This window comes from Blastochloris tepida (assembly GCF_003966715.1).
In the GTDB taxonomy this organism is placed as follows: domain Bacteria; phylum Pseudomonadota; class Alphaproteobacteria; order Rhizobiales; family Xanthobacteraceae; genus Blastochloris; species Blastochloris tepida.
Window position 1 is genome coordinate 1,687,803 of the sequence record NZ_AP018907.1, and the last position, 115,343, is coordinate 1,803,145.

Sequence of the window (115,343 nt, forward strand, 5' to 3'; positions counted from 1 at the left end):
GCGCTGCGCGGATCGCCGTCCTGGCGCGGCCAGTCTTGGCGGGGCTCGTCTTGGCGGGGCTCGTCCTGTCCGGTCTTGCCATTTCCTTCCCCGCCACTCGCGCCATGGCAGCCGGTGCGACCTCCCCCGACGCCAGCCGCATCGTGTCGGTGGGCGCCGCGGTCACCGAGATTCTCTATGCGCTCGGGCTCGACGGGCGGGTGGTGGCGGTCGATGCCACCAGCCAGTTCCCGGCGCGGGCGCTGAAGGAGAAGCCGAGCGTCGGCTATCTGCGCCAGCTTTCTCCCGAGGGCGTGCTCGGCACCAATCCCTCGCTGGTGCTGGCCGCCGCGGCGGCCGGCCCGCCCGAGACCGTGCGGGTGCTGGAGGCGGCCGCCGTGCCGCTGGTGCGGGTGCCGGACAGCTATGACGGCGCAGGCATCCTCGCCAAGATCCGCCTGATCGCGGCGACCGCCGGCGCCGCGACGCGCGGCGAATGCCTCGCCGCGGCGGTGGCGGGCGATCTCGATGCACTGGCCGGGCTCGGCAGCAAGGTGACGGCGCCGCCGCGCGTGGTGTTCCTGCTGTCCTTCGTCAATGGCCGGGCCATGGTCGCCGGCCGCGGTACCGCCGCCGACGGGATGATCCGGCTGGTCGGTGCGGTCAACGTGTTCGACAACCTCGACGGCTACAAGCCGGTCACCGACGAGGCGGTTGTCGCCGCCCGCCCCGAGACGGTGATCGTCATGGACACCGGCGGTATCCCCGGTCCCGGCGGCGCCGGCATGCTGACAGCCGATCAGGTGTTCGCGCACGCTGGCTTCGCCGCCACGCCGGCCGCCGAGCATCGCGCCTTCCACCGCATCGGGGCGCAGGCGCTGGCCTTCGGCCCCATCACCGCACAGGCGGCGCTCGATCTGGCCCAGACACTGCATCCCGGCCTTGCCGCCGCACCGCGCCCACCCGCACCGGACTGCAGCCGATGACCATGGCGCTGCCGGCCACTGCCGGCGCCGAGCGGCCGCACCACCCGCTGGCGCATGCGCCAGCCCTGGTGCTGGGCATCCTGCTCGCGCTGCTGATCGCGGCCGCGCTCAGTGCCGCGACGGTCGGCGCCGCCGGCATTCCACTGGAGCGGCTGCCGGCGGCGCTGGGCTTGGTTGCTGGCGATCCCGCGACGGTCGAGCGCGACCGGCTGGTGGTGTGGTCGATCCGCCTGCCGCGCATCGCCATGGCGGTGATGGTGGGCGCGCTGCTGGCGGCCGGCGGCACGATCCTGCAGGGGCTGTTCCGCAATCCTCTGGCCGATCCCGGCCTCGTCGGCGTCTCCAGCGGCGCGGCGCTGGCCGCCGCCGCCACCATCGTGCTGGGCGACCGGCTGATGCCGACGCTACCGGCCGAGACGCTGCCGGTTGCGGCCTTCGCCGGGGCGCTCGTCGTCACCGCCACGCTCTACCGCATCGCCACGCGCGGCGGGCGCACCTCCATCGCCATGCTGCTGCTCGGCGGGCTGGCGATCGGCGCGCTGGCGGGGGCACTCACCGGCCTGCTGGTGTTCGTCGCCGACGACCGGCAATTGCGCGATGTGACGTTCTGGACGCTCGGCTCGCTGTCGGGCGCCACCTGGGCCAAGGCGGCGACCATCCTGCCCTTCCTGCTGGCGCTGGTGGTCGCCACACCGCTGCTGGTGCGCGACCTCGACCGGCTGGCGCTCGGCGAAGCCGAGGCGTTCCACCTCGGCACCTCGGTCGAACGGCTCAAGCGCCTCGCCATCGTGCTGGTGTCGGCGGCGGTGGGCGCGGCGGTGGCGGTGTCCGGCGTGATCGGCTTCGTCGGCATCATCGTGCCGCATCTGCTGCGGCTCATCATCGGGCCGGGGCACCGGCTGCTGGTGCCGGCCGCGCTGCTGCTCGGCCCGGTGCTGATGCTGGGCGCCGACACCCTGGCGCGGTTGGTGGTGGCGCCAGCCGAGCTGCCGATCGGCATCCTCACCGCCATTCTGGGCGCGCCGGTGTTCCTCGGCCTGCTGCTGCGGCAGCGGGCGCAGATCGGGCTGTGACCGATGGCCGTGCTGGATGCCGAGGCGATTACGGTGGCTGCCGGCAGCAAGCGGCTGGTCGATGGCGTCTCGCTCGCCATCGAAGCCGGCCAAGTGGTGGCGCTGGTCGGCCCCAATGGCGCCGGCAAGTCGACCCTGCTGCGGGCGTTGTCTGGCGAGATCGTGCCGCGCGCCGGTTGCGTGCGCCTGCGGGGCGCGGATATCCGCAGCCTCAGACCGGCGGCCCTGGCGCGGCGGCGGGCGGTGATGTCGCAGAACTCGACCGTGGCGTTCGCCTTCACCGTCGCCGAGGTGGTGCGGATGGGAGCCGGCGAGCGTCAGGGGCCGCGCATCGAGGCGTTCGTCGACGCCGCGCTGGCAGAGGTCGACCTCTGCGGCTTCCGCGAGCGGATCATCACCACGCTGTCGGGCGGCGAGCAGCAGCGCGCCCATTTCGCCCGCGTACTGGTGCAACTCATGGTCGGCGCCGAGACCGAAGGCCCCGGCCTGATGCTGCTCGATGAGCCGATCGCCGCTCTCGACCTGCGCCACCAGCTCGACATCGCCGATTCGATGCGCCGGTTCGCCGCCCGCGGCGGCACGGTGCTGGCGGTTCTGCACGACCTCAACATCGCCGCCCGCACCGCCGATCGCATCGTGGTGCTCGACCGCGGCCGGCTCGCGGCCGACGGGTCGCCGCAGGCGACCGTGACCGAATCGATGCTGCAGACGGTGTTCCGGGTCGGCGATGCGGTCGGCCACGTGCCGCCGCAGGGCACGCCCTTCGTGCTGCCGCACGCCATGCGGGCGATGGTTTGAGCGGCGTCCGGCTGATCAGCCGGAAACCGCATCAAACTTTCATTTCTCCACGCCAGAAAGCTATCGCAATAACAGCGTGGGAATGGTCGATGAGCGCAACAGATCGGCGGTCTTGCTCCCGAACAGCAGGCTGCGCAGCGGCGAGTGACCAAACGCGCCCATGATGAGCATATCAATGGCCTGTTCTTTGACCGTCTTGGCAATGATGCTTTCTGCATCGCCTGGGATCAGCGCGGCGGTAACGTCAAAGCCCGCGGCTTCCAGGGTGGTTTTGGCCCAATCAAGCTTCTTGATGGCGTCCTGGCTTTCCTTGCCCGACATCAGCAGGTAGATCGGCAGGCCCCGGAACAGCGGACTCTCCGCGACCATCTCGACGCCACGCCGGGTGATGGTGCCGCCATCGAAGGCGATCATCACGCGCCGCGGTTCCTTGAAGTCTTCGGTCACGGTCAGAATGGGCTTACGGAGGGCGCGCACCACGCGCTCGACATTGCGGCCGAGATCGCGCCGCGTCATTTCCGCAGCCTCGCCACGGCGGCCCAGGACGAGCAGGCGCACACCCTCCTCCTGCTCCTGCTCGGCCAGCGTCTCTTCCAGTTCGCCGTGGCGCTGACGCACATCGACCTGCATCGCGCCAGCGGCAACAGCGCGTTCGCGCAGGCGATTAAGGAAGATGCGGCCCTGCTCTCGTGCGCTCTTGGTGCGGGCCTCGTCCTCGGTCGATAGCTTGGTCAGCAAATTCTCTTGGGCGTCGATGCCAATGGCACCGCTGTGGTCTTCGCCCGATCCCAATTCGGGATGGCGGTCGATGACGTGCAACAATTCCAGCGGCGCATCCATGCGTCTGGCAGCCCAAGCAGCATAGTCGGCCACGTAATCCGCAAAGCGGGATTGATCGACGCAGGCCAGCACTTTGTTTTTGCTATTCATGGTCTTTCCTCCCTTCAGTGGCCCGTCAGCATGTCTTCAGCGCCGTCCTTGTCATGCACGGCGAACTTGTCCACCATCGTGGCGCTGGCCTCGTTCATCCCGATGATTTCCACCTCGGTGGCTTCGCGCCGGAACTTGATGACCACCTTGTCCAGGGCGCTTACGGCAGTGATGTCCCAGAAGTGGGCACGGCTCACGTCGATGCGCACCTTCTCGATGACCTCCCTGTAATCGAAGGCATTGATGAAGCGCTCCGCCGAAGCGAAGAACACCTGCCCCGCGACCGTGTAGGTCCGCATGCGGCCCTCGTCCTCGGTTCGCGAGGTCACACGTAGAATCTGGCCCACTTTGTGCGCGAAGAAGAAGCCAGACAGCAGCACGCCGACCAGCACGCCCTTGGCCAGATCATGGGTGCCGACCGTCACCACCACGGTGGCCAGCATCACCACGCTGGAACTCTTAGGGTGTTCGCGCAGGTTGCGGATCGAGGCCCAGTTGAAGGTGCCGATGGACACCATGATCATCACCGCGACCAAGGCCGCCATCGGAATGAGCGCAACCCAGTCGCCGACGAACACCACCATGAGCAGCAGGAACACGCCGGCCGCCAATGTGGACAGCCGGCCCCGGCCACCGGATTTCACGTTGATGACCGATTGGCCGATCATCGCGCAGCCTGCCATGCCGCCGAGAAAGCCGGTCGCGATGTTCGCCACGCCTTGTCCCACGCATTCGCGGTTCTTGTTGCTGCTCGAGTCGGTCAGGTCATCGACGATTGAGGCCGTCATCATCGACTCCAGCAGGCCGACGACTGCCAAGGTGGCCGATACCGGGAAGATAATCTTTAGCGTTTCAAGGTTCAGCGGCACGTCGGGCAGGAGGAACACCGGCAGGCTGTCCGGCAGCGTGCCCATGTCGCCCACGGTGCGAATGTCGAGGCCAAGAAACACGGCAACAGCCGTCAGCGCGACGATGGCAACCAACGGCGACGGCACCGCCTTGGTGACATAAGGGAATAGGTAGATGATGCCGAGCCCGGCTGCCGTCATGGCATAGACATGCCAGGTGACATTGATCAGCTCGGGCAGTTGCGCCATAAAAATCAGAATGGCCAGCGCATTGACGAAGCCGGTGATCACCGAGCGCGAGACGAAGCGCATCAGTGCGCCGAGCCTGAGCCAGCCCGCGATGATCTGGAGGACGCCGGTCAACACCGTGGCGGCGAGCAGGTATTGCAAACCATGCTCTTTCACCAGGGTGACCATCAGCAGCGCCATTGCCCCCGTGGCGGCCGAGATCATACCCGGACGCCCGCCGACGAAGGCAATCACAGTGGCGATACAGAATGAGGCGTACAGGCCGACCTTGGGGTCAACGCCGGCGATGAGCGAAAAAGCAATCGCTTCGGGGATGAGTGCCAGCGCGACAACGATGCCTGCCAGCAGATCGTTTCGGATATTGGAAAGCCACTCCTGGCGTAAGGATTTCATCATTCATCTATTCCGGTGGGGTTGCCAGCCGTGGTGGCAGTTGGGGGCGAACGCAGATGCGTCTTCCGGCCAACGGAACAGAGAATGAACTCTGGGTGGTTTTGGGCCAGCAAGACGCGGTGAGTCGGACGTGCAGCCTCGTGCGAGCGCGGTGATGTCGAAATGGCTCGCAACGAGCAGGAGGCTTACACGGGTTGGGACTCCGACGCTTCGGTTTGCCGTTTCTTTGATATAATTATTTTACAGTCTTTGCCGCAACGCAGCAATTGCGGTTCCGGTAAAATTTAGTTGGTAATCACCTTACACATTCTTCCCGCGGTTTGGCAATTTTTTGGGCTTCGCAGCGGCGACGAAGCGGTATGGCATCGGCTCGACGGCTTACGGTCTGCTGGGCGAGGCTTGCGCGCATCAAGCTCGACGACGAACTTCTTGTTGACCAAGGATCCGGCCCTTGCCCTTTGCAGGTGGCTGTCCAGAAACCGGCCATGACGAAGGTGGGGTCAAACTCGGGGGCAGTTGGCATGAGCGCTTATTTCCGCTCCTCGGCCATCACCGCGAGGCCGCGCTGCACCGCCGGGCGGGCCTTCACCGCATCCAGCCAGCGCTTGAAATGGGGGAAGCGGGCAATGTCCTGGCCCTGGCGTTCCCACAGCTTGGCCCAGCCGACGCAGGCGATGTCGGCGATGGAGTAGTCGCCCGCCAGATATTCCCGGTCGGCGAGGCGCTTGTTCATCACGCCATAGAGCCGGGCAACCTCGTTGGTGTAACGGTTGATGGCGTACTCGATCTTCTCGGGCGCGTAGATGCGGAAATGGTGCGCCTGCCCGGCCATCGGCCCGAGCCCGCCGACCTGCCAGTAGAGCCACTGCTCGACCTCGACGCGGGCGCGCTCGTCGGCCGGATAGAACCTCCCGGTCTTGCGGCCGAGATACTGCAGGATGGCCCCCGACTCGAACACCGAGATCGGCCGGCCGTCCGGCCCGTCGGGATCAATGATCGCCGGAATCCGGTTGTTGGGCGAGATCGCGAGAAACTCCGGCTTGAACTGGTCGCCCTTGGAGATGTTCACCGGCACCACGGTGTAGGGCAGCCCGCACTCCTCCAGCATGATGGAGACCTTCCAGCCGTTCGGGGTCGGCCAGTAGTGCAGTTCGATCGGCGCAGGCGCAGCAGGCATGACGAACTCCGAGTAAAGCCAGACCGGCTGACCAGATCCTGGCCTGCCGATCCAAGTCGCGCCGAACATCCGGGTCCGAGGACGGGATCTCCGGCGGCTGGATCGCGGAACTCCGGCGCATTCAGCCTGATTCCGCATCCACCCGCGAACGCGGCGGGCGGCGGAACCTAAAGTCAGCGGCCCTGCCCTGCAACGGCCTGCCGCGCAGGGGGCGGCTGCAGGAAACAACAGGGGCGTCTACAGAGGCTTGCGTCACAGCCGCTTCTTGAACCCGGCGTGGCTCCGCGCGAAGCCCAGCCGCTCATAAAAGCGGTGGGCATCAAGGCGCGCCACATTCGATGTCAGCGCCAACGTCGAAGCACCCCGCGCCCGCGCCTGCCGCTCGGCATCGACCACCATGGCCGCGCCGATGCCCTGGCCGCGCAGATCCGGCGCGACCTGCACACCTTCGAGGATCGCCCGCACCGCACCCTGCCCGGCCAGCGAATGGGTCACGATGAGCTGATAGGTGCCGGCCACCCGGCCATCGATCCGGGCGACGAACAGATCGGTGCCGGGCGACGCCGCAATCGCCTCGAACGCCGCCCGATAGCGCGGCAGCGCCGCGGCGTCGTCCGTGTCGTCATGGCCGCCCAGCGGATCGGCGGCGAACATGGCGACGATGTCCGGCAAATCCTCAGGCCGTGCGCGATCGATCGTCAGCGCCGAAGCGCCCTGCCCCATCCCCAGATCCATTCGCCCTCCTCCTGTCCCACCACCGGTGCGACGAAACGACCATGGCCGGGGCGGAACGCCCCCTCCCGCCTTCGCGTTATGCCGGCGGACACCGGACCGCGAGCCGGGATGTCCCGGAACACCCGTCTCGGCACACATCGTGCCGAGTAGCGAGTATTGGGACACATGCATGTCCGCGCACGTCCGTGAGACGGCCCGTTGCAGCATTTCCTGGACACATGCCCGCACCGCATACCCGGTGACGGGCGTGGCCGTTCATGAACCCCGCTGCCCGTGGGCCGACCATCCCCGCTCTCTGCGCCTGCAGATCGGACGCGGCCCGACCGCCTCGTGGAATCCCCCACCGAACGATCGAAAGGATTGAGCCATGGGCCTGTTTTCCAAGGACATCAAGAGCCTCGACGATCTCTTCGTGCATACGCTGCGCGACATCTACTATTCCGAGAAGCAGATTCTCAAGATGCTGCCGATGATGGTCGAGAAGGCGCACGACCCGCAACTGAAACAGGACTTCGAGATGAACCGGAGCGAGACGGAAGGCCACGTCGCTCGGCTCGAAAAGGTCTTCGCCATGCACGGCTCCGCCGCGCGGCAGGTACGCTGCCCGGCGATCGACGGCATTCTGGAGGAAGCTAGCGAGATCGTCGGCCAGGTCGGCGATGCCGAAGTGCTCGACGCGGCGTTGATCGCCGCCGCCCAGGCGGTCGAGCACTATGAGATCACGCGCTATGGCACACTGGTCGCCTGGGCGCGTCAACTCGGCCGCGCCGACTGCGCCGCCCTGCTGAAGCAAAACCTCGACGAGGAGAAGGCGACGGACAAGAAGCTCACCGCCGCGGCCGAGAGCAAGATCAATCTGCGCGCCGTAAGCTGAGCGGCGCTCCTGGCGATCGGGCGGCCGGCTCAGTCGGCTACCCGTTCGTCATGAAGCGACGTCGTCCCGGGCGAGCGTAAGCGAGACCCGGGACCGTCATCCGGAAAAGGCACCCATCCTGGCAACGGTCCCGGGTCGAGCACCTACGGTGCTTGCCCGGGACGACGTCAGGATGGGTGGTCAAAGCCCCAGCTTCTCCTTCAGCAGGTCGTTGACCGCCTGGGGGTTGGCCTTGCCCTGGGTCTTCTTCATCACCTGACCGACAAACCAGCCGATCATGGTCGGCTTGGCCTTGGCCTGCTCGACCTTGTCGGGGTTGGCGGCGATCACCTCGTCGATGGCGGCGGCAATCGCGCCGGTGTCGGTGACCTGCTTCAGGCCGCGCGCCTCGACGATGGCGGCCGGCTCGCCGCCCTCCGTCCACACGATGTCGAACACGTCCTTGGCGATCTTGCCGGAGATGGCGCCCGAGGCGATCAGGTCGAGGATGCCGCCAAGCTGGGCGGTCGACACCGGCGACGAGCCGATGTCCTTGCCCTCCTTGTTGAGGCGGCCAAAGAGTTCGTTGATCACCCAGTTGGCGGCCGCCTTGGCGTCGCGGCCCTTCGCCACCGCCTCGAAGAAGTCGGCGGCCTCCTTCTCGGCCACCAGCACGTCGGAATCATAGGCGGTGAGGCCGTACTCGGCGACGAAGCGCGCCTTCTTGGCGTCCGGCAGTTCGGGCAGATCGCGCTTCAGCGCCGCGATCTCGTCGGCCTCCAATTCCAGCGGCAGGAGATCGGGGTCCGGGAAATAGCGGTAGTCGTGCGCCTCCTCCTTGGAGCGCATGGCGCGGGTCTCGCCGCGGCCGGGGTCGAACAGCCTTGTTTCCTGGTCGATCGATCCGCCGTCCTCCAGGATGGCGATCTGCCGGCGCGCTTCGGTGTCGACGGCCTGGCCGATGAAGCGGATCGAGTTGACGTTCTTGATCTCGCAGCGGGTGCCCAGGGGCTCGCCCGGCCGGCGTACCGAGACGTTGACGTCGGCGCGCAGATTGCCCTTCTCCATGTCGCCGTCGCAGGTGCCAAGATAGCGCAGAATCGTGCGCAGCTTGGAGACGTAAGCCTTTGCTTCCTCGGCCGAACGGATGTCGGGCTTGGAGACGATCTCCATCAGCGCCACGCCGGCACGGTTGAGATCGACATGGCTCATGGTCGGGTGCTGGTCGTGCAGCGACTTGCCGGCGTCCTGCTCCAGATGCAGTCGCTCGATGCCGACCTTGATCTGGCGGCCACCTTCGAGATCGACCACCACCTCGCCCTCGCCGACGATCGGGCTCTTGTACTGGCTGATCTGATAGCCCTGCGGCAGGTCCGGATAGAAATAGTTCTTGCGGTCGAAGACGCTCTTATCGTTGATTTTTGCGTTGAGCCCCAGGCCGGTTCGCACCGCCTGCCGCACGCATTCGCCATTGATCACCGGCAGCATGCCCGGCATGGCGGCATCGACCAGCGACACGTGGCTGTTGGGGTCACCGCCGAAGGCGGTGGAGGCACCGGAGAACAGCTTGGCCTCCGAATTCACCTGGGCATGGATCTCCATGCCCACCACCACCTCCCAGTCGCCGGTGGCGCCCTTGATGAAGGATTTCGGATCGGGCGTGCGGGATTCGGTCATGGTCGGGATCTTCGGTGCGGGATCTTCGATGAATGGGGTTGGGCCTATATAGCGGGATCACGGCCGAAACGGAAAACCCCGCCAGCGGGGTTCGTGCGGTCAAGGCGCGTGCGGTCAAGAATTTCGGCGTCGGTTTCCGAGCGCCCGAAGCCCGACCTGTCAGCGCCGCGCCACCCACTGCACCACCGGCAGCGCCGGCCGCCACGCGGTGAAGCTGCCGACCGGCCCGGCCCGCTCGATGGCGATGCGGGTCAGCGCTCCCCCCACCCGCGCCTGCCACGCCATCGCCTTCGCCTCGGTCTCCAGCGTCACGGCATTGACCACCAGCCGGCCGCCGGGCCTGAGCGCCGCCCAGGCTGCTTCGATCACCCCGGCGTCATTCGCGCCGCCGCCGATGAACACCGCATCCGGCGCCGGCAGGCCGGCCAGCGCCGCGGGCGCCTCGCCAAGCCGGAGATCGAATTGCGGCACGCCGAGCGTCAGCGCGTTGCGCTGCGCGCGCACCAGACGGTCGGCGCTCGATTCGATGCCGATGGCGCGATTGGCGGGATGGGCGAGCAGCCATTCGATGCCGATCGAGCCCGCCCCAGCGCCGATGTCCCACAGCAACTCGCCGGGGTGCGGCGCCAGACTTGCCAGCGTCAGCGCCCGGATCTCCCGCTTGGTGAGTTGGCCGTCATTCTCGAACAGCTCGTCCGGCAAACCGGGGGTGGCCGGCAGAATGGACGCCTCCGGCCCGGCTTCGGCCTCGATCGCCACAGCCACGGGGGCGTTAATTTCTGTTACATCGAAGGCGGAAGCCGTTGATGTACGCACCCGTTCGCGCGGGCCACCGAGTGCCTCCAGCACGTGAAGTCGCGACGGGCCGAAGCCGAGCCCGGCGAGATAGCCGGCCAGTTGTGCCGGGGCAGCGCCATCGCGCACCAGCACGATCAGCCGGACGCCTGGGGCCAGATGCGGCCGCAGCGCTTCCAGCGGCCGGGCGTGCAGGCCGAGCGTCGCCGTCTCCTCAATGCGCCAGCCGAGCCGGGCCGCGGCGAGCGAGAAGGTCGAGGGCGCCGGTACCACCCGCATATCCGCTGCCGGCACATGGCGGGACAGCGCTGCGCCTGCGCCGAACCAGAACGGATCGCCCGAGGCCAGCACCACGACGCGCGTGCCGCGATGGGCGAGCAGCTTCGGAATCGAGGCTGAGAACGGCACGTCCCAGACGAATTCCGGCTTGCCGAGGGCCGCGACCAGATCGAGGTGGCGCCGGCCGCCGGCCACCAGCTCGGCGGCATCGAGCAGCGCGCGGGCGGCGGGGCAAAGGCCGTCGAGCCCGTCCTCGTTCACGCCGATGATGGACAACCACGGCCCGGCCGTGCCATCGCTCCCGCCCATGACCTCACCCTTACGCGTTCTGATCCTCGGCGGCTCGACCGAGGCGACCCGGCTTGCCGGCGCGCTGGCCGCGGACGCCGCCTTCGACGCCGTCGTCTCCTTCGCCGGCCGCACCGAGGCCATCCGGCCGCCCGCGGTGCCGTACCGCGTCGGCGGCTTCGGCGGAATAGACGGGCTTGTCAAATATCTTCGGGATGCGCGCATCGGACTGGTGGTCGATGCCACCCACCCGTTCGCGGCGCAGATGAGCACGCACGCGGTGGCCGCCTGCCGGTTGGCCGGCGTGCCGCTCTTGGCGATCGAGCGGCCGGCCTGGACGCCGGGACCGGGCGACCGCTGGATCGACGTGCCCGACATGGAGGCGGCGGTCGATGCGCTGGGCGAAGCGCGGCGCCGGGTGTTCCTCGGCATCGGCCGGCTGAATCTGCCCGTGTTCGCCCGCGCGCCGCAGCACGCCTATCTGGTGCGGCTGGTCGATCCACCGAAGGAAGCGCTGCCGCTGCCCGACGTCGAGGTGGTGGTGGCGCGCGGCCCGTTCGAGGCGGCGAGCGACCGCGCCATGCTCGAACGATTCGGCACCGAGATGGTCGTAACCAAGAATTCCGGCGGCGTTGCCGCGGACGCCAAGCTCACTGCGGCGCGCGAACTCGACATTGCGGTGGTGATGGTGCGCCGTCCCTCGATCCCGGCGCGCCCGGTGGTGCCGACCGTCGAGGAAGCCCTCGACCGACTCGCCAAGCTTGCCGCCGGCCGGACACCGGACGGGCTGCGCGCGTTATGATGAACTGAGCGTCGAGGGAGGCAGCAATGGCAGGTGAGCGGCGAGGCGGACAGTCGATGATCCGGCGCGGGTGCGGCGCGGTCCTTGCCGCTCTGCTCGCCGGGTTTTTGCTCATCGGTGTCTCCGCGCCCGCCGGCGCGGCCGATCCGGCCTTCCGGCGCTGGCTGCAGGAGCTGTGGCCGGAGGCGCAGAAGCTCGGCGTGTCGCGCGCGACCTTCGATGCCGCGGTCGCCGGCCTCGAGCCCGATCTGTCGCTGCCCGATCTGGTGATCCCCGGCCGGCCGGACAAGCCGCCGCGCGGCCAGGCCGAATTCGTGCAGACGCCCGAGCAGTATCTGCGGGAAAAGACGCTGGCGAACCTTGCGTCAGAGGGCCGCCAGCTCTTCGCGAAGCATCGCGACACGCTCAATCGCATCGAGCGGCGCTATGGCGTGCCGGGGCCGGTGGTCGTGGCGATCTGGGGCCGCGAGACCGCGTTCGGCAGCTACAAGCTGCCGCACGATGCGTTGACCGTGCTGGCGACGCAGGGCTTCTACGGCAAGCGCAAGGACTTCTTCCGCAACGAATTTCTGCATGCGCTGAAGATGCTGCAGGACGGCGTGCCGCGTGCCGACATGCGTGCCTCGTGGGGCGGCGCGCTCGGCATGACGCAGTTCCTGCCCTCGGAATTCTATCGGCATGCGGTCGATTTCGACGGCGACGGCCGGGCCGACATCTGGCGCTCGGTGCCGGATGCGCTGGCCTCGGCGGCGCAGCAGCTTGCGCACAAGGGCTGGCAGGCCGGCCACCACTGGGCCTATGAGGTGAAGGTGCCCAAGGGCACCGATTGCACCATCGCCGATCCCGATCATCTGCGGCCGCTGAAGGACTGGCTCGCGGCCGGCTATGTGCCGGCGGCGAGGAAGCCCCTCCCCGCCGATCTCAACGAGCCCGCCTCGCTCCTGATGCCGGCCGGCCTGTTCGGCCCAGCCTTCCTGATCCTCAAGAACTATTACGTCATCAAGGACTATAATTTCTCCGACCTCTACGTGCTGTTCGTCGGCAACGTCTCCGACCGCATCGCCGGGGGCGGACCGTTCGCCACGCCTTGGGGCAAGGTGGTGCAGCTTCGCACCGCCGATCTGGAGGAGATGCAGCGCCGCCTTGCCGCGCTCGGGCTCTACCGCGACAAGATCGACGGCAAGGCGGGCATGCGCACGCGCCTCGCGCTCGGCGCCTATCAGAAGGTCGAGGGCCTCACGCTCGACTGCTGGCCGGGTGCCAACGTGCTCGACCATCTGCGGGCGGCCTCGCAGGCGCAGTGAACGCCGCCCGCCTGTCGTTTCGCTCAACGCTCCTGCTGCCGGTGAACTCGCCGACCTGGTTACCCGCCTCCTGAGCAGGTTGAGTGCGTGAACAGCCTGTGAGGCCCAACGCCTGCCAAGAAATCCAACCTTGCAGCGACCGCGTATACCGCCCAGAGTATTAGCCGCAAGCAGCTGAGTTGCTTCAACTCGAACGCTTGCACCTGCGGCCAAGTAACGGAGCGGAAACATGGCGCGGGTGCTGATCATCGGAGCCAGCCGGGGAATTGGTCTTGAGACGGTGCGTCAGGCGCTCGATGCCGGGCACCGAGTGCGCGCCTTCGCCCGCTCGGCCGAAAAAATAGCTCTGTCGCCCCCAACTCTCGAAAAGATGAATGGCAATGCGCTCGCCCGCGCCGATGTCGAGGCGGCGGTGCGGGGCGTGGATGCCGTCATCCAGGTGCTGGGCGTCGGGGCCGGCGAGCTGTTCCGACCCGTGCGGCTGTTCTCGGATGCGACGCGCATTCTGATCGCGGCGATGGAAGCGGCCCGCGTGAAACGGCTGATTGCCGTTACCGGCTACGGCGCCGGGGACAGCCGTGGCAGCATGAGCCTTCTCCAGCGCGTACCGTTCCAGCTGCTGCTCGGCCGCGCCTATGCCGACAAGGACGTGCAGGAACGCATGATTCAGGCCAGCGCGCTCGACTGGACCATCGCCCGACCCGCGGTACTTACCAATGGCGCGCGCACCGGCCGCTACAAGGTACTCGTCGAACCCGCAACCTGGCGTAACGGCGTCATCTCGCGCGCCGACGTCGCCGATTTCCTGGTGAAGCAGATTGAAGACCGCAGCCTGCTGCGCAAGTCACCGGTGCTGGCGTGAGCGCAAGACACCCCGCAACTCACCCCGCACCTCGGAACGATCTGAACGTCCACCTCGTCGTGCTCGGCCTGCCTGCCTGCCGCGACTTCGACAAGAGCCATAAGCCCGCCAACGGATGCGATACGCAGCAAGGAGACTCGGTGTGACCATCGCCCCAAATCCTCAGCAGTTCTCCGTTGACGCCGATTTCCGCCCCCATGCGGTGATCATCGGTGCCGGATTCGGCGGCCTCGCCGCCGCCGTCCGGCTCGGCGCTCGCGGGTACCGCGTGACGGTGGTCGACCGGCTCAACGGACCGGGCGGGCGGGGTCGCGGCTTCCAGCAGGACGGCTTCACCTTCGATGCGGGCCCGACCATCGTCACCGCGCCCCACACCTTCGAGGAACTGTGGGGGCTGTGCGGCAAGCGGATGTCCGACCACGTGCCGCTGGCACCGGTCGACCCGTTCTACCGCATCATGTTCGCCGATGGCTCGACGTTCGAGGCCAGCCAGGACACCGAGGCGGTGCGCGCGCAGGTCGCCAAGCTTTCGCCCGGCGATCTCGCCGGCTGGGACCGCTTCATGGCGCGCAGCGAATCGAACCTGCGCGAGGTCTATGAGCGAATCCAGCACGTCCCGTTCCGCTCGATCTGGGACATGTCGATCGCCATGGGGGGGCTCGCCCGGCTCGAAGCCTATCATTCGGTCTACGGTCTGGCGGCGCGCTTCGTGAAGGACGAGCGCCTGCGTCAGGTGCTGTCGTTCCATCCGCTGTTCATCGGCGGCAATCCGTTTGCGGTGAGCGCGTTCTATTCCGTCATCCCCCAGCTGGAGAAGACGTGGGGCGTCCATTTCGCCATGGGCGGCACCAGCAAGCTCGCCGACGGTCTCGCCGATCTCATCCGCGAGCAGGGAGGGGTGCTGCGCTTCCGCCAGGACGTGCGGGAGATCATGGTCGAGGGGGGCCGCGCCACCGGCATCCGGCTGACCTCGGGCGAGACCATCGACGCCGACATCGTGGTGTCGAACGCCGACTCCGCCTTCACATACGGGCGCCTGCTGCCGGCCCATGTGCGCCGCCGGCGCTGGAGCGACAGGAAGCTCGAGCGCGCGCGCTACTCGATGAGCCTGTTCATCTGGTACTTCGGAACCGATCGCCAGTGGCCGGAGGTGCAGCCTCACACCATCCTGATGGGCCCCCGCTACAAGGAGCTCATCAAGGACATCTTCGAGAGAAAGGTGCTGGCGTCCGATTTCAGCCTCTATCTCTATCGGCCGACCGCCATGGACCCGTCGATGGCGCCCAAGGGCTGCGACAGCTTCTATGTGCTGTCGCCCGTGCCCAATCTGCAGGGCGACACCGATTGGACGGCGGCCGCCGAGCCCTACCGCCGCGCCATCGAGGACAGCCTCGCCACCAAGCTGCTGCCGGGACTCAAGGGATCGGTGGCGACCTCGCGCGTGGTGACGCCGCTGCATTTCCGCGACACGCTGCTGTCGCCGCACGGCGCCGGGTTCGGGCTGGAGCCGGTCATGTCGCAAAGCGCGTACTTCCGGCCGCAGAGCTGCAGCGAGGATATCGACGGCCTCTATCTCGTCGGTGCCGGCACCCATCCCGGTGCCGGACTTCCGGCGGTGCTGGCCTCGGCGACAATTCTCGACAAGGTGGTGCCGGACGCAGGGCAGCTTGCCCGAAACGGACACCAGTTCCTGCGAGGCGGCGGCGTGTTCTGAAGACGGCAATTCGCGGCCGCGTTCAGCGGCTCCGTCTCGGCATCGATCCGACGCTCGAGCTCCACAGGCAATAGGCGCCGCCTGTGGCCTCAGCGCACATGCTGCCATTGGCCGCGCCGCCGCGGCGCGGCTCTGAACATTGCCACCCCGCGGACACGTTTCGCGGGCGAGATTGCGTACGCGCCGACGCTGTGAGGGCGGCAACGCGGCTCTGGAAGGACGCCGCGATCCGGGGGCACGACTGGGGGGACAGCATGACTGGGGGGACATCACGCTCTCGAAGGACAGAACATGGAGTGGCATCGATGAACTTCCTGCGACATCCCGGCGGCCCGCGCAGGCGCGTCGTCATCGTCGGCACCGGCGCGGGCGGACTCGCGGCGGCGGTGGAACTGGCGGCGAGCGGCTTCGAGGTGATTGCGATCGAGCGTGACTCGGCCCCCGGCGGCAAGCTCAAGCCGTCGACGATCGGCGGCGTCACCTTTGATGTCGGACCGACCGTCTTCACCATGCGCTGGGTGTTCGAGGAGCTGTTCGCCGCGGCCGATGAAGATCTTGCCACCCACATCCCGATGCAGCCGGTGGAAATCCTGGCCCGCCACGCCTGGCCGGGCGGCGCGCGGCTCGATCTGTTCGCCGACCCCGCCCGGACCAAAGATGCGATCGGCGATTTCGCCGGAGCGGCGGAAGCCCGCGCGTTCGAGACCTTCCATGCCGAGGCAAAGACGATCTACCGGCTGGTAGAGGAGCCGTTCCTGCGGGCGTTGCATCCGAGCTCGATCGCGCTGATCCGCCGCCACGGCCTCGAAGGGCTGCGCATCAAGCCCTTCACCACGCTCTGGCGCGAGCTCGGCCGCCATTTCCGCGACCCGCGCCTGCAACAGACCTTCGGCCGCTACGCCACCTATTGCGGCTCGACGCCGTTCGCGGCACCGGCCACGCTGATGCTGATCGCCTATGTCGAGCAGCAGGGCGTGTGGCTGGTCGAGGGCGGCATGCGGCGGATCGCCGGCGCCATGGCGGCGCTCGCCAGCGCGCGCGGCGCCACCTTCCGCTATGGCACGCATGTGGAGCGGCTGCTGGTCGAAGGCGGCCGCGTCGCCGGTGTCGTGCTCGAAGGCGGCGAGGTGGTGGCGGCGGATGCGGTCATCGTCAATGGCGATGTCGCGGCGGTGGCCTCCGGCCTGTTCGGCCCCGAGGCGGCGCGGGTGGTGCCGCAACGGCCGAAGTCCGACCGTTCGTTCTCGGCGATCACCTTCTCGATGCTCGCCGAGACGGACGGATTCCCGCTGATCCGCCACAACTTCTTCTTCTCGCGCGACTACCGGGCGGAGTTCGCCGACATCGTCGCCGGCCGGCTGCCGGTGGAGCCGACGGTCTATCTCTGCGCCCAGGACCGGGGCGACAATGGTCTTGCCGGCAATGCCGCGGCCGCGCCACGCGAGCGGCTGTTCCACCAGCTCAACGTGCTGGCGCAGGGCGACGAGCAGCATGTTCAACTGGGCGAGATCGAGGCCTACCTCAAGCACACGGTGAGGCACCTCGATGCGTGCGGGCTCGGCGTGCGTTGGCAGCCCGGCGAGATGGCGGTGGCCACCCCCTCCAACTTCCACCGCCGCTTTCCGGCGACCGGTGGGGCACTCTACGGGCAGGCCACGCACGGTTGGCGCGCGCCGTTCCGCCGGCCGAGCGTGCGGACCACCCTGCCCGGCCTCTATCTCGCCGGGGGCTCCGCCCATCCGGGTGCCGGCGTGCCGATGGCCACCCTGTCGGGGCGCACCGCTGCGGCCTGTCTCATGAATGATTTCGCCGAGGAACGGGCAGCGCTGGTCGGCTGGCGGGAGGCGGCGATGCCGGGCGGGCTCGCCGTGCCGTGAGCACGCCGGTGGCGGCCGGTCACGCGGGACGATCGAGCCAGCGCTCGATCGCCTCGATCGTCACCATCCCCTCGCAACGCCCGGCGCCGGCGATGTGCCGGTAGGGCGCGTCCGGCTCGCCGAGGTCGCTCACCGTGGCAAGCGCGTCCTCGAACGCGCCGGTGCCGATCTGGTGGGCGGTGTAAAGGCTCGGCGTGACGAGAGTGGGAAGCCCGGCGGCGCGGGCGGCAACGAGGCCATTGGCCGAATCCTCGAACGCCACGCACGCGCCGGGCGGCAGCGCCATGGCGTCGAGAACATATTGGTAAATGTCGGGCGCGGGCTTCTTGGCGGCGACCATGTCGCCGGCGCCGATCACCGCGAACCTGCCGACGGCACCGGGGCCGAGCGTGGCGCAGAGCAGCGCCTCGACATTGGGCAGGCTGGTGGTGGTGGCGATCGCCAGCCGCAGCCCGGCCTCCTCGGCCTGCCGCATCAGCCGGGCGATCCCCGGCCGCAGGCGCGCCGCGCCGCCGGCAATCAGCGCCGCATAGCGCGCCGTCTTGGCCGCGTGCAGCTCGGCGATGCGGCTGGCCACATCGGGCGCGCTTTCGGCATGGGTGGCGATGAAATGCGCAAGGCGCTCCTTGCCGCCCGCGACATCCAGGAGATCGCGGTAGAGATCGATGTCCCAGTGCCACGGCAGGCCGACATCGGCGAAGACGTCGTTGAAGGCGCGCCGGTGCAGCTCCTCGGTTTCCGACACCGTGCCATCGATGTCGAATATCAGTGCGGCAAGCGCCATCTGCCCTCCCCGACGAGGCCGATCCGGTCCGGGCCGAACCGGCCCGGATCCAGAATGCCGCCGGAACGCCGCCAGCGGAAGAGCGCCCGGAGGCTGATCCGGTCGCGCCGGCTGGCGGAGGGGGTTGGGCCGCCCTCACTCAAGCTTCAGGATTCTCTTCTGCCACATACGGGCCTCGAACATCACTCGGCTGCTGAGTTCGTGGGCCCCTGCCCAGGTTGCGTTCGTATATTGTCCATCGAACGCGGCGGCATCGACCACGACAAGACCACCGAATACGGCTGCAAGAACGAGGAAGCGTCGCATGGCAGCACGATATGCGGCCCGCGTCTGCAATCATTTAAGGTCAAAGCTCAAATACGCGGCGATTGCGATTTGACGGTCTCGCCTGCGGCCGCGCCGCCGGCCGAAAGGGTGCCTCGCCGGGGCTTCTGAACGCCTCCTACACCATCACTGCCGACATCGACGTGCCGGAGGGCGGTGCCGAGGGCATCATCCTGAACTCGGGCGGGCGCTTCGCCGGCTGTGGCTTCTCCCCGCTGCAGGGCAAGCCGGCTGCTGCAGGGCAGGCCGGTGTTCCTGTGGAACCTCGTCGATCTCAAGCGCATGAAATCGCAAGCTCTTCGATACGTTTGTCACCGATACCCCCTGGCCGGCCGATCCGGCCGTCGTATACTGCAACCAGGTTCCGCCGCGTGCGCGCGTTTGCGCGCGTGCCGCGAGGAACGGCAGGAGCTGCCCCACCTCCGGGATGAAACCTGCATTGTGGAGGATCAGGTCATGAAGCTTCGCAACATGCTGCCGGTTGCCGGTGCTCCTCTTCTTGCGGCAAGCATTTTCCTTGCTGCAGGCATCCTCCTTGCTGCAAGCGTGCCGGGCCTTGCCGGTCCATGCACGCACGCGATCGACCGGATGCAGGCCCGTGTCGACGCCCTTCTTGCGGCCCGTGCCGCAGCCGGGCCGTCGGCGACCGAGGGCACGAGCGCCACCATGCATCGCCAACCGACGCCGGAGTCTATCGCGGCGGCCGAAGCCAAGCTCGGCGACATTTCGACCGAGACGTTGGATGCCATCGCCACCGGCATGACCCGGGCGCGTGAGGCCGACCGGGCCGGCGATGCCGAAGCCTGCAAGGCGGCGCTGGCCGAGGTCGGACGCGCCCTCGGCGCGCCGGCCGACTGACCCGCCACCCCGGCGACCGCGATCTCGCGGCATTGGCCGCCGAGATCGCCCGCCAGAGCGCAAGGTCCGACGGGCGCTGAGCCGACTTCGGATCTTGGTCAGAACGGATCTTGGTCAGAACCGCGCGCTGACCCCGAACACCGGGCCATGCATCGTCATGTCGTACTCGTAGCGGGTGAGCTCCGAGCCCTTCTCATAGTCGGCGTACAGCGCCTTGTAGCCGATCATCGCGCTCCAGGTGACGCTGCTGGTGGCGTAGAAATCCCAGTTGAGCGCGGCCAGCGCCTGCCAGGAGAAGATGCTGCCGGCACCGAAGCCGCCGATGTCGCCGCTGACCGCCAGATTGACGGTGGGCGAGAACTGCTGGCGGAAGCGCACGCCGACCAGCGGATCGACCCAGTTCACCTCGCCCGAGGCGGTCACGGTGCGGTCTCCATTCACCCGCAGGTCGCCGTTATTCGCGGTGAGGTTCGCCGCGAATGTGGCGTCCGCGCTCTGCCACCACGCCCGGCCGCCGCCATAGACATCGAAGGCGGTGGTGCCGCCCGGAATGCCCGGCGTGGCGAAGCGCGCCAGCTCATAGGCGGCAGCCAATTCAAGGGTGGTCATCTCGATGTCGATGCCGGCAGAGATTCCGAGCGTGCCGCCAACCCCGTTCACATTGGCGGAGCGCGTGAGGCTCGGGGTCACCCGGACCTTGGTGTAGACGAGGTCGGCCAGCACGGCGAACCGGTCCTTGCGGAACTCGGCGAACGCCGACAGTTCGAGAAGACCGACCGGAATCTCGCAATGCTCGACCAGATCGATGAAGCTCGCATTCACTTCGGTCTTCCGGCCCTTCACCGTGGAGTACCCGTCGAGCGAGATCGCCCACAGATAGGGCGTGACGGTGACGCTCCAGGGGCTCGGCGCCGGCGCGAAGGTCGCCTGCGGGGCGGGCGCGAGATCCGCGGCGGAAGCCGCCGTCGACATCAGGCCGCCAACCAGCAACCCACCGGTCAGGCTGCCGCCCGCAAGGATCGCGGCGACGAGGCCTCCACAAGAGAACTGGCGTTTCCAGGATTGGCGCTTGAACGTCATGCTTCGCCCCCAAAATCAACCAGGGCCGGGTTGCCGCAGCCGCCTCTCGGTCGCGCGAGGTTTCGGCCCGTTGGCCGGCCTTCGCCCGCGTCGCCAAGCCTGCTGCGGCTCGTGATGCCCGGATACCTGCTGCCCCGAATGACCGACGTCCCCCCGGTCGCCGTCTGATACCAACGGCCCCAGACGCTGACGCGTGGGGCCGTTGACTCTCGCGGATTTTCTATTCGGAAATCAGATATTCCGCGAAAATCCGCGACCGGAACCAACGGTCCGCTTTCGCAGGCCGTTTGTTTGGCCTGCCGCACGCGAACACGCTGAGAAAAGCCACCCCGCCCCGGACGACTTTCCGTCACTGACGAACCGGCGCGTCGGAACGCACTATACTTTATAAAATCAGATTATCTGATCGCACCGAAGCGGGCAATGCAGACCATGCGTCAACTGAACAGCGCGTTGGCGCGTGAAACCGGCCGAATGACGATTCCGGCCCCAGTTTGTGACACTCGCGCAAGACAATCGCGGTCCCACCGTTGAATTGCGGTTCCGGTCTTCCACCGAAACCGCTCACCTTCCCGAACAACCCGAAAAAACTCTGCTGTCATTCGGGTCCGCAGGCGTCGGCGCAGCACCGCGGGCATGCGCCCTCGCCGCCGGCACACGGCGGAATGTCGAGACCGCCGCCCGATTTGGCGGGTGCCGCGATCAGCGACAATTGCTGCTCCAGCCGCACGCTGCCGCAGGACGGACAGGAGGGGGTGTCGGACGCGCGCACCAGCGTCTCGAAATCGGCGCCGCAGTCCTGGCATTCGTAGCGATAGATCGGCATCCGGCCTCTCCCAAGTCAGATCAAGCACCAACTCAAGCGCCTGTCCGCGATCGCCGCAATCTCCGCGGTCGGCACTGCCCGGCGCCATAGCGCGGATCACCATCCGACTCAATTGGCGCGCGAGCCTGCGCAGGCCGGATCGTGTGAGCTTCGTCCCCACAAAATTCAGCAAAGCCACCTCCCGAAATCCCCGCCTCCGCATCAGCGGCAGCCGTTACGGTTCATCGGCGTTTTCAATGGGTTGTGTTGGATTTGCGTCAAATTGGAGCGTCTGTGTCCGCGAGCGATCGGTAATATCCCGCTGGAACCATCATCGCTTTCTGTCGTCGAACAGAGCTATTTGACGCTGGTATTTCGGAATTAGCCGGAACTTGCCCAAACTTAACGGAATGCCGCGACGTCCTGATGGACCTTGCCGCTACCGCTTCAATCCCCGCAGCCGAAGCCAATACCGCTGTGCCGCTGACCGCGAAGGGGTCCGGGATACGCCGAATCGCTCGCGGCACTCGGCCAACACCTCCCGCAGGAATACCTTTCCGAGCCGGCTGGCGATGAAGGCGGCCACTTCAGGGTCCTGGTCGATGCTGGCCTTCGAACGGGGCTGAAACGCCTCTTGAAACAGCCTCAAACGGGCGAGTTGTTCCCAACACGCCAGAAGTTCAGCGTACTCGGCGGCCGGGATGGTGACCACCGGGACGCCGGAAATCGTGGCCGCGATCGGGTCTGTCATTGGTGCCCTCTATCAGCCTCCCATGCGAAAGATCAGTTGGAGGTGGTCAGTTCCACCAGCGCCTCGGGCCGCTTCCAGATCGGCAGCACGTTGCTCTGGCTCTTCAGCTCCCAGCCGCCGCCGTGCTTGATCGGCTCCTGCGACACCACGACCTCGGGGGCGGCCTGGTTGACAAAGTCGACGTGATGCGCCGGCCCCCACAGCGTGTAGGCGGTGTAACGGGTTCCGACCGGATAGGCGTGGCCCATGCCGTCCGCCACGTTCGGCTCGGAGATGATCTGGCCCGCACCGTTGCGCACCAACGCCGAGCCCTTGTACTCGCGGAACATGATGTTCGAAAACTCGAACACCCGGCCCCAATTGCCGCCGAGGCGCGAGCGCTCCAGCATGCCAAGCGTGAAGGCCTGCTGTGTCGCCAGCCAATACTTCTCGACCTTGGGGTGCTGGATCAGCTTGCCAAAGAAGCTCGAAGACACGATCGCCTCGACGCCGGTCGAGGTCTCGCCCTTGAGATTGCAAAGGATGTGGTCGACCACCTCCTCGCACTTGTCGAGCACGCTCGTTCCGGCGGTTCCCAGCTCGAAATCCACCGTCTTCTTGGTGATGCCGAACACCGAATAGAGGTCATAGAGCGTGCGGCCCTTGCCGTCGCGGATCACACCCTTCAGCGCGCCAAGGCGCAGGTATTCCAAGGTCTGGCCGTGAAGGCTGCGGATGATCCCGAGCCGCTTGGCCAGTTCCTTGTCGAAGCTCTTGGGCTCCCGGATTCGCCCGGCCGCGTCGAGAATGCCCTGGAGATCGTCAGGCCGGATCGATTCAGGCCCGTGCGGGATGTGCGGGATCTTGATGACGATCGAGGAACCGGTCCCCCATTCGACCTGGTTGCCCGGCGCGCCCGGCTCCTCGGCCGCCAGCACCACCAGCACGCCATCCTCAATCCGGATTTCGACAAACCGGGACCGGGCATCTTCGCTGGGGAACAAATTCAACGCCCGCAGCAGGCCGAATTCGTTGGGAATGCGGTTGACCTGTGTGGTCAGATCAACGTCGCTGTACGGAAAAGTGGGTTCGGACATCTTGCGATCCTCGTGAGCGGAAGCGGAATTGAGGCCAAGCCCGGCGAGCGCAGCCCGGTGCTGCTGATCGCTGGGGGAATGGGCGTGGATTGGGGCTGAGGAAGCGGCCGGCCCGCCGAGCGCGGCAGCGATCGCCGGCATGGCCAGCGCGGGGGCGGCAACCAGGGCAACGGAGTGCAGCCAGGTCGCCGCGCCCGAGGCGTCGTGGTGGAAGGTCGGGCTGATGAAGCGGTGGGTCCGGGCCGCGAGAGCATCGAGTCCCGCCTTCAGCCACTCCACGCGGGCATAGAGGCCGTCCAGCCGGGGTTGCAGCTCCTTCACCCAACCGACCGCGTCGGCGCGCTCGCCGAAAACGGTCTTGCGGGAGATGGCATGATCAAGGTCGACGGGGATATCGACGCCTTCGGCCACATACCGCGCCGCCAGCATTTCCGGGTCGAACCGGTAGGAGCGGCCGTCGCGGGTCATCACGCTGCCGCGCGGCGTGACCTTCACCCAGTCGGGCGCAGCCGTAGCCGACACGTCCAGCGTGACGACACCGAGGGCGACATTCAACGGCAGAGAGGGTCCGGTCATGCCAACCTCACACCGTGTCGAACAGGGCGCCGTGCGAATTGCCAAGCCGGGCGAACTGGCGCGCCACCTCGCGGGCAGTGGCCTTGGAGTCGCTGCCGCCATTGACGTTGATGACGACGCGGACCGGCCGTGGCGCGGCTGATTGCCGGCGCGGCGGTGTCGGCTGCCACGTCGGCGCCGAGGTCGACGGCACGACCGAGCCGGGCGCGGCCGAGCCACCTGAGGACGTTCCCGGCGCGCCATTGCCGGCCGGCGCGAACCGCGGCGAGATGGTCGGCGTGGCGGTGAAGTCGAACATCTGCCGGATGCGCTGGGCGTATTCCTCCGCCCACGACACCGCCTTCTCGCCCTCGGTGCGGATCGCCTCGGTCACTCCCTGCATGCTGCGCCGGGCGTCGGCGGCCGGGCCGGTGCCGGGTTGAAAGCCGGCCATCAGGTCGATCATATCCAGCCGCTCAAGCGCGGCTTGTCGGGTCGCTTCATCGGCCTCGCGTTCGAGGCGCAGCTTCTCCAGATACTTCTCGGCGTGCTCGCGCGGGCTCGGCCAATTCGGGCCGGGTTTCGCCGTTGAGTAGCTGCCCGCCGCGAGACCTTCTTCGATCTTCCTGATCTCCTCGTCCCGATCGCGGCGGTGGCGATCGGCGCGCGTCCTGGCCACGAATTCGTCGAACGGCTTCGGGCTGCCGGCGCGCTGCTGTTCCTTCCGGAGCGCCTCGGGGTCTCCGCGCCACAGATCGAGCATGTGGCCGAGCCCTTCCAGGGCGGCGATGGCCGGCGTCGACTCCGCGGTGAACTTGCCGATTGCGACGCTCGCCGCATTCCAGGCGTTGGACAGACGGTCGATCGAGGATTGGGCGTCACTCGACACCGAAGCCGCGTCGCGAGCCACGGTCCCTTGGGAATTGGCCAGCTCCGCAAAAAACCGCCGGTATTCCGCGCGCTGGCCGATCAACGCCCGCACAGCCTTTTGGAATTCCCAGTCGCCGATCAGCTGCGTGATCTTCGACATGTCGCCTTTCAGCGCCTTTTCGGCCAGATCGGTGAACACTTCCAGAAGGTCCTTGCCTTCCTTGCGTGCCTTGGCCAACGCCTTGGGCAGATCAATCCCGAAGTCCTTGAAGTTCTTGATGGTCTCTTTGCTCTCCATCTTGGCAAGCAAGTTGTTCAGCGCCGTGGCGGCCTCTGCGGAGTCACCCGTTCCCGCCCGGACGGTCTGCAAGGCCGCGATCAGCCGGCGCAGCCCCTCCAACCCCTTGCCAACGATGGGCGCCGCAGCCGGCGCCATGCTCGGCAAGTAGTGCGCCATGTCCTTCAGCTCGAACTGCCCGAGCTTGCCCCCCTTGGCCGAGATGTCGAGAGCGTCCGGCATCAACTCGTTGGTGATGCCGAGATGCTTGTTCAGCGCATTCACACTGTTGGCCATGTCATCCACGGCCGCGCCCGAGGCGTGCGCCGCGAGAGACGCCGACCTCACCTTGATCAGCGATTCGGACAGCGAATTGCCTTGGGCAACCAGAGCCTCCAGGCCAACCAACACGCCCTCGACGGGCATGCCGTACTCCTTGGCAATGGCTCGCACCTCAGCCGTGGCCGCCGCAGTCTGATCTTTCGTCGCCTCAGCCGTGTTGCCGAGGCGCGTCATCCGCCGGTCCAGCTCGGCGAAATCCTTGAACGTCCGCTGGACCGCCCGGCCGGCGGTGTAGCCGCTCACCGCGCCGGCAAGCGGGCCAAGCGGAAGGCCCGGAAACAGAAAGGCGCTGTCGCCGCCGCTTGCTTTGCCGTGACCGCCAGCCGGTGTGCGGGTCTTCAGCTTCTCGATGGCTCCGGAGGCCTCCCGCGCCGCGCCGGATACCCGCTTGAGGTCGTTGGCCAGGCGGTCAAGCCGCACGGTCTCCAGCCGCCGGGCGCTCTGCCCGAGGCGCTGGATCGCGCGCTCGCTGCCGGCCGCCTCGCCTTTGGTCCTGGCCAAATCCCGGGCGAGCCTGTCGGACCGCACGCCGTTGAGCCGCTTCGCGGCATCGGTGATGCCCTGAAGCTCCTTCTTCGCCGCGGCCGATGGGCCGTTGAGCAGGTTGATCAAGCGCAGCCGCAGCGCGACGTCGAGCGTGCTCATGGGTGCCTCTTTTGATGTCTGAGACGCGCCCGAGCCCGATAGGCAGCGCGTTCGGTCATGCCAGCGCGCCGCGCGGCTTCTGCGGCAGAGGCGCCTTCAGCCAATGCCTGCTCCAAGTTCTGCCGCGCCTCTGAGATGAGGCCGGTCGGTCCGCGCGGGATGAGCAGATAGGTGCCCGACCAGCGACCCTTGGCCGAGACGCAGCGAAATGAAGCGCAGATCTTCTTCGCCGCCTCGACACCAACGCAGTCGGACAACCAGTGAGGCCCGTTCGGCAGGTGTGCCGGAAGGCTTCTGCGGGTGCCGCCATATTTCTCGGCAAGCTTCAACGCCGCCTCGACACCGGCAACGTCGGCAATTTCAGCCAACACCCCGGGCAGATCGGACGGTCTATACAGCAGCGCCTCTGGGGCTTGCGTTGTCGACTCGTCGGCCATCCCCCGCCCCTTGAAGGAACTCCGGCCCGAGAAGGAGGGGCTGATCCCGAGACACCCCGTCCTTCTCGCGGCCAAGAGCACGGCGGCCGTCTCGCGGCTCATCTGCCGTGCGAGAGACACCCTAAATGCCGCTGACGATCGACGGCATGCTGACAGGTGTCAGCGCCCTGCCTCCGCCCCGGGGGCGGACGCCAGTCGCGGGTGGGTCCGGAGGTGCCGCTTTAAAATCGACGTTAAAGGTCGATTGAAAGTGATGGGCGGCTTTTGTCGAAAAATCCGATGCCGGGTAGCGGTCAGCCGAAACGGCCGTGGCTGCGCATCCTGAGGGCTCGCGGCGTCAATTGCCGATCGGGGCGGCAAGGCGTATATTTCTCGCGGTGGCCGAGGCAGTGTACCGTCCGATTTGAGGGCGCGGGGATGTCACGACCCCCCGGCCACCGTTTCCAACATCTGCCCTGTCCCTCGCTCCCAGGTCCCCGGTCTCCCAGGTTCCCGGTCTCCCAGGTTCCCCGGCATTGAACCGGTGCCCGTTCTCCGGCATGTTGAGGATGGTGGCCGAGCATACGTGTGCCGTCACACGAGGGCGCGGGGATGTCACGACCCCCCGGCCACCAGTTCCCCCTATGCCGTCCGCGCGACCTTGCGGCGGGTCATCGCCCGAAGGCCGGTGATCGCCTTTTGCGCGGCCGGGGCGTCCAGGAACCGCAGCGACGACACCCCGTAGGAACGCTCCAGCCACCTGCCGAGGGCGGCATCATCGTCCGCCCCCGAATAGTCCCGCCACAGATCGCGGATCAGGTCGACCTGTTTCGGCGAGGCCATACCGGGGCGGTTGCCGAAGGTGCGCTTGCTCCAGTCCGACTTGAAGCCGAGGCGCGTGAGGTATCCCATCACGCGCTCGAACCCGGCGGCATCCAGATCCTTCGCGCTCTCGACGCCACCCGCCCACAGCAAGAGCGCGCGGTACTGGTCATCCGTGAGCCCGAGCTGCCGCTTGGCAACCTTGATGAGCGCGATCTGCTTGGGGGTCATGGGCAACCCCTCTCCGTCGCGCCCCCGCTTTCGAGACTCCGCATGTGGATGTGGCCGAGGAAATGGACACGCTCCAGCAGTTCCTTGGTCAGCATGTTGCTCGCCGTCACGAACAGGTCGATCCGGTCATTGGTGAGCGGCTCCCGCATTTCCTGCACCGTGTCCGGTTCGGCGAAGGCAGAGGTGATGAGCTGCTGCATCCACGCCAGTGCGCGAACATCGAGATAGACGTTGGACATTGCGAAACTGAGATCGGCGGTGCTGGTGATCGCCTCGGGATCAATCGGGGGGCGCAACAGGGGAAAGCACTCCAACGGGTCGGGAGTCTCGGTCTTGCTGTGGGCGTTCATCGCGACACCTCCGCGCCGGGGGCGAACGCCAAGAGGTGTTCCATCGCCCGCTTCGCCCGGCCTCCCAGATTGACCAGATGGGCACCGCGCTCTTCGATCAGATCGGCCAGCAGCTCCTCGGTGGCGTCAGAGCCGCTGCGCCTCGCGCAATCCCAGGTCAGCCGGAACAGCTTGGCGATGGCGGCGAGTTCCCCTCCGACCTTGTGCGCAATCTCGATGTGTCCCTGCAGGGCATCCAGCGCCTCGCGGTATGCGGCCTCTGAGCACGCGCGCTCGCCGCTGTATCCGGTGTCGGGGGCAACCTTGTTGGGCCGGATCATTGTTTCGTCCCCCCGAAATTCACTGCGGCATCCTTTGCGGCCGAGAATTCTTGCAGGGATTTTGCGAGACGTTCATAGAGCCGCAGCGTGCAATCGATTTGCTTGAGGGCCAGTTCTTGCTGATCGGCGCCCGTGAAGCTGGAATTGACGTCTCCAATGAGCGCCTTGCTCTGGAAAAGGAAGTTGCTCACCTCCGCGTAAACCGAGACGCCGAACATGATGGCGAGGTTCGCAACCGCCTCGCGCCGATCCTGCGGCAGTGCAGCGAAATCAATGGCGAGTTCCGTGCGGGGGTTGATTGGGTCGGGCATAGCTGGCCTCTCAGGCTACGGGGTGGAGGGAACACGCTTGGACACACCGGGCCGGCGCAAAGACACGGCCCGCACAAGTTGTGGAATCTGGTCGATGGCATCGTCGACATGGGACAGGCGGATTGGCTGGCGGGCGCCGGCAATGTCCTGCGCGATCCGCAGCACCTTCACCACACCGCGGGCATGCCGAACCGCGCCAATGTCGCGCATCTTCATGTAGACGGACTTGTCCTCAACATTGAAGTAGTTCGTAATTCTGTCGGCATCCTCTGCGCTGATGCCAAGAATGTTCTCTGCCAAATAAAACCGACTTCCAGCTTGCTCCAACGCACTATCAGCTGAATGAACATACTTTAGCATTCGGTCATTGCCACAGAACATCATAGTAAGCCCTTGACTGTCATTCAGCGTAAGTAGCTGGCGCAACAAGTTGGCCTTTATGTTCTGCGCCTCGTCTAAGATCAGCATTTCATCGTCGCTGATGCATATGTCGCGCAGCGTGTCGTCAGCAGAACGGTACCATTGGTGCCCAAGAGCATTCGCAACCGCGGTGATCAGCCCGCGCGCCGTCTGGCCAAGCGTGCTGCTGACCTCAATGATGGTGACGGCAGGCCGCCACGCGCCAACCATCCCGCGTCGATCGGCGAGTTCCTGCAGCGCGCGCGTCTTGCCGACGCCGGGCGCGCCCGTGATCAATGCCGGCTTTTGCAGCCGCAGCGCGCGATCTGCCACCGACTCGATGATGCGGTAGACGGACGTCTCGATGAATGGGATGTCGGAGGTCATGACGCCTCCTTCTGGCGTTCGATTTTCTCACGCTCGATTTGCGCAAGGCGGCGATTGATGGCGGCGTCGCGCTCGCGCTGGATGCGCCGCAGGGCTTCCTCCGGCGTCTCGGCGAGCGCACGGGCCACGGTCGCCGTGCGGTCGCTGATCGGCAGAACGTCGGCGGGCATCGGCGCCGGCAGTCCCGCCGCACGCCGGCCGGATTCGACCGCGAGGCCAGCGATATCGATGGGCTCGACCGTCTTCCGCAGGTCGGCGATCAGCTGACGGTCGACCTTGTCGCGGCGCGCGGCCTCGGCGGCGCCCTCGGGATCAAGGAAGTGGAAGGGCCGATCCTCGCGCGCGGCGCCGATGAAGGTGCCGTCCGGCGCGAACACCGCGACCACCTGGATTTCGCCATAGCGCGGGATGGCCACCTCGACCTTCTCGCCGTTGTAGAGGGACAGGCCATCGCAGGTGAACGGACGGCCCTTGACGGCGATGCAGCCGCGGTCGGGCGTGCGCGCTTCCCGAACCGTGAACGCTTGCAGAAGCGCCATCGGATCGATGGTGGCGGCCCGCCAGCCCGCCTCCTGGGCACGGCGGAGCATCTGGTTGGGCGTCAGGCCGCCCAGCCGCCCGCGCTGAGGGTTGGTGTTGTAGTAGGAGACCAGCCCCTCCGCTTTCTGGCAGAAGTCGGCCCACGTTCCCGGAAACGGCGCGGGCGGACGGCCGACATTGGCCGATTTCTTGCGCAGCCGGTCGCCGCCAATGTGGCCTTCAAGGACGTTGAACACCGTCTTTTCGAGAACGGCGAAGATGCCCTCGATAGGCTTGGCCGCAGCGTTGTAGGGCTTGGCCTTGATGATCGGAGAGGATCGGGTGAAATACTCGACTGGGCCATTGATCACCTTCATCGCATCTTCGATGAAGTCTGCCCAATTGTATTCCGCGCCATTGTCGAGATAGAGGTGCCGCGGCACGCCCCAGGCCGGATCGCGCACCATGTCGAGGAAGCTGCGGGCGACGTCCTCATTGCGGACGCCACGGCCCTTTTCAAACAGCAGGAACGTCATCCGAACCCGGCCGGTGGCGACGTCCAGCCACGCGATGGCCCGAGGTGTCGCGGTCGACCCGTCCTCACGCCGAACCAGCACGTCGACCGGGTGGACGTCGCCGACCACGACGTCCATCGGCTGCAGCCCTTCGATGGTGCGCCGGACGCGCCGCTTGCCGTCCTCGAAAGTCTTCCGGTCGGTGTTGAAGACGTGAACCTTGCGTGCCCGCTTCCCGCGCTCGACGAGGTGCTGCGGGAGTTGGCACAGCCGGGCCAGATCGTCCGGGCCGGGATCGAAGCCCGCCAGCCGGGTCGTGTCCGCCAGCCACTCGCCGGCCAGACGCCGCACCATGGACAAGGCGCCACCGTTGCCCCAGAGGTTGCGGATGTGCTGGTCCAGGCGCTCGCGAATGCGAAGCTTCTCGGCATCGTCGAACGGCACGGCTCCGTCCCATGCCCTGGTGATGATGGCCTTCTTCGCGCCGGCATCGGCGCGGCGCTTGCGCCCGAGGGCGGCAAGCCCGCCGTCCTCCAGGGCCTTGATCTTCCGCTGGATCGTGCGCTCGGACAGGGTGATCGGCCGGCCGCGCCAGTCGGTCAGGTCCGACCGAGCCGCCAGCGCCGCGACGGCTGCCGCGCGCTCGGGCGAGCCCTTCTCATGGCGCAACGCCTCGGCCACGTGGAACGACCACCAGCCCCACGAATCCTTGTCGTGGTGACGCCCCTTTGAAGGGGCTTCAACGGGGCTTTGAAGGGCCTTGAATTCGAGTTGGAGGCCAAGCGGCAGGCTGGAGACCAGCACCTCATAGGAGACGCCCGACCGCCCGCCCCGCCCGCGGACCTCACGGACCGTGAGGGTGGAACCGCGCCAAACGATGTCTGCCCGTTGGAGAGCAGCACGGGAAACCGCCTTTTCTATCGCTTGCCGGGAGACGCCAGCAACCTCTGCCAAGGCCGGAAGGCTTATGAAGCCCTTCATCTCTCGCCCTCGGCCCCAAGTATCTCGTTCGCAAGCTCTTTCCTGAGCTTCGCAGCCAATTTGCTATGACGCTCGCCCTTGAGGGCTCTTTCGACCGTTTGCCTGTTCAGGCCACGCGCCTTACAGAGGGCGTTGAGACTTGTGCCTCTGGCAACAAGCGCGGCTCGCACAGCTCGATACAGCTCCTCAGAGCCATCGATGGTCGCGCCGAATCTGTATTCGATCTGGTGCATAAGCGACGCTTATACACCTATTTTGGTGACATTCAATGCCTGCGACCGAAAACCCGGACGTGGTTGATACCCTGCGGCGGGTTATGGAGATCCGGAAGGTCAAGATGACCGCCCTCGCGGAGAGAGTCGGCATCCCATACCGCTCACTCCAGAATTATCTCTATAAGAAAAGTCCCCTTCCTCTAGATGTATTTATGAAGATATGCTCTTCTCTGGACATAACACCGGAGTGGGTTTTTTCTGGGCGATTTCATGTAGACACCCATGCACTTCGGGACGCGCTCCGAGAGGTTTTCGGTGACCTTCTCGAAGGCTTCTGGTTCGATGACAATGTGGAGCTAAAGTTTAATCCCTTACACAAGGCATCGGACATGGCTGAGGGGCCACGAACAGTCGGAACGCTCGCCGTTTTGCTCGCCGGGGCTTATGACGTCGCGCGCGAGGCGAGAGCGCTGCGGCCGGAGGATGATGACACCTGAACCGCTTTGGCGGGTTGGCCAATAGGTTGGCCAATCGTCTCGTTCGGAGCCGTCATGCGCCCCACTGTTGGCCAATAGTTCCGCAATATCGCGCGTATTTTCAATGCCCTAGCCTGAATTCATCGCTATCTGTCGGCACATTTCCGCCACAATTGATGGTTGGCGATTGGGAGCCCATCAATCCATTTAATTTCAATGCGTTAAGGCCTGTTCAGCGACAAATAGCGATGTTGGCCGGCGCCAAATAGCGGCGGCGCCTCCACCGCTACCGGTTCCAGGCGCCTTCTTCAGACGGATTTAACACCTTGCGGAACACACAATGAACGTATAGTGTCCGTTCATGATTTGTTTCTAGCCCGCGAAGCCCGATCCAAGGACGCGCCATGCTGACCCGCAAACAGTACGAACTGCTCAAATTCATTCACGAGCGGCTCACGGAAAGCGGGGTGCCGCCGTCCTTCGACGAGATGAAGGATGCGCTCGACCTCAAGTCGAAATCGGGCATCCACCGGCTTATCACCGCGCTGGAGGAGCGCGGCTTCATCCGCCGCCTGCCCAACCGGGCGCGCGCGCTGGAGGTCGTTCGCCTGCCGGACGCGGTCGGACAGGCGGCCATGCCGCGGCGCGGCTTCGCTCCGGGCGTGATCGAGGGCGGGCTCGGCAAGGTGCGCCCGGCCTCGGAGGACACCAGCGGCCGCACGGTGCCGATCCCGGTCATGGGCCGAATCGCCGCCGGCACGCCGATCTCGGCCATCCAGAACCGCAGCCACGTCATCAACATGCCGCCGGACATGCTGCCGGCCGGCGACCATTACGCGCTCGAAGTGCGCGGCGATTCGATGATCGACGCCGGCATCCTCGAAGGCGATCTGGTGGTGATCAAGAAGTCGGACACCGCAGACAATGGCGACATTGTCGTCGCCTTGATCGACGATGAGGAGGCAACGCTGAAGCGGCTGCGCCGCAAGGGCGCCTCGATCGCGCTGGAGGCCGCCAACCCCGCCTATGAGACGCGGATCTTCGGGCCGGACCGGGTGCGCATCCAGGGGCGGCTGGTCGGGCTGTTCCGGCGTTACTGAGCCGGCTAGATGTGGGCTTTCAGGAGGTTGTCCATTCGGCCCTGGCCGGGAACGCTGATGTCGCCAGACGTCAGTGATTCGCGGAGGACCGAATGGACACTCACAAGAATGCTCGCCTGACCCCGAAAGGTCGAGAGGTGATGGTGGGCGCCGTGGTGGATGGCGGACTGACCAATGCCGAGGCCGCGCGTCGCTACAACACCACGCCGAAGACGGTCGCCAAATGGGTCGGGCGCTTCCGCGCCGAGGGTGTCGATGGTTTGCGCGACCGCTCCTCCAGGCCGCTTTCATCGCCAGGCCAAACAGCGCCCGCCACGTGCGCTGCGGTCGAGGCGTTGCGCCGCCAGCGCTGCACCGGCAAGCAGATCGCGGCCGAGCTCGGCCTCTCGCCGGCCACCGTCAGCCGTATCCTGCGGCGGCGCGGCTTGAACAAGCTCAGCGCCCTGGAGCCGGCCGAACCGGTCCGGCGCTACGAACGCCAGCATCCCGGCGAGATCATTCACATCGACATCAAAAAGCTCGGCCGGTTCAACACGGTGGGCCACCGCATCACCGGCGATCGCAGCGGGCAAAGCAACAGCCGCGGGGTCGGCTGGGAGTGCCTGCATCTCGCCATCGACGATCATTCGCGGGTCGCCTACTCGGAAATCCTGCCCGACGAAAAGCGCCCGTCCTGTCTGCGCTTTCTGTTCAATGCACTGCGCTTCTTCAGGGCCCATGGCGTCAAGGTTCAGCGCGTGATGACCGACAACGGCGCCAGCTTCCGCTCCTTCCGCTATGCCAGGGCGCTGCGCCTACTCGAGATCAAGCACCTGCGCACCAAGCCGTATACGCCCAAGACCAACGGCAAGGCCGAGCGCTTCGTCCAAACGAGCTTGCGCGAATGGGCCTACGCCAAAGCTTATCTGCACTCCGATCAGCGCGCCGCAGAGCTGCCGATCTGGCTGCATCGCTACAATTGGCACAGGCCCCATGGTAGCTTGCAAGCCAAGACACCCATCAGCCGCCTCGGTCTGACCGAGGACAACCTGTTGAGGCTCCACAGCTAGAGCATTCTCCGCAAAAGTGGGTACCGGTTTTGCGAAAAACCCGAAGGGCCGCGTCAGCGAAAATGCGATAATCAAAAAGTTTGGAGCGTCCGTTTGATCCAATCAGATCGGCGGTCGCTCTAACGGGTCTCGGCCGACCTGCTGCACGTTCGGTCAGTCGGCCGTCTCCTCGTCCGGCGGCGGCTCAGATGCAGTGTCGCGCTGCGACGGCTTTGCGGACGGTTCGGGCGCGGCCTGCACCATCCAGGGCCGGGTGCGGGTGGCGTCGCGGGCCGGCTCGATCCGCCAGCCGTCGCCCGCGCGGGTGATGGCGAGGGCGCCGTTCGCGGCGCGTCGGGCGGGGTCGATCCGCATCGCGGCGCACGGCATCGGCGTGGCGTGGCGCGTCACCACCAGCGCCGCCTTCGCGCAGTCCTCCTCCAGCGCCGCGAGGGTCTTCGGCACGGCAATGGCGGTGCCGTCCGCGAGCTGTGCGACGCCCCCCTCCTTGTCGCAGGCGAAGCCGGCGGCGAGTTTGGGATCGGCCGGCAGCCGGTGGTCGCCATCGGCGGCAAGCCAGGTGCGGACGGCGAAACGGTCGGCCGACGCACCGAGGATCGACAGCCGGCCGTCCGCGCCGCGCACCGCCACCAGCCGGCCGGTGGCGTCGACCAGCACGTCCGGGCGGTCGGGCGACCCCACGGCCAGAAGCAACGCCAGGGCTGCCGCCGGCAGCGCAGCAAGCCGCAGCGGGCTGACCAGCAGCAGCCCGACCAGCAGGGCCGCCGCGGCGAGCAGCAGCGGCCCCTCGCCGAAGGCGGGAAGCCGCGAATCCGCTCCCGGCAATGCGGCGACGAAGGCGGAGATGTCGAGCGTGCGCTCGATGCCCCAGCCCATCAGCACCCAGAACGGCCGGTCGAAGCCGAACGGCATCATCAGCACCCCGCCGAGCGCCGCCGGCATCACCAGACCCGAGATCACCGGCGTCGAGGCCAGATTGGCGAGGAGGCCGTAGGGCGACAGGCGGTGGAAATGGAAGGCGGTGAAGGCTGAGGTGGCGAGCCCCGCTGCGAGCGAGGCGAGCGCTAGGCCGGCCGCGCCGATCCACAACGCCCGACCGAGCCGCTGCACACGGGCGCCCTCGGCGAAGCGGCGGTTCGGCGCCCAGTGCTCGTAGAAGGCCACCAGCGCCAGCGTGGCCGCGAACGACATCTGGAAGCCGGGATTGAGCACGCTTTCCGGCATCACCGCCATCACCACCAGCGCGGCGGCGGCCAAGGTGCGCAGGCTGATTGCGGCACGGTCGGCCAGCACGCCGGCCAGCACCAGCCCGGCCATCAGGAAGGAGCGCGTGGTGGCGACCTCCGCACCCGACAGCAGCCAATAGAACGCGGCAACGCCCAGCGCCGCCAGGACCGCCCATTTCTTGATCGGCCGGCGCAGCGCCAGCCCCGGCACCAGCGCCAGCGTGCCGCGCACCAATACCAGCACGGTGCCGACCACCACCGCCATGTGCAGGCCTGAGATGGAGATGATGTGGTAGAGGCCGGACACCCGCAGGCTCTCATTGGTGGCCTCGGCGATGGCGTCGCGCTCGCCGGTCACCAGCGCCACGGCGATGGCGCCGGCGTCGCCCGGCACGATGGCACGGATGCGCTGGCCGATGCCCTCGCGGATCCCTTGGGCCATCTGCCAGACGGCGATGCGCCAGGGCGGCGGCGATGCCGCCGGTATCATCTGCACCGCGCCGAAGGCGAGCCCGGTGCCGCCGATGCCGGCGAACCACAAATCGCGCTCGAAATCCCAGGCGCCCGGCCGGGCCGGGCCGGCCGGCGGATTCAGCCGCGCGCGCACCGAAATATGGCTGCCGACCGGCGGGGCCGCGCCCGGCCGAAGCACGATGCGCAGGCGCGTCGGCATCGCCTCCTGCGCCGGGGTGATGCTCGTGACGTGCAGGATGACGCGGTCCGACTTCTCGCGCTGGTCGCGGTCGGCGACGAAGCCGGAGACGGTGGCGACCAGCGGACGGGCCAGCACCGGATGGGCGATCAGCGCGGTGCGCAGGCTGGCGGCGGCAAAGCCCGCCGCGAAGGCCGCGGCCGCGACCGCGAGCGGAAAGCCGAGCGGATGGGCGCGGGCGGCGATGGCCAGCGCCGTGAAGGTCAGCGCCGTCAGCAGCGCGGCGATGAGCGAGGGCTCGGTCTCGGCGGCGAAGTAGACCAGGATGCCGATGGCGAAGACGACCGGCAGCCACAGCGGGCCGCGGGCCGCCTCGCGTTCGCGCCGGGCCCAGGCGGCGAGCGGCGCCAGCAGGCTGGCGGCTCCCGAGAGGGGCCGATAGCCGGCGGCGAGCGCGCGGGCGCGGCCGATCACCGCCACCCGCACCCCTGTCCGCTGCCCGCCCGCCATGGCGCCCCGAAGGTCCGGGCGGCGGAACGCTCGGTTTCCGGTCAGGCCGCCCGCGCCATGCTACACACTCCGCAGCGGCAGGACAGCCTGGGCGAAGAGGCCAGGGAGTTTTTGCGCACCATCATCCTGTGAGGCGCCACAGGGCACGGACGCACAAGGAAGGTCGCCTTTCTGCCGACGGTCCCGGCTCGGCGCTGCGCGCCGTCCGGGACGACAGGCGGATTGCAGACCAGGCCCGCTCGCTTTGCCCCAAACGGGCCTACGCCCCGCTCACCTTGGCCCAAACGGGGCTCAGGCCCCGCTCACCTTGGCCCACGTGTCGCGCAGGCCGATGGTGCGGTTGAACACCGGGCGGCCGGGCGTCGAATCCTTGTCGCGGACGAAATAGCCCAGGCGCTCGAACTGCACCGGCTCGACGCCGCCCTCGGCCAGCGAGGGCTCCAGTTTGGCACCAGCGACGATCTCCAGCGAGTCCGGGTTGAGGTCGGCGGCGAAGTTGGCGGCGTTGGGCTCGGGGGTCGCGAACAGCGGATTGTAGAGCCGCACCTCGGCCTCCACCGCATCCGCCGCGTTCACCCAGTGCAGCGTCGCCTTGACCTTGCGGCCGTCCGGCGCGTTGCCGCCCTTGGAGGCCGGATCATAGGTGCAGCGCAGCTCCACCACCTCGCCCGAGGCGTCCTTGACCGCCTCGCGGCAGGTGACGAGATAGGCGTAGCGCAGCCGCACCTCCTTGCCCGGCGACAGGCGGTAGAAGCCCTTGGACGGGGTCTCCATGAAGTCGTCGCGCTCGACATAGAGCTCGCGGCCGAAGCGCAGGGTGCGGCGGCCGGCGGCCTCATTGTCGGGGTGGTTCGCCGCTTCGAATTCGTCGGCCTGCCCGTCCGGGTAATTCTCGATCACGATCTTCAGCGGCTTCAGCACCGCCATGCGGCGTTCCGCCTTGGCGTTGAGCACCTCGCGCACCGCATGGTCGAACATCGCGACATCGACGGTGGAATTGGCCTTGGCCACGCCGATGCGGCGGACGAACTCGCGCAGCGCCTCCGCCGGCACGCCGCGGCGGGCGAGCCCGGCCAGCGTCGGCATGCGCGGGTCGTCCCAGCCCTTCACATGGCCGTCGCGCACCAGCGTGGTCAGCACCCGCTTCGACAGCACGGTGTAGGTGAGGTTCAGCCGGGCGAACTCGTACTGGTGCGGCTTGGAGGGCACCGGCAGATTGTCGATGAACCAGTCGTAGAGCGGCCGGTGATCCTCGAATTCCAGCGTGCAGATCGAGTGGGTGATGTGCTCGATGGCGTCCGACTGGCCGTGGGCGAAGTCGTAGCTGGGATAGATGCACCACTCGGTGCCGGTGCGCGGGTGGACGGCGTGGAGGATGCGGTAGAGCACCGGGTCGCGCAGATTGATGTTGCCCGCCGCCATGTCTATCTTGGCGCGCAGCACGCGGGCGCCATTGGGGAATTCGCCTGAGCGCATGCGGCGGAACAGGTCGAGGTTCTCCTCGACCGAGCGGTTGCGGAACGGACTGTCCTTGCCCGGCTCGGTCAGCGTGCCGCGGGCCTCGCGCATCTCGTCGGGCGACTGGTCGTCGACATAGGCCTTGCCGGCCTTGATCAGGTATTCCGCCCACTCGTAAAGCTGCTCGAAATAATCGGAGGCATGATAGAGGTTCTCGCCCCAGTCGAAGCCCAGCCAATGCACGTCGCGCTTGATGGCGTCGATGTATTCCTGCTCTTCCTTGGTCGGGTTGGTGTCATCGAAGCGCAGGTGGCAGCGGCCGCCGAACTCGTTCGCGATGCCGAAATTCAGGCAGATCGACTTGGCGTGGCCGATGTGGAGATAGCCGTTGGGCTCCGGCGGGAAGCGCGTGACCACCGTCTTGTGCCGGTCGGCGTCGAGATCGGCCTGGACGATGTCGCGGATGAAGTCGCGTCCGGCCTCCGCCGTGCTGGTCTCAAGGGCTGTCATGCTGGCGAACTCCGTTGTCGACCGCCTCAGGGGTGTTCATGTGGGCGTCGCATTCAAATCGCAATGCGTGTGGTGTGCCAAATTCGCAAGGCCGCGCCAAGGCGGTGCCCCGGCAGACCGCCAATGCGGCCCGGACGGCCGGAGGGCCGCACGGGAAAAGCCGTGACAGCCGGCCCCATCGTGCTAAAGGGGCGCCGATCATCATCCCGTTGATTTTGCCCTCCCTCTCGATCCGGCCGACATGAGCGAACCCGTCGTCACCCGCTTTGCCCCCTCGCCCACCGGCTTTCTGCACATCGGCGGAGCACGCACCGCGCTGTTCAACTGGCTCTATGCCCGCGCCAAGGGCGGCCGGATGCTGCTCAGGATCGAGGACACCGACCGGGAACGCTCGACCCAGGCCGCCATCGACGCCATTCTCGACGGCCTGTCCTGGCTCGGCATCGATTGGGACGGCGAGACGATCTACCAGTTCGCCCGCGCCCAGCGCCACCGCGAGGTGGCCGAGGCGCTGCTCGCCGCCGGCCGCGCCTATCGCTGCTATGCCAGCCCCGAGGAGCTGGCCGAGATGCGCGAGACCGCCCGGCGCGAGGGGCGATCCAAGCTCTATGACGGCCGCTGGCGCGACCGCGACCCGGCCGAGGCCCCGGAAGGCGTCAAGCCGGTGATCCGGCTCAAGGCGCCGCTCGACGGCGAGACGGTGATCGAGGATCTCGTGCAGGGCCGCGTCGCCTGGCAGAACAAGGATCTCGACGACCTCGTGCTGCTGCGCTCGGACGGCACGCCCACCTATATGCTGGCGGTGGTGGTCGACGATCACGACATGGCGGTGACCCACGTCATCCGCGGCGACGACCACCTCACCAACGCCGCCCGCCAGAAGCACATCTATGACGCCATGGGCTGGTCGGTGCCGGCGTTCGCGCACATTCCGCTGATCCACGGGCCGGACGGCGCGAAGCTCTCCAAGCGCCATGGCGCGCTCGGCGTCGATGCCTACCGCGCCATGGGCTATCTGCCGGCGGCGCTGCGAAACTATCTCGTCCGCCTCGGCTGGAGCCATGGCGACCAGGAGATCTTCTCCACCGAGGAGATGATCGCGGCGTTCGATGTTGCGCGCATCGGCCGCTCGGCGGCGCGCTTCGACTTCGCCAAGCTGGAGAGCCTGAACGGCCACTACATGCGCAACACCGCCGATGCCGAGCTGCTGGCGGCGCTGGAAGACGCCCTGCCCTATCTGCCGGGCGGGCCGGAGGTGGCGGCGAAGCTGGACGAGCCGTTGCGCGCGAAACTGCTGGCGGCGATGCCGGGGCTGAAGGATCGCGCCAAGACGCTGATCGACCTCATCACCGGTGCGGCGTTCGTGCTGGCCGAGCGGCCGATCCCGATCGACGACAAGGCGAAGGCGCTGCTGACGCCCGAGGCCCGCGCGCTGCTCGCCAAACTCGCCGACGCGTTCGAGGCGGTGGAGCCGTGGTCGGCCGAAGCGCTGGAGCAGACGGTGCGGGCGCACGCCGAGGATGCCGGCCTCAAGCTTGGTCAGGTGGCGCAGCCGCTGCGCGCCGCATTGACCGGCAAGACCACGTCGCCCGGCATTTTCGACGTGCTGGTGGTGCTCGGCCGGACCGAGAGCGTCGGCCGCATGCGCGACCAGGGCCACGTCGCGGCCGAAGCCTGACGGCACGCGCCCCGGCTCCCCGTACGGCAACTCGGTTGCGGCGACTGGACAAATGCTTTAGCGCTGCCAGTTGGGAACACAGCGTCGATATGCGTGAAGCCTCTCGCTCAAGGCTCGGCTTGTTCGAAAGTCGGTCTCGGCGCGAGACGGAGACCGCGCGACATTCGCGCGAGATCGCTGCGCCGGCCGGTCGAGGCGGACGCGCGAGAGTTTGAGATGTTCTCGTCCCGGCGGAAACCATCGGCCGCCGCATGAATTGACTCGCGAAAGGCTGTTCCATGGACGCCAAGACCACTGAGACCAACACCGGCACGTTTTCGGTCGGCGACAAGACCTGGAAGTTCCCGGTGATGCCCGGGAGCATCGGGCCTTCGGTCGTCGATATCAGCAAGCTCTACGGCCAGACCGGGATGTTCACCTACGATCCCGGCTTCACCTCGACGGCGGCCTGCGAATCCAAGATCACCTATATCGACGGCGACGAGGGCGTGCTGCTCTATCGCGGCTACCCGATCGAGCAGCTCGCCGAGCACGGCGACTTCCTGGAAACCTGCTACCTGCTGCTCTACGGCGAGCTGCCGACCGCGGCGCAGAAGACCGATTTCGACTATCGCGTCACGCGCCACACCATGGTGCACGAGCAGATGGCTCGATTCTACCAGGGCTTCCGCCGCGACGCCCATCCGATGGCGGTGATGGTCGGCTGCGTCGGCGCGCTGTCGGCGTTCTATCACGACTCGATCGACATCTCCGATCCGCACCAGCGGATGGTCGCCTCGATCCGCATGATCGCCAAGATGCCGACGATCGCGGCCATGGCCTACAAATATACGATCGGCCAGCCCTTCGTATATCCCAAGAACGACCTCGACTATTCCTCCAATTTCCTGCGGATGTGTTTCGCGGTTCCGGCGGAGGACTATAAGGTCAACCCGATCTTGGCCAGGGCCATGGATCGCATCTTCATCCTGCACGCCGACCACGAGCAGAACGCCTCGACCTCGACGGTGCGGCTCGCCGGCTCGTCGGGCGCCAACCCGTTCGCCTGCATCGCTGCAGGCATCGCCTGCCTGTGGGGGCCGGCGCACGGCGGCGCCAATGAGGCGGCGCTGAAGATGCTCAACGAGATCGGCTCGGTCAGCCGCATCCCCGAATACATCAAGCGCGCCAAGGACAAGAACGACCCGTTCCGGCTGATGGGCTTCGGCCACCGGGTCTATAAGAACTACGATCCGCGCGCGAAGATCATGCAGCGCACCTGCCACGAGGTGCTGGGCGAGCTCGGCATCAAGCACGACCCGCTGCTCGACGTCGCCCTGGAGCTGGAACGGATCGCCCTGCACGACGACTATTTCGTCGAGAAGAAGCTCTATCCGAATATCGACTTCTATTCGGGCATCACGCTGAAGGCGATGGGCTTCCCGACCTCGATGTTCACCGTGCTGTTCGCGCTGGCGCGCACGGTGGGCTGGATCGCCCAGTGGAAGGAGATGATCGAGGACCCGCAGCAGAAGATCGGCCGTCCGCGCCAGTTCTACACCGGTGCGCCGCGGCGCGATTACGTGCAGATCGCCCGGCGGCGCTGAGCGTCCGGGGTCGGTTCCTCCATCGGTTTCGAACGGGGCGCTCCGCGCCCCGTTTTCATTGCGGATGCGGGCGCAACAGACCTTGTTCGCGCGGCCGACCGGGGCAAGGTCCTTCCTGCACAAAGTTCGTCTTGCACAGGGTCTGTGCTGCACAAGGTCTGCGTTACACAAGGTCCGTCTTGCATTTGTCACCTGACGTTGGGATTTCGCTAACATCGGTGCTGTAGTTGCGACCCCGATGCGGAGGGAGGACGGCATGACGGTTCTGGTGACGGGCGGCGCCGGCTATATCGGCAGCCACATGGTGCTGGCGCTTGTCGATGCCGGCGAGAAGGTCGTGGTGCTGGACAATCTGTCCAACGGCTTCCGCTGGGCGGTCCATCCCGCGGCCGAGCTGATCGTCGGCGACGTGTCGGACCAGGACCTGGTCGAGCGCATCGTGAAGGCGCGCGGCATCGAGTCCATCGCCCATTTCGCCGCCAAGATCGTGGTGCCGGAGTCGGTCGCCGACCCGCTGGGCTATTACCTCGCCAACACGGTGAAGACGCGGGCGCTGTTCGCCGCCGCCGTGGCCGCCGGGGTGAAGCACGTCATCTTCTCCTCGACCGCGGCGGTCTACGGCACGCCCGAGCACAATCCGGTGACCGAGGACGCCCGGCCGCACCCGGAATCGCCCTACGGAACCTCCAAGCTGATGAGCGAGCTGATGCTCGCCGACACGGCGAAGGCCCACGGCCTCGCTTATGTCGTGCTGCGCTATTTCAACGTCGCCGGCGCCGATCCGGACGGCCGCTCGGGGCAGTCGACGCCGAACGCCACCCACCTCATCAAGGTGTGCTGCGAGGCGGTACTGGGGCTGCGGCCGGGGGTTTCGGTGTTCGGCACCGATTTTCCGACCCCCGACGGTACCGGCGTGCGCGACTACATCCAGGTCAGCGACCTCGCCGCCGCCCATCTCGACGCGCTGCGCCATCTGCGCAAAGGCGGCGCCAATCTGACGCTGAACTGCGGCTATGGCCGCGGCTATTCGGTGCTGGAGGTGATCGAGACGGTGAAGCGGGTCTCGGGCGTCGATTTCCCGGTGACGCTGGGGCCGCGGCGGCCGGGCGACCCGGCGGCGATCGTCGCCGGTGCCGATCGCATCCGCGCCGAGATCGGCTGGCGGCCGAAGTTCGACGACCTCACCGCCATCGTCGGTCAGGCGCTGGCCTGGGAACGCACCCTGGCGGCGCGCCGCGCGGGGTGATCGGTGGCGCCGTCACGGTGCGCGGGTCCGGTCACTCGGTTTCCGGACGATCCCTTCGAGATCCCGGAAACGATCTCGCCGAAAATCCTTGTTCGAAAAGGGGATTTTCGGCGAACGGCATACGATTCTCCGGCCCTGCAGGCCGGAAACCGTATCATCCCCCCTTCTCTTCGGACGACGGAAGACGGTCGAGCGCCGGGCTGGCGAAGAACGGAACGAAGTTCCAGGCGCGAAGCTGCCGGCGGACGCGATCGATGGTGGCCGGCTCGGTCAGGTATTCGGTGGCAAACATCCGCACGCCGGCATCCGCTGCCTGACGCAGATAGGACATGCTCCAGGCCACGTCCTCGGGCATGTTGTAGCGGCCATAGCCCTCCAGCCCGGTGAGCAGGCTTTCCTTGTTGTGGGCGTCGATCAACGCCAGATAATCCGGCCGGGTCATCAGGCTCTCGGCGTTCTGCGCCATCAGCAGGAAGCCGGGGCGGACGCGCCGCGCCTTCTCGGCCAGACGGGTCGCCAGGGTGACCATGTCGTCCTGCGCAGTCGGGCGCTCGGGCCAGTCCATGAACGCGTCGACATGGTCGAGCACCACGCCGTCGAAACCCGCCTCGAGAATGAGATCGAGGATGGAGGCGTCGCCGGAGAACACCAGCGACTGCCAGTCCGGCTGCCAGAACTCGACCTGGCGGACCCCCGGCCGGGTGGGATGAACGCGCTCGGCCCACGCCGGCGGCGTATCCCGCCAAGCCTGCGGCCAATACCAGCGAGTGACGTTGGCCTCGCCGACACAGAGACGGGCGAACGCCAGCCGGCGCCGGCCGTCGGGCTTGACGCGCAGCCGGTCGCACGCGCTGCGGCTGATGAAGGCCTGCTCGGTGTCCTTCGGCCTCGGATCGACAACGATCAGATCGAGATCGGACTCGGCGATCGCCGCCACATCGACGTTCCGGTACTGGGCGCCCCAGGCACGGACCGTCGTCAGCAGCTCCTTGGGCTCGGCCCCCATCGCCGGCGGACTGGCCGCCGCCGCACGCGGCAGCCCGAGCAACGCCAAGAGCCCGCCCGACAGCAGGGCACGGCGGCCCCAGTCCAGGCGTCCCACGTCCGCGGCCCCTTCCGGGCCATGGCGCCGGGGCGGTGCAGTCAGTGGCTTCATATGCAACTCATCGAGTTCCGCATCGGCACCGCCCGGGTGGAGGACGCACGCACGCGCGTTTCCCGTAGAAGTGGTTCCTGGTTTTGCCGAACGCGGGCGGCTCGTCAAGAACCTGGAGCATCCTGCCGGTTCGTATGCCCGACGGGGGCGAACGATTTTGGGCCTGCTACCCTGCCATCCCGCAAGGATGCCGCCCCGGCCGGCGGTGAACGCCATCGCCGGGGCCGGCGCTCCCGTCACCGTTCGATGAACGTCCGGGCGATCTGCTCGTGCAATGGTTTCATCAGATACTGCAGCGCCGTGCGCTCGCCGGTCTGCACGAACACCTCGGCGGGCATGCCCGGCACCAGCTTCAGCTCTCCGAGCTTCGCCACCTCGGATGCAGGCAGCGTGACGCGGACGAGATAGTGGCTCTGGCCGGTCTGCTGGTCCTTCGTCAGGTCGGCGGCGACCCAGGTCACCTCGCCCTGAAGCTGGGGCGTGGTGCGCTGGTTGCCGGCCAGGATGCGCACCAGCGTGGCGGACGCGATGGACACTTGGTCGATGTCGGACGGGGCGATCCTCGCCTCGACCACCAGTTCGTCCGCGCGCGGCACGATCAGCATGAGCGTCTCGCCCGGGCTGACGACGCCACCCACCGTATGGACGGACATCTGATAGACCACGCCGCGCTGCGGCGCCCGGATCTCGACGCGCTTCAGCATGTCCTCGGCGGCGGCGACGCGCTCGGTCAGTTCGGCGATCTTGCCCTGGACCTCACGCAGTTCGCGCAGCACCTGGGTGCGGAAATCCTGATCGAGCTGCAGGATCTGCAGTTCGATCTCGCTGATCTTGGCCTTGGCGCGGGCGCTGTCGGTGACGAGCTGGTTGCGCTCGCCGCTGACGCGGGTTTCCTCGCGCCGGAGCTGCATCAGCCGCTGAATGCTCACGAGGTTCTTCTTGTAGAGTTCCCCGACGCCCGCGAGCTCCTCGCGGATCAGCGCCAGCTCCCTGTCCTTGGCCTCGCGCTGGCCGGTCAGGCCGGCGATCTCCTCCCTGGTCTGGCCGATCCGCTCGCGCAGCTGCGCGCGCTGGCCCTCGCGGGATTCGCGGCGGGATTCCATCAGACGCCGCTCGCTCTCCAGCGCCAGCGTCACCGCCGGCTCGCCGCTGCGGGCCAGCAGGCTTGCGGGAAAGGCGATCTCCTGGCGGTCCTCGTTCTCCGCATTAAGGCGGGCCTGACGCACGGTGAACTCGTCAAGCTGCGAGCGCACCACACCCAGCGTCGCCCGTGTCACCGTCTCGTCCAGCCGCATCAGAAGCTGGCCGGTCTCGACCTGGCTGCCGTCCTTGACGAGGATCTCGCCGACCACGCCGCCGCTCGGATGCTGGACCTTCTTGACGTTCGATTCGACAACGATCGTGCCTGGGCCGACGACTGCGCCGGACAGCTCGCTGGTGGCCGCCCAGCTTCCGATGCCGCCAACCATCAGCGCGATGCCGATGAAGCCGACGACGTTCAGCCGCCGGATCGTCGCGCGCAGATCCCCGGTGTCCGTATCCGACATCTTGTCCACTCTCGACCCCGTCCTGATCCGCCAGAGCCCTGAGGCGTCCCGCCGGTCCTGTTGACCGAAATGAACGCCAAGTCATTGAATTATCGAATTCTCTTCCGCAAAACCGGTTCCCACTTTTGCGGAGAATGCTCTAGCCGACCACCCGCAACGGCGGCGTGCCGGCCGGCTCGGCCGCCTTCGCCATGACGCGATTGAGCACGTCCTCGGTGCGGCCGAACGCCTGCTGCGCGCCGGCGGCGAGATAGAGCAGCTTGTTGCAATGGGTGAGCATGGAGGGCCGCTGGGCGACCATGATGACGATCCGGCCGCGCGCCCGCATGTCGCCGATCGCAGCCTGCAGCGCCGCTTCGCCCTCGGTGTCGAGGTTGGAGTTCGGCTCGTCCAGCACCACCAGGAAGGGGTCGCCGAACAGCGCCCGGGCGAGCGCCACGCGCTGGCGCTGTCCGCCCGACAGCACTGCGCCGCCATCGCCGATGCGGGTGTCGTAGCCATCCGGCAGATGCAGGATCATCTCGTGGGCGCCGGCGGCCTTGGCGGCCCGCAGCACGGCCGCGCTGTCGGGCGCAAGACCCATGCGGGCGATGTTCTCGGCCACCGTGCCGTCGAACAGGTCCACCGTCTGCGACAGATAGCCGACGTGCCGGCCCAGGCGTGTCATGTCCCATTGGTCGAGGGCCGCGCCGTCGAGACGGATGACGCCGCGCGCCGCCGGCCACACGCCGACCAGCGTGCGCACCAGCGACGTCTTGCCCGTTCCGCTCGGTCCGATCACGCCGAGCGCGTCGCCGGCCGACAGCGCGAAGGCGATGTTGGTGACGATCGGCCGGGCGGTGCCGGGCGCAACGACCGTCACCTGCTCGACGGCCAGCTCATGGGCCGGTGGCGGCAACTCGGTGGCGGGGCGCGGAACCGCGGTGCGGGCCAGCGCCTGGCTGAGCCGCCGCACCGAGTCGCGCGCCTGCTGAAAGCCGCGCCAGTTGGCAATCGCCGATTCGACCGGCGCCAGCGCGCGCCCCATCATGATCGACGCCGCGATCATCGCACCCGCGCTCAACTCGTTCCGGATCACCAGATAGGCGCCAAGACCGAGAATCGCCGACTGCGCCAGCAGCCGCAGCACCTTGGTGACGCTGCCATAGGACGACACGGCATCGGTCGCGCGGCCCATGGCGGTGAGGTAGGTCTGGCTGGCGCTGATCCAGCGGCTCCTGAGATCCTCGCTCATGCCCATGGCGAGCGCGCTTTCGGCATTGCGGCGCGTCGCCTCGACGAGCGTCTGCCGGGCGCCGGTGTCGCGTGCCACCGTCGAACCGAACTCGCGCGTCTTGCGGGCGGTGAGCACGGTGGCGCCGACCAGCATGGCGGCGGCGGCAAGCGACAGCAGGCCAAGAGCCGGGTGAATGAGGAAGCAGACACCGAGGAAGATCGGCATCCAGGGCAGATCGACGATCGCGATCGGCCCGGCGCCGGTCATGAAGGCGCGGATCTGGTCAAGGTCGCGCACCGGCTGAAGCGCCTCGCCGGAGCGGCCGGCACCGACCGCGAGCCGGACCACGGCGGCATGAACCTCGCCGCCGACCTGCCGCTCGAACAGCGCGCCGATGCGCAGCACCACCCGGGAGCGAATGATGTCGAGCATGCCCTGGAAGGCATAGGCCCCGACCAGCAGCACCGTGAGGGCGACCAGGGTCGGCACGCTGCGGCTCACCAGAACCCGGTCGTAGACCTGCAGCATGTAGAGCGGGCCGGTCAGCATCAACAGGTTCACGACCGCCGAGAACAGCGCGACGCTCCAGAAGGCGCGGCGGCAGCTCGAGAGGGCAGCGGCGACGGCCGGATGGGCGTCCGCCCTGGCGGCGGCAGAAGACGGAACACCGATAAAGGACTGCATCACGGCCTCCTCGGTCGGAGTGGCTTCGCCGGCACCGGCAGAGGGTCATCCGCTGCCGGCCAGAGCATTTTCCGCACAAGTGGATACCGGTTGTGCGAAAGAAAATGCGACAAACCAGAAACTTAGAGCGGAGGGCTGCAGGGCGGGTGACGGCGTCACCCTGCCCTGCGACACCTCGGCGCCGTCCGCCTGCGGCGCGGTCACACGATGTGGAAGTCCGACGGCACGAGCACGCCGGTCGGCGAGATCTTGGCGATCGCCACCGCGTCGCTGCCCTCCCCACCATTCTCATCCCAATAGAGAGTCCCGGCGTCGGCGCCGGCGTTGGCGAAGATGAAGTAGCCGCCACCGTCCGCATTCATCGCCGAAGCGATGTTGGCCGCGGTCACCAGCGCCACGGTTTCGCCGGGAGTGAGGCCACCGCCGAACCCGTCCGCGGAGAACTGCAGGCGATCGGTGCCCGAGACGAAGTCGGTGATGGTGTCGACGCCGTCCGAGGGGAAGTCGAACACGAACGTATCGGCCCCTGCCCCGCCGGTCAGCCTGTCGTCACCGCCGCCGCCTGCGATCACGTTGTCGCCCTTCGTTCCGATGAGCGTGTCGGCATAGTCCGACCCAATCACGTTCTCGAAGCCGGAGAGCAGGTCGCGGCCGGCGCCCCCCGTGTTCTGCCATTTCGTCGAGGCGAGATTCACCGTGACGCCGGCCGTGGCATTCGCGTAGGAGACGGTGTCGATGCCGAGGCCGCCCACCAGGTAGTTGGTGCCGCCATCGCCTTCCAGCGTGTCGTTGAACGCCGAACCGGTGAGGTATTCGATGTTGACGAGGGTGTCGCCCTCGGCATCGCCGCCGCTGCCCTGCCCCGTCATCAGGCTGACAGTGACGCCCGCGCTTGAGGCCGCATAGCTCGCGGTGTCGATGCCAAGGCCGCCATCCAGATGGTCGGCGCCGCCAAGACCGGCCAGCACGTTGTTGCCGATGTTGCCGGTGATCTGGTTGTCGAGCGCATTGCCCGTGCCATTGATGCTCGCCTTGCCGGTCAGCGTCAGGTTCTCGATATCGCCCTTGGCACGAAGAGCATCCGACAGGCTGAACGTCACCGACGACTGCACGAGATCGATGCCGTCGCCTCCGGTCTCGTCGACCACGTCCTTGGCATTGTCGACCACATAGGTGTCGTTGCCGGTGCCGCCGATCATCGTGTCGGCCCCCGCCCCACCATTGAGCGTGTCGTCGCCGCCCAGGCCGGTCAGCACGTTGGCGCCGGCATTGCCGATGATGACGTTGGCCAGAGCGTTGCCCGTGCCGTCGATCTTCGCCTTGCCGGTCAGCGTCAGGTTCTCGATGTCGCCGATGGCATGGACGCCATCCGACAGGCTGAAGGTCACCGACGACTGCACCAGATCGATGCCGTCGCCGCCGGACTCATCGACCACATCCCCGGCATTGTCGACCACGTAGGTGTCGTTGCCGGCGCCGCCGATCATCGTGTCGGCTCCAACCCAGCCATTGAGGACGTCGTTGCCGGCGCCGCCGACCAGAACGTTGGCAGCCTTGCTACCCGTCAGCTTGTCATCGAATGCAGAACCGGTGAGATTCTCGAAGCCGGAGAGCAGGTCGCGGCCGGCGCCGATCGTGTTCTGCCATTTTGTCGACGCAAGGCTCACCGTCACGCCGGCCGTGGCATTCGCGTAGGAGACGGTGTCGATGCCGAGGCCACCCACCAGGTAGTTGGTGCCGCCATCGCCCTCCAGCGTGTCGTTGAACGCCGAACCGGTGAGGTATTCGATGCTGACAAGGGTATCGCCCTCGGCATCGCCGCCGCTGGCTGCCCCAGTCATCAGGCTGACATTGACGCCCGCGCCTGACGCCGCATAGCTCGCGGTGTCGGTGCCGAGGCCGCCGTCCATGTGGTCGGCGCCGCCAAGGCCGGCCAGCACGTTGTTGCTGACATTGCCGATGATGATGTTGGCCAGGGTGTTGCCCGTGCCGTTGATCTTACCCTTGCCGGTCAGCGTCAGATTCTCGATGTCGCCCTTGGCACGAAGAGCATCCGACAGGCTGAACGTCACCGACGAGAGCACGAGATCGGTTCCGTCACCGTCCGTCTCATCGACCACGTCCTTGGCATTGTCGACCACATAGGTGTCGTTGCCGGTGCCGCCGGTCATCGTGTCGGCGCCCGTGCCGCCATTCAGGATGTCGTTGCCGCCGAGGCCGAAGATGGTGTCGTTGCCGCTGCCGCCATTGATTTCGTCTTCCTCGTCGGTCGGCATCGGCTGGCCGGCGACCGGGGTCTTGCCATTGATGACGTTGGCCGCCGACGTTCCGTTGATCGTCACGCCGACGATGTTCGTCACCGAAACCGCGAGCGTCCGGACACTGGAATTGACGCCATCCGAGGCGGACACCTCGACGACATAGACGTTGTCATGGTCGGCGTCGGCGGGGGTCTCGTAGTCCGGCGCCTGCTTGAACACCAGACTGCCGTCGACGATCTCGAACAGGTCCGCATCGGCGCCGCCGCTGATCGAGAAGGTTGCCGGCGTGTCGTCGACCGTGTCGGCGTCTGTTGCCATCAGCGTCGCCACGACGGTCGAATTCTCCGCCACGTTGACCGCGAGGTCGCCGGACGGATCGTTCGGGCCGATGATCGGCGCGTTGTCGTTGATGTCGGTGAGCACGACGTTGATGGTCTTGGCGATCGCGTTCACGCCATCGTCCGCCGTGACCTCGACCACATAGCTGTGCGGATCGGTCTCGAAGTCCGGCGCCGTCTTGAACACCAGATTGCCGCCGACGATCTCGAACAGGTCCGCATCGGCGCCGCCGGTGACGGTGAAGATCGCCGGGTTGGTGCCCACGGTGTCGGGATCGGTCGAGGCCAGCGCCGCGACGAACGTCCGGGACTCGGCCACCGACTGCGTTTCCGCCGTGGTGATGACCGGCACCACATCGTTGAGGTCGGTCACGTCCACCGAGATGGTGCGCGTGTCGGTGCCGCCCTGGCCGTCGGACACCTCCACAGTCACCTGATAGCCTGGCGTCGGGCCTGCCGCCGGCAGCGTCTCGAAGTCCGGCGCCGACTTGAACACCAGATTGCCGTCGACGATCTCGAACAGCGCCGCATCCTCGCCGCCGGTGATCGCGAAGGAGAGCGTCTGCCCCTGGTCGGGATCGGTGGCGGTGAGCGCCGTGATGATCTTCGTATTCTCGGTCACCGACTGCGCCGCCGCCGTGGTGATGGCCGGCAGCTCATTGACGTCGGTGAGCGTGACGGTGATCGTCTGGGCGGTGGTGTTCGCGCCGTCGCTCGCCGTGACCTGCACCTCATAGCTGTGCGGATCGGTCTCGTAATTCGGCGCCGCCTTGAACACGAGATTGCCACCGACGATCTTGAACAGATCGGCATCGGCGCCGCCGGTGATGGTGAAGGTCGCCGGTTTGATGCCGACGGTGTCGGGATCGGTCGAGGTCAGCGCCGCGACGAAGGTGGTGTTCTCAGCCGTCGCCTGCGCCGCCGCCGTGGTGATGGTCGGCGCCACGTCGTTGAGGTCGGTCACATTGACCGTGATGTCCTGCGTGTCGGTGCCCCCCAGGCCATCGGACGCCTGGACGGTGACCTGATAGCCGGCGGTGGAGCCGGCCGCCGGCAGCCCCTCGTAGTCGGGCGCCGACTTGAACACCAGATTGCCGTCGACGATGTCGAACAGCGCCGCATCCTCGCCACCGGCGATCGAGAAGCTCAGCGTCTGCCCCTGGTCGGGATCGGTGGCGGTGAGCGCCGCGACGACGCTCGTGTTCTCGGCCACCGACTGCGTTTCCGCCATGGTGACGGTCGGCGCTTCGTTGACGTCGGTCACGTCCACCGTGATGGTGCGCGTGTCGGTTCCGCCCTTGCCGTCCGACACCTGGACCGTGACCTGATAGCCCTGCGTCGCGCCGGCCGCCGGCAGCGCCTCGAAGTTCGGCGCCGTCTTGAACACCAGATTGCCACCGACGATCTCGAACAGGTCGGCGTCCTCGCCACCGGCGATCGAGAAGCTCAGCGTCTGCCCCTGGTCGGGATCGGTGGCGGTGAGCGCCGCGACGACGCTGGTGTTCTCGGCCACCGACTGCGCTTCCACCATGGTGACGGTCGGCGGTTCGTTGACGTCGGTCACGGCGACGCTGATCGTCTGGACGGTGGCGTTCGTGCCGTCGCTCGCCGTGACCTGCACCTCATAGCTGTGCGGGCCGGTCTCGTAATCCGGCGCCGAATTGAACACCAGATTGCCGTCGACGATGCTGAACACGGCGGCGTCGGCGCCGCCGGTGATCGAGAAGGTCGCCGGGCTGGTGCCGACCGTGTCGATATCGGTCGATGTCAGCGCCGCGACGAAGGTCGTGTTCTCGGCCACAGACTGTGTCGCCGCCGTGGTGATGGTCGGCGCGACGTCATTGACGTCGGTCACGTTCACCGTGATGGTCTGCGTGTCGACGAAGCCCTTGCCATCCGACACCTGGACCGTGACCTGATAGCCCTGCGTCGCGCCGGCATCCGCCGGCAGCGCCTCGTAGTCGGGCGCCGCCTTGAACACCAGATTGCCCTCGACGATCTCGAACAGCGCCGCATCCTCGCCGCCGACGATCGAGAAGGTCAGCGTCTGCGGGTTCAGCGCCAGTCCCAGGTCCGGGTCGGTCGCGGTGAGCGCCGCAACGACTTTGCCGTTCTCGGCCACGCTGGCCGTGGCGGTGTCGCCGCCGCCGAGCGAGGTGATGGTGGGCGCGGCGTCCTGGATGATGTTCACCGTATGCGTGCCGCTGCCGCCGACATCCAGCACCAGGATGTCGCCCGTCTGGCTCACCACCGTCGCGCCGCTGACGCTCAGCGTCCGGCCCGCCGTGCCGCCGAGATCGACCGTCAGCTTGCCCTCGCCGACCAGCGAGAAGGACAGGTTGACGCCGTCGCCGCTGACAGAGACCAGATCCGCGCGCATCGGCAGCGCGGTGATGTGGGTCACGTCGGCAGCGGTGGTGCCGAGATTGATGGTGTAGGTGGCCGTGGCGCCGCCGAGCGTCGGCGTGAACACGCTGTCGTCGTCGTAGGCGTACCAGCCGGCGACGCTGGCGATCACCTTGCCGCTGAGATTGTCGAGGTCCAGCGCGAACTTGCCAGCGTCGGCGGAGGTCACCGTCGCGGTGATCGTATCGCCCGACACCGAGTAGCTGATGCTCGACTTCTCGAACGTCGCGATGCGGTTCGCCAGATCCGCGAGCGTCACGAATTCCGCGCCGGAATTGTACACGTAGGCGATGAAATCGGTGAACATCGCCTCGGTGTAGCCGCCGCCCTGCCAGTTCGTCGGACCGTAATCGTGCCAGGGCCAGACGATGACCGCCGCCTCGGCGTGGCTGGTCAGGCTGTTGAACTCGCTGATCCACTCGGCGAGCGCGGCTTCGGGCGTGTAGTGTTGATATCCGACGAGCGTAAAGTCGAACTTCATGTTCGGGGCGAGATAGACCTTGCCTGTCGCGGCGTCGGCGGGCGACAGATAGCCGAACGCGCCGGGATAGCCGGCGCCGTAGCTCGAATAGCCGCCCGACAGATAGCTGTAGTACTGCAGGATCTGCTCGGCGGTGCTGGCGTATTCGGTCGCGCCCGGAACCGCCGCGCCGATGCTGGTGAGCGCCGTCAGGTGCTGCAGGATGGCATCGCGCGACTGGCCGAACTCATACTCGAAGCTGCCCGGCCCCGTGCCGGTGGTCAGGATCCGGGTGTCCTCGGCGGGATCGAGATTCAAGAGATGGGTGAGCGAGTGGCTGCCGATCTCGCCGCCCAGCGCCAGAAGCTGCTCATAGTAGGGCAGCGACACGGCCCAATTCGTGTATCCGCTCTCCCCCTGATTGTCGCCGATGTTGATGTAGTATGAGCTGACGAAATTGTATTCGGCCTTCCACGCCGTGACGATCGGAAGCAGAAGGTCGTAAATGCCGGCGCTGCCGTCGGTCGGGTTCACCTCATTCGCGAACTGCGACTGGTCCATGTCGGTCCGCGAGGCGAAGATCGAGTCCTGGCGGGTGAGCTGCAGCCCGACGGTGGGGCCGCTCGACCCACCGACCGCATACTGGATCGCCTGCGACAGCTGGTTGTTGTCGCCGAGCAGCGCCGTGGTCGAGAAGTGGACGTTACGATCGCCATTGGCGTTGCTGGTGACGATGGCGTCATAGGTCCCGGCGCCCGTGCCGCTCACCGTCTGGGTGGCGATCACGGAAATCGACGCGGTGTCCGGCGTGGCGTCGGTGAAGGCCTGCCAACCGACACCGCCGCTGTTGGCATAGGTGTTGATGGTTTCACCGGCCGTGTAGCCGCCGACGCCATCGAAGCCCGTGCCGGACGAATTGACCGTCACCTGCGTCGCGCCCAGGAAGCCGCCGTCCTGCGGCGCGAGATCGAAGAACTGCGCCATGCGCGCATAGGCGTCAGACAGCGCGGCGCCAGTCGCGTCATTAGTCATGAAGTTGCCGGCGGTGATCAGGCTGACGTCGTAATTCTCAGCCAGCAGCGTCAGCGTTTCGGTGATTGCCGCGACGTCCGCTTCCTTCACGTTCTCGAATGACGGGAACACGATGGCGTCGTAGTTGACCAGCTTCGACAGATCCTTGAGGTCGGACTCGGTGATCACATCGAACGGAACCCCGGCCATCGCCGCCTGGTTCTGCGCCGCCAGGAACAGCTGAGTGTAGGCCGTCACAGCAGCGTCACCACCCAGCCCGAAATAGTTGGCGGCAGTCGTTTCCGAATAGACGATCGCGATCTTGGTGGTGGTGTCGGTGCGCACCGGCAGGGTGCTGGTGTCGGTTACCGAATAGGAGGTCGCATAGTTTCCCGGCAGGAAGGTCACGTCGTTGACGTCGATCAGCGCCCTGAGGCCGGCGGGGCTGTCGATTGCAGTCTTGGGAACGGCGAACTCGATGGTGGTGCCGTCCGCGCTCAGCCCGTAGTCGAGAACCTGGATGGCGGAGGCCGTGCCGGAAGCGTCGACCGAATAGAGCGTCAGCGTGCTGTCGCTGAATTCCACCTTGTACTCGACGCCGCCGGCCCAGTTCCAGATCTGGTAGCCGGTGGCTGCGTCCTGATCGGTGTTGAGCCACGTCGTGGTACCATTTCCGATCGTGGTGCTGCTCGGGGCCTTGATCGCGAACACGTAGCTGTCGCCTGCGACCTTGCCGTAGACCTCGTAGTCCGGATTCGCGTTGCCGGTATCGATCCGATCACTCGCAGTCCAATCCGAGAGAGCCCCATCAAGCGTGACGCTTCCGACCGTGCCGGACATAACTCAACCTCCGAGATTAACGACGTGATCGTTTCGCGATCATTCCGGGAATGAATGTCCACCACGGTCTCAAACTGGCCGGCCCGAGCGGCGCTGCGGCGTGGTCTGTGCATCTCGGGCACGGCTGGCTTCGGGCAATATCCGGCCGTGAGGGCGAAGCGCCCTTCGTGACCCGCTCGCCGACGGTGGACAGGCGGCGACAGGCCTCGGATGGGGACTGCGTCCCCATCCGACCTGAAAAGGGGGAAAGCGCTAGAAACCTTGCTTCAAAAGATTCGCGACCGGCTGTTCGGGCAGGATCGCGTCCTCGTCTTCGCCGACCTTCAGCACGTCGCCCGGCATCAGCACCGTCGTGTCGGTGGCGGACACGACCTTCGGGCCGTCCTTCGTCTGCCGGACGATCGAGTGGCTCGGCGGCTTGCTTCCGAACGTCATGGCTACCAGCCGCTTGGCCTTGTCGAGCACGCCCGGAAGCATGTCGGCGGAAGCCATCACCGAGATCTGCACGTCGCCGATGGACTGCTTCACTTCGGCGATCGACTTGGTGAGAATCGCCGTCCGCTCGGCCGCGAGACCGGCCTTGGCGCGCTCGGCCTGCTCCAGGCGACTCTTGGCGTGCAGCACCGCAAGCAGGTGGTCCTGCCAGCGGACCTCGATGTCCGACAGTTCGGTGCGCAGCGTCACGAGCGTGTTGCTCGACACCATCGCCCGCTCCTTGAGCTTCATGATGGTGTCGATCCGCTCGAGCCGAAGCTCCTTCTGCTTCTCGATCTGCGCCGACTTGCGCTCGAGCGCCTCGATCTCGTTCTGCGCCGACTTGATGGCCGCCGTCGCCTCGTCCACGCGCTGCTGATGCTTGACGCGGTCGAGCTGGCTCGCCGCCATCTCCGCCGACAGTGCGAGCCGCGCATCATTCTCGCCGACCAGCGACAGAAGCTGTGCGGGCGGACGCGGCACGCCGCCATCGCGTTCCGATTCCAGCACGGCCTGGCGCGCAAGAAGCCGCTTCAACTGGTCCGCCGCCCGGCGAAGCTTCTCGAACTCCTGGACGCGGTCGCCCTTGTCCGCGCCCATGAAACCCAGCCTGTCGAGGCCACCGGCAAGCGCGATCGCCTGAAGCGCCGTCATTCCGGGCGTGTGCTTGTAGGCGCCGGGCTTGCGGAGCGGTCCCACCACATAGACCGGCGCCCGGTCGACGATGGTGATGTTGACATCGGCGCCGCGGCCCATCGCCTTGGAGAACGCCTTCACCAGATCGCGCTGCACCTCGTCGAGCCGGCGGTCCTGCACGACGAATCGCCCGAGCCGCGGAAACGAGATCGAGCCGTCCACCTCGACCGCATACTCGCCGGAGAAATCCATGCGCTGATAGAATGTGCGCAGCGCCGACCGCGCGCCGGCATCCGACGCGCCGTTCGCGGGAACGTCCATCGTCTCGAAGAACGAGATCTTGAGTCGGTCGCCGATCGCCACGGTCGAACCGCCGAGAGACTCAGCGTCCGAGCGGGAGGCGGGAATCGACGAGGTCGGTCGATCGTCCGTGCCGGCACTGTACTCCTGTGCCTTTCCGCTCTCGCCAACGCCGACGATGACCGCGAAGATTGCAAGTGCCGCAGCGCTCCCAACGAGCGCTCCCCGGCCCGATAGGCTGCGCGGATAAAAATCGAGCATTATTCCCGCTCCTCTTCTTCAGACGCCGCAACCAACCCACACGCCTTCACCCAAAGGCGCCTCACTTGCTTTCGTCAGATATGTCTTGATTGCGCTGTGTTGTGGTGGTTAATTTTTCGTTAACTTACAATGTTCTACAAGAAATGATTGTATCAAAGCGACTATGACCGGGCTATTCCTAATGTCTGACCCAAATCAGACTTGCCCTTCAGATGGGACCGATCGCAATCAACGTTAATTCCGCGAAGTCTGACCTGGATCAGACTATGGATACTTGAGTTACCTATCGTCACAGACGTAGATTCCATGCAGGAAAGTCGGCCCGCGCAGGGTGCGCGTGAGAGCTTCGGCCCGCCGGAGCGGCGCCCCGAGAGGAGACTGTCGGCTGCGCGGCGTGGTGTCGGCGACCCGCAGTCGGCCTGGGCGTGCGAGCGGACGCTGCGAGGCGTCAATGGAGGGCAAAATTGCCGTCAGGCGGCAACTGACGGCATGACGCGATCCGGCCGCTTTTGTTGTGGACAAGCTTCCGTTGCAAACGCGCGTTGCAACGTCGCCTGCCAGTCCGCCGGCACCGGGCCGGTCTGGGAGTGGCGGTCGACGGAGTTGCCGTCTTGGGAATCCCCGTCCCCAGGGACGCCATCCACCCGGCGCGGCTTGGCGGATTTCAGTTTCGGGGGCTTCGCCTCGAGATTCGGGTTTCGCGGTTCTGTCGGCGAACAGCGTCGACACAAAGATGAATGAACGATTTGTCGCGCAGTCCGCGCGGCGTGGAGGCCGTCGGTCATGTCGATCGGCGGCCTGCTGCGTCTTGCCAGCATTTCTGCCAGGATCTCGCTCACCGTGCGTAAGCATCCGCGTCCGCATTTCTCAACGATACCCTGCGATGTCAAGGACTCACGCACATGCGAGATCCCTGTTGACTGCCAGTTCTCTTGCTGGATCCGATAGCGACTCGCTCATGACTCTGAAATATCATCACGACTTCGAGCGACCGCAGAGGCAGACGATCAAATAGCGACTCGCACGATCACCAAACTCATTTTTCAAGCTATTTCGAAATACATTATGGTTAACACAGTTAACAACCGTATACCGCTACATTGTTTATTGATGCGGCACTTGGCGGTTTTATTATTTTCGACATTCATAGGCATACTTTTGACATTATACGAAGATAATTTTGCCCTAGGTGTCGGCGACGCTTGAGTGCCATTGTTTGAGGGAGCCTCCGTTATGGCAGTGACAGGCATGTACGTTCTGCAAGGTGTCGTACCGTCCGAGGTGGCATCTGCGCCGTTTGATGTAAAAGTCGTTGAAACATACAACGACAATGGGACTGCTTTTTCCAAAGCAGACGTCGCCAAGATGACGGCCGGCGCCGGTGACGTTCTTGGATATTTCTGTCTCGGAGAGGCGGAAAATTATCGCAGCTACTTCAAATCCCTGCCCAAGTCCGTATTGGGTCCGGTCGATCCCGATTGGGCTGGCAATTACCAAGTCGCCTATTGGTCGACGGAGTGGAAGTCGGTCGCCAAGGCGGAAATCGCCCGGATGGTCCAGGCTGGCTATGACGGCGTCTATTTCGACGTCATCGACGAATACGAGATGGCCTGGGCGAAGAAGAATGCCCCGGGCGGCGATGCCGCCGGCGCGATGAAGTCTCTCGTCAAGGAGCTGTCAGCTTACGCCAAGAGCCTGGATCCCGACTTCAAGGTCTGGGTCAATGGCGGCGAGGGTCTGCTGACGGACGCGAGCTACGTCAAGGCCGTCGACGGCTTGTTCAAAGAAAACCTGTTCTACGACTTCGACGGCAGCAACAAGATTGCGGCCGCTGATACCCAGTACTCGCTCGATCTGCTGAAATACGCGACCAATGCCGGAAAGCCGGTGGTCGCCATCGAATATGTGGCCGGCAACGCGACCAAGGTCGCCGACGTTCACGCCAAGGCGGCCAAGGCCGGAATCGGAAGCTACGTCGCCGAGCTGGAGCTCGACGGCATCAATCTGGCCGACAACCCCGTCACCACGTCGGGCGGCAGCACCGGCAGCTCGACCGGCACGGGCACCGGCGGCACCGTGACCACGAACCCCGGCTCCACCGACTCGGGCTCGGACAGCGGCTCCACCGATGCCGGCTCGGGCACCGGTACCGGCACCAACGGCTCCGGCACCCGGCGGAATTCCGGCTCGGGCTCCACGAGCTTCGGCCGCCGCAACGGCTCATCGGCCACCGACACCGACTCCGGCACGTCGTCGTCCGGCGGCGGCTCCTCGACGCGGCGAACCTCTCTCGGGTCGTCGCGCAGCAGCCCGTCCGTCACTTCGTCCGGCGACAGTACCCGCACCACCACGTCCTCCGGCACCAGCAGCCGCCTGCTCGGCACCCCCACCACGCTGGGCTATTCGTCCGACACGACGTCATCGGACACCACGTCGGCGGCCAGCGCCGGCACCGGCCGCTCGCGCCTCGCTTTGCTGAACCAGTACGCGGCGTCGAGCTTCGACACGGCTGGCGCCTTCCAGAGCCGGACCGCGTCGCAGGACCGGGCCTCGGAGAGCCTGATCCAGATTACCCAGTCGCAGCACAGGTGACGCACCGGAGGCATCGCCCGCCGCGGCGATCGCCGGCCTGGATCGAGACGGTGCGGCCTTGCGGGCCGCACCGTCGCCTGCCGAACCCGGAGGACGAGGCACGCCGCAGTGACTGACAGCAACGAGGTGGCCTGCTCGTCCGAACCCGGGATCCCCCACGATCCCGGGCTGATCGCGCTGGTCATGATGCTGGGGTTCCACGGGTTCGGGGTCGATCCCGAGCAGGTCCGCCATCAGTTCGGCGCCCGGCCGATCGGCGTCGCCGAGATGATTCGCGGCGCCCAGCAGTTCGGGCTGAAGGCACGGGCGGTCCGCAGCAATTGGAGCCGTCTGGCGAAGACGCCGCTGCCGGCCGTCGCCACGCTCAATGACGGCAGCTTCCTGCTGCTCGGCAAGGTGGGCGAGAGCGAGATCCTGGTGCAGGCGCCGGATCGCGCCCGGCCGGCGATGATGACGCGCGAGGAATTGGAGCGGGTCTGGAGCGGCCAGCTCGTGCTGATGACGAAGCGCAGCTCGCTCACCGACCTGACCCGCCGCTTCGACATCACCTGGTTCTTCGGCGCAATCCACAAGTACCGGTTCCTGCTGGGCGAGGTGCTGGTCGCCTCGTTCTTCCTCCAACTCCTGGCGCTGGTCTCGCCGCTGTTCTTCCAGGTGGTGATCGACAAGGTTCTGGTGCACCAGAGCATGCGCACGCTCGACGTGCTGGTGATGGGGCTCGTGGCCATCGCCGTGTTCGAGACGGTGCTCGGCATCCTGCGCACCTATCTGTTCGCGCACACCACCAACCGGATCGACGTCGAACTCGGGGCGCGGCTGTTCCGGCATCTGCTGGCGCTGCCCATCGCCTATTTCCAGGCGCGGCGCGTCGGCGATTCGGTGGCGCGCGTCCGCGAATTGGAGAACATCCGGAACTTTCTCACCAGTTCCGGGCTGACGCTGGTCATCGACCTGTTCTTCACCTTCGTGTTCATCGCGGTGATGTTCTTCTATTCGCCGCTGCTGACCATGGTCGTGCTGGCGTCGCTTCCCATCTATGTCGGCATCTCGGCGGCGGCGACGCCGCTGTTCCAGAAGCGTCTCGACGAGAAGTTCGCCCGCGGCGCCGAGAACCAGGCGTTCCTGGTCGAGAGCGTCACCGGGGTCGAGACGCTCAAGGCGATGGCGGTCGAGCCGCAGATGCAGCAGCGCTGGGAGGAGCAGCTTGCCGCCTATGTGAGCGCGAGCTTCAAGGTGCTGAGCCTCGGCAACACCGCCAGCGAGAGCGTCCAGCTTGTCAGCAAGCTGGTCACCGCCGCCCTGCTCTATCTCGGCGCGCAGCTCGTCATCGAGGGCCGGCTCACGGTCGGCGAGCTGGTGGCGTTCAACCTGCTGGCCGGGCGGGTCAGCGCGCCGGTGTTGCGGCTCGCGCAAATCTGGCAGGACTTCCATCAGGCGCGGCTGTCCATCGCCCGTCTCGGCGACATCCTCAACACCGCGCCCGAGCCGCTCTACAGCCCCGGGCGGATGACGCTGCCGATGATTCGCGGCGATGTCAGCTTCGAGCACGTCACCTTCCGTTATCGCATCGACGGACCGGAGATCCTGCACGACATCAATCTGCACGTTCCCGCCGGCCAGGTGATCGGCGTGGTCGGCCGCTCGGGCTCGGGAAAAAGCACGCTCGCCAAGCTCGTCCAGCGGCTCTACGTGCCCGAATCAGGCCGGGTGCTGGTCGATGGAATCGACGTGGCGCAGGTCGATCCGGCCTGGCTGCGGCGCCAGATCGGCGTGGTGCTGCAGGACAATATCCTGTTCAACCGCACGGTGCGCGACAACATCGCGCTGGCCGATCCGGCGCTGCCGACCGGGCGCGTCATCGCCGCCGCGACGCTGGCGGGCGCGCACGAGTTCATCATGCAGCTTCCGCAGGGCTACGACACCATCGTCGGCGAGCGCGGCAGCAGCCTGTCCGGCGGTCAGCGCCAGCGAATCGCCATCGCCCGCGCGCTGATCACCGATCCGCGCATCCTGATCTTCGATGAAGCGACCAGCGCGCTGGATTATGAGAGCGAGAGCATCATCCAGCAGAACATGGCGCAGATCGCCGAAGGGCGGACGGTGTTCATCATCGCCCACCGGCTGTCGGCGCTGCGGCAGGCCGACCGCATCATCACCATCGAGCGCGGACGGCTGATCGAGGACGGCACGCACCACGAGCTGATGCTCAAGGCCGGCGGGCGCTATGCGACGCTGTACCGGCTGCAGGCCGGGCTGCACGAGGTGATCTGAGGCGCGACATGAAGACCAAACCGCACGCCGCCAATGATCCGGGACTGCTCGTTCTCGGCATGCTGTTTCGCCTGCGCAACATCCCCGCCGATTTCGACATGCTGGCACCGTCGGCGGGCGCGGTGGATGTGCCGGCCATGCTGCGCTTCGCCCGCGCGCACGGCCTCAAAGCCCGCGCCGCCAATATGGGCTGGAAGCAGCTTCAGGGCGCGCCGCTCCCCGCCATCGCCGCACTCACGGACGGCAGCTTCCTGCTGGTCGGCCGGGTGGCGGACGACCGGGCGATCGTGGTGGCGCCGACCGCCACGCGGCCGGCGATGATGACGCGGGACGAATTCGAGGCGGCCTGGAGCGGGCAGATCGTGCTGATCACACCGCGCAGCGCCGCCGACGCCCGGCTGCGACGCTGGGCCAGTGCCGCCATTGCCGCGCCGGCGCGCCTCGTCCAAACCCTCGCCGGCCGTATCCGCCGCCTCGCCAATCCCATGGCGGCGCGCGAGGCGGCGCAGCGCGGCGCGACGGCCGCAAGCGGCGTGATCATCGATTTCGCCGAGCGGGCCCGCAAGCTGCAGAACGCCGTGGCGCCGAAACCCCGGACTTCCTCCCGCCGCACTGCCGAGGAACTGGCCTTCCTGCCGGCGGCGCTGGAGATCGTCGAGACGCCGCCCTCCCCGATCGGCCGCGGCATCATCTTCAGCCTCATCGCCATCATCGTCGCGGCGCTGGCGTGGTCCAGCCTCGGCACGGTCGATATCGTCGCGGTGGCCCAGGGCAAGATCATCCCGAGCGGCCGCACCAAGACGATCCAGCCGTTCGAGACCGGCATCGTGCGGGCGATCCATGTCAGCGACGGCCAGCGGGTGAAGGCCGGCGACGTGCTGATCGAGCTCGACCCGACGATGAACGCGGCCGAACTCGGGCGCCTGCGCGCCGATCTGCTGGCGGCGCGCCTGGAGGTTGCGCGCCTCCACGCGGCGCTGAACGGCGGCGACGACCCGGTGGCGGCGTTCGCGCCGCCTGCCGATGCGCCAGCCGATCTGGTGCAGATGCAGCGCCGCTTCCTGCTCAGCCAGATCACCGAGCAGAAGGCCAAGATCGCCGCCATCGACCGGCAGGTGGCGCAGCGGGAGGCCGAGCGCGCCACGATTCGCGCCTCGATCGACAAGCTCAAGGCGACCATGACGCCGCTGCAGCAGCGCGTCGAGATCCGCGAACACCTGTTCCAGAAGGAGCTGGGCTCGAAGATCGTCTATCTCTCCGAAATGCAGGAGCTGATCGGCCAGCGCCAGGAGATCCTGGTGCAGGAGAGCCGCTACAGCGAGGCGGAGGCCGCCATCGCCTCGCTGGTGGAGACGCGAAACCGGGCCGTGGCCGAATACGAGCGCGGCCTGTTCGACGAATTCGCCAGGGCCGAGCAGCGGGTCGCAGGGCTCGCGCAGGACATCATCAAGGCCGAGCAGCGCACCAGCCTGCAGAAGCTCACCGCGCCGGTCGACGGCAAGGTGCAGCAGCTCGCCGTTCACACCATCGGCGGCGTGGTGACGCCGGCGCAGACCCTGATGCTGATCGTGCCGGCGGAAAGCCGGCTCGAGATCGAGGCCATGATCTCGAACCGGGATATCGGCTTCGTCGAGGTCGGCCAGGAGGTGGCGATCAAGGTCGACGCCTTCAACTTCACCCGCTACGGGCTGCTGCACGGCCGGATCCTGTCGATCTCCCAGGACTCCATCACCCGCGACCGGGGCCACGACCGCGATGCGGCGAGCAGCGAGCCCAGCAGCGAACCGAAGGGGCAGGAACTGGCCTACGCCGCCCACATCTCGCTCGACCGGACCGAGATGGATCTCGGCGACAAGCGCGTCAGCCTGTCGCCGGGCATGGCGATCACCGCCGAGGTCAAGACCGGCTCGCGCCGGATCATCAGCTATCTGCTGTCGCCGCTGGTTCGCTACAAGCAGGAAAGCCTGCGCGAGCGCTGAGCGTGATACGGTTTCCGGTATCCCGAAGGGATCAACCGGAAACGGCCTCGCCGAAAACCCCTCGTTCAGAAGTGGGATTTTCGGCGATCTGACTACGGTTCTCCGGCCCTGGAGACCGGAAACCGTATCATTTCTCCTTGACGGCGCGCCTCAGGATGCCGGCGATCGTCGATGCCTGCATCAGCGCATCAACGTCCTTGATCATGACGTCGTTGCGGCCCGCGCGCTCGATGATCCCGGCTGTCGCGAGCTGGACCATGATCCGACTCAAGGTATCGGCATTGATCGCCAGATAGCTCGCAATATCGTCCCGCGAGGGAAGCTTGATGACCGGCTGCCGCTCATCATGGCGCAGCGACAGATAAAGCGTATCCCTCCGGCGTGGGCCGCAGGTGGGGCGCTTACGGCTCTGAAGGTCCGAGGAGCGCCGGGTTTGCTTTGTGGATTTTGATGAGTTCGACCAGGGTCTCGATTCCGAAGTCGGTGAACGCCCTGACGGCGGCGTCGCCGACGCCGTAGACCCAGATGATGCCGTCCTCGACGTCCATTTCGTTGGCGACCTGGTGCAGCCAATCTTCGTCTTCGCCGAGGTCCTCGGCGACGCGAGCGATCGTGGTGACGCGGGAGACCTTGTTGACGTGCATGCTCACGCCGCCCGAGCGGAGAGTGCCGAGGGCCGTGGCGCCCAATTCCAGGGCAGGAGGTCATCGAGCCTATGCGCCGGGTGGCTTGGCAGGCGCGCCAGGACGTCGGCCAGCCAGGCCTGCGGATCGATGCCGTTCATCTTGGCCGTGACAATCAGGCTGTACATGGCGGCGGCGCGGTGCCCGCCCCGATCGGACCCGCAGAACAGCCACGACTTGCGACCAAGAGCGATGCCGCGAAGCCCGCGTTCGGCGGCGTTGTTCGACAGGCAAACCCGCCCATCCTCGAGGAACAGCGTGAAGCTCGCCCAGCGCTTCAGGATGTAATTGAACGCCTTGGCGAGGTCGTGCCCGCGCGCGAGCTTGGCAAGCTCCTCGCGCATGTGGCGATGAAGATCCTCGACCAGGGGGCGGCTTCGCTCCTGGCGAACGGCGAGGCGCTGCTGCGCGCTGGTGCCGGTGATCGACCGCTCGATCTCGAACAGCTCGTCGATCCGGCGCACCATCTCGATGGCGATCGGCGAGAGCACGGCGTCCGTCCTGCCGGCGGCCCGGCGCCGCGCCGTCCCCTCGATGTCGGCCATGGCGAAGAACGGCCGCCGCGCGTGGGCCCAACAGGCCGCCTCCCGGATCGGCCCAGGGGCGCGTCCGACCAGGTAGAGCGGGGCGTAGCCGTCATAGGCGTCGGCCTGCAGGATGCCCGCGTAGCCGGCGAGATGCCCCTGGGGGTGCTCGCCCCGGCGGTCGCGCGAATAGTAGAACATCGCCGCCGGAGGATCGGTGCCGCCGAAGGGCCGGTCGTCGCGGACATAGACCCAGCAGCGCCCGGTGTCGGTCTTGCCCTTGGCCAGCACCGGCACGGTCGTGTCATCCGCGTGCAGCCGCTCTGCCGCCATCACATGAGCCTCCAGGCGGCGGAGCAGCGGAGCGAGCTCGCTGCAGACCGCCCCCACGGCGTCCGCCATCGTCGACAGCGCGATCGGCACGCCCTCCAGCGCGTAACGCTCGGCCTGCCGGTTCAGCGGCTGATGCTGGCCGAACTTGTCGACCATGATCATGGCCAGCAGGCTGGGACCGGCCCAGCCCCGCGGGATGCTATGGAACGGCGCCGGCGCCTGGGAGACCGTCTCGCAGTCGCGGCAGCTGAACCTCTCCCGCACCGTCTCGATCACCTTCCACTGGCGCGGGATCACCTCCAGCGTCCGCGTCACGTCCTCGCCGATCTTGCGCAGCCGCGTGCCGCCACAGCACGCGCAGGCCGCCGGGGGATCGATCACCACGCGCTCCCGCGGCAGATGCTCGGGGAAGGTCTGGCGCTCGGCGCGCTTGCGGGTAAAGCCCCGCACGGTCGTCGTCTGGGCGGCGGCCTGTTCGGCCGCGCGTTCGTCCTCGGTCGCGCCCGCTTCGAGCTCCTCGAACGCCAGCGCCAGCTGCTCGATCAGCCGTGCCGCACGTTCCGACCGCTGGCCGTAAATCTGCCGCTCGAGCTTGGCGATCTGCAGCTTCTGATAGGCGATCAGCGCCTGATCTTCCGAGGCCTTGGCGCGCGCCACCGCAAGGTCTGCGGCGACCTCCAGCGTCTTTGCGCGCTCAGCCGCCAACGCCTCCTTCAGCGCGGCGAGTTCGGCGGCAGCATCACCATCGGCGTCCATGCATCCTATGGAATCACATCTTCGCCGCGGTGTGACGTGCAAAGTGGAGCGTCGCCGCAATTATTTGATCAGCCCGCGCTCTGCGGCCGCCATGTGTGCTGGGGATTGCGCCAGTCGATCGCCTCGAGCAGATAACTCATTTGCGCCGCCGTCAGCGCCACCGCGCCGTCGACCGTGGCCGGCCACACGAAGCGCCCGCGGTCGAGCCGCTTGGCGTAGAGCGACAAGCCGATGCCGTCGTGCCACAACGCCTTGATCAAGGTCCCGGCGCGGCCCCGGAACACGAAGACGTCGCCGCCGAACGGGTCGCGGCCGAGCCCTTCCTGCACCAGCAGCGCCAGGCCCTGCATGCCCTTGCGCATGTCCGTATGTCCGGTCGCGATCCAGATCCGCACGCCCGCCGGAACCGGGATCATCGCAGCGCCTTGAGGGTTGCCGTCACCAACGCCGCCGGCGCAGACGCGCCGATCTCAACCCGCACGCCGCCGGCCAATTCCACGACGATCGCGGCGCCGTCTTCCCTCGTGGCCGCGGCCGTCCCACCGGCCTCCACGACGATCGCGCGGGCGAACCCAACCCCGCTCGTCCCGTCGCCAACCTCGTGCCGCCATTTGTAGATCAGGCTGGTCGATACCCCGTAGCGCCGTGCTACGTCCGCCACGATCGCCTCCGGCGCAAACGCCGCCGCCACGATCTCCCGCCGTTCCTCGCCGCTCCACCGCCGGCGCCGCTCCGGCCCCGTCAGCACCGTCATCTGGCTCATGCTGCGCTCTTACGCGCGCTCGTAAGAGCGCTCCTATGCGCGCAGCATCCGCGAAGCGCGAGGTCCCACACAAGGCGGCCCACGCCGGAGGGATACGATAAAGCAGGAAGGAACACACCCTCTGCTTCGAGTCGAGGACGCTGACGATGAGCTGGTGCAGGAACGACCGGTACAGATGCTGCTTCACGAAAAGCTGGTTGGCCGCAAACACGTCGCGGACGAACTCGCTTTCGGTACTGTCGTCATTGTCGAAGTAGAATAGCTGGACAGGTGTCGAGGCACGGAAGAAGAAATCCCGCCAGTATTGAGCGCCCGGAATAACCAACGTGTCGTTCGGAAGCAGGAAGTCGATGATGTGCGACTTCCCCTCGCCGAGCGTCGCGCCGAACGCGAGCATTCCCTTGCGAATGACGATGGTGCTCATGGACGAGCTGGGAAGGATCGACAGGGACTGATTTTTGCGCAGATCCAGCGCGCGACCATACTTGTCGATCGTCGCATCCAGAAGTGGGGCTTCCGGCGTGAGCTGAACGGCCTCGTCGTCGTGCAGCAGGTTGAGGGGCGCAGCCCGCCGACCAACCTCAGGTTTTGCCAGATCGCCCTTCGGTTGAATATTTCGCCGCTCCCCAACGGCGGCACCAGTCTTGGTTGCCTTGATGTGCTTGTTTCCGTGGGTTGTGTGCGCACGCATCTCAATGCCCCAGCAATTGTTTCAAATTTTCTAAAACAGAGAATGAGCACGCCGACTCGCGCCGTAAAGGGCCTCATCTGAACATCTCTGATGATACCTAACCACTGTACTTAAAATTTGAGATTAATTTCGCTCGCGCTGCTATGTTTAACATTAATGCTTAACATCGCGGCCTTTGGCCCCAATGGGCTCCGCCAGCGGCCGGTTGTGGTCCCAGCCGTGCGGTGCCGGTCATTTCGATAGTGTGGGGCACCTGCACCGGGTCCGCCGGCCCCACGCGCCATGCACCGCTCGTGATGGCCGGGCCGGTTCTCAGACCAGGGACCCGCCGCGTCGCAGGCGAGCGTCACATTCGGCTTCGGATTGCGGGCTTCAGATGCGGGCTTCACACGCAGGCTGGGGCACGACCCGATCGAGGAGGCGTGTCGCCACATAGGGGTGATGGCCCAGCGCGCGCTCCCGGCCATAGATCCTGCACACACCGTCCCTGTCCGCTAGATCCCAGTAGTCGAGGGTCAGAATGGGCACGGCCGGGTGGCGCGTCCGCGCGGGCTCGAGCAATCGCAGCTGGAACTCGACACTCTGCCCGTCGGCCAGCACGAAGCCGGTGCCGGCAGAATTGGGCGTCGTCAGCAGGCTCTCGGCGATGACGGCGTCGATGCTCTCGACCAAGCGCGGAAGGATGGCGTAGCCACGGTTGGCGATGATCGAGATCTCCGGCCAGCGCTTGCGGATCGACTGCACGATATCGACCGCGGCGTCCGTCATGCCCTTGTAGCGGTCCGGATTCGTTTCCTCGAGATATGGCGGCGTGTCGAGCGTATCCAGCATGAGCCCCTTGAAGCCCAGGGACAGCAGGGACGGGATCTGCTCATCGAGAAGCGAGGCGCGCCATGCGGGATGCCGGACGTCGACCCGCCGCGTTCCCGGCCAATCGGGATTCTCCTCAAGCAGCGCGGCGCGATCCAGGCTTGCAAACGCCGGACTGCCGGTGCGGACCTCGCCAATGCTGAGATAGCCGCAGACGGACGCCCGCCCCATGCCGATGCGCGCCAGCGAGCCTTTGAAGGCCGGGTCGAGAATGACGATGTCGTAGCCGGCGAGAACGTCCTCGTTTGCGGTCTGACCGTAGAACACCACCCATCGCAATGGCGATTCGCCATCGAACGCTGCGCGCGCGGCAGCCGGGCGCCGCGCCAGAAGCGACGACACCGCAACCCCGGCACCGCCGCCAAGAACCGTCCGTCTGGTCAGCAGGGAGGACACCGTCTCACACCCTCTCATCCGGTTTGCGGCGATCGCCGCGCGATCGGCAGCGGCAGCCTCGCCGGGATTCCACCATGGAGAACAGTCGTCTCGGCAATGGAATATTCAGACAATGGAATATTCGTCCGATGGAAAATGAAGCTCCGCTTGATTGGCCGGACTTGAATCCGTTCGCGCACACAACTCAGACGGTTTCCGGTTGATCCCTTCGGGATACCGGAAACGTCCTCGCCGAAAAATCCTTGCGTTGGAAGGGATTTTTCGGCGATCGGAATACGGCTCGAAGGCTTGATCAGCGGGAGAACCGTATCAGACGCGGCCTTCGCCCCGCAGCCGAAGCGTGCCCTCAAACCGCTCGCCCTGTCGACGGATTTATCCTGATGCAGCAAGCCGTCCCGGTCCGGAGGCCGGATTCGGGAAGCGACCGAACAACCGATCATGACCGATTTTGGCCCGGTCTCGAAGCCAGCGGGACATGCGCCTGCGCTCTATTCGGCGGGCCTTCCGCTCAGCGCGTGTCCACGCCGCGGCAGGCAGAGCCGGCCCCGGGCCCGCTCGTCTTCGACGCCCTCCAGCCCCCGTCGCCACCGTATCCAGCCCGTCAAATCGTGACCCCGGAAACACACACGGTAAGAATCCGCGCCCGTTAACCGAGTTCTGGGCGAGCGAAGGATGAGATTTTGGCCCTTCTGCCGGTTCATTTCATCGCGCCCGGGAAACTTAGCCTTCAGCGTTTCGATGCCTGAAACCAGCCCGTTCCGCCGCCTTCCTGCCGGTCGCGGAGCGTGATTGTGCGTGCGATTCACAAATGATTTCAACGACCAACAGAATCACCCCGGCCCTTCCATGCCTCGGCCTGCCCTTGTCCTGCGCCATTAACGTTAGGATTGGATAGGTCCGGTTTGCAGTGTGGATATTGGCGCAGGCGGCCGCTTCTCTGACCCACGTCAGGCTTTTGTATTGGCGCGTCATTACTCCGATCTCTAAAATAAGTACAAAATCGCAGTAAAAACACATGACTTTCCGAAGCGGGCACGAATTTCTCGGTCCCGTAAACGTTTCCGACCCAGTTCAGCTTTCGGATTACTGCGCAAGCAGGAGGAACTTGATATGAATGAACATGCCTCGAGGCTTGGATCATTTACCCTTCTCGAGCGGGGCGATGCTACGCAAGAATTTGCGCCAGCATGCGGCACATCGACCGTCCGCAGCGCCAAGGAATCCGGGGCGAAGGTCCGCCAGGCGGTGATCATGGCCGGCGGCAAGGGCACGCGGTTGCACCCCTATTCGGCCGTGTTTCCGAAGCCGCTGATGCCGCTCGGCGACATGCCCATTCTCGAACTGCTGCTGCGGCGCCTGAAGGCGGCCGGCGTGAACGACGTGATCGTCGCCGTGAATCATCTCGGCCACCTGATCGAGACCTATTTCGGCGACGGGTCCAATCTCGACATGCGCATCCGCTATTCCAATGAAAGCAAGCCATTGGGAACGGCCGGCGCTCTCGGCAACATGCTCGACATGCTCGACGAGAACTTCTTCCTGGCCAATGGCGATCTTCTGACGACGATGGACCTGTCGCGCATGGCGCAGACCCATCTCGCCGACGACGCCGACGCCTCGGTCGGCATCTACGAGCGCGAGAACAAGATCGATTTCGGTCTCATCGAGTTCGACCAGGCCAACCGCCTGCGCGCCTACCGCGAAAAGCCGGTCACCAAATATTATGTCAGCATGGGCATCTACGTGCTCCGCCGCGAGGCGATCCGCGAGTTCGTGCACGATGTCGACTATCTCGACATGCCGACGCTGCTGGTGAAGATGAAGGACCGCGACACCAACGTCGTGTGCTTCCGCGACGATTGCGTGTGGCTCGACATCGGCCGCCCGGACGACTTCGCGCTCGCGCAGCAGATGTTCGAGCAGAACCGCAACATTTTCCTGGGACAGCCCGAATGCGGCGCGCCCTTGTAACCGGGGGGCGCGGGTTCATCGGTCGGCATTTGGTCCGCACTCTGAGAGGGCTCGGATGCAGGGCGGCGGCCATCGGCCGCTCCCCCGCATCCGATCCGTCCGACATCGTTCTCGACGAGGCGTCCTGGACGCCCCGGGCGCTCGGCGACATCCTCGAACGCGAAGAGCCGGACTTGATCTTCCATCTCGCCGGATCGGCGACCGGAACGCGCGAGCAACTCGACCGCGCGAATGTCGGCACGACCCGCGCGATTCTCGAAGCGCTCGCCCACACCGGGCAGAAGCCGCTGCTGGTCTCGGCCGGCAGCGCCGCCGAATACGGCGCGGCGATCCGTGACGGCGAACCGGTGGAGGAGACGCTGGCGTGCGCGCCCGTGTCGGACTACGGCGTCAGCAAGCATGCGCAGAGCTGCGCGGTGCTGCGGTTCGCCGAAGAGACCGGGCATCGCGTGATCGTGGCGCGGGTGTTCAACCCCATCGGCGCGGGCATGCCCGCGCATCTCGCGTTGGGTAGTTTCGCCCGCCAGATCGCAGCGAGTTCCGGAGGATCATGCTGCCTGCGGGTTGGGAATCTTAACGTCCAGCGGGATATGATCGATGTCGAACATGCCGCGAAAGTTCTAATTGATCTGGCGTTTACCGAAAATGCATGCGGTGTTGTTAATATCTGCAGCGGTCAGGCACCACTCCTGCGGGATCTGGTAGACTGCATGATCTCGTCCAGCGGCCGCGATGTGTCGTTGGAAGTCGATCCTGCGCGTGTGCGCCCGGGCGAGATTCGGACCATTGTGGGAAGTACGGCGCGGCTTGCGGAGTTCGGCTGCCTGCCGCCGCCGACGGATTTCCCGGGGGTCGTCGCCCGAATCTGGGAGGCGGCTGCCGACAGCGCGGGCCCTCCAAACTAAGCGGCGATCATTCCATGGTTTCCATTCGGACCTCCGGTGCGCGAGACGACAAGGCTCACAGCACGGGAGCGGCTGGTGCTCGCGCCTCGCATCCCCAGCAGCCGAGCCTGATCGAGCTGCTGTCCGTCGAAAGCTGGCGTCGGTTCGTGCTTGAGACGCTGCTGCTGGTGGCGGCGGCGACGGCGTTCCAGCTGATGGTGTACGGCAGCACCGTCGTGCCGGCCGGCGCCTTCCACCCCTATTGGGTGCCCGTGCTGCTGATCGCCTGCCAGCATGGCGTGATGGCCGGCATGTTCGCCACAGTGGTCTGCTGCGTCGGCTATTTCGGCTTCGGCATACCGAGCTATCTCGTTTCCGAGGACTTCCACGTCAATGCCGCCGCAATTGCCGCGCAGCCCGCGGCTTGGCTTGCGGCGACGCTGGTCCTTGGCGGCCTGCGCACGTTGCACATGCACCGCCAGACCGAGCTCGCCGAACGCCTGAAGATGGCCGAGCATCGGACCGAGGACTTCGCCGACGCGCTGGAGCGCGCGACGGAAGAGATCCGTTCGCTCGAGGCGCGCATCGCGGCGCAGCTTGCCGATGCGGCAACGGTGTCGCACACACTCGCCAATCTCGATCTCACCAGCCGGCGGCGCGCCGTCGCGAGCTTCTGCGACCTGCTGCGCTTCTGCGGCGGGGCATCCACGTTCACGCTCTATCTGATCGAGGGGCGCGAAGCGCCCGTCGCTCTCGCCGTGGTCGATGACGTGGTCTGTCCGGTGGAGCCGTTCGCGCCGTTGGACGCCGCCGCGCTGCAGGCCGCGCTGACGCGCGCCGCAAGCCGTCTCCCCATGGGTCAGGATCCGGCATCGGGCAGCCAGCAGGCGCATGTGTCGATCCTCGCGCTCGACGAGCCGGGGGCTCAGCCTCTCGGCCTCATCGTCTGCAGCGCGTTCCGCACCAATGAGGATGTCGGCCACGCCCGGCAGCGGCTCGACGAGCTGTGCCGCGCCCTGGCGAAAATCCTCAGCATGTGCCCGCCCGCCCAGGCCGGCGGATACGTCCGCGACCGGCTCCAGACCGAGCGGCTGCAGGTCGTGCGGGAGGCCGTGCGATGATGCCCCGGCTGGAGCAATCGGGTTTCGCCGCGGCGGCCACGCTCGGGCGGCATGCGCTGACGGCGGTGCCCGGCGGCGTTCCGGCCGCGGTCGCGGTCGCCGCCGTCCTGCTCCAATCGATGCTGCTGATCGGCCTCGCGCGCGGTCTCTTCGGGCTTGCGGTCTATGTCGCCCTGCAGTGCCTAGCCGGCCTCGCGGCCTGGCTGGCTTTTCGCCGCTGGGTCACCTCCGGCGACGGGCCGCAGGGACGCCTGTTCGCGGCGCTGAGGCTCCAGGTGATCGTGTGGTCGATCCTCGCCGGGCCGTTCGGAGCGCTCGTCCTTCTCGCCTACACGCTCGCGCGCAAGGACCCCTCCCTCAAGCTGCCCGGAATGGAAGACTTGGCCGAACCGCCCTCCGCCGAGGAGGACCGCAGCGAGCAGCTCCACAGCGCCCTGCTCGACAACCGGCTGCGCATCTCCGATGTCCACGGCATCCGGCCGCTCGGCGAAGTCATCGCGCAGGGCACGCAGGCCGAGAAGCTCGCCGCGCTGAGCATCATCGCCCGCAACTATCGTGCGCCGTTCGCCGCCGTCCTCAAGCGCGCTTTGGCCGATTCCGAGGCGCCGGTGCGCGTGCTGTCGTCGACCGTGCTGGCCGAACTCAACAGCCGCTTCATGCGCGCCATCGGCCAGCGGCTGGCGGCGGTGGAGCAGGATCCCGGCTCGGCGGCGGCGTGGGTCGAGCTTGCCGACGCGCGCCTCGACTATGCCGCGAGCGGGCTGCTCGACCTGTCGCGTGCCCAAACGGAAACCGCGGGTGCGGCGGAGGCTTTGTCGCGCGCCGCTGGCATCGCACCGAACGACCACGACCTGCACGCGCGTCTCGACGGCGTCCGCCAGCGCCTCGCCCGCTTTCCCGATCTGAGCGCCGCGTCCGAGAACACCGACGGCCAGCCGGCAACAGGGGGCGGTCGATGACACAAGCGGCCGATGTCTGCCTGCTCATCGAAGGCGGCTACCCCTATCTGCTGGGAGGCGTCGCCTCATGGACAGACGCCTATATTCGCACCTCGCCGCAGCTCAAATTCCATGTCGTCTCGATCATGGTGTCGAGCCAGCCGCGCGTCCCGCGCTTCAAGCTGCCCGAGAACGTCACCGGCGTCACCGACGTTCTGCTGGACAAGTGCCGTCCCGGCACCGCGCCCTCGCCCTGGGACTGGCGCCGCGTCGCCGAGCTCAGCCAGGCGGCCGAGGAGACGCTGGCGACGGGCGACGCCACAGCCTTCGCATCCCTGGTCGACGGCCTGAAGGAGACCGGCTACGGCCAGGAGGCGCTGCTCGATTCCCGCCCGGCGTGGCGCGCCTTCGAAGCCGCCTATGAGCGGTTCCTGCCGGGCGGCTCGTTCCTCGGCTTCTTCTGGTCGTGGCGGTTTCTGCTTCAGGCCCTGCTCTCCATTTCCACCGCGCCCGTGGCGAATGCGCGGGTGTTCCACGCTCTGGGGACGGGATTTGCCGGCCTGATGGGCAGCTACGCCAAGGTCGCGAGCGGACGGCCGCTCGTCATCACCGAGCACGGCATCTACACCAACGAGCGGCGCATCGACATGGCGACCGCCGACTGGCTGTTCGATTCCGGCAAGGGCGGCTTCGATGCGGCGACCCAGGCGCCCGAGCTGCGGCGCGTCTGGCTGCAGGCCTACAATTCGCTGTCGCGGCTCGCCTACGCCAACGCCGACATCATCACCTCGCAATACAAGGCGAACCAGCACATCCAGCGCCAGGACGGCGCGCCCGAGGAGAAGCTGCGCATCATCCCGAACGGCATCGATGTCGAACGCCTCGCCGCCATGGCGCGCGACACCAAGGCACGGCGGCCGACCGTTCTGATGATCGGCCGGATCGTGCCGATCAAGGACACCCGGACATTCCTGATGGCGGTCGCCCAGCTCAAGGCGATGGTGCCCGATGTGGTGGCCGTGGTGATCGGCCCCGAGGAGGAGGATCCGGCCTACGCATCCGAGTGCCGCCAGCTCGTGACCCAGCTCGATATCGAAGCGAACGTGCGCTTCCTCGGCCGCGTTCCCGATGTCTTCGAATACCTGCTCGCCGCCGACGTGATCGTGCTGACCAGCATCAGCGAGGCGCAGCCGATCGTCATTCTCGAAGCGGGCGCCATCGGCGTGCCGGTGGTGTCGACCGATGTCGGATCCTGCCGCGAGGTGATCGAGGGCTTCGACGAGGATCCGGTCAAGGGAGCCGGCGGCATCGTCGTCGACCCCTGCGATCCCACCGCCACGGCGAAGGCGCTGGCGACGATCCTGCGCGATGCCGAGATGCGCCAGAGCATGGGCGACGTGATGCGGCGCCGCATGTCCTGCTACTACCACCGCAACCGGGTCCGCGGGCTTTACGAAGGGCTCTATGACGAGCTGAACGCCGCAAGCGAACAAGGGCGGCCGCAATGACGAGCATCAATGAAACGCTCGAGGCGATGACGCGCCGGCCGATGCTGACCAGCATCGCCCTCGCCTATCTCTACAGCGCGCTCATCGTCGCCGGACCCTGGATCTTCACGGTTCTCGGGCTGGTCGGCCTGTCGATGGCCCCTTGCGGATCGTTCTGCGACCAGCTCCCGGTGTTCCGCTCGATCGTCATCTACAATTCCGCCTTCGCGCTCATCGTCACCAGCCCGCTCGCCTTTCTCTGCGGGCGCTACGTGTCCGGCAATCTGTTCGAGGGGCGGCATGACACCATCATGTACGCCCTGGCCTTCGGCCTCCTGGTTTTCGGCGCGGTCGTCATCGTGCTGGCGGTGCCGTTCTATCTGTTCGCGACCACGCTCCAGCCCTCCGAGAAGATCGCCGCCATCCAGAATGTCGCGCTGATCGGCGCGTCGTGGCTGCTGGTGCCGTTCTGCAGCGTGCTGCGGGCCCACAACACCGTGCTCGTCGCTTTCGGCGTCAGCAGCGTCGCGATGTTCCTCGGCAGCGGCCTGCTGCACGATCCCTCGGTGACGTCGCTGCTGTCGACGCTCAATGCAGGCTTTGCGATCACCGACGCGATCATGCTGGTCGGGCTGGTGCGCCGGCTCGGCCCGAGCATCGTGCCCGACGAGGGGCTGTTCGCATTCCTGCGCCGGGCGTGGGAGATTCCCGCGGCGGGGCTGGCGTTCGCGCTCGGCCTGTGGATCGACAAGATCATCATGTGGCACGCCGCACCGGACGACAATCTCGTCGTCGCCGGCGTGCTGCGCACCATGCCGAGCTACGATACCGCGATGTTCTGGGCGCAGATGTCGGCGATCCCGGTCATCTCGGTGTTCTTCGTCCACGTCGAGACGCGCTTCTCCTCCTCGGTCGAGCGCGCGCATGAGCGGTTGCGGAACCATGCGAGCCTGCGCGAGATCAAGCTCCGGATCAACGACGTGAGGACGGCGGCGCTCTCCGGCATCGTGACGATGTTCTCGGGGCTGGTGATCGTCGGCATCCTCGTCATTCTGTCGTCGTTCGTCTTCATGAACGAGCTCGGGCTCCGGCCGAGCTACATGGGCGCACTGCGAACGGCGGTGATCGCCACCACGTTCTACACCAGCGCGATGTTCTGCTTCTATTTCCTGATGCACTTCGACCTGAGGCGGCAGGCGTTGGTGGTCGTCGTCACCTATGCGCTCCTGAACGCCAGCCTGACCCTCGCCTTCGTCGGGGCCGGCGAGGATTTTTACGGTTACGGCAACCTCCTCGCCTCGGCGATCGGCTTTCTCTTCAGTTTTGCCGTTGTGCTGCGTGAGCTTTCGTGGCTGCCATTCCATGTCTTCATCACCAACAACGCGTCTATTCGGTGATTGGACTTAACCATGATGCGGCAATTCTTTGCATCCGGATACGCCAGGGGCTCACCTTTAGGTCGTTATTCTATAATATTTCTCCACCGAGGGTGCTTGCGGCCAGTTCGGCGTAAGCTTCAACACTGATCGGATAGGCAAACATGTTGAACGGTAAGAAGGTCGTTGTGACCGGTGCGGGCGGCTTCATCGGCAGCCACCTCGTCGAAGCTCTTGTCGCCGCGGGCGCGAACGTGACCGCCATGGTCCGCTACAACTCGTCGTCCTCGATCGGCAATCTCGCATTCCTGCCGCCGGACATGCGGCGCTCGGTGCGGATCGCCAGCGGCAATGTCGAGGACAGCGATTTCGTGTTCGGCGTGGCGAAGGGGCAGGACGTCATCTTCCACCTCGCGGCGCTGATCGCGATTCCCTATTCCTACGAGGCGCCGCGCAGCTATGTCCGCGCCAATGTCGAGGGCACGCTGAACGTGCTCGAGGCGGTGCGCCGGTTCGATATCCCGCGCATGGTCCACACCAGCACGTCGGAGGTCTACGGCACCGCGCTCTATGCGCCGATCGACGAGAAGCATCCGCTGCAGGGCCAATCGCCCTACTCCGCCACCAAGATCGGCGCCGACAAGCTGGCCGAGAGCTATTTCCGCTCGTTTGAGACGCCGGTGGTCACCGTGCGGCCGTTCAACACGTTCGGCCCGCGCCAGAGCGCGCGCGCGTTCATCCCGACCATCATCTCGCAGGCCCTGGCGCGCGACGAGATCCATCTCGGCTCGCTGACGCCCGAGCGGGACATGACGTTCGTGACCGACACCGTCGCGGGCTTCCTGGCCGCGGCGACGGCGCCCGGCGTTCCCGGCATGACCCTCAATCTCGGGACCGGCGTCACACACTCGGTCGGCTGGTTCGCCAAGCGCATTCTCGAACTTATGAAGCTGGACAAACCGATCGTTCAGGACGAAGACCGTCTGCGTCCGGCGCTCAGCGAGGTCATGAAGCTCGTCTCGGACAATTCGCTGGCCAAGACGGCCATGGGCTGGACGCCGACCGTGTCGATCGACGACGGACTGCTGCGGACCATCGAGTTCGTGACGGAAAACCTGGGGCGGTACGACACGAGCGCGTACGTGCGTTGATCATCGGCCGGGGTCGTCCCGGCCCCGACCGGCCACACCGCAAGGCGGTCGACCGGCAGAGCAGAGCGGTGGAGGCGGCGACGTCTCGCATTCGGAAATCGAGGGCGCACTCATGAAGGCATCCGTCGCGTTCGGTGTTCTCGTTTTCACGTTGCTGGGCATCGCCGTCGCGACCCTGTCGCCGCGCGGCGACGAGCGCATCGCGATTCTGCTCGACAAGCACCGGTTCAGCGAGGCAGCCGCGGCGCTTGAGAAGAAGATCAAGGCCGATCCCGGCGATCAGGCGGCGCAGCGGGCGCTGGCCCAGGCCTATGCCGGCCTGGGCAAGTACGACCATGCCGCGTCCCTGTTCGACAAATACCTCGCCGACCACCCGGACGACGTCGCCGCCCGCGAGATGCTGGCCGAGGTGCTGCGGAAGCTCGGGGCGAGCGAGCGCCATATTGCCGAGCTTTCGCGCGTGGTCGCGGCGCAGCCGACCGGAGCGCGCGTCGGCGCCCTCGCCGATGCCTATCGCGACGCCGGCCGGTCGCAGGACGAACTGGCTCTCCTGCGGGCTCATTCGGAGCCGGATTTTCTCAGTCTCACCCACGCCGCGCGACTCGGGCAGCTCCTGGCGGACGGCAACGAACTCGAGGCCGCCCGGCAGCTTCTCGAGCGCATCGATGCACGGGCGCCGCTGGCCCTGAGCGAACCGCGTCTGGTGCTGCTCGATGTGCTTGTTCGGCTGGGCCGCACCGACGAGGCGGCGACGAAGGCGGCGGCCTGGCTGCAATCCTGGAAGACGCCCTATCTCGCGACCGGGGTTCTGACCCGGCTCGCCCGCTCCCAGACCCGGACGAAGGCCTACGAGGTGGCGCGGCTCTGCGCCAATGCGCTGCCGGACAACGTGTTCGACATTGCCGGCCAGCTCACGGCGGACGGCTACGGCGACGTGTCCCGCGAGATGCTGATCCAGTGGTCGGAAACCCACCCCAACCCGCGCGGCCCGCAACTGAAGACCTTCATGTTCGCGGCAAGCCAGATCGGCGACGCGGCGCTGCCCTTCCGGATGTTCACGCGGCTGGTGAACATGGGCAAGGATCCGGCCGCCGAGGCGCAGATGGCGGAGGAGATCGCCGCGGTGTTCGGCATGACGGCGCTTGAGCCGCTGCGGCCGATGCTGTCGTTCGACGCGCTGCTGGCCCGCCCGCTGTTCGCCGCCGAGCTCATGGTCTACGAGCAGAGCCTCGAGCTGGCCCGCTGGTATCTCGCCCAGGCCGATCCGTCGCAGCTCGATTCGGACGGGCTGACCACTTGGCTCACGCTGTCGCAGCGTCTGGAGCCGCGCGCCACCACGTTCGAACGCATGGTCAAGCTGTGGCGGGCCGGCACCCTGCCCGTCGAGCTGCTGCGCCCGCTGGCAAACGAGGCGCTGAGCCTGGGCGACTACCGCACCCACGATCTGGTGCTGCATTCCATGAGCCGCCTGGAATCGACGCAGGAACACTGATCGCCGCCGCCCCGAGTGTTGGGGCCGGTCTGGTCAGTTTCGCTCGATCACCGTGGCGATGCCCTGGCCGACGCCGATGCACATCGCCACCAGCGCAAATCGGCCGCCGCTCAAGGCGAGCTGGCGCGCCGCAGTCAGCATCAGCCGCGCGCCGGTGGCGCCGAGCGGATGGCCGAGCGCGATGGCGCCGCCATTGGGATTGAGCCGGGAATCCGCCGCATCGAGCCCCATCATTTGGCAGCAGCCCAACACCTGGACGGCGAACGCCTCGTTGATCTCGATGACGTCCATGTCGGCCAGCGTCAGCCCGGCGCGGGCCAGCGCCTTGGCGGCGGCCGGTGCCGGGCCGATGCCCATGATGCGCGGCGGCACGCCGGCCACCGCCGCGGCGCGGATGGTGGCGAGTGGCGCGGCACCTGATCGCTCGCCCAGCATGCGCGATCCGATCACCAGCGCTGCGGCGCCGTCATTGATGCCCGACGCATTGCCCGCCGTGACGGTGCCGCCCTCAGCCAGCGGCCTGAGCTTGGCAAGCTGCTCCAGCGTGGCGTCGGGACGCGGGTGCTCGTCCTCCGCCACCGTGACGGCCGCGCCCTTGCGCCCCGGCACCGTCACCGGCGCGATCTCACCGGCGAAGAAGCCTTCGCGCCGGGCCCGCTCCACCCGCTGCTGCGACACCAGCGCAAAGCGGTCGGCCGCGTCGCGGCCGATGCCGAGTTCGCGCGCCACATTGTCGGCGGTCTCGGGCATGGCGTCGTTGCCGTGCGCCGCCACCAATCGCGGATTGGCGAAGCGGGCGCCGATGGTGGTGTCGAACACCGCGACCTCGCGGCCGAACGGTGCCGCCGACTTCGCCATCACGAACGGGGCGCGGGTCATCGATTCGACGCCGCCGGCGACGATCAGATCGGCCTCGCCCAAAGTGACGGCGCGCGCGGCGTCCGCCACCGCGTTGAGACCGCTGCCGCAGAGCCGGTTGACGGTGGCGCCGGCCACCTCGACCGGCAGGCCGGCGAGCAGCGCGGCGTGGCGGCCGATGTTGCGGCCGTCCTCGCCGGCCTGGCAGGCGCAGCCGAGGATGACGTCCTCGACCTGATCCGGGGTGAACGGCACGCCGGCCAGCGCGGCACGGATGATTTGGGCGGCCATGTCGTCCGGCCTCAGGGGGGCGAGCGCACCGCCGTGGCGGGCGAACGGCGTGCGCACGCCGCCATAGATGCAGGCGTCGAGCACGGCTCACTCCTCGATGCGCAGGCGGAAACGCTGGATCTTGCCGGTGGCGGTCTTGGGCAGCTCGTCGACGAAGTGGAACCGCCGCGGGAACTTGTAGGGCGCCAGCCGCGCCTTGCAGTGGACGACGAGGTCCGTCTCCAGCTCCGCGCTGGCCAGCCTGCCGCCGGCCAGGACGATCCAGGCTTCCGGCTTGACCAGACCTTCGCCGTCGCTGCGGCCGACAACCGCAGCCTCCAGCACCGCGGGGTGCTCGATCAGCGCCGCCTCGATCTCGAACGGCGAGCACCAGATACCGCCGACCTTGAGCATGTCGTCGGAGCGGCCGCAGTAGAAGAAGAAGCCGTCCTCGTCGCGGTAATAGGTGTCGCCGGTGTTGAGCCACTCGCCGAGCATGGTGGTCTCGGTCTTCTCCGGGCTGCGCCAGTAGCAGCGCGCCGTCGACAGGCCCTTGATGATCAGCCGCCCCGGCTCGCCCGCCGGCAGCGGCCGGTCGGCCTCGTCGAGGATCACCGCCTCATAGCCCTCCACCAGCCGGCCGCTGGAGCCGGGCTTGCAGTCATCGACCCGGTTGGAGATGAAGATGTGCAGCGCCTCGGTCGAGCCGATGCCGTCGAGAATCATCAGGCCGGTGCGTTCGCGCCAGCGCCGCAGAATGTCGGCCGGCAGCGCCTCGCCGGCCGAGACGCACAGCCGCAGCGAGCCGAGGTCGGGCGTCGCGGTCTCCAGCGCATGAAGCTGCGCGGCATAGAGCGTCGGCACGCCGAAGAACAGCGTCGGCCGGAAGCGCTCGATGGTAGCGAATGTCGACTCCGGGGTCGGCCGGGCATCGAGCAGCACCGCGGTGCCGCCGACCCACAGCGGAAACGTCATGCCGTTGCCGAGGCCGTAGGCGAAGAACAGCTTGGCGGCGGAGAAGAACACGTCGTCCTCTCGGGCGCCGAGCGTCCGCACGCCGTAGAACTCGCTCGCCACCACCATGTCGCGATGGCGGTGCACCGCGCCCTTGGGATCGCCGGTCGAGCCCGACGAATAGAGCCAGAAGCAGTCGGCCTCGGCCGAGGCCGGCACCGCATCGAAGCTCTCGGACTGGGCGGCAAGCCGCGCGGCGACGGTGTCGCCCTCTCCGGCCGCCCGCAGCACCACCGCCGGCCGATGCGGCGATTGCGCCAGCCCCGCCTCGACCTCGGCGGCGAACTCCGGCGAATAGACCAGCGCCGCGCATTCGGCGTTGGCGATCATGAAGGCGTAGTCCTTGGCGCGCAGCAATGTGTTGAGCGGCACCGGAACGATGCCGGCCTTGATCGCCCCCCAGAACAGATGGAAGAACTCGATCGAGTCCTTCACCACCAGCAGGATTCGCTCGCCACGGCCGAGCCCGAGGCCGACCAGCAGATTGGCGCAGCGGTTCACACCCGATGCGAGCTCGCCATAGGTGGTGTCGCCGGCCGCGGTGCGCACCGCCACCTTGCCGGCGCGTCCTTCGGCAAGATGCCGGTCGATGAACACGGTGGCAACGTTGAAGCCATCCGGAAACGTCAGGCCGCCCTCGGAGGCGGCGCCGCGTGCGCGCCCCCCTTCGATCTCGATCAACACCATGGCCTTCCCCCCCCCTCGTCGCTTTTCGCGCCACCCGCTTTTTTTCCACCCCTGGCGGAACGGAGGCTTCGCGCATGCACGGCGTTCGTACGATCGAGACGTTCGTCGCACGCGCTTTGCGAGACGCATTCTGGTACTTTTTTGCTGATTTTCACGGCGGGCCGCCGCGCTGTCAAGCCGACCTGCGTCTGCCCATGGCCATGGACGGCATCATGCGGCTTGCGGCGAGCCTTTGGAGATCGGCGAAACCGGACTTGCCGACACGTCTCGTTCGAAGCAGGTCTTCCGCGAACGGACTTCGAGACCCCGGCCCGTACGGCCGCCGGAGGCCACGTCACATCAGCCGCTGCAGCAGCGCCACCAGCATCTCGCGGCCGCCGGGACCAAGCTTCTGGGCGAGCTCGCGCTCCTGCTCGTCCTGCATCGCGCGGGCGCGGGCCAGCAGAGCGCTGCCGGACTTGGTCAGCACCAGCGCGTGCGAGCGGCGGTCGGTGGCGGACGGCAGGCGCTCGGCCAGCCCGCGCCGCTCAAGCTCGTCGAGCATGTTGACGAAGTTCGGACGCTGGATGCCGAGCGCGGCGGCAATCTCGGCCTGCTTGCGTCCGGGATTGTTGCCGATCACCAGCAGCACCGAATATTGCGCCGGGGTGAGATCGAGCGTCGCGAAGCGGGCGATGAAATCCTCGAACACCGCCAACTGTGCGCGCCGCAGCGCGTAGCCCACCACCGCGTTCAGGCCGGACAGATCGAGCGCATCCGGACCGGCGTTCGCCTCCTCGGCCTCATCGGCCGTCGCGCTGCGGGCCGTGCCGCGTCCGCGCCGCGTTCCCTCCGTTGAGGAGGCCACGTCACGATTGCTCTTTCTCACACCCATTTTCCGCCCCGGAGGCCGTGATCCGTTCACATTGCCGGCCACGTCACGCCTTGCTCTTATAGTCGATAATTGTTATGTCATATACCAATAACAAGCTCGCCGGAAGGGACTGCCGCAATGCCTGCGGACGTCCCCTGGATCAAAACGAATCCAGCCGCTGCGCTCGCGCGCGGCGAACCGAGCGAGGGGGGAAACCACGGGAGACCACGGGCGGTGGACGGCACGATTCTGCTCTTTCTCCTCCAGGATGGTATCACGAACGGGGCAATCTACGCCCTGCTCGGCATAGCCCTCGTCCTGGTGTTCGCGGTCACTCGGGTGATCTTCATTCCGCAAGGTGAGTTCATCGCCTTCGGAGCCCTCACCTATGCGCTTCTCGAAGCGGGACGGCTGCCGGGCACGGTGTGGCTGCTCATCGTCTTCGGCGCGGTGGCGTTCATCTTCGACCTCGTGGCCATTCTGAAGGATGGCGGCGGCGCGCGGCGGCTCGCCAAGGCGGCGTTGCTCGATCTCTCTTTGCCGGCGGCGATTGCCGGCGCCGCGGTGCTGGTCGCCGGGCGCGGTTTCGGCCCGGTGGCGCACGCGGCCCTCACGCTGGCGCTCGTCACCCCGCTCGGGCCGCTGCTCTACCGCGTCGCCTTCATGCCGATCGCCTCGGCCTCGGTGCTGACGCTGCTGATCACAGCGGTCGGCGTGCATCTGGTGCTGGTCGGGCTCGGCCTCGCCTTCTTCGGCGCCGAGGGCCTGCGCGCGCCGGCCATATCCGATCTGATGATCGAGGTTGGGCCGCTGCTGGTGTCGGGCCAGAACCTCGCGGTCTATGCGCTGACCGCGGCCTCCATCGTGGCGCTGTGGCTGTTCTTCGAGCGCTCGCTGTGGGGCAAGGCGCTGCGCGCCACCGCCGTCAACCGGCTGGGTGCGCGGCTGGTCGGCATCCGCACCAGCTTCGCCGGTGCTCTTGCATTCGGTCTCGCGGCGCTGGTGGGCGCGCTCTCCGGCATCCTCGTCGCGCCCATGACCACGATCTATTACGACACCGGCTTCCTGATCGGCCTCAAGGGGTTCGTCGCCGCCATCATCGGCGGGCTCGCGAGCCATCCGATCACGGCGCTGGCGGCGCTGGCGGTCGGCGTGGTGGAATCGATCGCCTCGTTCTTCGCCTCGGATCTGAAGGAGGTCATCGTCTTCAGCCTCATCCTCCCCGTCCTGATGTGGCGTTCGTTCACCCAGACGCATGTCGAAGAGGAGGACTGACCGATGAACCAGCGTCTTGTGCTCGTCGCCTTTGCCGCCCTCCTCGCCATCGTTCCGCTCATTCCCGGCATGCCGGTGTTCTGGGTGACGCTGCTCGGCAATGTCGGGCTCGCCGCGCTCGTCGCCATCGGCCTCGTGCTGCTCACCGGCGTCGGCGGCATGACCTCGTTCGGCCAGGCGGCGTTCTGCGGCTTCGGCGCCTACGCCACCGCGGTGCTCACCGCGACGCATGGCTGGTCGCCCTGGCAGGCCCTGCCGGTGGCGCTCGTCGTCTCGGGCTTTGCTGCGGTGGTGCTGGGGCTGATCACGGTCCGGCTCTCCGGCCACTTCCTGCCGCTCGGCACCATGGCCTGGGGCCTCAGCCTCTATTACCTGTTCGGCAAGATCGAGATGCTCGGCCGCCACGACGGCATCTCCGGCATTCCGCCGCTGTCGGTGTTCGGCATCAGCCTCGCCGACCCGCGCGCGGCGCATTACCTGATCTGGACGGTGGTGATCGGCGCCGCCATCCTCACCACCCATCTGCTCGACAGCCGCATCGGCCGCGCCATCCGGGCGCTGCGGCGCGGCCAGATCGCGGCGGAGTCGTTCGGCATCGATGTCGCGCGCACCAAGCTCATCGTGTTCGTCTATGCCGCGCTGCTCGCCGGCCTCTCCGGCTGGCTCTATGCCCATGTCCAGCGCACGGTGACGCCGGCGCCCTTCGGGCTCAATGCCGGCATCGAGTATCTGTTCATGGCGGTGGTCGGCGGCGCCGGCCAGATCTGGGGTGCCATCGTCGGCGCCGGTCTGGTGACGCTGCTGAAGGAGGCGCTTCAGCGCGTCGTGCCCTCGCTGTTCGGCACATCGGTGCAGCTCGAAGGCGTGGTGTTCGGCATCGCGCTGGTGGCGTTGCTGCAGGTGGCGCGCGAGGGGCTGTGGCCGCACCTCGTGCGCCTGCTGCCGGCAAGGCAACGCGCGGCCCCCAGGCCTGCCGATCCTCTGGCCCGGCGCGCGCCTGTCGCCGGTACGGATTCCGCGCTTGAGACCGGCCGCGGCGAAGCGCTGCTGGTGCTCGATCAGGCCCGCAAGCAGTTCGGCGGCCTGGTCGCGGTGAACGACGTGTCGTTCAAGGTCCGCCGCGGCGAGATCGTGGCGCTGATCGGCCCGAACGGCGCGGGCAAGAGCACCACTTTCAACCTGATCACCGGCGTCGCGGCGCTCACCGCCGGCACGGTGCGCTATGACGGCGTGGAGATCAGCGGCACGTCGCCGCGGGTCATCGCCCGCCACGGCGTCGCCCGCACCTTCCAGCACGTCAAGCTCAACCCGGACATGACCGTGCTGGAGAACGTCGCGCTCGGCGCCCATCTGCGCGGACGCGCCGGCATCCTCGCCGCCATGCTGCGGCTCGACCGCCGCGACGAGGCGCGCCTGCTCGCCGAAGCCGCGCACCAGATCGAGCGGATCGGCCTTGCCGAGCACATGATGAAGCCGGCCGGCAGTCTCGCGCTCGGCCAGCAGCGCATGGTCGAGATCGCCCGCGCGCTGGCGATGGATCCCGAGCTGCTGCTGCTCGACGAGCCGGCGGCGGGCCTGCGCCACTTCGAGAAGACAGCGCTCGCCGACCTGCTCGACCGCCTGCGGGCCGAGGGCATGAGCGTGCTGCTGGTCGAGCACGACATGGGCTTCGTCATGGGGCTCACCGACCACATCGTGGTGCTCGATTTCGGCACCAAGATCGCCGAAGGCCCGCCCGAGGCGATCAAGACCCATCCCGCGGTGCTGGAAGCCTATCTCGGAGGCGCGGCATGACCGAAACCCTGCTCGCCATCGAAACCGTCTCCGTCGCCTACGGCAAGGTGCAGGCGGTGCGCGGCGTCTCGCTCAACGTCAAGGCCGGCGAGATCGTCACCGTGATCGGCGCCAACGGCGCCGGCAAGTCGACGCTGCTCAACGCCACCATCGGCGCGTTTGCCGCGCAAGGGTCCATCCGGTTCCTCGGCGAGGACATCACCCGGCTCGATGTCGAGGACCGGGTGGCGCGCGGCCTGCTCCTGGTACCCGAGCGGCGCGAGCTGTTCTCCACCATGACGGTGGAGGACAATCTGGTGCTCGGCGGTTTCCGCGTGCCGCGCGGCGTCGCCCGCGACACCATGGCCGAGGTCTATGACCGGTTCCCGCGCCTCAAGGAGCGGCGCGACCAGCTTGCCGGCACCATGTCCGGCGGCGAGCGGCAGATGCTGGCGATCGGCCGGGCGCTGATGAGCCGGCCGAAGCTGCTGATGCTCGACGAGCCGAGCCTGGGGCTGGCGCCGCGCATCGTCGCCGACATCTTCCGCATCATCGCCGACCTGCGCGCAGGCGGCGTGTCGATCCTGCTGGTGGAGCAGAATGCGCGCGCGGCGCTGGCCGCCGCCGACCATGCACACGTCATGGAGCTCGGCGAGGTCAGCGTGTCGGGCCCGGCGGCGGAGCTCGCCCGCGACGAGCGCATCGTCCAGAGCTATCTCGGCTTTCACTGATCAAGGACACGGCCATGAGCTGGCGCGCACCGATCGACGACATCCTGTTCACCCTCACCCAGGTCGCGCCCGGCCCCGACGGCGAAAGCCCGATGGACCGCGACGATCTGGCGATCATTCTCGACGAGGCCGGCCGCTTCGCCGAGGAGCGCATCGCGCCGCTCGACCGCGCCTCCGACATCACCGGCGCGCACTGGCAGGATGGCGCCGTGACCACGCCGCCGGGCTTCCGCGAGGCCTATGCCGATTGGGCGGCGGCGGGCTGGAACGCGGTGTCGCAGCCGGAGGATTTCGGCGGCTCCGGCCTGCCCACGGCGGTCGGCACCGCGACGATGGAGATGATGACCTCGGCCTGCATGGCGCTGTCGACGCTGCCGGTGCTGTCGCAGGGCGCGGCCGACGCGCTGGAGGCGCACGCCACCGCCGAGATGAAGGCGCTCTATCTGCCCAAGCTGATTTCCGGCGAGTGGACCGGAACCATGAACCTCACCGAGCCGCAGGCGGGCTCCGACCTCGCGCTGCTGCGGACCAAGGCGGTGCCGGCCGGTGACGGTACGTTCCGCATCACCGGCTCGAAGATCTTCATCACCTTCGGCGAGCACGATCTCGCTGCCAACATCATTCATCTGGTGCTGGCCCGCCTGCCCGATGCGCCCCCCGGCGTGAAGGGCATTTCGCTGTTCCTGGTGCCGAAATTCCTGCCCAATCCGGACGGCACGCCGGGCCGGCCCAACGACGTGCGTTGCGCCGGGATCGAGCACAAGCTCGGCATCAAGGGCTCGCCGACCTGCACCATGGTGTTCGGCGACGCTGGCGGCGCCATCGGCTGGCTGGTCGGCGAAGCCAACAAGGGCCTCGCCTGCATGTTCACGATGATGAACAAGGCGCGCCTGCTCACCGGCCTGCAGGGCATCGCCATTGCCGAGAAGGCGACGCAGATGGCGCAGGCCTATGCGCTCGAACGGCGCCAGGGCCGGGCGGCGGGGTTCGACGGCGCGGCGCCGATCGCCGCCCATCCCGACGTCGCCCGCACGCTGGCGCGCATGAAGGCGCTCACCCTGTCGTCGCGCGCCATCGCCTATGCGGCGGCGGCGGCGATCGACCGCGCCGCGACATCGCCCACCGCCGAGGAGCGCGTGCGGGCCGAGATGCGGGCGAGCCTGCTCACCCCGGTCGTCAAGGCGTTCTGCACTGATGCCGGCTGCGAGGTGGCCTCAAGCTGTGTACAGGTGCATGGCGGCATGGGCTTCATCGAGGAGACGGGCGCGGCGCAGCTCTTCCGCGACATCCGGATCGCGCCGATCTATGAGGGCACCAACGCGATCCAGGCGATCGATCTGGTGACGCGCAAGATCGGCCGCGAGGGCGGCGCCGAGGTCGCGCAGGTGATCGCGGAAGCGCGGGCCGATCTCGCCGCGGCGGCCGGCCTGCTCGGCGGCTCCGCCCGGCGGCTCGCGGAGGCGATCGACGCGCTGGAGTCCGCCACCGCCCATCTGCTGGCGTCCACCACCGCCGATACCGACCGGCTGCTCGTCGCCTCGAACTATCTGCGGCTGTTCGGCCTCGTGCTCGGCGGCGCGCTCTTGGCGCGCGGCGCGACGCAGGCCGGCGACGCCCAGGCGCACTGGCCTCGGCTCGCCCGCGTCCATGCCGAGGATCTGGCGGCCGAGGCGCCGGCACTGCTCAACCAGATCCTGTCGCCGAACCGCCGGGCCGAAGACTACCGCGCGCTCGCCGGCCTCGCCTGATCCTCGCGCCGCTCGGCGTTGACCCGTCATCGGCATGGCCGGGCTTTGTCCCGGCCATGCGGTTTCAGGTTTACCGGCCCTGGAAAGACACGAAATCCGGCCCACAGGGCCGGATTTTCGTTTTCCGCTCGATGATGCCGCGACAAAAAAGGGGGCGCCCGTTCGGAGGCCCGGGCGCCCCAAGGGCTCGTCACCTTGAGGAACGACTCTCAGGGTACGAGAGGAAACCCGCGTCGTACGGCAAGCCGGCGACCCGGTGATCGGTCATACGGTTTCCGGTATCCCAAAGGGATCGCCGAAAACCGCATCACTGGACAATCGCCCAGTCGCCATCCTTGACGGTGACGAGGATGCGGCCGCGCCCGTCGACTCCGTAGTGATTGCCCGGCCCGTAGCTGTAGACGGCCTGCGACGCCGCCATCTCCTTCTCGGATTCGAGCGCATCGCGCAGCGCATCGCGGAACGCCTGGGTGCCGGGCTCGGCCGACTTCAGCGCCACCGGCACGGCACGCTTCAAGAGCTCGAACACGTCGTACATGTGCGCGCCGAACTGGGTGATGGTGCCGGGGCCGAACTTCGCCTCATAGGCCGCCGTGTAGGCGACGCCGGGCGCCTTGGTCAGCGCATCGTCGGGCTGCTTGGCGGCGGCGATCACCGGGCCGGACACGAAGATCACGCCCTCGGCCGCCTTGCCGGCGATACGGATGAAGTCGCGCGTCACGGCGCCGTGGGTCTGGTAGATCGGCCCGGTATAGCCGCGCTGGCGCAGCGCGATCACCGGCAGCGCCGCGGCGGTGCCCGACGCGCCCACCAGCACCGCGTCCGGCTTCGCCGCCAGGAGCTTGAGCACCTGCCCGGCCACCGAGGTGTCGGCGCGGGCGTAGCGCTCGTCGGCGACCATCTTGAGCCCCATCGGCTCGCCCGACGCCTTGAACTCCTTCACCCACAAGTCGCCCCAGCTGTCCGAGAAGCCGATGATGCCGACGGTCTTGACGCCCTTCGCCGTCATGTTCTCGAACAGGCCCTTGGCCATCAGCGGGACCGGCTGCGGCATCACGAAGGTCCACGTGTCGCGGCCGGGCTGGAAGGCCATCGGCGACAGCGCGAAGTGCGGCACCGCGGACTCGAACGCCACATTGGCCACGGCGATGGTGGCCGGCGTCACCGACGAGCCGATCAGCACATCGACCTTGTCCTCGGTGGCGAGGCGGCGCGCATTGGTCGTGGCGTTGGTCGGATCGCCGGCATCGTCGAGCTGGATGATCTCCAGCCTGGTGCCGCCGATCTCGCGCGCGATCACATCCAATGTGTTCTTCTCGGGGATGCCGAGCGCGGCACCCTGCCCGGTCGTCGAGATCGTCACGCCGATGCGCAAGGCCGGCGGATCGGCGAATGCCGGCCCGCCAAACCCGGCAACGCCAAACCCCGCAACGGCAAGCGCCGACCCGGCGACGAGGCGGCCCAAGGTACGTCGGCAGATGGTCTTCATGTCGAACTCCTGGTTGGTCGCTTCCTCGAAGGCGTCCGCGTCTTGGCCGCGCGGATCGCCACCTTCTTCAGCCTGAGTGCGATCCGATCCGACGGCATCGGATCGGCGCTCTCAGCATTCCCGTCGTCGCAGTCTCCCTCGCAAGGCCGGTCTCAGCGCTTGCGGAGACGGCTCTAGCCGGCGGACAAGCGCCGGATCACCTCTTCGGGGATCGGGCGTGACTTGATGCGGCTGGGATCCTCGGGATGCTTCGCCACCCACACCCGCGTCTCGTATCCTTCGATCGCCAGCACCTCGCCCTGCGGATCGGGCTTGAACACCTTATGAATCACATCGAAGCTCGACTTGCGGAACTCCGTCACCTGGGTCTCGATGATGATGTCGTCGCCCGCGGTCGACGGCACCAGGAACTTCCCCCTGGTGTCGACCATCGGATAGCCGACGATGTCGAATTCGCGGATCAGCTCGCGTTTCTTCCAGCCCGCCTTCTCGAACAGGTGGTGGGTCGAGGTGTCGAACATCTCGAAATAGCGTGGATAGAACACAATGCCGGCCATATCGCAGTCGGCCCATTCGATGCGGACGGTTCGGCGGTTGACAAGCATGGAACACCTCAGCGGGGTGGCAGGCGAAGCGCGCCGTCGAGACGCACCACTTCGCCGTTGAGAAACGAATTTTCGATCATGTGGAGAGCGAGCGCGGCAAACTCCGCCGGCTCCCCAAGGCGGGGCGGAAACGGGATCGATTTCGCCAGCGACGCCTGAACCTCATCCGGAAGGCCGCCCAGTAACGGCGTCAGAAACAGGCCGGGCGCGATGGCAATGACGCGGATGCCAAACTGCGCCAGCTCGCGGGCGATCGGCAGCGTCATGGCGACGATGCCGCCCTTCGAGGCCGAATAGGCCGCCTGCCCCACCTGCCCTTCGAAAGCGGCGACGGAGGCGGTGTTGATCACCACGCCGCGCTCACCGGTTTCCAGCGGTTCGAGCTTCGCCATCGCCGCCGCGGCAAGGCGCAGCGTGTTGAACGAGCCGAGCAGATTGACGCGCACCACCTGCTCGAAATCGGCCAGCGGCTGCGGACCGTCCTTGCCGAGCACGCGCTTGGCGACGCCGATGCCGGCGCAGTTGACGAGAATGCGCGGCGTGCCAAGCTCCGCCGCGACGCGCGCGAACGCCGCTTCGGCCGCGCTGGCGTCGGCGACGTCGAACGCCAGCGCCAGCCCGCCGATGGCGCCGGCCACCTCCTGTGCCGCCGCCGCGTTGCGGTCGGCGACCGCGACGCGTGCGCCGCGCGCGGCGAGCGCCTCGGTAACAGCGCGTCCCAGTCCCGATCCGCCACCGGTGACGATGGCGACCTTGCCCTGAATATCCATCACCACCTCCCGGTCACGCCGCCGGATTCTCGACCAGCATGGCGATCCCCTGCCCGCCGCCGATGCAGGCGGAGGCGATGCCGTATCGCAGTCCGCGCCGCTTGAGCTCGCGCGACACCGTCAGCACCAGCCGCACGCCGGTGGCGCCCAGCGGATGGCCAATGGCGATGGCGCCGCCATTGACGTTGAGCTTGTCCTCGTCGAGCCCGAGTTCGCGCGCGCAGGCCATCACCTGGGCACCGAACGCCTCGTTGATCTCGATGCGATCAATGTTCGCCAACGGAATGCCGGCCTTGTCGCACGCCGCGCGGATGGCCGGCACCGGGCCGATGCCCATGATGTGGGGCGGCACACCGACCGACGCGGCGGCGATGATGCGGGCGAGCGGCCGCGCACCCGATGCGGCGAGCCAATCCTGCGACGCCAGCACCACGGCCGCCGCGCCATCCACCACCGCCGAGGAATTGCCACCGGTCTGGACGCCGCCGAAGGCGGGGCGAATCTTGGCCAGCGCCTCGATCGGCGAAGGCCGCACGTGGCTATCCTCGCGCACCGTCTCGCCGCGGCTCTTGAGACGGATCGAGCGTGTCACGAATCCCGGGCGCTCGAACGCCTCATCGACCACCGGCACGATCTCGTCGTCGAAGAAGCCGTCCTCGCGCGCCTTGAGCGCACGGGCGAACGAGCGGGCGGCGAAGGCATCGACCTCCTCGCGGCTGATGGCGTGTTCCTTCGCGAGGTTCTCCGCCGTGCCGCCCATGGTGGTGTCGCACGAGGTGTCGCGCAGGCTCTCCCACAGGAAGTCGGCGAACTCGATCTGGCCGAGGCGGAAGCCGCCGCGATGGGTGTAGGCGGCCACCGGGTTGCGGCTCATCGACTCGGTGCCGACGGCGAGCGCCACGCGGGCACGGCCGAGCGCCACGGCATCGGCCGCCTGCGACACCGCCTCGATGCCGGAGCCGCAGATGCGCTGCACCAGATGGGCCGGCACCTCGATCGGCGCGCCGCAATAGATGCCGACATGGCGTGGCAGGAAATAGGCGTCGAAGCTCGCCTGCGCCATGTTCCCGGCGACCACCGTGCCGATCTCGGCCGGATCGACATTGGCGCGGGCGATGGCTGCACGTCCGGCCTTGATGCCGAGATCGATCGGCGACACGCCGGACAGCGCGCCATTGTAATCGACGAACGGTGTGCGGGCGCCGTCAACGACGTACACGTCGTCGAATGCGAGAGCGATCGCTCCCGCAACAGGTGTCGTACTCATCTCGTGAACTTCCTCAGAGCCTGATGACGTGCGGCTTGATCTCGGCGGCGTAGAGCGCCTCGACATCCTTGGCGCGGTTGGCGAGCACGGCGCGCTGGTTCAGCGAACCCTTGTCGGTCGACTCGCCGAGGTCGATCGAGGCCGGCTCGGCCAGCAGCGCGATGCGGGTGACGCGGGTCGATGAGCCGGTCGCGCCGCGTGCGATCGCCGCCAGACGTTGCTGGAACACGTCCTTCACCATCTGGTCGACCACCACCTCGGCGAACGGCGTGTCGGGCTCCAGATGCGGTGCCAGCTTGCGGGTTTCGGCCTCGTCCGGGAACACCAGCATGCCGACATCGTCGCGGTCGTGACCGGTGACCACGGCGTCGCGCACCAGGGGATCGAACTTGCCGATGAAATCGACCCGGAGCGGGCCGACGCTGACCCAGGTGCCGGTGGCAAGCTTGAAGTCCTCGGCGACGCGGCCGTCGAACTCGAATCCGGCGGCGAAATTGTTGGGCTCGGCGAGCCGCAGCGCATCGCCCATCAGATAGAAGCCCTCGGAGTCGAACACCGTCTGCGTCAGATCCGGCCGGCGCCAATAGCCGGGCGTGATGTTGGGTCCGCGCAGCCGGGCCTCCAGCTTGCCGGCGTTCGGCACCAGCTTCAGCTCCACGCCCTTGTGCGGCACGCCGACAATGCCGGGGCGGTCGGCATCGCGGACGCCGATCAGCGCGCCGGGCGAAGTCTCGGTCGAGCCGAGCGAGGTGGTGAACACCACCGGGCGGCCGACCGTCTCGATGGCAAGCTCGCGGTAGGCGTCCCACACCGGCTTGGAGAGGCCGGCGCCGGCATAGAACAGCAGCTTGAGGCGCGAGAAGAAGTGGCGGCGCAGCGCGACGTCGTCCTCGAGGTGCGGCAGCAACGCCTCGAAGCCCTTGGGCACGTTGAAATAGATGGTCGGCGCGACCTCGCGCAGATTGGCGATGGTGGCGCCGATGCCGTCCGGCACCGGCTTGCCCTCGTCGATATAGAGGGTGCCACCATTGTAGAGGGCAATGCCGAAATTGTGGTTGGAGCCGAAGGTGTGCGCCCACGGCAGCCAGTCGACCAGCACCGGCGGCTCGTCCTTGAGGAAGGCCAGCGCCTCCGCCAGCATGGCCTGATTGGCGCACAGCATGCGCTGGGTGTTGGTGACGGCCTTGGGAAAGCCGGTCGAGCCCGAGGTGAGCAGGAACTTGGCGATGGTGTCGGGCCCGACCTGGGTGCGGGCGGACACCACGGCCGAGGAGATCGGCCGCTCCAGCAGGCTGGAGAACGGCGTGGCGCCGAGTTCGTCGGCAGTGTCGTCCGACACCACGATCTCGATGCCGCGCTCCTTGACCTTCTTCAGGGCGCGGCCGAACACCCGGCCGTTCGATGCGAACACCAGCCGCGGCGTCAGCAGATCAAGCGCGTAGGTGAGCTTGCCGAGATCCTGCGAGATGGTCGAATAGGCGGTGGACATCGGGCAGGTCGGCACGCCGACCGCCATGCCGGCCAACGACAGCAGCGCGTGATCGATGCTGTTGCCGGACAGGATCAGCGCCGGCTCCTCTTCCGAGAGATCGCGCGCCAGCAGGGCCGCACCGATGTGCAGGATCTGCTCGAAGGCGGCGCCGTACGTCAGCTCGCGCCAGCCGCCGGAGCCGTCACGCTCGGCGAGGAAGGTGCGGTGCGGCGTCACCTTGGCCCAGTGTTCGAGACGATCGACCAGCGAGGCCGAATAGTGCGGCAGCGGCCGAGCAGAGCGGACGACGATGACCCCGTCCGGCCGGGTCTCCACCACGGGGTCGAGCTTGCCGAACAGGCGCAAGGGTGCCGTCGCCGGAATGATGGCGTGCATGATGGTCTCCCCAAGACGGCCCCGACCTGGCGGGCGCCGCCCCCGACGTTTCCTCGGCATCGGCCGGTTGGTCCGGCCCTTTTCATTCGCGGCCGGTGGTCCGGCTCGCGGGATTTGCCGTCCGGTTCAGGCCGGACGCGCAACCTTGGCGGCGCGCTTCTCCAGGAAGTCGCGCACGCGGGCCTTGGCTTCGGAATCCCCCTGGGCGACCGCCGACACCAGCGCCTCCATCAGGTAGCCGACGCGCGGGTCGGCATCGGCGATGCGCGGCAGGGCCTGGATCACCGCGAAATTGGTGAGCGGCGCATTGGCGGCGACCCGCCCGGCAAGCTCCAGCGCATGCGCCATCCCCTCGCCTTCGCCGACCAGATACTGGGCGATGCCGAGCGAAACCGCATCGGCCGCCGCGTAGGTGCGGCCGGTCAGCATCATGTCCGCCATGCGGGCCACCCCGATCAGGCGCGGCAGCCGTACCGAGCCGCCGCCGCCGACGAAGATGCCGCGCTGGCCCTCGGGCAGCGCGAAGAAGGCCGACGGCTCGGCGACGCGAATGTGCGCGGCACAGGCCAGCTCAAGCCCGCCGCCGATCACCGCGCCCTTCAGCACCGCGATCACCGGCACGCGGCCGAACTCGATCTTCTCGAAGCAGCGATGCCAAGCCCGCGAATGGAATACGCCCGCCGTCACGTCGCGCTCGGAGATCTCCGACAGGTCGAGGCCGGCGGAGAAGTTCGGTCCGTGGCCGTGCAGCACCACTGCGCGCACGTCGTCCGGAATCGCCGAGAAGCAGTCGTCCAAGGCCGCGACGGCCTCGTCATTGATGGCGTTGCGTTTGGACTGGCGGTCGAGACCGACGACCAGGACCGCGTCCCGCCGCTCCAGCTTCAGCGGACCGTGGTCGAAGACGTCGGCGACTCCAGCCGGTGCGGCCGTTGCCCCGTTCCGCGCTGCGCTGTCCTTCGCCATCAGGCCCTCCCGTTTGTCGTTCTTATAATTGTTATTCTGTATAACAATTTGGTGGTGTCAAGCGCAACAATTCATCGTCACGCACCGGCATCGCGAAAATCGCGTCCGGCCCAGCTTCGCTGCGGGAGGGCGCACTGGAGCGCCGGCGCTGCGGGAGTTGAAGCAACGGCAAACTGGTACTAATTTGTGCAAAGGAATGGCCGCGCGCTCCGCCGCGGCGCTCAACGACAGCGAAGAATGCCGCGCCACAAAGCCGCTCCGGCTGCCACCACCCTCATTGAGAACGTCTCCATCGGCCCGGTCACGGCCGACGATCTCGTGCATGTGACGAAGCTCGACGCGCGGATCACCGGCACGGCGAAACCCGACTACTGGAACCGCCTGTTCGAGGGCGCCAAGGCCGATCCGCCGACACAGGTTTTCCTGGTCGCCAAGTGCGAAGCCCGGCTGATCGGCTTCATCGTCGGCGAGATTCGCGCCTGGGAGTTCGGCTCGGCGCCGTGCGGCTGGATCTTCGCGATCACGGTGGAGCCGGATGCGCGGCTCGCGTCGATCGGCAGCCGGCTGTTCGATGCGGTCTGCGCGCGGTTCCGCGATGCCGGCGTGACCAAGGTGCGGACCATGATCGCGCGCGACTCCCAGCTCATCCTGTCGTTCTTCCGCAGCCAGGGCATGATGGCAGGCCCCTTCGTCGAGCTGGAGAAGGATCTCGACGAATGAAGCTGCAGATCGCCACGCGGCACGCGCTGTTCGCGATTCTCGAACTCGCCTCGCAGCCGGACCGCCAGATGTCCGCGGCGGAGATTGCCGACAAGTATGAGCTGTCACCGAATCACCTCGCCAAGGTGCTGCGTACGCTGGGCCGGGCCGGGATGGTCGAGGCCTCCCGCGGCGTCGGCGGCGGCTATCGCTTCTGCGGCAACGCCAAGCGGCTGAACCTGCTCGACATCATCGCCATCTTTGAGCCGATCGGCCCGACCGCTGCCGGCGCCCGCGAAGCCGGCGACGACACCCGCGAAGGACAGGCGTTGCGGCAGGTGCTGAACGAGATCGAGGACTCGACCCGCGCCACGCTGTCGTCGATCACCGTCGACACCATGCTCAAGCTCGTCCGCCGCACGCCGGCCGAGGGCGCCACACAGCGCAAGGCCGCCGGCGCACGCTGAGCCATTCGCCTCAGATGTACTGGCCGGCATCGACCTTCAGCACCTGCCCGGTGATGAAGGCGGCGTGCCCGGACAGCAGGAACAGCACCGCAGCCGCGATATCCTCGACACCGGGCAGACGCTTCAGCACGCTTTCGTCCAGCGCCTTCTGGCGATGCTCCTCGGCGAGCTTAAGCGTCATCTCGGTCAGCACCATGCCCGGCGCCACGGCATTGACGGTGACGCCGCGCGGGCCGAACTCGCGCGCCGCGGTCTTGGTCAGCGCCACCAGCCCGGCCTTCGAAGCGGCGTAGTTGGCCTGGCCGAACTTGCCGCGCAGGCCGTTGATCGACACCACATTGACGATGCGGCCGAAGCCCGCCGCCATCATGCCCGGCCCGACCGCCCGGACCATGTTGAAGGCGCCGGTCAAATTGACGTCGAGCACCGCCTGCCATTCGTCATCCGACATCCGGGCGATGGTGCGGTCGCGGGTGATGCCGGCATTGTTGACCAGGAGATCGACGCCCGCCCCGAGTTCCTTCAGCGCCGCCGCCACCGACGCGGAGTCGGCGACGTCAACGGCGTGCAGATCGATGCCAGGGAGGTCCGGCTCGGCCGCCCGATCAAACACGTGGACGCGCGCGCCGCCGGCCTTCAGCCCCTCGGCGATGGCGCGGCCGATGCCACGGCCGCCGCCCGTCACGACGGCGGTGCGCCCCGCGAAATTCCACACCGGCGCGGTCGAAGCCCGCGCGTCAGGGGCTGCAACGTCCGGGGAACCAAAGCCCGGGGCCGCAACGTCCAAGTCCGGAACACCCGTCATATCCCCCCGCCGCAGCTTGACTTCCCGTATTTACGCATTAGCGTACCTTAATATTGTTTTCAAGCGGGGGGATGACTGTGGGGAGCACCATCGAGGTCCGATCGATCGAGGCTGGCGACATCGAAGCGGTGATCGCGCTCGACCAGCACGCCAGCGGCCAGTCGCGCCGGGGCTTCTTCCACAAGCGCTACGCCAGCCTTGCGGCCCATCCCGAGCGCTTCGCCTGGCTGGTGGCGGTGGAGGCCGGCGGCGTTGCCGGCTTCGTCTCCGCGCACGTGCTGGACGGCGAATATGGCGGGCGGGCGCGCACCGCGGTGATCGATGCCATCGCCACCCGCCACGATCTGCGCGGCACCGGCGTCGGCGCGGCCCTGATCGCCGCGCTGGAAGCCGAGCTGCGCCGCCGCGGCGTCGCCGAGATCCGCTCCGAGGCGGATTGGACCGAGCAGGACATGGTGGCGTTCTTTGCCCGCGCCGGCTTCCAGCTCGCGCCGCAGCTCGTGCTGCACCGTCCCTGCCGCGCCGCCACCGAGTACTGAGGCCGCACATGACCATGCTCGAGACCGATTTCAGCGATGCCTCCAGCGACGACATCGAGGCGCTGGCGCGCGACCGCATCCCCGTGCGGTCGATGACCGAAGCCGACCTGCCGGCGATCATCGACATCGACCGCAAGCTCACCGGCACCGCCCGCCCCGCCTACTATCACGGCAAGCTGACCGAGATGCTGGAGGAGAGCGGCGTGCGCATCTCGCTCGTCGCGGAAGTCGATGGCGTGTTCGCCGGCTTCGCCATGGCGCGCGTCGATTTCGGCGAATACGGGCGCACCATGCCCGCCGCCGTGCTCGACACCATCGGCGTCGCACCCGAGCATCACCAGCGCGGCGTCGGCGCGGCGCTGATCAGCCAGCTTCTCGCAAATCTGCGATCGCTCAATGTCGAGACGCTCTACACGCGGGTGGAGTGGAACGCCCTGCCGCTTCTCGCCTTTTTCGAGCGCTCCGGCTTCCAGCCGGCCCAGCGTCTGAGCTTCCAGCGCAAACTCTGACCGTTCGCCGTCGCGGGCTCCTCCTTCGGTGGCCGGAACGCTGTTCTGGCCACCCTTTTTTTGTGTGCCCATCACCGCAAAGCAGAAGGCTGCGCAGGTTCGCACCTGCGCAGCCTTGTCCAAAGTCCGCTTTGGCGTCAGGCCGCCAGCGATTCAAGCCGCGACAGCTTCTCGAAGCGAAACGCACCCCACAGCGCGGCACCGATGGCGCCGGCATGGATCGCGTCCGGGTGGCTCGACACCACTAGGCCGACCTTCTCCTGCGCCAGCGCCTCGCTCAGCGCATCGACCAAACCGGCGTCGAGCGCGAGCCCGCCGGTCATCTGCACCACGCCATCGCGGGCGCCGATCGATTTCAGGAGCTTGGCGAGGCGCGCCGCCATCGAGACATGGATGCCCTTGAGGATGTTGGAGGCCGAGATGCCGCGCGACACCATGTTGATGACGTCGGTTTCCGCCAGCACCGCGCAGATCGAGGACACCTTTTCCGGATTGTCGGCAGCCTGCGACAGCGTGCCGATCTCGTCCTGGGCGATGCCGAGATAGCGCGCGATGTTCTCCAGGAACTGGCCGGAGCCCGACGCGCACTGGCTGGTCATCTTGTAGCTCAGCACCTTGCCGCTGCCATCGACCTTGATCGCCCGGCCGTTGAGCGCGCCGATGTCCAGCACCGCGCGCGCCTCCGGATTGAGGAACACCGCGCCGCGGCCGTGCGTCGTCATCGAATAGAAATGGCCGGTGGCGAAGCGCAACGCCTCGGCATCGCCGGTGGAAGCGACATAGGCGACCTCCGACCGGGCAATCCCCGCGCGCTTCAGCATCGCATCATAGATCTCGTCCGCAAGCTGGAACGGATCGCGATTGCGGATGCGGGCGGTTTCCTTATCGAGCCACTCGATATTGTCGCCGTTCACCCGGAACAGCACCGTCTTGACGCAGCCCGAGCCGATGTCGATGCCTGCGGTGATGATCTCGCTCATGTCGGCTGTCCCGCTTGCTCAGTTGACCACCGCGCGCACCGCGAAGGTGGCGGCGCCCAAGGCGCCGGTGTAGATCGAGTCCGGATTGATGTTGATCTGCACGTCGCCGTAATTCTCCTTGATCAGCTTCCGCAGCTCGCGCACCGCCGCCTCGTTCTTGGCGACGCCGCCGGTGAAGGTGAACTGATCCTTGACGCCGCCGGCGCGCGACAGGATCGACATGGCGCGCAGGATGATGGCGCGGTGCAGACCGGCCAGGATGTCCTCGCGCTTCTCGCCCAGCGCCAGCCGGTCGCGCAGCTCGGCGCCGGCAAACACCGTGCAGGTGGAGTTGATGCGCACCTGCTTGGTGGAGGCCATCGCCAGCGGCCCCAATTCGTGCAGGCCCATGTTCATCTCGTCGGCGATGTAGCCGAGATAACGGCCGCAGCCGGCGGCACAGCGGTCGTTCATCTGGAAGTTCTCGACGATGCCGGCACCATCGACCTGGATGCCCTTGGTGTCCTGGCCGCCGATGTCGAGCACCGTGCGCGTGCCGGGATACATCATGTGGGCGCCGAGCCCGTGGCACAGGATCTCCGAGCGGATGTGCTCCTTCGGGAACGGCAGCCGCACCCGGCCATAGCCGGTGCCGACGACGTAGGTTTCCTCCAGCGGAATGGCCAGCGCCGCGCGCACCGGTTCGGCGATCGCGCCGGCATCCATGGTGCCCTTCTCCAGCGCCCGGATGAACTTGCCCTCCATGTCGCCGGCGGGGGGACGGTTCTCCACTTCGAGGATCGACTTGTCGTAGACGTTGAGGATGGAATCGAAGCCGATCCCCGCCTCGCGGCATACCGCCTCGCCGACCTGCATGAAGTCGGAACCGGCGAGATCGCGGAAGAAATCGGACTTCCTCCGCGCGCCGGGCTGGAACAGCGCCGCCGATTGCGCCCGCAGGCGGCGGAACGTCTCCTCCAGCACCTCGACCACCGCCCGCTCGCGGCCGGCATAACGCGGTCCCTTGATGTTGGCGATCGCGGTGCGCTCCAGATCGTCGAGCTGTTCCAGAAACTGGATGTGGCGGAAGTTGCGCTCGAGGTCGGCCAGGATGGCGTCGACCTCACCCGCCACCGCCGGCACGCCGCCCAGCGCGCGGCGGAACAGCGTGAGGCGCGCATCGATCAGCGCCTCCTGCTTGGAGACCGCGGCGGCAGTGTCGTAATTGGAGCGCGAATTGGTGATGCCGCGCCCGAGCACGTCGAGGTTCTCGTCCATCACCACAGCCTTGGTGGTGGTCGAGCCGAGGTCGATACCGATGAAGCAGCGCATGTGCCCCTCCCCTCACGCCGCGCGGGCGGCGCCGCGGCGCTTCTGCTCGATCATCTGGAAATAGCTCTCCAGGCGGTTCTTGACGTTTGCCGCCGAGAAGTAGCGCGGATCGACGAGGTCGGTCTCGATGAAGGCGCCGGGCTTGCCGGTTCGCCGCTCGACCTCCTTCATGATCATCAACTGGCCGGCGGAGAAGCTGTTACAGCTCTTGATCGAGTTGATCAGCAGCCCGTCGGCCTGATAGTCCTCGACATATTTCGTCAGGATGTCGACGCGCGTCGGCAGGTTGCGGTTGGTGTAGCAGCCGAGGCAATAGTCGGCGAGGCTCTCCAGCGGATGATCGGGGTCGTGGCGGAAGCCCAGGTCGTACATGCCGCCGACCTTGGTGTAGCTTGAGGCCACCACCACCGCGCCCTCGTCATAGAACATCTTCCAGAACTCGCGGAAGCTGGTCCAGTTGGGCGGGCCCTCCACCACCAGCCGGTATTTCTGGTCGGTGAAGTTCGAGCCGTCCGGCGTCACCGGCCCCTGCCCGGCATCGACGCGCGCCTGCACTTCCTGGCGCAGCGCCTGATAGTAGGCGATCGCCTCGGCCGTGCCGCGGAAGGCGGTGAAGATCGGGCCGATGTAATAGACGCCGCCGAAATAGGCGTCGATCGGCGAGGGCGTGCGCTTGCCCTGCTCCAGCACCCACACCAGATCGTCCTCGGCCTTGGCCGAATTGCGCAGCGCCTCGCGCAGCCGGTCGATGTCGAACTTGACGCCCGACACCTGCTCAAGGCCGGGAATGATGACCTCCTTGAGCTGGCGCACGATGTAGTCGCGCATGTTCTTCGTCGAATGGCCGTCGCCTTCATAGGGCACGTGCAGCATCAGCGTCGGGCACTTGTACTCCTCGCGCAGCAGCTCGAACCACTTCATGAAGGTGTAGCAGCCGGTGTAGGAGAGCAGCAGCACGTCCGGATCCGGAAACGGCTTGCCGTTCGGCGCGACGTTGCCCTTGCCCATCATGCCGATGTCGGCCTTCACATAGGTGCAGACGTCCTCCGAGTGGCCGGATTTCTCAGCTTCCAGGATGTAGTCGCCCGACAGCTTGCGCATGCCGTTCTGGATGGCGTTGATCTCCGGCAGATTGTTGAGGATGCCGAACGACAGAAGGAGCTCGTTGAGATTGCCCGGCACGAAGGTCGACGACACCTTGCGCCCGGTGTGGTGCTTCGAGGTGATGGCGTCGTAGTTCTTCGCGATCATCTCCTTCTGCAGGAGCATCGACGGTTCCTTGACGACCTCGCTCATGTCTCAGCTCCACAGCTTGATGGAATCGGCGAACGTGCCGGCCTGCTCGCGGATCGGCTGCATCTGTCCGGAGTTCTCGGCGTACTTGAAGGCGATGTGCGGGATGCCCGCTTCGGTGAGGCGGCGGCAGATCATCGGCCGGTCGAGCAGCGCCGGATCGCAGAAGCTCGGCGTGGCATAGATCACGCCCTCGGCGCGGGCCTTCTTCACCTGCTCGATGTGGAACTTGCCCTTGTCCTCCTCGCGCGGCACGTATTTGCAGGAGGTCTCGACAGAATGCTTGAGGTAGGCGTTCGCCAGCGCCTCGATGGGGTCGCCGTCCGTCGGCACGTCCTGGGTGAGGAAGCGGTTGACCAGTGCGTAGTCGTCCTCGACCACATAGCAGCCGGCCATCTCCACCGACTTGATCAGGTTCAGCGGCGGCTGCTCGCAGAACGAGCCATAGACAGCGATGCGTACATTGTCGCGCTTCGGCCGGTCCTCGGCGTCGGCCGCGGCGAGATAGGCGGCGAGCAGCCGGTTGTGCTCCTCCACGTCCATCATCAGGCCGGCGCGCATCAGCAGGTACACTTCCGAGGTCGGCGCCTTCCACGGCGTGCGGGCCCGGAAGTCGTAGACCGCGCGCACCAGCCGGCGGTTGTCGTTGTAGAGCGCGATCGAGCGGCGGATGTCGTCGTCGGAAATGGTGCGGCCGGTGAGCGTTTGCAGCCCTTCGCGCAGCTCCTGCAACTCGGCGGCGTAATAGCGGCCGCCGATCTCGGGATCGAAGTTCTGCGGCGTGTCGAAGAACTTCGACCACACGTTCGGGAACATGATCTTCCACATTCCCGACAGGTTGCGGATGACGTCGCACACGAACGGGAAGATCATGCCGTCGACGAAATCGAGCCGCCCGGTGACACCAAGCTCGACGGTCGAGCGCGGGATGCGGCAGATATAGCTCTGGTAATAGGCATCGCCGTGGATCACCTCCATGCGGTCGCCGCCGCCGAACAGGCCGAGCGGCAGGCAGCCCGCGGCATGGATCAGCTCCAGCGGCGCATAGACCGGCAGAAAACCGACCACCTTGCGCCCCGGCACCGCGTTCTTCCAGGCGCGGGCGGCGGTGAAGTCGAGGTCGTCGAACATCGCCTGGCAGTGGGCGATGATCTCGGCGGTGGAGGTCGGCGCAGTCGCCGTATCAACGATCGCGTTCATCGCTCAGCAGGCCTCCCATTTGGCCGGACGCTTCTCCAGGAAGGCGTTGAGGCCTTCGACGGCATCGTGGCTGGACATCAGCTCGCCGAGATAGAGCTGCTCGACGGCGGCGAGCTTGGCTGTCACCCGCTCGACGAAATCGAATCGCGCCGCGCGCACGGCGATGCGTAGCGAGGACGGGCTGAGCGCCTTGAGCCCGTGATCGAACCAGTCGAGCGCCGCCTGTTCGGGATCATCCGACACGGCATGGACGAGGCCGATGCGTGCGGCTTCCTCGGCCGCGATCGGCTGGCCGGAGACCAGGATCGCCTCGGCTGCGCCGCGGGCGATGCGCTCGGGCAGGATGCACGAGGCCGGCGGCGCGAACACGCCGAGCTGGATCTCGGGCTGGCCGAACTTGGCGTCCGGCGCGGCGAAGATCAGATTGCCAGCGATCGCCACCTCCATGCCGCCGCCGAGGCATTGGCCGCGCACCGCCACCAGCACCGGCACCGGCGACGAGACGAGGCGCACGATCAGTGCGTGGAAGCCCTTGAGCATCGCCTCGAACTGGCCCGGCAGATGCTCCTGCACGCTGGCGCCGAAGCTGAAGTGCGGCCCCTCATGGTCGATCAGCACCGCCTTGAGGCGGGGATCGCCGAGGTTCTCCGCCAGCGCGGCGTCGAGGGCAGCGATCATCGCGGCATCGACGATGTTGGCCTTGGGCCGCGCCAGCCGCAGCCGCAGCAGGGCGCCGTCGCGGTCGCGCCAGACCTTCAGCGGCTCGTCGCTCATCGTGCCGCCCTCGCCTTGGGCAGCAGGCTCTCGGTCAGCTCATCGGTCCACGGCGTGCCGGCGGCAAGCGCCTGACGCAGCGCGATGAAATCGATCTCGCGATCCTCCTTGGTACCCTCGTTGAAGGCGCGGAAGCCGGCGCGCGCCTCCGTCATCATGTTGAGCGCCAGCCAGGCGCGGCTGTTTTCCTTGTTGGCGTTCCAGGCGTCGATCTTGGGCTTGCGCAATTCCTCGATGGTCTTGGTGAAGCAGTCGGGGAAGGTGAGCAGAATCTTCGCGCACAGCTCCTCGACCTTGGCGTCGAGCAGCGACAGATCGACGGTGCCCTTCTTCAGAACCTCCTTGCCGGCGGCAAGCTCGGCCCCGCTCTTCGGCTCGCCGTGAATGATGCGGCCGTAGGCGTCGAGCCAACGGTCGGTGATCACCAGCGGGTTGGCGACGAATTCGCCGTCGACCTTCAGCGCCGGCACAATGTCGGTGATCATGCCGACGCGATAGGCCTTGTGCGCCGACCACGGCTCGCACAGCGAGCCCGACACCATCGCCATCTCGCAGCCGATCATCACCGGCAGGAAATCGGTGGCGCCGCCGATCGGCGCGGAGCCGTGCTTGGGGCCGGCCTGGCCGAAGCGCGCCATGTCCTGCGCGACGGTGAAGTCGCAGGCCATGCCGATCTCCTGGCCGCCGCCGATGCGCATGCCGTTGACGCGGCAGATCACCGGCTTGTCGCAGCCGAGGATGGCCGACACCATGTCGTTGAACAGGCGCATGTACTGCCGGTATTCCTGGGGATTGCCGGCGTAGTATTCGGCGTATTCCTTGGTGTTGCCGCCGGTGCAGAACGCCTTGTCGCCGGCACCGGTGAACACCACCGCCACCACGTCGCGGGCGTTGGAGGCGGCGCGGAAGGCCAGGATGGTGCCCTTCACCATCTCGGTGGTGTAGGAGTTGAACTGCGCCGGATTGTTGAGGGTGATCCAGGCATTGAACAGCCCGGGCACCACCTTGCCGTCCGGCGTGCGGGCCGGGCGCTTCTCGTAGATCACGCCGGGCGCGGCGATGTCGGCAACGAGATTGTGGTCCTTGAGATCGGGCGGAGCGAGGCTGTCGCGGGCGGCGCTGGTTGCGGGCATGTCTTCCCCTCGTTCGTCTTGATTGGTCACGGCACCAGGATGGCGCGCCGCGTCAGCTTGTGGGCGTGGGCTTCGGCAAAGACCTGATTGATGGTGTCGAGCGGGCGGCGTTCGATGAAGGCCGCAAGCTCGATCCTGCGGTCGAGCACCAGATCGAGCGCGCCGGGATAGAGCTCCGGCGGGCATCCCCAATTGCCGAGAGCCGAGGCGTGGAACGCCATCAAATTCGACAGCCGCACCTCGACCTTGTCCATGGTGAAGCCGACCACCGCCAGCGTCGCGCCGTGCACCAGCAGGTTCCAGGCGGTGCCCTGCCCGGCCGCAGTGCCGGAGCACTCGAAGATCGCCCATTCGCGCGTCGAAAGTCCGCGCTCCTTGGCGAAGGCGGTGATGTCCTTCTTGAGGGTCTTCGGGTCCGCCTCGCGGGCATTGATGGTCTTGGCGGCACCGAAACGGCCGATCGTTTCGAGCTTCGCCGGATCGACGTCGATCGCCACCACCGTGCCGCCGAACGCCGCGGCGATCTGCACGCAGTAGCCGCCGACGCCGCCGGTGCCGATGACGATGCACAGCGTGCCGGGGCGGACGCCGGCCTGCACCACCGCCTGATAGGGCGTGGTGACGGCATCGGCGACCACCGAGACGTCGGCAAGTTCCAGGCCGGCGGCAGCAAGCCGCGCCTCGTCCACCGGGCACAGGCCTTTCGCCGGCACGACGATGTGGCTGGCGAAGCCGCCATCGATGTCGTTGCCCGGCATCATTTGCGCAGCGCAGATGGTGCCCTTGCCGCGCTTGCAGAGATCGCATTCCCCGCACGGGATCACCGCCGGCACGATCACCGCCCGGCCGAGCCAGGATTCGGCCCCGGCGCCGGCCTGGACCACGCGGCCGCTGATCTCGTGGCCCAGCGTCAGCGGCAGGGCGTGGTTGGTGCGCACGCCGTCATAGTAGAAGCCGAGGTCGGTGTGGCAGACGCCGCAGCCCGCGACCTCCACCACCACCTGCCCGGCCGCCGGCGGCGCCAGCACCAGGGGCTCCCGTGCCATGGGCTCGCCTGCGGCCGTCATCACCCATCGATAGGGCGCGTTGGACATGTCTCTCCCCCCGGTCTTCCCGTGCCGCTGGCTTCGAGGCCGCAGCGTTATTGTTGCATTAGCGTACCATAATGCGCTTTTGTCAAGACGCCCCTCCGGCGCGACAAATCGGCCCTTGGTCGCCTTGACGCGCCGGTACGGCCATGGCACGGATAAATGTATTTTCGTACTATAATGCGTAAATAACCGACCGGAGAAACGTCGATGTCCGCCGACCAGAGCCGCTTCCTGTGGGACGATCCCCTGCTGTTCGACGCCTGCCTGAGCGAGGATGAGCGGCTGGTGCGCGACAGCGCCCGCGACTACTGCCAGGACAAGCTCATGCCGCGCATTCTCGCGGCCAACCGGCACGAGACCTTCGACCGCGAGGTGATGACCGAGATGGGCGCGCTCGGCTTCCTCGGTCCCACCCTGAGCGAGGAGTATGGCGGCGCCGGCACCAATTACGTCAGCTACGGCCTGATCGCCCGCGAGGTTGAGCGGGTCGATTCGGGCTACCGCTCGGCGATGAGCGTGCAGTCATCCCTGGTGATGTATCCGATCTTCGCCTACGGCTCGGAGGCGCAGCGGCGGAAATATCTGCCGATGCTTGCCAGCGGCGAATGGATCGGCTGCTTCGGCCTGACCGAGCCCGACGCCGGCTCCGACCCCGGCGGCATGCGCACCCGCGCCCGCAAGACCGATGGCGGCTGGCTGCTCAACGGCACCAAGATGTGGATCACCAATTCGCCGATCGCCGACGTGTTCGTGGTGTGGGCGAAGGACGACGAGGGCGTCATCCGCGGCTTCATACTCGACAAGGGCATGAAGGGGCTGTCGGCGCCGAAGATCGAGGGCAAGTTCTCGCTGCGCGCCTCGGCCACCGGCGAGATCGTGATGGACCAGGTGTTCGTGCCCGACGACAATCTCCTGCCCAACGTCACCGGCCTCAAGGGCCCGTTCGGCTGTCTCAACCGCGCCCGCTTCGGCATCGCCTGGGGCGTGCTCGGCGCCGCCGAGTTCTGCTTCCACGCCGCGCGGCAATACACGCTCGACCGCAAGCAGTTCGGCCGGCCGCTGGCCGCCAACCAGCTCATCCAGCTCAAGCTCGCCAACATGCAGACCGAGATCACGCTCGGGCTCACCGCCTGCCTCAGGCTGGGGCGGCTGTTCGACGAGGGCAAGATGGCGCCGGAGATGATCTCGCTGCTCAAGCGCAACAATTGCGGCAAGGCGCTGGAAATCGCCCGCATCGCCCGCGACATGCACGGCGGCAACGGCATCTCGGACGAGTTCCACGTCATCCGCCACGCCATGAACCTGGAAGCCGTCAACACCTATGAAGGCACGCACGACGTCCACGCCTTGATTCTGGGGCGGGCGATCACCGGGCTCAGCGCCTTCGCCGGATGATGCGAAGCCCGGCATCCCGCCGGCGCGGCGAGGCCGTCATTTCGGCGCGCGGCGGCGCGTGCGCGCCGTCTGGCCGGTCCAGGTGCGAAAGGCACGGCTGAAGCAGCTGGCGTCGGCGTAGCCGAGCTCCTGGGCGATCATCGCGCCGCCCATCCAGCCTTCCTGAATGAGCGACGCCGCCTGCCGTTCCCGCTCCCGCCGCAGCAGGGTGCGCAGCGAGGTGCCGCGATCGGCCAGCGCGCGCTGCAGGGTGCGTGACGACAGTCCCAGCTCGGCGGCGATCGCCTGCAGCGACACCTCCTCGCGCCCAAGCCGGCGATGCAGCACCGTGGTCACCCGCTCGACCAGATCCTGCGGCGGCATCGCGCGCATCAGAAAGTCCAGGTCGCGCGCCACGAACGGCAGCAATTGGCGGGCGGGCAAGGCGGCGGCGCTGGTGCGGCAGAGATTGTCGAGGTCGGCACGCCGGAACACCAGCCGGTTGACCGCTTCGCCGAAGCGCAGGCCGCTCCTGAAGAAGCCCTGCAGGGCGCGGGCGTTGCCGCTGTCGCCGTGCTCGAAATGCACCTCCAGCGGCCGCCACTGCGTCCCGAGCATCATCCGCGTCAGCGTGCAGATCGCCGCCATGCTGAACTCGGCATCCTGCCGGCGCGGCCAGATCGCGCTGTTGCGGATCTGATAGGCGAAGAGTGCGACGGTATGCTCCTCCAGCAGCTCAAGCTGGGTGCCGCCCTGCAGGGTCGCCAGATACGTCTGCATGCAGCGCAACGCCTGTCGGAGCGTCGGCTGGTGCACCGCCAGCACGCCCATCGGCCCGAGCGTGGTCGGACAGAGTTCGCGCCCCAGCCGCAGCCCCAGCGTCGACTCGCCGCTGAGCAGCGCCGCCGCCTCGAACAGCGCGACATAGCGCGCCAGCGGCACCGATCCGTAGGGATCGGCCAATTGGGCCGGATCGGCCCCGAAGTCGCGCAGCAGCGCCTGGCCGGCTTCCCCATGCGACGCCAGCACCTGCGTCACCGGCCACAACACCGAGGCGCGCACCCTGTCGGCTTCGAGTTGCGGGAAATGCACGGAAATCAGCCTCTTTGCCTATCAAATAGGCAGCGTAAATATTTGATCAGAAAATGGGATTTTTGGCGCGTTTTGTCAAATCTTTGGCGCGAAGCGCCAGGAACAGCCGCCGCCGGCTCGGCATTCTTCGGCCCATTCCGGATGGATCGCGGACCTTCCGGCAAACCTCCGCCCTCGGACAGGCCCTCGCCCTTCGAGCCAACCCGTTCACCGCTTCCGCTGCGGCAGCCGCCCTTTTCAGACAGCACAGGCAGCCATGACCGACCTTTCCGATAAGCCCGCCCGTTCCGCACCCATGAAGCGTCGCGCCGCACACGCCTGTGCCGCCCTGCTCGGCGGCGGGATGATTGCCGGCCTCGCCACCGCCGCCACCGCCGCCCCCGATGCGGCCATCGCCGCCCTGATCGAAAACAAATGCGGCAGCTGCCACGAGCAGCGCCCTGATGGCACCCGCCCGCGTCTCAACGCCGTCCGCAAGTCGCCCGAGGGCTGGGAGTTGACGCTCCACCGCATGCAGCAGTGGCACGAGGTCGCCCTCACCGCCGAGCAGCAGCGCACCCTGGTCAAGTATCTCTCCGACACCCAGGGCCTCGCGCCGACGGAGGCCGAGCCGTTCCGCGCGGTGCTGGAGCGCCGCCCCGGCCATGTCGAGGAGATCGACGACGCCGAGCTCGGCACCTTCTGCGCCCGCTGCCACACCTATGCCCGCGTCGGCCTGCAGCGTCGCGATGCCGACGAGTGGCTGAAGCTGGTGCACACCCACGTCGGCCAGTGGCCGACGCTCGAATACCACGCCTTCAGCCGCGATCGCGACTGGTGGCACGTCGCCACCACCGAGCTTCCGAAGCGGCTCGCCGCCAAATGGCCGCTCAATTCCGCCGCCTGGACCGAGTGGCAGACGCACAAACCCGCCGACCTCAGCGGCACGTGGCGCGTGGCCGGCCATCGCCCCGGCAAGGGCGACTATCAGGGCACGCTCACCGTCGCCCGCATCGGCGACGACCGCTACAGCGTGCGCCATCATCTGGTGCTGCAGGACGGTACCGTGCTGGACAGCGAGGGCGAGGCGGTCGTGTACACCGGCTATGAGTGGCGCGGCAGCGTCAAGCTCGACGGCCAGCCGGTGCGCGAGGTATTCCGCCTCTCCGCCGACGGCAGCCGGCTGGAAGGCCGCTGGTTCGCCAATGACGCCGTCACGGGCGGCGATCTGGTCGCTGTGCGCAGCGGCAAGCCGCAGATCCTGGCGGTGCAGCCGGGCTATCTGAAGGCCGGGCAGACCACCAAGCTCACCGTCGTCGGCACCGATCTCAAGGGCAATGTCGATCTCGGGCCGGGCATCACCGTCCGCAAGGTCGAGTCGGCATCCGCCGACAGCGTGACGGTGCTGGCCGAGGCCACGGCGGCCGCCGGCATCGGCGCCCATGCCGTCGCGGTCGGCAGCACCCGTCAGGCCGACGCGCTGGTGGTCTACGACAAGGTGGCGGCGGTGCAGGTGGAGCCCGCCTACACCGTCGCCCGCGTCGGCGGCAATGGCGGCCCGGTCCCGCCGGTTCCGGCGCAGTTCGAGGCGATCGGCTTCCTCGCCGGTCCCGACGGCAAGACCGGAACCGCCGACGACGTGCGCATCGGCGTGATGCCGGCGGCCTGGAGCCTCGCCGATTTCGACGCCGAGGCCGCGGCGATGGAAGACCTGAAATTCGGCGGCAAGATCGACGACACCGGCCTGTTCACGCCGGGCGGCGCCGGTCCCAACCCGGCCCGAATCTACAGCACCAACAACGCCGCCAACCTGAAGGTGACGGCAGCGGTGAAGGACGGCGCGGGCACGGTGGAGGGAACCGGCCAGCTGATCGTCACGGTGCAGCGCTGGAACGACGCGCCGGTGCGCTGAGGACGCGGGCGATGTTCCAGCACTCCGGAACTCTGCACGAGGTGGTGGGCAACGGGCGCCGCCTGTTGTTCCACACCCCGACCGCCGCCCTGTTCGAAGCGGACGCCGTGACGGGGGCGGTGCTCGACCTGCTGCGTGAGGGCGCCGCACCGGCCTCCCTCGCCCGGCAGCTCGATGGCCGCTTCCCGCCCAGCGAGATTGCGACCGCGCTCGACGAGCTTCAGCGGCTGGACCGGCCGGCGGTGACGGCGCCGGCCGCCACCGCCCCGCTCACCACCCTGGTGCTGGCGCTCACCAGCGGCTGCAACCTCGCCTGCGACTATTGCTACAAGCACGACCTGTCGAACCCGGCGGCGGCCCGGCGGATGACGCCGGGGCGCGCGGCGCAGGCGGTCGACCTGCTTCTGCGCGCCTCCGGCAAGGCGCCGAAGGTGACGGTGACGTTCTTCGGCGGCGAGCCGCTGCTCGAAATGCCGGTGATCCGCGCCACCATCGCCTATGCCGAGGCGGCGACGGCCGCCGCCGGCAAGAAGGTGGACTTCTCGCTGACCACCAACGGCACCCTGCTCGACGACGCCACCATCGACTTCCTCGATGCGCACCGGGTCGGCATCACCGTCAGCCTCGACGGCCCGGCGGCGCTGCACGACCGCCACCGCCGCACCCGTGGCGGCCAGGGCAGCCACGCGCTGGCCGCGGCCGGCGCCCGGCGGCTCCTGGCCCGCCCGCGCGCCCGGCGCGCCGGGGCCCGCGTTACCCTCGCCGCCGGCTGCACCGACGTTGCGACGATCCACGCCTATCTGCACGACGAGCTGGGCTTCGACGAGATCGGCTTCGCGCCGGTCACCGCCGGCACGCCGGCGGAATTCCGGCTCAGCGACGACGAACTCGCCATCGTGTTCGACGGCTTCAAGGCGCTGGGCCTCCGGTGGCGCGATGCCGCCATCGAGGGCCGCGACCTCGGCTTCGGCAACCTCGCCAATCTGGTGACGGCGCTCAACCGGGGCATGACGCGGGCGCTGCCGTGCGGCGCCGGCACGCAGATGCTGGCGGCGGACGCCGAGGGCACGCTGCACCTCTGCCACCGCTTCGTCGGCGACAGCGAAGTCCCGTCGTTCGGCACGCTCGATGCCGGCATCGATACGGAAGCCGTGACGGCGTTCGTCGCCCGCGCCCAGGCGCGCGCCGAGGGCTGTGCCGGCTGCATCGCCCGTCCGGTGTGCGCCGGCGGCTGCTACCACGAATCACAGTCGCGCTACGGCGACCTGTTCCGTCCCACCGACCACTACTGCACGCTGATGCGCGACTGGATCCGGTTCGGCATCGGCGTCACCGCCGACATCATGGCGAGGAATCCCGCGTTCTTCGCCGCCAACAACCAGCCGCGGAGGGCAGCACGATGAAGCATATCAAGCCGATCAACAAGACAGCACACGCCATCGAGCGCGCCGCCGACGCCGATCCGGCCGGCGAAGGCAAGGCGGCGGAAGTGCGGCCGATGCAGTCGGTCGCCGGCTGCGCCAGCACCTTCGACCCCGGCTGGGAGGTCGACCCGTTCGGCGGCGTCGCGGCACTGTGCCAGCCGATGGAAGCCGATCTCTATGGCTGCGCCGATCCCTGCTGGTGGCCGGCGCAGGTGCCCGACACCATCAACACCCACCCCAACTGGACGGCCGACGCGCCGTCGGCGCAGCGCGACTGGCGCAAGCTCAACGTCGTGTTTCCGGAGAAGTAAATGCCGCGCCCGCAGACCACCCTCAAGCCGGAAGACCGACCGATGCGCCGCTGTTCCCTTCGTCTGCTCCTCGCTGCCCTGATGCTGTCGCCGCTGGTCGACGGCAGCGCCAGCGCCAAGGAATATCTGCTCACCTCCACCAGGCCCAACACGCTGGTGATGATCGATCCCGCCGCCCGCAAGGTCACCCGCACCTACGACATTGCCGGCCCCGGCGCGGTGCTCGGCATCGTGCCGTCGCCGGACAACCGCATCGTCTATGCGGTGACCAACCACTGGGGCAGCGTGGTCGGCATCGACCTCGACAGCGGCAAGGAGGTGTTCCACGCCGATTTCTCCTCCGGTGCGCTACGGGTGCGCAACACCTTCGGGATGGAGGTGAGCGCCGACGGTCGCGAGCTCTACGTCCTGCTGCTGCCCACCGAGATCGGCCGCAACGAATACACCGTTCAGGAGCCGCACATCGCCGTCTACCGCACCGATGCCGGGCTGGAGGCGAAGCCGGTCCGCACCCTGCCGGTGCCGCGCCGCACCACCACGCTGCTGCGCTCCACCGACGGCAGCAAGCTCTATTGCGTCAGTTGGGACATCCACGTCATCGACCCGAAGGACGGCCGCGAGCTGGAGGTGAAGAAGGTGACGCACCTGCCGCGTCCCGGCTTTGCCGAACCCGACGTGTTCGGTGTCTGGAACCAGTTCGAGCAGGCCAAGGTATTCATCAACCCCTACACGGTGGCGAGTGCCGGCGGCGATTCCGCAGCACCGGGCCCGATGAAGAACGGCATGGTGACGCTCGACCTCGCCAGCGGCGAGATGCGCATGAAGGAGTTCGAGGACACCACCAAGGTGATCTTCTCCGCCGTGGTCAACCCGAAGAAGCGCGATGAGGCGTTCGCGGTCTACACCACGCTCGCCAAGATCGACCTCGCCGGCGGCGCGCTGGTGAAGCGGATCGATCTGCCGCACACCTACTACACCGTCAACATCTCCGGCGACGGCCGCGAGGTGTATGTCGGCGGCACCATGGACGACATCGGCATCTATTCCAGCGAGACGCTGGAGAAGCTCGGCGAGGTCAAGCTGCCCGGCGGCGGCGACCAGAGCCTGTCCTGGGTCCGCGTCATCAACCGGTGAGCAGCGTGTCGTCGCCCGGGCCGGATTGGCTGCTGCGTTTCGTCGCTCCGCACCGGCGCCGGCTGGCGCTGGTGCTGGCGACCGCACTCGCCACCACCGCGCTCGGGCTGGCGCCGCCCTACCTCACCCGCGCCCTCATCGACGACGGCCTGCTCGGCCGCAACACCTCGGTGGTGGTCGGCTGCTGCGCCCTGATGCTGGGCGCGGCGCTGGCCGGCACCGCCCTCGCCGCCTTCAACCGCTGGCACTACGTCACGGTTTCAGCGCGCACGCTGTTTGCTTTGCGCGAGACGTTGCTCGCCCATCTGCAATGCCTGCCGCCGCGCTTCTTCGCCGCCCGCCCCCTCGGCGATCTGATGACGCGGGTGGACGGCGACCTTGCCGAGGTGCAGCGCTTCCTGATCGACACCCTGCTCGCCGCCACCACCGGCACGCTCGCGCTGATCGGCCTCGTCGCGATGATGGCGATGCTGAGCCCGGCCCTGCTGCTGGTGGCGGTGGTGGCGGTGCCGGCGCAGCTTGCCGTGGTGCGGGCGCTGCGCCCGCGCGTCGAGCGGCAAACGCGCGCCTTGCGCGAGCGCACCGGCGCGATCTCGTCCTTCTTCATCGAGACGCTGGGCGCGATGAAGCTGGTGCAGTCGGCCGGCGCCGAGGCCCGCGAGCGGACGCGGCTCGACGGGCTGCACCAGGGCCTGCTCGGCGATCTGCGCCGGCTGGAGATCACCAGCGCGCTGGCCGGCGGCCTGCCGGGACTGATCGGCGGCGTGGCGACGGCGCTGGTGTTCCTGGCCGGCGGCGCGATGGTGATGGAGGATCAGCTCACGGTCGGCACGCTGGTGGCCTTCGTCACCTACATGGCGCGCGCCGCGGGACCGGCGAACACCCTGATCGGCCTGCCGCTGGCGTGGCGCCGCGCCGCCGTCAGCTTCGGCCGCGTCGGCGAGATCCTCGCCGAGCCGGCCGCGGTCAGCGATCCCGCCTCGCCTCTCAGCCTGCCGGCCAAAGCGCAGGGCGCTCTGACCCTTGAGCAGATCGGCTTCGCCTATGGACCGTCCGCGCCGGTCGTGCTGGACAATGTCGCCGCCGTCATTCCGGGCGGCGCCAAGGTCGCGGTCACCGGCGCGTCGGGCGCCGGCAAGAGCACGCTGATCGACCTCCTGCACCGCCACTACGACCCCACCGCCGGGCGCATCCTGCTCGACGGCATCGACCTCAGGCACCTGCCGCTCGCCACTCTGCGGCGGCGCATTGCGGTGGTGTCCCAGGATGCGCCGCTGCTGGCGGGCACGTTCGCCGACAACATCCGCTACGCCAATCCGAGCGCCGATGACGCCGCGGTGCGCCGCGCCGCCGACCTCGCCGAGGTCAGCGCCTTCGCCGACCAGCTTCCGCACGGCCTCGACAGCCGCATCGGCGAGCGCGGCGCCACCCTGTCGGGCGGCCAGCGCCAGCGCCTCGCCATCGCCCGCGCCTTGCTGCAGGATCCGCTGGTGCTGGTATTGGACGAGGCGACCTCGGCGGTGGATGCCACCACCGCCCGCCGCATCATCGCCGCGATCGACACGCTGTTCGCCGACCGCACCCGCATCGTAGTGTCGCATCACCCCGAGGCCCTCGCCAATGCCGACGTGGTACTGACCCTGCAACGCGACATCGCCCGCGCCACGGCTCCGGTCTCGGTCGGGCTGGTCGACAGCGGCGCCTCGCAGCCGCTGGCGGCAGCGGCCCGCTTCACCATTGACGGCGAGGCTGTCGCGATGACCGAGCCGGGGCCCGACCGGCTCGGCCACGGCACCGCGGTGGCCGACATCATCCGCCAGACGACGCGGGCGCCACTGCTGCTGGCGCAGGTGTTCGACGACCGCGCCGCCACCCCGGCCGCGGTGGCGGCGGCGCTCGACTGGCTGGTGGAGAAGGGCGCGCGGGTGGTCAATCTGAGCATCGGCCTCACCACCGACCGCGCGGTGCTGCGCGAGGCCTGTGCCCGCGCCGTGGCCAAGAACGTGCTGCTGGTGGCCTCGGTGCCCGCCATCGGCCCCACCGTATATCCGGCGGCTTATCCCGGCGTGGTGCGGGTCACCGGCGACGCGCGCTGCCAGGGCGCGGAGATCGCCTTCATCGGCACCGGACGCGCCGCGTTCGGCGCCAGCCCGCGCAACGCTGGCCCCCAGGGTGCGGGCCCTGCCGGTGCCAGCATCGCCGCCGCCCGCGTCTCGGCGGCGCTGGCGGCGATCCTCACCGAAGCTCCGGACCTGTCCGCCACCGCTGCGCTCGACCGGCTGGCCGAGCGCGCCAGCCATCACGGGCCGCAGCGCCGGCCGGAGATCGCCCG

The 115,343-nt window shown here is 67.3% G+C and carries 95 protein-coding genes (2 of these 95 cut by a window edge); 43 read left to right on the forward strand and 52 right to left on the reverse strand.

From position 1 onward, the window contains the following. The 3 genes in view from BLTE_RS07785 to BLTE_RS07795 are tightly spaced (at most 3 nt apart) and all read left to right on the forward strand, a layout consistent with a single transcriptional unit that may run on beyond the window. A protein-coding gene (locus BLTE_RS07785; RefSeq protein ID WP_126399081.1) for a heme/hemin ABC transporter substrate-binding protein crosses the window boundary here: on the forward strand, positions 1-965 show its 3' portion. Its footprint begins 10 nt before the window's first position; the window shows 965 of its 975 coding nt (coding positions 11-975); the start codon falls outside the window, past its left edge; it ends in the stop codon at positions 963-965. Continuing rightward, entirely contained in the window at positions 962-2,038 is a 1,077-nt protein-coding gene (locus BLTE_RS07790) for a FecCD family ABC transporter permease (RefSeq protein ID WP_126399083.1), read from the forward strand. The genes BLTE_RS07785 and BLTE_RS07790 overlap by 4 nt, the downstream gene beginning before the upstream one ends. Before the next feature lie 3 nt (positions 2,039-2,041). Further along, the gene (locus tag BLTE_RS07795) at positions 2,042-2,836 is read left to right on the forward strand and encodes a heme ABC transporter ATP-binding protein (protein WP_126399085.1); all 795 of its coding nucleotides are present in this window, start codon (positions 2,042-2,044) and stop codon (positions 2,834-2,836) included. Between the two features lie 60 nt (positions 2,837-2,896). Here BLTE_RS07795 and BLTE_RS07800 read toward each other — a convergent pair whose 3' ends face one another. The 4 genes from BLTE_RS07800 to BLTE_RS07815 form a co-directional block, all read right to left on the reverse strand. Continuing rightward, positions 2,897-3,766 (reverse strand): universal stress protein, encoded by an 870-nt coding sequence (locus BLTE_RS07800; protein ID WP_126399087.1) that lies wholly within the window; start codon positions 3,764-3,766, stop codon positions 2,897-2,899. A gap of 14 nt (positions 3,767-3,780) precedes the next feature. Further along, positions 3,781-5,256 carry a SulP family inorganic anion transporter gene (locus BLTE_RS07805; RefSeq protein WP_126402111.1) on the reverse strand — a complete coding sequence of 492 codons (1,476 nt, stop codon included), beginning with the start codon at positions 5,254-5,256 and terminating at the stop codon, positions 3,781-3,783. Positions 5,257-5,785: 529 nt separating this feature from the next. Then, positions 5,786-6,433, reverse strand: a complete 648-nt coding sequence (locus tag BLTE_RS07810; protein WP_126399089.1) for a glutathione S-transferase N-terminal domain-containing protein — start codon at positions 6,431-6,433, stop codon at positions 5,786-5,788. A gap of 252 nt (positions 6,434-6,685) precedes the next feature. Then, positions 6,686-7,156, reverse strand: coding sequence for a GNAT family N-acetyltransferase (locus BLTE_RS07815; RefSeq protein WP_126402112.1), 471 nt, complete (start codon positions 7,154-7,156; stop codon positions 6,686-6,688). Positions 7,157-7,535: 379 nt separating this feature from the next. Between BLTE_RS07815 and BLTE_RS07820 the strand changes: the two genes are divergently transcribed. Further along, positions 7,536-8,042: a YciE/YciF ferroxidase family protein gene (locus BLTE_RS07820; protein ID WP_126399091.1), complete on the forward strand. Its 507-nt coding sequence runs from the start codon at positions 7,536-7,538 to the stop codon at positions 8,040-8,042. Between the two features lie 180 nt (positions 8,043-8,222). Here the strand turns inward: BLTE_RS07820 and gatB are convergent, their stop codons facing one another. After that, the gene (gatB, locus tag BLTE_RS07825; protein WP_126399093.1) at positions 8,223-9,698 is read right to left on the reverse strand and encodes an Asp-tRNA(Asn)/Glu-tRNA(Gln) amidotransferase subunit GatB; all 1,476 of its coding nucleotides are present in this window, start codon (positions 9,696-9,698) and stop codon (positions 8,223-8,225) included. 159 nt (positions 9,699-9,857) lie between these two features. Further along, a complete protein-coding gene (cbiE, locus tag BLTE_RS07830; protein ID WP_126399095.1) occupies positions 9,858-11,081 on the reverse strand; it encodes a precorrin-6y C5,15-methyltransferase (decarboxylating) subunit CbiE in 1,224 nt (407 codons plus the stop codon). On the opposite strand from cbiE, the gene BLTE_RS07835 reads away from it, so the two are divergent. From BLTE_RS07835 to crtD, 5 genes are all read left to right on the forward strand, one after another. After that, entirely contained in the window at positions 11,080-11,862 is a 783-nt protein-coding gene (locus BLTE_RS07835; protein ID WP_165439196.1) for a cobalt-precorrin-6A reductase, read from the forward strand. The two genes, cbiE and BLTE_RS07835, sit on opposite strands and share 2 nt — an antisense overlap. Before the next feature lie 56 nt (positions 11,863-11,918). Then, positions 11,919-13,166, forward strand: coding sequence for a lytic murein transglycosylase (locus tag BLTE_RS07840; protein ID WP_126399097.1), 1,248 nt, complete (start codon positions 11,919-11,921; stop codon positions 13,164-13,166). Positions 13,167-13,395: 229 nt separating this feature from the next. Next, on the forward strand, positions 13,396-14,028 hold the full coding sequence (locus tag BLTE_RS07845; protein WP_126399099.1) for an NAD(P)-dependent oxidoreductase: 633 nt from the start codon (positions 13,396-13,398) through the stop codon (positions 14,026-14,028). A gap of 115 nt (positions 14,029-14,143) precedes the next feature. Further along, complete coding sequence (gene crtI, locus BLTE_RS07850; RefSeq protein WP_126399101.1) at positions 14,144-15,742, forward strand: phytoene desaturase family protein; 1,599 nt, start codon at positions 14,144-14,146, stop codon at positions 15,740-15,742. A 305-nt stretch (positions 15,743-16,047) separates the two neighbouring features. Then, on the forward strand, positions 16,048-17,619 hold the full coding sequence (gene crtD, locus BLTE_RS07855; RefSeq protein ID WP_126399103.1) for a 1-hydroxycarotenoid 3,4-desaturase CrtD: 1,572 nt from the start codon (positions 16,048-16,050) through the stop codon (positions 17,617-17,619). Positions 17,620-17,638: 19 nt separating this feature from the next. Here crtD and BLTE_RS07860 read toward each other — a convergent pair whose 3' ends face one another. Continuing rightward, positions 17,639-18,403 carry an HAD-IA family hydrolase gene (locus tag BLTE_RS07860; protein WP_126399105.1) on the reverse strand — a complete coding sequence of 255 codons (765 nt, stop codon included), beginning with the start codon at positions 18,401-18,403 and terminating at the stop codon, positions 17,639-17,641. Between the two features lie 231 nt (positions 18,404-18,634). Between BLTE_RS07860 and BLTE_RS18045 the strand changes: the two genes are divergently transcribed. Further along, a complete protein-coding gene (locus tag BLTE_RS18045) occupies positions 18,635-18,838 on the forward strand; it encodes a hypothetical protein (RefSeq protein ID WP_160140548.1) in 204 nt (67 codons plus the stop codon). A 345-nt stretch (positions 18,839-19,183) separates the two neighbouring features. Further along, positions 19,184-19,585: a hypothetical protein gene (locus tag BLTE_RS18050; RefSeq protein ID WP_160140549.1), complete on the forward strand. Its 402-nt coding sequence runs from the start codon at positions 19,184-19,186 to the stop codon at positions 19,583-19,585. Between the two features lie 114 nt (positions 19,586-19,699). Here BLTE_RS18050 and BLTE_RS07870 read toward each other — a convergent pair whose 3' ends face one another. From BLTE_RS07870 to BLTE_RS07930, 12 genes are all read right to left on the reverse strand, one after another. After that, positions 19,700-20,665: a hypothetical protein gene (locus BLTE_RS07870; RefSeq protein ID WP_126399107.1), complete on the reverse strand. Its 966-nt coding sequence runs from the start codon at positions 20,663-20,665 to the stop codon at positions 19,700-19,702. A 598-nt stretch (positions 20,666-21,263) separates the two neighbouring features. Then, positions 21,264-21,491 (reverse strand): FmdB family zinc ribbon protein, encoded by a 228-nt coding sequence (locus BLTE_RS07875; RefSeq protein ID WP_126399109.1) that lies wholly within the window; start codon positions 21,489-21,491, stop codon positions 21,264-21,266. Between the two features lie 418 nt (positions 21,492-21,909). Further along, complete coding sequence (locus BLTE_RS07880) at positions 21,910-22,221, reverse strand: hypothetical protein (RefSeq protein WP_126399111.1); 312 nt, start codon at positions 22,219-22,221, stop codon at positions 21,910-21,912. A gap of 32 nt (positions 22,222-22,253) precedes the next feature. Next, positions 22,254-23,975 (reverse strand): major capsid protein, encoded by a 1,722-nt coding sequence (locus tag BLTE_RS18495; protein ID WP_244600157.1) that lies wholly within the window; start codon positions 23,973-23,975, stop codon positions 22,254-22,256. Continuing rightward, complete coding sequence (locus BLTE_RS07895; protein WP_126399113.1) at positions 23,881-25,986, reverse strand: phage tail tape measure protein; 2,106 nt, start codon at positions 25,984-25,986, stop codon at positions 23,881-23,883. The genes BLTE_RS18495 and BLTE_RS07895 overlap by 95 nt, the downstream gene beginning before the upstream one ends. Continuing rightward, a complete protein-coding gene (locus tag BLTE_RS07900) occupies positions 25,983-26,423 on the reverse strand; it encodes a hypothetical protein (RefSeq protein WP_126399115.1) in 441 nt (146 codons plus the stop codon). Before BLTE_RS07900 ends, BLTE_RS07895 begins: the two co-directional genes overlap by 4 nt. Before the next feature lie 621 nt (positions 26,424-27,044). Next, complete coding sequence (locus tag BLTE_RS07905) at positions 27,045-27,455, reverse strand: regulatory protein GemA (protein ID WP_126399117.1); 411 nt, start codon at positions 27,453-27,455, stop codon at positions 27,045-27,047. After that, positions 27,452-27,805 carry a hypothetical protein gene (locus BLTE_RS07910; RefSeq protein ID WP_126399119.1) on the reverse strand — a complete coding sequence of 118 codons (354 nt, stop codon included), beginning with the start codon at positions 27,803-27,805 and terminating at the stop codon, positions 27,452-27,454. Before BLTE_RS07910 ends, BLTE_RS07905 begins: the two co-directional genes overlap by 4 nt. Further along, on the reverse strand, positions 27,802-28,125 hold the full coding sequence (locus BLTE_RS07915) for a hypothetical protein (protein WP_126399121.1): 324 nt from the start codon (positions 28,123-28,125) through the stop codon (positions 27,802-27,804). Before BLTE_RS07915 ends, BLTE_RS07910 begins: the two co-directional genes overlap by 4 nt. Beyond that, on the reverse strand, positions 28,122-28,436 hold the full coding sequence (locus tag BLTE_RS07920) for a hypothetical protein (protein WP_126399123.1): 315 nt from the start codon (positions 28,434-28,436) through the stop codon (positions 28,122-28,124). Before BLTE_RS07920 ends, BLTE_RS07915 begins: the two co-directional genes overlap by 4 nt. Before the next feature lie 15 nt (positions 28,437-28,451). Further along, positions 28,452-29,222 (reverse strand): AAA family ATPase, encoded by a 771-nt coding sequence (locus BLTE_RS07925; protein ID WP_126399125.1) that lies wholly within the window; start codon positions 29,220-29,222, stop codon positions 28,452-28,454. After that, a complete protein-coding gene (locus tag BLTE_RS07930) occupies positions 29,219-31,060 on the reverse strand; it encodes a transposase domain-containing protein (RefSeq protein WP_160140550.1) in 1,842 nt (613 codons plus the stop codon). The genes BLTE_RS07925 and BLTE_RS07930 overlap by 4 nt, the downstream gene beginning before the upstream one ends. Before the next feature lie 445 nt (positions 31,061-31,505). On the opposite strand from BLTE_RS07930, the gene BLTE_RS07935 reads away from it, so the two are divergent. The 3 genes from BLTE_RS07935 to BLTE_RS07945 all read left to right on the forward strand — a co-directional run bounded on the left by BLTE_RS07935 (position 31,506) and on the right by BLTE_RS07945 (position 34,077). Continuing rightward, a complete protein-coding gene (locus BLTE_RS07935) occupies positions 31,506-31,949 on the forward strand; it encodes a helix-turn-helix domain-containing protein (protein ID WP_126399129.1) in 444 nt (147 codons plus the stop codon). A 383-nt stretch (positions 31,950-32,332) separates the two neighbouring features. Next, positions 32,333-33,028 carry a transcriptional repressor LexA gene (lexA, locus tag BLTE_RS07940; RefSeq protein ID WP_126399131.1) on the forward strand — a complete coding sequence of 232 codons (696 nt, stop codon included), beginning with the start codon at positions 32,333-32,335 and terminating at the stop codon, positions 33,026-33,028. A gap of 92 nt (positions 33,029-33,120) precedes the next feature. Further along, positions 33,121-34,077 (forward strand): IS481 family transposase, encoded by a 957-nt coding sequence (locus tag BLTE_RS07945; RefSeq protein ID WP_126396489.1) that lies wholly within the window; start codon positions 33,121-33,123, stop codon positions 34,075-34,077. A 153-nt stretch (positions 34,078-34,230) separates the two neighbouring features. Here the strand turns inward: BLTE_RS07945 and BLTE_RS07950 are convergent, their stop codons facing one another. Beyond that, positions 34,231-36,465, reverse strand: coding sequence for a ComEC/Rec2 family competence protein (locus BLTE_RS07950; protein ID WP_126399133.1), 2,235 nt, complete (start codon positions 36,463-36,465; stop codon positions 34,231-34,233). 291 nt (positions 36,466-36,756) lie between these two features. Then, the gene (locus BLTE_RS07955; protein WP_126399135.1) at positions 36,757-38,433 is read right to left on the reverse strand and encodes a glutamine--tRNA ligase/YqeY domain fusion protein; all 1,677 of its coding nucleotides are present in this window, start codon (positions 38,431-38,433) and stop codon (positions 36,757-36,759) included. 241 nt (positions 38,434-38,674) lie between these two features. On the opposite strand from BLTE_RS07955, the gene gltX reads away from it, so the two are divergent. From gltX to galE, 3 genes are all read left to right on the forward strand, one after another. Further along, positions 38,675-40,111 carry a glutamate--tRNA ligase gene (gene gltX / locus BLTE_RS07960; RefSeq protein ID WP_126399137.1) on the forward strand — a complete coding sequence of 479 codons (1,437 nt, stop codon included), beginning with the start codon at positions 38,675-38,677 and terminating at the stop codon, positions 40,109-40,111. A 350-nt stretch (positions 40,112-40,461) separates the two neighbouring features. After that, complete coding sequence (gene gltA / locus BLTE_RS07965) at positions 40,462-41,697, forward strand: citrate synthase (protein ID WP_425290297.1); 1,236 nt, start codon at positions 40,462-40,464, stop codon at positions 41,695-41,697. 256 nt (positions 41,698-41,953) lie between these two features. Beyond that, a complete protein-coding gene (gene galE / locus BLTE_RS07970) occupies positions 41,954-42,943 on the forward strand; it encodes a UDP-glucose 4-epimerase GalE (RefSeq protein ID WP_126399141.1) in 990 nt (329 codons plus the stop codon). A gap of 154 nt (positions 42,944-43,097) precedes the next feature. Here galE and BLTE_RS07975 read toward each other — a convergent pair whose 3' ends face one another. The 6 genes from BLTE_RS07975 to BLTE_RS08000 all read right to left on the reverse strand — a co-directional run bounded on the left by BLTE_RS07975 (position 43,098) and on the right by BLTE_RS08000 (position 57,372). After that, a complete protein-coding gene (locus BLTE_RS07975) occupies positions 43,098-44,045 on the reverse strand; it encodes a glycoside hydrolase family 191 protein (RefSeq protein ID WP_160140551.1) in 948 nt (315 codons plus the stop codon). A gap of 290 nt (positions 44,046-44,335) precedes the next feature. Continuing rightward, complete coding sequence (locus BLTE_RS07980) at positions 44,336-45,646, reverse strand: HlyD family type I secretion periplasmic adaptor subunit (protein WP_126399145.1); 1,311 nt, start codon at positions 45,644-45,646, stop codon at positions 44,336-44,338. 139 nt (positions 45,647-45,785) lie between these two features. Then, positions 45,786-47,546, reverse strand: coding sequence for a type I secretion system permease/ATPase (locus BLTE_RS07985; protein WP_126399147.1), 1,761 nt, complete (start codon positions 47,544-47,546; stop codon positions 45,786-45,788). 200 nt (positions 47,547-47,746) lie between these two features. Further along, positions 47,747-54,862, reverse strand: coding sequence for an Ig-like domain-containing protein (locus BLTE_RS07990; protein WP_126399149.1), 7,116 nt, complete (start codon positions 54,860-54,862; stop codon positions 47,747-47,749). Positions 54,863-55,114: 252 nt separating this feature from the next. Further along, entirely contained in the window at positions 55,115-56,335 is a 1,221-nt protein-coding gene (locus BLTE_RS07995; protein ID WP_160140552.1) for a polysaccharide biosynthesis/export family protein, read from the reverse strand. Between the two features lie 668 nt (positions 56,336-57,003). Further along, positions 57,004-57,372, reverse strand: coding sequence for a hypothetical protein (locus BLTE_RS08000; protein ID WP_126399153.1), 369 nt, complete (start codon positions 57,370-57,372; stop codon positions 57,004-57,006). A 409-nt stretch (positions 57,373-57,781) separates the two neighbouring features. Between BLTE_RS08000 and BLTE_RS08005 the strand changes: the two genes are divergently transcribed. The 3 genes from BLTE_RS08005 to BLTE_RS08015 all read left to right on the forward strand — a co-directional run bounded on the left by BLTE_RS08005 (position 57,782) and on the right by BLTE_RS08015 (position 63,375). Then, positions 57,782-59,125 (forward strand): glycoside hydrolase family 191 protein, encoded by a 1,344-nt coding sequence (locus BLTE_RS08005; RefSeq protein ID WP_160140553.1) that lies wholly within the window; start codon positions 57,782-57,784, stop codon positions 59,123-59,125. A 183-nt stretch (positions 59,126-59,308) separates the two neighbouring features. Further along, complete coding sequence (locus BLTE_RS08010; protein ID WP_126402115.1) at positions 59,309-61,396, forward strand: type I secretion system permease/ATPase; 2,088 nt, start codon at positions 59,309-59,311, stop codon at positions 61,394-61,396. 8 nt (positions 61,397-61,404) lie between these two features. After that, positions 61,405-63,375 (forward strand): HlyD family type I secretion periplasmic adaptor subunit, encoded by a 1,971-nt coding sequence (locus BLTE_RS08015; protein WP_126399157.1) that lies wholly within the window; start codon positions 61,405-61,407, stop codon positions 63,373-63,375. Between the two features lie 127 nt (positions 63,376-63,502). On the opposite strand, the gene BLTE_RS08020 is transcribed toward BLTE_RS08015, so the two are convergent. From BLTE_RS08020 to tnpA, 5 genes are all read right to left on the reverse strand, one after another. Further along, entirely contained in the window at positions 63,503-63,736 is a 234-nt protein-coding gene (locus BLTE_RS08020; RefSeq protein ID WP_126399159.1) for a helix-turn-helix domain-containing protein, read from the reverse strand. A gap of 40 nt (positions 63,737-63,776) precedes the next feature. Further along, positions 63,777-64,019, reverse strand: coding sequence for a hypothetical protein (locus tag BLTE_RS08025; RefSeq protein WP_126397733.1), 243 nt, complete (start codon positions 64,017-64,019; stop codon positions 63,777-63,779). Between the two features lie 2 nt (positions 64,020-64,021). After that, positions 64,022-65,671 (reverse strand): IS66 family transposase, encoded by a 1,650-nt coding sequence (gene tnpC / locus BLTE_RS08030; protein ID WP_126398497.1) that lies wholly within the window; start codon positions 65,669-65,671, stop codon positions 64,022-64,024. A 68-nt stretch (positions 65,672-65,739) separates the two neighbouring features. Beyond that, a complete protein-coding gene (gene tnpB, locus BLTE_RS08035) occupies positions 65,740-66,087 on the reverse strand; it encodes an IS66 family insertion sequence element accessory protein TnpB (protein ID WP_126397729.1) in 348 nt (115 codons plus the stop codon). After that, entirely contained in the window at positions 66,084-66,434 is a 351-nt protein-coding gene (tnpA, locus tag BLTE_RS08040; protein ID WP_126397727.1) for an IS66-like element accessory protein TnpA, read from the reverse strand. Before tnpA ends, tnpB begins: the two co-directional genes overlap by 4 nt. A 355-nt stretch (positions 66,435-66,789) precedes the next feature. Between tnpA and BLTE_RS08045 the strand changes: the two genes are divergently transcribed. Next, positions 66,790-67,206, forward strand: coding sequence for a hypothetical protein (locus BLTE_RS08045; RefSeq protein WP_126399161.1), 417 nt, complete (start codon positions 66,790-66,792; stop codon positions 67,204-67,206). Positions 67,207-67,497: 291 nt separating this feature from the next. Here the strand turns inward: BLTE_RS08045 and BLTE_RS08050 are convergent, their stop codons facing one another. Both BLTE_RS08050 and BLTE_RS08055 read right to left on the reverse strand, forming a co-directional pair. Continuing rightward, entirely contained in the window at positions 67,498-68,391 is an 894-nt protein-coding gene (locus tag BLTE_RS08050; protein ID WP_160140554.1) for a glycoside hydrolase family 191 protein, read from the reverse strand. Positions 68,392-68,405: 14 nt separating this feature from the next. Then, the gene (locus tag BLTE_RS08055) at positions 68,406-68,831 is read right to left on the reverse strand and encodes a hypothetical protein (protein ID WP_126399165.1); all 426 of its coding nucleotides are present in this window, start codon (positions 68,829-68,831) and stop codon (positions 68,406-68,408) included. An 811-nt stretch (positions 68,832-69,642) separates the two neighbouring features. Between BLTE_RS08055 and BLTE_RS08060 the strand changes: the two genes are divergently transcribed. The 8 genes from BLTE_RS08060 (at position 69,643) to BLTE_RS08085 (ending at position 78,811) form a co-directional block, all read left to right on the forward strand. Then, complete coding sequence (locus BLTE_RS08060) at positions 69,643-70,362, forward strand: nucleotidyltransferase family protein (protein ID WP_126399167.1); 720 nt, start codon at positions 69,643-69,645, stop codon at positions 70,360-70,362. After that, positions 70,344-71,267, forward strand: coding sequence for an NAD-dependent epimerase/dehydratase family protein (locus tag BLTE_RS08065; protein WP_126399169.1), 924 nt, complete (start codon positions 70,344-70,346; stop codon positions 71,265-71,267). The genes BLTE_RS08060 and BLTE_RS08065 overlap by 19 nt, the downstream gene beginning before the upstream one ends. A 14-nt stretch (positions 71,268-71,281) precedes the next feature. After that, a complete protein-coding gene (locus BLTE_RS18055) occupies positions 71,282-72,367 on the forward strand; it encodes a hypothetical protein (RefSeq protein WP_160140555.1) in 1,086 nt (361 codons plus the stop codon). Next, positions 72,364-73,326, forward strand: coding sequence for a hypothetical protein (locus BLTE_RS18060; protein ID WP_160140556.1), 963 nt, complete (start codon positions 72,364-72,366; stop codon positions 73,324-73,326). The genes BLTE_RS18055 and BLTE_RS18060 overlap by 4 nt, the downstream gene beginning before the upstream one ends. Beyond that, positions 73,323-74,813, forward strand: a complete 1,491-nt coding sequence (gene pelF, locus BLTE_RS18065; RefSeq protein WP_160140557.1) for a GT4 family glycosyltransferase PelF — start codon at positions 73,323-73,325, stop codon at positions 74,811-74,813. The genes BLTE_RS18060 and pelF overlap by 4 nt, the downstream gene beginning before the upstream one ends. Then, positions 74,810-76,189, forward strand: a complete 1,380-nt coding sequence (gene pelG, locus BLTE_RS08075; protein WP_126399173.1) for an exopolysaccharide Pel transporter PelG — start codon at positions 74,810-74,812, stop codon at positions 76,187-76,189. The genes pelF and pelG overlap by 4 nt, the downstream gene beginning before the upstream one ends. 143 nt (positions 76,190-76,332) lie before the next feature. Beyond that, on the forward strand, positions 76,333-77,319 hold the full coding sequence (locus BLTE_RS08080; protein ID WP_126399174.1) for a GDP-mannose 4,6-dehydratase: 987 nt from the start codon (positions 76,333-76,335) through the stop codon (positions 77,317-77,319). A gap of 112 nt (positions 77,320-77,431) precedes the next feature. Continuing rightward, the gene (locus tag BLTE_RS08085) at positions 77,432-78,811 is read left to right on the forward strand and encodes a tetratricopeptide repeat protein (RefSeq protein ID WP_126399176.1); all 1,380 of its coding nucleotides are present in this window, start codon (positions 77,432-77,434) and stop codon (positions 78,809-78,811) included. A gap of 33 nt (positions 78,812-78,844) precedes the next feature. Here BLTE_RS08085 and BLTE_RS08090 read toward each other — a convergent pair whose 3' ends face one another. The 3 genes from BLTE_RS08090 to BLTE_RS08100 all read right to left on the reverse strand — a co-directional run bounded on the left by BLTE_RS08090 (position 78,845) and on the right by BLTE_RS08100 (position 82,487). Beyond that, a complete protein-coding gene (locus tag BLTE_RS08090; RefSeq protein WP_126399178.1) occupies positions 78,845-80,044 on the reverse strand; it encodes an acetyl-CoA C-acyltransferase in 1,200 nt (399 codons plus the stop codon). Positions 80,045-80,047: 3 nt separating this feature from the next. Beyond that, the gene (locus tag BLTE_RS08095; RefSeq protein ID WP_126399180.1) at positions 80,048-81,640 is read right to left on the reverse strand and encodes a benzoate-CoA ligase family protein; all 1,593 of its coding nucleotides are present in this window, start codon (positions 81,638-81,640) and stop codon (positions 80,048-80,050) included. Between the two features lie 334 nt (positions 81,641-81,974). After that, positions 81,975-82,487, reverse strand: coding sequence for a MarR family winged helix-turn-helix transcriptional regulator (locus BLTE_RS08100; protein ID WP_244600158.1), 513 nt, complete (start codon positions 82,485-82,487; stop codon positions 81,975-81,977). Between the two features lie 240 nt (positions 82,488-82,727). On the opposite strand from BLTE_RS08100, the gene BLTE_RS08105 reads away from it, so the two are divergent. Genes BLTE_RS08105 through BLTE_RS08120 form a run of 4 tightly spaced genes read left to right on the forward strand, consistent with a single transcriptional unit; the run spans position 82,728 to position 88,020 of the window. Continuing rightward, positions 82,728-83,768 carry a branched-chain amino acid ABC transporter permease gene (locus BLTE_RS08105; RefSeq protein ID WP_126399185.1) on the forward strand — a complete coding sequence of 347 codons (1,041 nt, stop codon included), beginning with the start codon at positions 82,728-82,730 and terminating at the stop codon, positions 83,766-83,768. A 3-nt stretch (positions 83,769-83,771) separates the two neighbouring features. Further along, positions 83,772-85,562, forward strand: coding sequence for a branched-chain amino acid ABC transporter ATP-binding protein/permease (locus BLTE_RS08110; protein ID WP_126399187.1), 1,791 nt, complete (start codon positions 83,772-83,774; stop codon positions 85,560-85,562). Beyond that, a complete protein-coding gene (locus tag BLTE_RS08115) occupies positions 85,559-86,272 on the forward strand; it encodes an ABC transporter ATP-binding protein (protein WP_126399189.1) in 714 nt (237 codons plus the stop codon). The genes BLTE_RS08110 and BLTE_RS08115 overlap by 4 nt, the downstream gene beginning before the upstream one ends. A 14-nt stretch (positions 86,273-86,286) precedes the next feature. Then, a complete protein-coding gene (locus tag BLTE_RS08120) occupies positions 86,287-88,020 on the forward strand; it encodes an acyl-CoA dehydrogenase family protein (RefSeq protein WP_126399191.1) in 1,734 nt (577 codons plus the stop codon). Between the two features lie 307 nt (positions 88,021-88,327). Here the strand turns inward: BLTE_RS08120 and BLTE_RS08125 are convergent, their stop codons facing one another. The 6 genes from BLTE_RS08125 to BLTE_RS08150 form a co-directional block, all read right to left on the reverse strand. Beyond that, positions 88,328-89,509 carry an ABC transporter substrate-binding protein gene (locus BLTE_RS08125; protein WP_126399194.1) on the reverse strand — a complete coding sequence of 394 codons (1,182 nt, stop codon included), beginning with the start codon at positions 89,507-89,509 and terminating at the stop codon, positions 88,328-88,330. Positions 89,510-89,682: 173 nt separating this feature from the next. Then, positions 89,683-90,114 carry an acyl-CoA thioesterase gene (locus BLTE_RS08130; RefSeq protein WP_126399196.1) on the reverse strand — a complete coding sequence of 144 codons (432 nt, stop codon included), beginning with the start codon at positions 90,112-90,114 and terminating at the stop codon, positions 89,683-89,685. An 8-nt stretch (positions 90,115-90,122) separates the two neighbouring features. Then, entirely contained in the window at positions 90,123-90,884 is a 762-nt protein-coding gene (locus tag BLTE_RS08135; protein WP_126399198.1) for an SDR family NAD(P)-dependent oxidoreductase, read from the reverse strand. Positions 90,885-90,897: 13 nt separating this feature from the next. Further along, positions 90,898-92,151: a thiolase family protein gene (locus BLTE_RS08140; RefSeq protein WP_126399200.1), complete on the reverse strand. Its 1,254-nt coding sequence runs from the start codon at positions 92,149-92,151 to the stop codon at positions 90,898-90,900. 13 nt (positions 92,152-92,164) lie between these two features. Continuing rightward, positions 92,165-94,018, reverse strand: coding sequence for a feruloyl-CoA synthase (locus BLTE_RS08145; RefSeq protein WP_126399202.1), 1,854 nt, complete (start codon positions 94,016-94,018; stop codon positions 92,165-92,167). 126 nt (positions 94,019-94,144) lie between these two features. After that, complete coding sequence (locus BLTE_RS08150) at positions 94,145-94,984, reverse strand: crotonase/enoyl-CoA hydratase family protein (RefSeq protein ID WP_126399204.1); 840 nt, start codon at positions 94,982-94,984, stop codon at positions 94,145-94,147. Positions 94,985-95,221: 237 nt separating this feature from the next. Here BLTE_RS08150 and BLTE_RS08155 point away from each other — a divergent pair, with 237 nt between their 5' ends. Continuing rightward, positions 95,222-95,704, forward strand: coding sequence for a GNAT family N-acetyltransferase (locus BLTE_RS08155; RefSeq protein ID WP_126399207.1), 483 nt, complete (start codon positions 95,222-95,224; stop codon positions 95,702-95,704). Further along, a complete protein-coding gene (locus tag BLTE_RS08160) occupies positions 95,701-96,150 on the forward strand; it encodes an Rrf2 family transcriptional regulator (protein WP_126399209.1) in 450 nt (149 codons plus the stop codon). The genes BLTE_RS08155 and BLTE_RS08160 overlap by 4 nt, the downstream gene beginning before the upstream one ends. A 10-nt stretch (positions 96,151-96,160) precedes the next feature. On the opposite strand, the gene fabG is transcribed toward BLTE_RS08160, so the two are convergent. After that, positions 96,161-96,865 (reverse strand): 3-oxoacyl-ACP reductase FabG, encoded by a 705-nt coding sequence (gene fabG, locus BLTE_RS08165; protein ID WP_244600159.1) that lies wholly within the window; start codon positions 96,863-96,865, stop codon positions 96,161-96,163. 161 nt (positions 96,866-97,026) lie between these two features. Here fabG and BLTE_RS08170 point away from each other — a divergent pair, with 161 nt between their 5' ends. Both BLTE_RS08170 and BLTE_RS08175 read left to right on the forward strand, forming a co-directional pair. Next, on the forward strand, positions 97,027-97,494 hold the full coding sequence (locus BLTE_RS08170; RefSeq protein ID WP_126399213.1) for a GNAT family N-acetyltransferase: 468 nt from the start codon (positions 97,027-97,029) through the stop codon (positions 97,492-97,494). 8 nt (positions 97,495-97,502) lie between these two features. Beyond that, positions 97,503-98,003: a GNAT family N-acetyltransferase gene (locus tag BLTE_RS08175; protein ID WP_126399215.1), complete on the forward strand. Its 501-nt coding sequence runs from the start codon at positions 97,503-97,505 to the stop codon at positions 98,001-98,003. A gap of 137 nt (positions 98,004-98,140) precedes the next feature. Here the strand turns inward: BLTE_RS08175 and bcrD are convergent, their stop codons facing one another. The 7 genes from bcrD to had are packed head-to-tail and all read right to left on the reverse strand — an operon-like array spanning position 98,141 to position 105,740. Continuing rightward, the gene (bcrD, locus tag BLTE_RS08180; protein ID WP_126399217.1) at positions 98,141-98,983 is read right to left on the reverse strand and encodes a benzoyl-CoA reductase subunit D; all 843 of its coding nucleotides are present in this window, start codon (positions 98,981-98,983) and stop codon (positions 98,141-98,143) included. Positions 98,984-99,001: 18 nt separating this feature from the next. Next, positions 99,002-100,294, reverse strand: coding sequence for a benzoyl-CoA reductase subunit A (bcrA, locus tag BLTE_RS08185; RefSeq protein WP_126399219.1), 1,293 nt, complete (start codon positions 100,292-100,294; stop codon positions 99,002-99,004). Positions 100,295-100,306: 12 nt separating this feature from the next. After that, complete coding sequence (gene bcrB, locus BLTE_RS08190) at positions 100,307-101,590, reverse strand: benzoyl-CoA reductase subunit B (protein ID WP_126399221.1); 1,284 nt, start codon at positions 101,588-101,590, stop codon at positions 100,307-100,309. 3 nt (positions 101,591-101,593) lie between these two features. Next, on the reverse strand, positions 101,594-102,787 hold the full coding sequence (gene bcrC, locus BLTE_RS08195; RefSeq protein ID WP_126399223.1) for a benzoyl-CoA reductase subunit C: 1,194 nt from the start codon (positions 102,785-102,787) through the stop codon (positions 101,594-101,596). 3 nt (positions 102,788-102,790) lie between these two features. Beyond that, entirely contained in the window at positions 102,791-103,561 is a 771-nt protein-coding gene (locus BLTE_RS08200) for a cyclohexa-1,5-dienecarbonyl-CoA hydratase (RefSeq protein WP_126399225.1), read from the reverse strand. Continuing rightward, complete coding sequence (oah, locus tag BLTE_RS08205) at positions 103,558-104,694, reverse strand: 6-oxocyclohex-1-ene-1-carbonyl-CoA hydratase (RefSeq protein WP_126399227.1); 1,137 nt, start codon at positions 104,692-104,694, stop codon at positions 103,558-103,560. Before oah ends, BLTE_RS08200 begins: the two co-directional genes overlap by 4 nt. 26 nt (positions 104,695-104,720) lie before the next feature. Continuing rightward, entirely contained in the window at positions 104,721-105,740 is a 1,020-nt protein-coding gene (had, locus tag BLTE_RS08210; RefSeq protein ID WP_244600160.1) for a 6-hydroxycyclohex-1-ene-1-carbonyl-CoA dehydrogenase, read from the reverse strand. A 252-nt stretch (positions 105,741-105,992) separates the two neighbouring features. Between had and BLTE_RS08215 the strand changes: the two genes are divergently transcribed. Beyond that, a complete protein-coding gene (locus BLTE_RS08215; protein ID WP_126399231.1) occupies positions 105,993-107,180 on the forward strand; it encodes an acyl-CoA dehydrogenase in 1,188 nt (395 codons plus the stop codon). Positions 107,181-107,216: 36 nt separating this feature from the next. Here the strand turns inward: BLTE_RS08215 and BLTE_RS08220 are convergent, their stop codons facing one another. Further along, positions 107,217-108,251, reverse strand: a complete 1,035-nt coding sequence (locus BLTE_RS08220) for an AraC family transcriptional regulator (protein ID WP_126399233.1) — start codon at positions 108,249-108,251, stop codon at positions 107,217-107,219. A gap of 295 nt (positions 108,252-108,546) precedes the next feature. Here BLTE_RS08220 and peaA point away from each other — a divergent pair, with 295 nt between their 5' ends. The 5 genes in view from peaA to qhpE are tightly spaced (at most 42 nt apart) and all read left to right on the forward strand, a layout consistent with a single transcriptional unit that may run on beyond the window. Then, positions 108,547-110,142: a quinohemoprotein amine dehydrogenase subunit alpha gene (gene peaA / locus BLTE_RS08225; protein ID WP_160140558.1), complete on the forward strand. Its 1,596-nt coding sequence runs from the start codon at positions 108,547-108,549 to the stop codon at positions 110,140-110,142. A gap of 11 nt (positions 110,143-110,153) precedes the next feature. After that, the gene (peaB, locus tag BLTE_RS08230) at positions 110,154-111,545 is read left to right on the forward strand and encodes a quinohemoprotein amine dehydrogenase maturation protein (RefSeq protein WP_126399237.1); all 1,392 of its coding nucleotides are present in this window, start codon (positions 110,154-110,156) and stop codon (positions 111,543-111,545) included. Continuing rightward, a complete protein-coding gene (gene qhpC / locus BLTE_RS08235) occupies positions 111,542-111,877 on the forward strand; it encodes a quinohemoprotein amine dehydrogenase subunit gamma (protein ID WP_126399239.1) in 336 nt (111 codons plus the stop codon). The genes peaB and qhpC overlap by 4 nt, the downstream gene beginning before the upstream one ends. 42 nt (positions 111,878-111,919) lie before the next feature. Further along, a complete protein-coding gene (gene peaD, locus BLTE_RS08240) occupies positions 111,920-113,011 on the forward strand; it encodes a quinohemoprotein amine dehydrogenase subunit beta (RefSeq protein ID WP_160140559.1) in 1,092 nt (363 codons plus the stop codon). 5 nt (positions 113,012-113,016) lie between these two features. Beyond that, a protein-coding gene (gene qhpE, locus BLTE_RS08245; RefSeq protein ID WP_126399243.1) for a subtilisin-like serine protease QhpE crosses the window boundary here: on the forward strand, positions 113,017-115,343 show its 5' portion. It continues 4 nt past the right edge of the window; 2,327 of the gene's 2,331 nt are visible here — the first part of the coding sequence; it begins with the start codon at positions 113,017-113,019; the stop codon falls past the right edge of the window.

What these genes read in the sequence shown, in the direction of transcription:
- BLTE_RS08200 (WP_126399225.1), bottom strand. Translation starts at nt 103,561, where the DNA reads ATGAGCGACGAGCCGCTGAAGGTCTGGCGCGACCGCGACGGCGCCCTG.
- BLTE_RS08080 (WP_126399174.1), top strand. Translation starts at nt 76,333, where the DNA reads ATGTTGAACGGTAAGAAGGTCGTTGTGACCGGTGCGGGCGGCTTCATC.
- BLTE_RS08215 (WP_126399231.1), top strand. Translation starts at nt 105,993, where the DNA reads ATGTCCGCCGACCAGAGCCGCTTCCTGTGGGACGATCCCCTGCTGTTC.
- lexA (WP_126399131.1), top strand. Translation starts at nt 32,333, where the DNA reads ATGCTGACCCGCAAACAGTACGAACTGCTCAAATTCATTCACGAGCGG.
- peaB (WP_126399237.1), top strand. Translation starts at nt 110,154, where the DNA reads ATGTTCCAGCACTCCGGAACTCTGCACGAGGTGGTGGGCAACGGGCGC.
- BLTE_RS08130 (WP_126399196.1), bottom strand. Translation starts at nt 90,114, where the DNA reads ATGCTTGTCAACCGCCGAACCGTCCGCATCGAATGGGCCGACTGCGAT.
- peaD (WP_160140559.1), top strand. Translation starts at nt 111,920, where the DNA reads ATGCGCCGCTGTTCCCTTCGTCTGCTCCTCGCTGCCCTGATGCTGTCG.
- BLTE_RS07945 (WP_126396489.1), top strand. Translation starts at nt 33,121, where the DNA reads ATGGACACTCACAAGAATGCTCGCCTGACCCCGAAAGGTCGAGAGGTG.
- BLTE_RS08055 (WP_126399165.1), bottom strand. Translation starts at nt 68,831, where the DNA reads ATGATCGGTTGTTCGGTCGCTTCCCGAATCCGGCCTCCGGACCGGGAC.
- BLTE_RS07915 (WP_126399121.1), bottom strand. Translation starts at nt 28,125, where the DNA reads ATGATCCGGCCCAACAAGGTTGCCCCCGACACCGGATACAGCGGCGAG.
- BLTE_RS07950 (WP_126399133.1), bottom strand. Translation starts at nt 36,465, where the DNA reads ATGGCGGGCGGGCAGCGGACAGGGGTGCGGGTGGCGGTGATCGGCCGC.
- BLTE_RS18055 (WP_160140555.1), top strand. Translation starts at nt 71,282, where the DNA reads ATGGTTTCCATTCGGACCTCCGGTGCGCGAGACGACAAGGCTCACAGC.
- qhpC (WP_126399239.1), top strand. Translation starts at nt 111,542, where the DNA reads ATGAAGCATATCAAGCCGATCAACAAGACAGCACACGCCATCGAGCGC.
- peaA (WP_160140558.1), top strand. Translation starts at nt 108,547, where the DNA reads ATGAAGCGTCGCGCCGCACACGCCTGTGCCGCCCTGCTCGGCGGCGGG.
- oah (WP_126399227.1), bottom strand. Translation starts at nt 104,694, where the DNA reads ATGCCCGCAACCAGCGCCGCCCGCGACAGCCTCGCTCCGCCCGATCTC.
- BLTE_RS07990 (WP_126399149.1), bottom strand. Translation starts at nt 54,862, where the DNA reads ATGTCCGGCACGGTCGGAAGCGTCACGCTTGATGGGGCTCTCTCGGAT.
- gltA (WP_425290297.1), top strand. Translation starts at nt 40,462, where the DNA reads ATGCCCGGGAGCATCGGGCCTTCGGTCGTCGATATCAGCAAGCTCTAC.
- BLTE_RS08025 (WP_126397733.1), bottom strand. Translation starts at nt 64,019, where the DNA reads ATGCACGTCAACAAGGTCTCCCGCGTCACCACGATCGCTCGCGTCGCC.
- BLTE_RS18050 (WP_160140549.1), top strand. Translation starts at nt 19,184, where the DNA reads ATGAAGCTTCGCAACATGCTGCCGGTTGCCGGTGCTCCTCTTCTTGCG.
- BLTE_RS07875 (WP_126399109.1), bottom strand. Translation starts at nt 21,491, where the DNA reads ATGCCGATCTATCGCTACGAATGCCAGGACTGCGGCGCCGATTTCGAG.
- BLTE_RS08140 (WP_126399200.1), bottom strand. Translation starts at nt 92,151, where the DNA reads ATGAGTACGACACCTGTTGCGGGAGCGATCGCTCTCGCATTCGACGAC.
- BLTE_RS07820 (WP_126399091.1), top strand. Translation starts at nt 7,536, where the DNA reads ATGGGCCTGTTTTCCAAGGACATCAAGAGCCTCGACGATCTCTTCGTG.
- BLTE_RS07980 (WP_126399145.1), bottom strand. Translation starts at nt 45,646, where the DNA reads ATGTCGGATACGGACACCGGGGATCTGCGCGCGACGATCCGGCGGCTG.
- BLTE_RS07815 (WP_126402112.1), bottom strand. Translation starts at nt 7,156, where the DNA reads ATGGGGCAGGGCGCTTCGGCGCTGACGATCGATCGCGCACGGCCTGAG.
- BLTE_RS07810 (WP_126399089.1), bottom strand. Translation starts at nt 6,433, where the DNA reads ATGCCTGCTGCGCCTGCGCCGATCGAACTGCACTACTGGCCGACCCCG.
- BLTE_RS08005 (WP_160140553.1), top strand. Translation starts at nt 57,782, where the DNA reads ATGTACGTTCTGCAAGGTGTCGTACCGTCCGAGGTGGCATCTGCGCCG.
- BLTE_RS07900 (WP_126399115.1), bottom strand. Translation starts at nt 26,423, where the DNA reads ATGGCCGACGAGTCGACAACGCAAGCCCCAGAGGCGCTGCTGTATAGA.
- tnpC (WP_126398497.1), bottom strand. Translation starts at nt 65,671, where the DNA reads ATGGACGCCGATGGTGATGCTGCCGCCGAACTCGCCGCGCTGAAGGAG.
- BLTE_RS07805 (WP_126402111.1), bottom strand. Translation starts at nt 5,256, where the DNA reads ATGAAATCCTTACGCCAGGAGTGGCTTTCCAATATCCGAAACGATCTG.
- galE (WP_126399141.1), top strand. Translation starts at nt 41,954, where the DNA reads ATGACGGTTCTGGTGACGGGCGGCGCCGGCTATATCGGCAGCCACATG.
- BLTE_RS18060 (WP_160140556.1), top strand. Translation starts at nt 72,364, where the DNA reads ATGATGCCCCGGCTGGAGCAATCGGGTTTCGCCGCGGCGGCCACGCTC.
- BLTE_RS07925 (WP_126399125.1), bottom strand. Translation starts at nt 29,222, where the DNA reads ATGACCTCCGACATCCCATTCATCGAGACGTCCGTCTACCGCATCATC.
- BLTE_RS07790 (WP_126399083.1), top strand. Translation starts at nt 962, where the DNA reads ATGACCATGGCGCTGCCGGCCACTGCCGGCGCCGAGCGGCCGCACCAC.
- BLTE_RS08135 (WP_126399198.1), bottom strand. Translation starts at nt 90,884, where the DNA reads ATGGATATTCAGGGCAAGGTCGCCATCGTCACCGGTGGCGGATCGGGA.
- crtI (WP_126399101.1), top strand. Translation starts at nt 14,144, where the DNA reads ATGCGATACGCAGCAAGGAGACTCGGTGTGACCATCGCCCCAAATCCT.
- bcrD (WP_126399217.1), bottom strand. Translation starts at nt 98,983, where the DNA reads ATGAGCGAGATCATCACCGCAGGCATCGACATCGGCTCGGGCTGCGTC.
- tnpB (WP_126397729.1), bottom strand. Translation starts at nt 66,087, where the DNA reads ATGATCCCGGTTCCGGCGGGCGTGCGGATCTGGATCGCGACCGGACAT.
- BLTE_RS08145 (WP_126399202.1), bottom strand. Translation starts at nt 94,018, where the DNA reads ATGCACGCCATCATTCCGGCGACGGCACCCTTGCGCCTGTTCGGCAAG.
- bcrC (WP_126399223.1), bottom strand. Translation starts at nt 102,787, where the DNA reads ATGAACGCGATCGTTGATACGGCGACTGCGCCGACCTCCACCGCCGAG.
- BLTE_RS08150 (WP_126399204.1), bottom strand. Translation starts at nt 94,984, where the DNA reads ATGGCGAAGGACAGCGCAGCGCGGAACGGGGCAACGGCCGCACCGGCT.
- BLTE_RS08155 (WP_126399207.1), top strand. Translation starts at nt 95,222, where the DNA reads ATGCCGCGCCACAAAGCCGCTCCGGCTGCCACCACCCTCATTGAGAAC.
- BLTE_RS07935 (WP_126399129.1), top strand. Translation starts at nt 31,506, where the DNA reads ATGCCTGCGACCGAAAACCCGGACGTGGTTGATACCCTGCGGCGGGTT.
- BLTE_RS08160 (WP_126399209.1), top strand. Translation starts at nt 95,701, where the DNA reads ATGAAGCTGCAGATCGCCACGCGGCACGCGCTGTTCGCGATTCTCGAA.
- crtD (WP_126399103.1), top strand. Translation starts at nt 16,048, where the DNA reads ATGAACTTCCTGCGACATCCCGGCGGCCCGCGCAGGCGCGTCGTCATC.
- BLTE_RS07955 (WP_126399135.1), bottom strand. Translation starts at nt 38,433, where the DNA reads ATGACAGCCCTTGAGACCAGCACGGCGGAGGCCGGACGCGACTTCATC.
- BLTE_RS07840 (WP_126399097.1), top strand. Translation starts at nt 11,919, where the DNA reads ATGATCCGGCGCGGGTGCGGCGCGGTCCTTGCCGCTCTGCTCGCCGGG.
- BLTE_RS08125 (WP_126399194.1), bottom strand. Translation starts at nt 89,509, where the DNA reads ATGAAGACCATCTGCCGACGTACCTTGGGCCGCCTCGTCGCCGGGTCG.
- pelF (WP_160140557.1), top strand. Translation starts at nt 73,323, where the DNA reads ATGACACAAGCGGCCGATGTCTGCCTGCTCATCGAAGGCGGCTACCCC.
- BLTE_RS08110 (WP_126399187.1), top strand. Translation starts at nt 83,772, where the DNA reads ATGAACCAGCGTCTTGTGCTCGTCGCCTTTGCCGCCCTCCTCGCCATC.
- gltX (WP_126399137.1), top strand. Translation starts at nt 38,675, where the DNA reads ATGAGCGAACCCGTCGTCACCCGCTTTGCCCCCTCGCCCACCGGCTTT.
- BLTE_RS08065 (WP_126399169.1), top strand. Translation starts at nt 70,344, where the DNA reads ATGCGGCGCGCCCTTGTAACCGGGGGGCGCGGGTTCATCGGTCGGCAT.
- BLTE_RS07845 (WP_126399099.1), top strand. Translation starts at nt 13,396, where the DNA reads ATGGCGCGGGTGCTGATCATCGGAGCCAGCCGGGGAATTGGTCTTGAG.
- BLTE_RS07835 (WP_165439196.1), top strand. Translation starts at nt 11,080, where the DNA reads ATGACCTCACCCTTACGCGTTCTGATCCTCGGCGGCTCGACCGAGGCG.
- pelG (WP_126399173.1), top strand. Translation starts at nt 74,810, where the DNA reads ATGACGAGCATCAATGAAACGCTCGAGGCGATGACGCGCCGGCCGATG.
- BLTE_RS18495 (WP_244600157.1), bottom strand. Translation starts at nt 23,975, where the DNA reads ATGGCGGCAGCGACTCCAAGGCCACTGCCCGCGAGGTGGCGCGCCAGT.
- BLTE_RS08095 (WP_126399180.1), bottom strand. Translation starts at nt 81,640, where the DNA reads ATGGTGTTGATCGAGATCGAAGGGGGGCGCGCACGCGGCGCCGCCTCC.
- bcrA (WP_126399219.1), bottom strand. Translation starts at nt 100,294, where the DNA reads ATGCGCTGCTTCATCGGTATCGACCTCGGCTCGACCACCACCAAGGCT.
- BLTE_RS08115 (WP_126399189.1), top strand. Translation starts at nt 85,559, where the DNA reads ATGACCGAAACCCTGCTCGCCATCGAAACCGTCTCCGTCGCCTACGGC.
- BLTE_RS07985 (WP_126399147.1), bottom strand. Translation starts at nt 47,546, where the DNA reads ATGCAGTCCTTTATCGGTGTTCCGTCTTCTGCCGCCGCCAGGGCGGAC.
- BLTE_RS08010 (WP_126402115.1), top strand. Translation starts at nt 59,309, where the DNA reads ATGATGCTGGGGTTCCACGGGTTCGGGGTCGATCCCGAGCAGGTCCGC.
- BLTE_RS07860 (WP_126399105.1), bottom strand. Translation starts at nt 18,403, where the DNA reads ATGGCGCTTGCCGCACTGATATTCGACATCGATGGCACGGTGTCGGAA.
- BLTE_RS07920 (WP_126399123.1), bottom strand. Translation starts at nt 28,436, where the DNA reads ATGCCCGACCCAATCAACCCCCGCACGGAACTCGCCATTGATTTCGCT.
- bcrB (WP_126399221.1), bottom strand. Translation starts at nt 101,590, where the DNA reads ATGAGCGAGGTCGTCAAGGAACCGTCGATGCTCCTGCAGAAGGAGATG.
- BLTE_RS07910 (WP_126399119.1), bottom strand. Translation starts at nt 27,805, where the DNA reads ATGAACGCCCACAGCAAGACCGAGACTCCCGACCCGTTGGAGTGCTTT.
- cbiE (WP_126399095.1), bottom strand. Translation starts at nt 11,081, where the DNA reads ATGGGCGGGAGCGATGGCACGGCCGGGCCGTGGTTGTCCATCATCGGC.
- had (WP_244600160.1), bottom strand. Translation starts at nt 105,740, where the DNA reads ATGGCACGGGAGCCCCTGGTGCTGGCGCCGCCGGCGGCCGGGCAGGTG.
- BLTE_RS07895 (WP_126399113.1), bottom strand. Translation starts at nt 25,986, where the DNA reads ATGAGCACGCTCGACGTCGCGCTGCGGCTGCGCTTGATCAACCTGCTC.
- BLTE_RS08170 (WP_126399213.1), top strand. Translation starts at nt 97,027, where the DNA reads ATGACTGTGGGGAGCACCATCGAGGTCCGATCGATCGAGGCTGGCGAC.
- BLTE_RS08175 (WP_126399215.1), top strand. Translation starts at nt 97,503, where the DNA reads ATGACCATGCTCGAGACCGATTTCAGCGATGCCTCCAGCGACGACATC.
- tnpA (WP_126397727.1), bottom strand. Translation starts at nt 66,434, where the DNA reads ATGAGCCAGATGACGGTGCTGACGGGGCCGGAGCGGCGCCGGCGGTGG.
- BLTE_RS07870 (WP_126399107.1), bottom strand. Translation starts at nt 20,665, where the DNA reads ATGACGTTCAAGCGCCAATCCTGGAAACGCCAGTTCTCTTGTGGAGGC.
- gatB (WP_126399093.1), bottom strand. Translation starts at nt 9,698, where the DNA reads ATGACCGAATCCCGCACGCCCGATCCGAAATCCTTCATCAAGGGCGCC.
- BLTE_RS08060 (WP_126399167.1), top strand. Translation starts at nt 69,643, where the DNA reads ATGGCCGGCGGCAAGGGCACGCGGTTGCACCCCTATTCGGCCGTGTTT.
- BLTE_RS08015 (WP_126399157.1), top strand. Translation starts at nt 61,405, where the DNA reads ATGAAGACCAAACCGCACGCCGCCAATGATCCGGGACTGCTCGTTCTC.
- BLTE_RS07905 (WP_126399117.1), bottom strand. Translation starts at nt 27,455, where the DNA reads ATGACCCCCAAGCAGATCGCGCTCATCAAGGTTGCCAAGCGGCAGCTC.
- BLTE_RS07800 (WP_126399087.1), bottom strand. Translation starts at nt 3,766, where the DNA reads ATGAATAGCAAAAACAAAGTGCTGGCCTGCGTCGATCAATCCCGCTTT.
- BLTE_RS08120 (WP_126399191.1), top strand. Translation starts at nt 86,287, where the DNA reads ATGAGCTGGCGCGCACCGATCGACGACATCCTGTTCACCCTCACCCAG.
- BLTE_RS07795 (WP_126399085.1), top strand. Translation starts at nt 2,042, where the DNA reads ATGGCCGTGCTGGATGCCGAGGCGATTACGGTGGCTGCCGGCAGCAAG.
- BLTE_RS07880 (WP_126399111.1), bottom strand. Translation starts at nt 22,221, where the DNA reads ATGACAGACCCGATCGCGGCCACGATTTCCGGCGTCCCGGTGGTCACC.
- BLTE_RS08085 (WP_126399176.1), top strand. Translation starts at nt 77,432, where the DNA reads ATGAAGGCATCCGTCGCGTTCGGTGTTCTCGTTTTCACGTTGCTGGGC.